We start from the raw sequence: 115,343 nt of genomic DNA on the forward strand, positions 1-115,343 counted from the left end.
TTTAGCGAAACGATCATCTAGGCTATTAAAGTACCCAATAAGCCTATGTTTTGCTTCACGGTTTTTTTGAATCTCCTTGGTCCTTTCTTCACCGGGCGGTGCACCATGCAATACGCCTTCGGTTCGACTTAACTCAACCAGTTCCGCCCAGATATCTTCTTTTAAAAAGCTTGTTAATGCTTGATCGAACAACCATTGAGCAGCGGCGATGCCAGCCAGATAGCGCATCTCTAGATCCTGAGATGTCCCACCGGTCGCGAAAATTTCGCCCAACGCTGATTTTGTAGCGTCATAAACCGCTATCCGTCGATCAAATAAATCCAACTTGAGCTTTTTTCGGTTGGTGTCCCACTGACGATAGGCGATGTAGATGCCCGTCGCGGCAACAATAGACGTCATACCTGCGGTAGCGAGAGGTACCAAACTTTCACTCGTCTGTTGGGTGAGCTTTAACACCATAGGCCAGCCGCAGTAATCCATATGAAATCCTTCCATTTTTGAAATGTTTCGACGCCATCAGGCGACGCGGAGTAAACAATGAATCACACCAATCACGAAGTCGAATTCATCAAACTGCCGGAAGTGAAGAAGCTGACCGGCTACGGCACTACCAAGCTTTATGAGCTGGTGAACACCGGCCTGTTTCCCGCGCAAGTGAAACACGGCGCCAAGTCAGTTTTCTGGATCAAGTCCGAGGTTCTGGAGTGGAACCGGGAGCAGGTAGAGGCGTGCCGGAATCCCCGCCCGGTCCGGGTGGAAGAGCGCCAGTCGGCCTGATCCACTTATCCCACGGGTGGCCAGCCTCCAGCCAGTCCAAATAGTCAGCCCAGTCCTGCATCATCCCCCGCCGCTGTTCAACGTACTCGGCGTGGTTGTAACTCCCCCGCACTTTGTTTTCCCCCGCATGGGAAAGCTGCGCCTCGATCCAATCCGCGTTGTAACCCATCTCATTGAGGGCAGTTGAAACGGTCCCGCGCAAGCCGTGGCCCGTCAGCTTGCCCTCATATCCCATTCGCTTGATGGCCATGTTTACGGTGTTCTCACTCATCATCTTGCTCGGATCATTCCGACCAGTGAAGACGAGCTTGCAACGCCCGGTCATGCTGAGCACCTCCCGCACCACCCCAACCGCCTGCCGCGACAGCGGCACCAGATACGGCGGAACCTCCCCACTTTCTGTACGAACACGGCTTTGCAGCTGCTTCACCCCTTCCGGGGGCACGCGCCATATGGCGTCTTCGAGATCGAACTGCCCAGGCGATGCTGACCGAGCTTCGATCGTTCGGACCATCGTCAGCAGCATTAATCGAATAGCGCTTTTGGTGAACACCGAAATCTGTGAGGCCTTCAGCTTGCGCAGGAACTCACCGAGTTCGTGCATACGCAGGATGGGGTTGTGCTCAACCGGTGGCTGGATGGCTGCGACGATATCGATGTCAGAGGCTGGGTTGACCTCAATGACGCCCTCGGCAATGCCGTAGCGGAAAATTTCGTTGAGCCAGCCCCGGCACTTTTCAGCGACATGCAAGGCGCCTCGCGCTTCGATCTTGCGCACGGTTTTTAGTACATCTGCACGTGTGACCTGGTCGATCGGCAAACGGCCAAGCGACGGAATCAGGTCCTTGTCCAAATAGCGCCGGGATTGTTCCTTGCTCCCCTTCTTGGCGTTCGTCAGCCGAAGGGCTTTGAAGTTGTGCCAGCGGTTGGCGACAGCTTCGAATGTGTTTTCCACGCGCTGGCCAGCTTCGATCTGTGCCTTCCGTCTCTCAAGCCGGGGGTCCAGCCCTTTGGCTACCAACGTCCGCGCCTGGTCGCGGAGGTCGCGCGCGTCACGAAGGGAGATTTCTGGATAGGTGCCGAGGGAGATGCGCGGCTGCTTGCCGTGCCAGGAAAAGCGGAAGTGCCAGGCCTTTGTGCCCTTCGCAGCAACAAACAGTGCCAGACCGTCGCTATCGGTCAGGGAGTAGTCTTTGTCTTTGGGCTTGGCTTGCCTGACGGCCGTGTCAGTGAGGGGCATTAGTACATCACCAGAAGGGTCGAATTGTCGATGTACTGGCGAATGTACTAGAAAAGCGCGGAAGGTAGCGAATGAACGCGAAACGCTGCGAAAGAAAAAGGCCGCTCTAGGCGGCCTTCTTTCTGGTTTCGCGAACCTTAGCGAAAGGCTGCGAAACTAAGTATGGTGCGGACGGAGAGACTCGAACTCTCACACCTTGCGGCGCTGGAACCTAAATCCAGTGTGTCTACCAATTCCACCACATCCGCGTTTGAAGCGCTTAAAGCAAAGGCGCCAGATTATGCATCTGGCGCCTTTTTCGAATATGGGGTGGACGAAGGGGATCGAACCCTCGACAACGGGAGTCACAATCCCGTGCTCTACCAACTGAGCTACGCCCACCATCTAGCGTTGTAACTTACTTGTGCCAAAGCTGCCTTTATGGCGCACCCGGCAGGACTCGAACCTGCGACCATCCGCTTAGAAGGCGGATGCTCTATCCAGCTGAGCTACGGGCGCTTGGTTAATCTGCATTCTTACGACTGCAAATTAAGAGCTTTCAATCACGCTGAGCCGATTTGAACTCTACCTGACTTATTCAACCTTTCGACCTGACTCACCGCTTTCGGCTTATCCTGTGTGGGGTTGTGCCCGACAAGTGCGACGAATCTTATAGACGGCCTCAAAGGTCGTCAACACTTTTTTCTAAAAAATTCAGTTAATTAAAGGGGTTAGCTTATTAAGCGGACCAACCGCCTTTGCCCTTGCGTCAGGTCATGCGAGAATGCGCGCTCTTTTTCCCTCCCTTCCGATGGTTAATCACGCGTAATGACTGCAAAACTAATAGACGGCAAAGCGATCGCAGCCAGCCTGCGCCAGCAGATCGCCCAACGAGTTGCCGAACGTCGCGAGCAAGGGCTGCGTACGCCGGGCCTCGCGGTGATTCTGGTCGGCAGCGACCCCGCCTCTCAGGTTTACGTCTCGCACAAACGCAAAGACTGTGAAGAGGTCGGCTTTATCTCCCGGGCCTACGACCTGCCCAGCGAAACCACCCAGACCGAGCTGACCGAGCTGATCGACAGCCTCAACGACGACCCCGCCATTGACGGCATCCTGTTGCAACTGCCGCTGCCGGAGCATCTGGATTCGTCGCCACTGCTGGAACGCATCCGTCCTGATAAAGACGTCGATGGTTTCCACCCTTATAACGTCGGGCGTCTGGCCCAGCGTATTCCGCTGCTGCGCCCTTGCACGCCGAAAGGCATCATGACCCTGCTGGAAAGCACCGGCGTTGACCTTTACGGGAAAGATGCCGTGGTGGTGGGCGCGTCCAACATCGTCGGTCGTCCGATGGCCATGGAGTTGCTGCTGGCTGGCTGCACCGTGACCGTGACCCATCGCTTCACCCAGGACCTGGCGGGCCATGTTGGCCGTGCTGATCTGGTGGTGGTGGCAGCGGGCAAGCCGGGACTGGTCAAGGGCGAGTGGATCAAGGAAGGCGCGATCGTGATCGACGTCGGCATCAACCGTCAGGACGACGGCAAGCTGGTGGGCGACGTGGTGTACGAGACTGCCCTGCCCCGCGCAGGCTGGATTACACCGGTGCCAGGCGGCGTTGGCCCGATGACCCGCGCATGCCTGCTGGAGAACACCCTTTACGCAGCGGAAACGCTGCACGGTTGATCGAGGCGGTCTGCACATGAAAAACGGCACCCGAGGGTGCCGTTTTTTTATGCGTTTAGCCGATGATCCCTGTAGGAGCGAATTTATTCGCGATTGGCCAGTACATCCGACATGGTTCCATCGTCCGTACCGACGTCTCGCGAATGAATTCGCTCCTACAGGTTCCGCCCACGCCCTCCTGCACGATCGAGTAGGGCTTGAGGGCCGATCCAAGGTTTACTTCTTGGCCGCTTCCCAGCTTTTCAGCAGGTCCGAGTAGGCAATCGTTTCACCCTTCGGTTTCTCGTTGGCCAGTTTGCGTTGCGGGGCGAGGAACGCGCCATTGCTCTTCTCGGCTTTGGTGTACCACTCTTCCGCCGAAGTTTCCGGGTTCATCTTCGGTGCGCAACCACTTGCGTCCTGAACCTTGGAGCGCTCGATACGGGTCATGATGGCGTCCTGATCCTTGGCCAGGCCATCGAGCGCCGCTTGTGCGGTTTTCTCGCCGGTCACGGCTTCAGCCACATGGCTCCACCACAGTTGCGCCAGTTTCGGATAATCCGGAACGTTGGTGCCGGTCGGCGACCATTGGACGCGGGCCGGGCTGCGGTAGAACTCCACCAGACCACCGAGTTTCGGCGCCAGCGCGGTCATCTCTTTCGAGTTGATGTCCGACTCACGAATCGGCGTCAGGCCCACGATGGTTTTCTTCAGAGAAACGGATTTCGACGTCACGAACTGCGCGTACAGCCAGGCCGCCAGACGTTTTTTCTCGTCCGCCGATTTCAGGAAGGTCCACGAACCCACGTCCTGATAGCCGAGCTTCATGCCGTCTTTCCAGTACGGACCTTTCGGCGATGGCGCCATCCGCCATTTCGGCGTGCCATCGGCGTTCATCACCGGCAGACCTGGCTTGGTCATGTCAGCGGTAAATGCGGTGTACCAGAAAATCTGCTGCGCAACGTTACCCTGAGAAGGCACTGGCCCCGACTCGGAGAAGGTCATGCCCGCTGCCTCAGGTGGCGCGTAGGCTTTCAGCCAATCGATGTATTTCTGAGTGGCGTAAACGGCAGCCGGACCGTTGGTGTCGCCGCCGCGGGTGATGCTGGAACCGACCGGATGGCAGCTTTCTACACGAATGCCCCACTCGTCCACCGGCAAGCCGTTCGGCAGGCCTTTGTCGCCGCTGCCTGCCATGGAGAACCAGGCATCGGTGAAGCGCCAGCCCAGGGACGGGTCTTTCTTGCCGTAGTCCATGTGGCCGTAGACTTTCTTGCCGTCGATTTCCTTCACGTCTTCGCTGAAGAATTTGGCGATGTCTTCATAAGCCGACCAGTTCACCGGAACGCCCAGCTCGTAGCCGTATTTGGCCTTGAACTTCGCTTTGAGGTCAGCACGCTCGAACCAGTCGGCGCGGAACCAGTACAGGTTGGCGAACTGCTGGTCAGGCAGCTGATACAGCTTGGCCGGGGTGATGACCTTGCCCGACTCATCCTTGACCTCAGGCGAGGTGGTGAAGGAGGTGCCGATGAAGTCTTTGATGTCGAGTGTTGGCGAGGTGACTTTCGCGCCTTCCGGGCTGGCCATCAGGTCTGTCAGAGACAGCGCCTTGCCGTAGCGGAAATGGGTACCGATCAGGTCAGAGTCGTTGACCCAGCCGTCGTAAATGCTCTTGTCCGACTGCATCGCGGTTTGCAGCTTCTCGATGACGTCGCCCTCTTGCAGGAGGTCGTGAGTCACTTTGATGCCGGTGATTTCGGTGAAGGCCTTGGCCAGGGTTTTCGATTCATATTCATGGGTGGTCAAGGTTTCGGAAACCACCTTGATGTCCATGCCACGGAACGGCTCGGCGGCCTTGATGAACCACTCCAGTTCCTTGAGCTGGTCAGCGTCTGACAGGGTGGTCGGCTTGAATTCGCTGGCTGCCCATTTCTTCGCGGCATCCTCGTATTGATCCGCCCACGCCGAAACGCTCAAGCCGCCGAGCATCACCATCGTCGCAACCGTCACACTATGTCGCAGCTTGTTTTTCTTATTGAACATAGACACCTCCAGTGTTGATTCTTATGTAGTCCCGCTTTGCAAATCCTGCCAATCGACCTGCCACGACAGGCCGGCCAGCTTTCAACCCCAACGCATCACCACCAACAGCCAGACCAGGGACAGCCCCGAGGCGACCCAGATGCTCCAGTCGGTCGCGCCAATCACCAGCAAATGCAGGTAGGCGCTGCCGAGAAGACCGATGAACAGCCGGTCGCCACGGGTGGTGGCAATCGGCAGAAAACCGCGACGTTCGATGCTCGCCGAGCGCAGTTCCCAAACGGTCATCGCAGCCAGAATGGCAGCGATGGACGCAAAGAAAATGGCGGTCGGCAGTGTCCAGGACATCCACTCCATTTTTTCGACTCCTCAGACACGACCAAGGGCGAAACCCTTGACCACGTGATTGCGAACGAACCAGATCACCAGCATGCCCGGCAGGATGGTCAACACTCCCGCTGCCGCCAACACGCCCCAGTCGATCCCCGATGCCGACACCGTGCGGGTCATCACCGCCGCGATCGGCTTGGCGTTGACCGATGTCAGTGTCCGCGCCAGCAGCAGCTCGACCCACGAGAACATGAAGCAGAAAAACGCCGTGACACCGATCCCCGAACCAATCAACGGGATGAAAATTTTCCCGAAGAACTTGGGGAAGCTGTACCCGTCGATGTAGGCCGTTTCGTCGATCTCCTTCGGCACGCCAGACATGAAGCCTTCGAGAATCCATACCGCCAAAGGCACGTTGAACAGGCAGTGCGCCAACGCGACGGCGATGTGGGTGTCGAACAGGCCAATCGACGAATACAGCTGGAAAAAGGGCAACAGGAACACCGCCGGTGGCGCCATGCGGTTGGTCAGCAGCCAGAAAAACAAGTGCTTGTCGCCGAGGAAACGATAGCGGGAAAACGCGTAAGCAGCAGGCAATGCCACGCTCAGCGATATCACGGTATTCAGGCAAACGTAGTACAGCGAGTTGATATAGCCGCTGTACCAGCTCTCGTCGGTGAAGATCACCTTGTAGTTCGCCAGGGTGAAATCCTGGGGAAACAGCGTCAGACCGCCGAGGATTTCGGTGTTGGTCTTGAAGGACATGTTCACCAGCCAGTAGATCGGGACCAGCAGAAACAGCAGGTAGATCCACAGCGGCACGACTTTACGAAGATTCATGGGCCGCTCCTCAGTTCTTTTCGCCGTGGGTCATGGCGGTGTAGAACACCCACGACACCAGCAGGATGATCAGGAAATACACCAGCGAGAACGCCGCCGCCGGGCCCAGGTCGAACTGGCCGAGCGCCATGGTGGTCAGGGTCTGGCTGAGGAAAGTCGTCGAGTTGCCCGGCCCGCCCCCAGTGAGTACGAACGGCTCGGTGTAGATCATGAAGCTGTCCATGAAGCGCAGCATCACCGCGATCAGCAGCACGCTCTTCATCTTCGGCAACTGGATGTGTCGGAAAACCGCCCAGTTCGATGCCCGATCGATCCGCGCAGCCTGGTAGTACACGTCCGGAATCGCCCGTAAACCCGAGTAGCACAGCAGCGCTACCAGCGAGGTCCAGTGCCAGACGTCGATGATCAGCACCGTCACCCAGGCATCCGAGGCATTGGCCGCGTAGTTGTAGCTGACGTGCAGCACGTTGTTGAGAAACCAGCCCAGCAGGCCGATGTCGCCACGGCCGAAAATCTGCCAGATGGTGCCAACCACGTTGAAGGGGATCAGCAGCGGAATGGTCATCACGATCAGGCACACCGAAGACCAGCGACCCTTGGTCGGCATGGTCAGCGCAATGGCAATGCCCAGCGGGATTTCGATCAGCAGCACGCAGGCCGAATAGATGAACTGGCGCAGCAGCGAATCGTGCAGGCGCGGGTCCTGCAACACCTGCCTGAACCAGTCGGTACCGACGAAATAGCGGCTGGACTGGTCGAAGATGTCCTGCACCGAATAGTTGACCACGGTCATCATCGGGATGATGGCGCTGAACGCCACCAACAGAAACACCGGCAGCACCAGCCACCAGGCCTTGTTGTTCTGCACCTTACTCATGGGGCACCTCGCTGGCCGACGCTGCATTGGCGTCGGCTTCCAGCAGAAATTCATCGGCGTAGAGCATCAACCACTGGGCCGGAAAACTGATCCAGGCCTGGCCTTGCGGCACCGGTTTGTCTTCCTGCAGGCGGACCTTCAGCGATTGCCCGGCCAGGTTCAGGGTGAGGATTTTGTAGGTCCCCAAGTCCTCGACATAGGTCACGTCGGCGCACATGGCGTCGTCGAACGGCCCATCCCAAACATGGACGAACTCGGGCCGGATGCCGACCTTGAGGGTGCTCCACTTCGTGACGGCCAGACGCTGTTGCAGGGCTTCCGGCAAAGGCAGATGAATGCCGCCGAAGCCCACGCCGCCTGCTTCAGGCTTGACCTCAATGAGGTTCATGCCGGGGCTGCCGATGAAGTAACCGACAAAGGTGTGATGGGGTTTTTCGAACAGCTCACGCGGGGTGCCGAACTGCACGATCTGGCCGCCGTACATGACCGCGATCTTGTCGGCGAAGGTCGAAGCCTCCAACTGATCGTGGGTGACGTAGACCATGGTGATGTTGAACTGCTCGTGGATCTGCTTGAGCTTGCGCCGCAGTTTCCACTTCAGGTGCGGGTCGATCACGGTCAGCGGTTCGTCGAACAGGATCGCCGACACGTCGTCGCGCACCAGACCGCGGCCCATGGAGACTTTCTGTTTCTCGTCAGCCGTGAGGCCCTTGGCCTTCTTTTTCAGCAGCGGTTGCAGGTCCAATACATCGGCGATTTCCTGCACTTTGATCTGAATTTTCGCCTCGGCCATGCCCTGATTGCGCAGGGGAAAGGCGAGGTTGTCGTACACCGTCATGGTGTCGTAGACCACCGGAAACTGGAAAACCTGAGCGATATTGCGCTGCTCCGGCGACATGTCGTTGACCACGGTAGTGTCGAACATCACCCTGCCTTCCGACGGGCTGAGCAGGCCGGAAATGATGTTGAGCAAGGTCGATTTGCCACATCCAGACGGGCCGAGCAAGGCATAGGCCCCGCCCTGCTCCCAGATGTGAGTCATCTCGCGGATTGCGTAGTCTTCAGGGCCAGTGGGGTTTGCGCTGTAGCTGTGCGCGAGTTGTTGCAAGCGGATCTCGGCCATCAGGCAACCCTCGCCATGCGCAGGCCCGGTGCCTGGATAAGCCCGCCCTGCTGATCGAACACGAATAATTTGTGAGTCGGGATGTACACGCGAATCGGCGTGTCGACGTCGTACTCGTGCACCCCCGGCAGGTGCAGGACCAACGAGAAATGCTCGTTACGCACGTGAAGGAACGTTTCCGAGCCGCTGATCTCCGCCAGTTCCACGGTAACCGCCAGTTCCAGATCGTCGTCGTTGGACGGTACGAGACTCAGGTGGCTGGGGCGCACACCAAAACCGTATTCGCCATCGCCGATCTTGCGCAGGTCAACGTTGAGCGGGAAATGCACGAAATTGGCGAAGCTCACTTCGTTGCCATCGATACGGCCCGGCATCAGGTTGATCGGCGGCTCGGAGAACAGCTCGGCGGCCAGCACGGTTTTCGGCTGATGGTAGACCTCAGGGGTCTTGCCGCTCTGGATCAGCCGGCCTTCGTGCAGGATCGTCGTAGTGCCGCCCAGCGCCAGCGCTTCGTTGGGCTCGGTGGTGGCGTAGACCGCGATGGTGTTGCGGGTCTCGAACAGCTGGCGCATTTCCTGACGCAGCTCTTCGCGCAATTTGTAGTCGAGGTTGACCAGCGGCTCGTCGAACAGAATCAGCTCGGCGTCTTTCACCAGCGCCCGCGCCATGGCCGTACGCTGCTGCTGGCCGCCGGAGAGTTCGAGGGGGTAGCGGCTGAGGAACTTCTCGATTCGCAGCATCTTGGCGGTTTCCCGCACGCGGCTGTCGATTTCGTCTTTCGACATTTTGGCCTGGCGCAGTGGCGAGGCGATGTTGTCGTAGACGGTCATGCTCGGGTAGTTGATGAATTGCTGATAAACCATCGACACATTGCGATGACGCACCGCAACCTGGGTGACATCTTTGCCATTCATCAGTACGCGGCCGCTGTCTGGCTTGTCCAGACCGGCCATCAAGCGCATCAGGCTGGTTTTGCCTGATAAGGTGCGCCCCAGCAATACGTTGAATGAGCCGGGTTCGAAGCTCAGCGACGCATCGTCGATCCAGATTTGACCGTCGACGGCTCGGCTGACGTGCTCAAGCGTGAGAGACATGGCGTGCCCTTTTTATTTGTCTTGTTCGGGGTGAAGCGGTTGGTCTGTTTTTTAACGACCACGTGTTGGATAGCGACAATCGTGCCAATCGACGTTCGCTAACGAACACTGCCTCGAAACCTGCGATATAGAGCGATCAGGGCGAATGAGCTTGTTCGCCAATATTCGTTGCTGAACATAAGTGAACAGGAAAGGCTGAACACCTGAACAAAATGAACATTGACTTTGAACAATCCTGAACAACAATGGGTGAACGTTTCGAGCACGGATGCTTGGCCCACGCCGTACCCCAAAAACAATAATAGCTACCGGACGGAGCCAGACCATGGCCGCTACAGGCGCATCCACTGCTCACGACACCATCATTCGGGACTCATGGGCCCGCTGCCGAGAGTTCGGCCTGGACCATCAGTCACGCCCCGCCTTCAATCGGCTGCCTGAACAGCAGGTTTCTCAGCTGCTGGAACGCCATCAGTCGCTGGTGCAGACCACCCATCAACAGGTGCTGCCCTTCTACGAGAACATTCTCAGCAACTCCAACTGCCTGATTCTGCTGGCTGACCAACAAGGCCAGGTGCTCAATTCGTGGGGCACCAAGCGCTTCGTCGAACCGGATCAGCAGCGGGGGTTCATCGCCGGGGCCAGTTGGCTCGAACGCGGGGTCGGCACCAACGCCATCGGCACGGCGCTGGCCTGTGAACAGGCTGTTCACATTGAACACGATGAACACTTTTTGAAGGCCAACCGTTTCATGACGGGCTCTGCGGCGCCGATTTTCGATGCCTCGCGCCGTATGGTCGCGGTGCTCGATGTGTCCAGCGACAGCTTCCTGCCACCCTCCCACACGCTGGGGATGGTGAAGATGATGAGCCAGACCATTGAGAACCGGCTGATCCTGGACCAGTTCCAGCACGGCTATTTTCAGATGACGTTCAACACCGGGCTGAACAACCTCGACAGCCAATGGGCTGGTTTGCTGGTATTCGATGAAAGCGGCCGTATCGTTTGCGCCAATCGCCGGGCCGACAACCTCTTGGGCGTACGTCTGGTGCAGGCCAACATCGAGCAACTGTTCAAGGCGCCCATTGCGCATTTGCTCGATCAGCAGGAAGGTCAGCCTTTCGCGCTGCAAGCCTCGGGGCATAACCGGTTTCACGGGGTGATCAAACGGCCCAAGGCCCCAGTGCTGAAATTCAGGGCTGCGACTGAGCTGAAGAAACCCGACACCGCCCCGCCCGGTTTTGGCGATGAAAAGGTTGCGAAAGCCACGCGGCAAGCGCAGCGTTTGTTAGAGAAAAACGTGCCGCTGTTGATTCTCGGCGAGACTGGCGCGGGCAAAGAAGTGTTCGTCAAACACCTGCATCAACGCAGCTCCCGGGCTGATCAGCCGTTCATTGCGGTGAACTGCGCCGCCATTCCCTCGGAGTTGGTGGAGGCCGAGCTGTTCGGTTACGAAAAAGGCGCGTTCACGGGCGCTCACCAGAAAGGGAGCGTCGGCCTGATTCGCAAGGCGGACAAGGGCACGCTGTTTCTCGATGAAATCGGCGACATGCCCCTGCCCGTCCAGGCCCGTTTGCTGCGCGTGCTGCAGGAGCGTTGCGTGCAACCGCTGGGCAGCAGCGAGTTGTTTCCGGTGGACATTCGGGTGATTTCCGCAACCCACTGTTCGCTGCGCGAACAGGTGCAGAGCGGGCGTTTCCGGCAGGATTTGTACTACCGCATCAGCGGCTTGAACCTTGAATTGCCGCCCCTGCGCGACCGTACCGACAAGGCGGAACTGGTGCAGATGATCTGGCAGCAGCATCGCGAACCCCAGCAGACGGCGGGCTTCGAGTCGTCGGTGTTGGCGTTGTTCGAGCGGCATCCGTGGCCGGGGAATTTGCGTCAGTTGAGCAATGTGATTCAGGTGGCGCTGGCGCTGGCGGATGACGAGCCGATTTCTACCGAGCATCTGCCGGAGGACTTCTTTGCTGATCTGGAGCTCGCCGATCTGGAGATGCAGAGCGAGAACAGCGAGCGGGTGACGGCGTTCAATCGTAAGGCCGCGCTAGATACGCCGGAGGAGTTGAACGAGCTGCTGCAGGCGGCCGGGGGGAATATTTCGCAGCTGGCCAAGCGGCTGGGGGTGAGTCGGAATACCTTGTACAAACGGCTGCGCGAACAGGGTTTCTGATTCGAGATAAGTGGCGCCTGACCCGACGCCTTCGCGAATGAATTCGCTCCCACAGGTTGATCGCGTTTCGAGATTCGAGATCGTTCCCACGCGGAGCGTGGGGACGATCAGCAAAAGCGGTGTGTCAGCGCCATCGCCTTCGCCACTGTCGTAACCTCCAGAAGCTCCCACAGGTTCGGTGTCGATCACAAAACCTGTGGGAGACGCCGGAGGTTACGACGGCAGCGAAGGCGGTGCGACTGACACACCGCTCTCACCTCGCTGGAATCAATCCGCCAATCGCCAGGTCGTTGCGCCTTTGCCGTCTTCCAGCACCACGCCCATGGCGGTGAGCTGGTCGCGGATGCGGTCGGATTCGGCCCAGTTCTTGTCAACGCGAGCCTGCAGACGCGCTGCAATCAGCGCTTCCACTTCCGCCGCATCGACACGGCCTTCAGCGCCTGCGCGCAGGAAGTCGTCGGCTTCAAGCTGCAACACGCCCAGCACGCTGGCCAGTTGCTTCAGGCGCGCCGCCAGACCGGCCGCAGCCGTGACATCGCTGTCACGCAGGCGGTTGATCTCGCGGACCATCTCGAACAGCACCGCACAGGCTTCCGGCGTGCCGAAGTCGTCGTTCATCGCCGCCGAGAAACGTTCGACGAACGCCTCACCACCGGCAGGCTCGGCGACCGGCAAGCCTTTGAGCGCGTGATAGAAACGCTCCAGCGCGCCCTTCGACTCTTTCAGGCTGTCTTCGGAGTAGTTGATCGCACTGCGGTAGTGGCTCGACACCAACAGGTAGCGCACCACTTCCGGATGGTATTTATCCAGCACGTCGCGGATGGTGAAGAAGTTGTTCAGAGACTTGGACATCTTCTCGCCATTGATGCGGATCATGCCGCAGTGCATCCAGGCGTTGGCGTAGGTCTTGCCGGTGGCCGCTTCGCTTTGGGCGATTTCGTTTTCGTGGTGCGGGAATTCCAGGTCGGAGCCGCCGCCATGAATGTCGAAGGTCTCGCCGAGGCAGCAGGTGGACATCACCGAGCATTCGATGTGCCAGCCCGGACGACCGGCGCCCCACGGCGATTCCCAGCTCGGCTCGCCCGGCTTGACGCCTTTCCACAACACGAAGTCCAGCGGGTCGTCTTTCGCTTCGTCGACCTCGATCCGCGCACCGATGCGCAAATCTTCGATCTTCTTGCGCGACAGCTTGCCGTAGCCCAGGAATTTGCCGACGCGGTAGTACACGTCGCCATTGCCCGGCGCGTAGGCGTAGCCCTTGTCGATCAGGCTCTGGATCATGTCGTGCATGCCGCCGATGTAATCGGTGGCACGCGGCTCCATGTCGGGCTTGAGGATGTTCAGGCGCGCTTCGTCCTCGTGCATCGCGTCGATCATGCGCGCGGTCAGCTCATCGAACGCTTCGCCTTTTTCACGGGCGCGGTTGATGATCTTGTCGTCGATGTCGGTGATGTTGCGCACGTAGGTCAGGTCGTAGCCGCTGAAACGCAACCAGCGGGTGACCAGGTCGAACGCGACCATGCTGCGGCCGTGGCCCAGGTGGCAATAGTCGTACACGGTCATGCCGCAGACGTACATGCGCACTTTGTTGCCGTCCAACGGCTTGAAGACTTCTTTGCTCTTGGTGAGCGTGTTGTAAATGGAAAGCACGTTCTGCCTCTTATCTGTACGGCATCAAGTCCACGCGTCACGCAGCGTGACGGTGCGGTTGAATACCGGCTGACCGGGTTTCGAGTCCTTGATGTCCGCGCAGAAATACCCTTCGCGTTCGAACTGGAAACGGTCTTCCGGCTGAGCTTCACCCAAGGAAGGTTCAGCCCGACAACCGGTCAGGACCTGCAAGGAGCCTGGATTGATGTTGTCCAGGAAGGTCTTGCCCTCTTCTGCCTTTTCCGGGTTCGCGGAGAGGAACAGACGGTCGTACAGACGCACTTCACATTCAATGCTTTCAGCGGCGGGGACCCAGTGGACCACGCCCTTGACCTTACGGCCTTCCGGGTTCTTGCCCAGAGTGTCCGGGTCGTACGAGCAGCGCAGTTCGACGATGTTGCCCTCGGCGTCCTTGATCGCCTCGTCGGCGCGGATCACGTAGCTGCCACGCAGGCGCACTTCACCGTTCGGCTCCAGGCGTTTGTAGCCCTTCGGCGGCTCTTCCATGTAGTCGTCGCGGTCGATGTAGATCTCGCGGGAGAACGGCAGCTTGCGCACGCCCAGTTCTTCTTTCTGTGGATGACGCGGCAGTTCGAGGTGATCGACCTTGTCTTCCGGATAGTTAGTGATCACGACCTTCAATGGACGCAGCACGCACATCGCACGCGGGGCGTTGTGGTCCAAGTCCTGACGGATGCTGAATTCGAGCATGCCGAAATCGACCACGCCGTCGGAACGGTTGGTGCCGATCATTTCGCAGAAATTGCGGATCGACGCCGGGGTATAGCCGCGACGGCGGAAGCCCGACAGGGTCGACATGCGTGGGTCGTCCCAACCGTTGACGTGCTTTTCATCGACCAGTTGCTTGAGCTTGCGCTTGCTGGTGATGGTGTAGTTCAGGTTCAGGCGCGAGAACTCGTACTGGCGCGGCTTGCACGGCACCGACAAGTTGTCGAGGAACCAGTCGTACAGCGGACGGTGGCTTTCGAATTCCAGGGTGCAGATCGAGTGGGTGATGCCTTCGATGGCGTCCGACTGACCGTGGGTGAAGTCGTAGATCGGGTAGATGCACCACTTGTCGCCCGTCTGGTGGTGATGGGCGTGGCGAATGCGGTACAGGATCGGGTCGCGCAGGTTCATGTTCGGCGAGGCCATGTCGATCTTGGCGCGCAGCACGCGGGCGCCGTCTTCGAACTCACCGGCCTTCATGCGGGCGAACAGGTCCAGGTTTTCCTCGACGCCGCGCTCACGGAACGGGCTGTTCTTGCCCGGTTCTGTCAGGGTGCCGCGGTATTCGCGCGCTTGTTCAGGGGTCAGGTCGTCAACATAGGCTTTGCCCGCCTTGATCAGCTCGACGGCCCAGTCGTGCAGTTGATCGAAATACTGCGAGGCGTAGCGCACTTCACCGGACCATTGAAAGCCCAGCCATTTGACGTCGTTTTCAATGGCGTCGATGTATTCCTGGTCTTCCTTGGCCGGGTTGGTGTCGTCGAAACGCAGGTGCGTAACGCCACCGAATTCCTGAGCCAGACCGAAGTTGACGCAGATCGACTTGGCATGACCGATGTGCAGGTAGCCGTTGGGCTCCGGCGGGAAACGGGTCACGATCTGGGTGTGCTTACCCGAATCCAGGTCTGCCTGCACGATGGGGCGCAGGAAGTTGGTTGGAATTGCAGGGCCTGCCTTGGTGTTGGCAGCAGCGTCTTGAGTGGGCTTGCTCATAGGATCCTTGAAAACCTGACAGTCTTGGCCAGGGTAGGCCGAATAAATCAAAGCGCCTATCATAGCCGAACCTGTCAAGCCCCTGACAGCGCGCAGTGACAAAACTGTCGAGATACCTGGCAGGTGATTTCAGGCCGCGGGTTTAATTGCAACTACCCGTAGGGCAACCTGCCTCTGTAAACTGCGCGCCAGGGTGAATCAGCGGCCCTTGCAGCCAGCTTCTATGCTGTAAACCGCGATCGACACGTCCAACCACGAATTCCAAAAGAGCGATTCGAACATGTCCAAAGTAAAACTGACCACCAACCACGGTGACATCGTCCTGCAACTGAACGCTGAGAAAGCGCCGATCACCGTTGCCAACTTCATCGAATACGTCAACGCTGGCCACTACAGCAACACCGTGTTCCACCGCGTCATCGGCAATTTCATGGTCCAGGGCGGCGGTTTCGAGCCAGGCATGAAAGAGAAGAAAGACAAGCGCCCAAGCATCCAGAACGAAGCCGACAACGGCCTGCCGAACAAGAAGTACAGCGTGGCCATGGCCCGTACCATGGAGCCGCACTCTGCCTCGGCCCAGTTCTTCATCAACGTCGCTGACAACAGCTTCCTGAACCACAGCGCCAAGACCGTTCAAGGCTGGGGCTATGCGGTGTTCGGTGAAGTGGTCGAAGGTTCGGACGTGGTCGACAAGATCAAAAGCGTCGCCACCACTTCCAAAGCAGGCCACCAGGACGTACCGGCTGACGACGTGATCATCGAGAAAGCCGAGATCGTTGAGTGATATTGCTGATCTCCGATCTGCATCTGGAAGAAGGACGTCCGGACATTACCCGGGCGTTTCTGGATCTGCTCAGCGACCGCGCCCGTGGGGCCGAGTCGCTGTATATCCTCGGGGATTTTTTCGAGGTCTGGATTGGCGATGACGCGATGTCGCCTTTCCAGCGCTCGATCTGCGAAGCCCTGCGCGCCTTGAGCGACAGCGGCACGCAGGTGTTCCTGATGCACGGCAATCGCGATTTTCTGATCGGCAAGGCTTTTTGCAAAGCCGCAGGCTGCACCCTGTTGCAAGACCCGAGTGTCGTGCCATTCAACGGTGAGCCGGTGTTGTTGATGCACGGCGACAGCCTGTGTACCCGCGACGAAGCCTATATGCGTATGCGCCGCTACCTGCGCAATCCACTGACTTTATGGGTCCTGCGCCATCTGCCCTTGAGCACCCGGCATAAACTCGCGCGCAAGTTGCGCAGTGAAAGCCGCGCGCAGACCCGCATGAAAGCCAACGACATCGTTGACGTGACCCCGGAAGAAGTCCCGCGGATCATGTCCGAATATGGGGTAAAAACCCTGATCCACGGCCACACCCACCGCCCCGCCATTCACAAATTGCAGATAGGCAACGACACCGCGCAACGGATCGTGCTGGGGGATTGGGATCGGGAAGGATGGGCGTTGCAGGTCGATGAACAAGGCTTTCAACTGACCTCGTTCGGGTTTGTGCAGGAGCAGCCGTTGGGGTTGCCACAGGACTTCCAGACACCACACACCCTGTAGATAGGTGCCAGACGAACCCTCTGCGGTGTACGCAAACCTCGTAGGAGCGCGCTTGCCCGCGATGGCGTCAGGCCTGCGACAACGATGCGTCTGACATACCGCCATCGCGGGCAAGCGCGCTCCTACAATGGCTGGTGCCTCAATGCCCTGCCCCCGGCCCGGCCTTGGCGGCGAACGGCGGTTTGGCCATCCAGATGATGAAGATCAGGACCATGAACCCCCAGCCCATCATGTAGAAATAATCCACCGTGGACATCATGTAGGCCTGGCTGGTGACCATGCTGTCGAGCTGCGCGTAGGCCTGGTTGCTTGGGCCGCCCAGCATGTCCAGCGCGTGTCGCGTGGTCGGTTCGTAGGTGTTCACGTTTTCGCTGAGGTACGCGTGGTGCATGTTCGCCCGGCGAATCCAGATCCAGGTCGTCAACGAGGCCGCGAAGCTGCCGCCGAGGTTACGCAAAAACGTCGCCAGCCCCGAACCGTCGGCAATCTGCGACGGCGGCAGGTCCGACAGCAGGATGCTCAAGGTCGGCATGAAGAACACCGCAATCCCCGCCCCCATGAACAGCTGCACCATCGCGATGTGGTAGAAATCCACCTGACTCGTGAAATTCGAGCGCATGAAACAGCTCATGCCGATGACCAGAAACGCCAGCCCCGCCAATAGCCGCAGGTCGAACTTCGGCGCGTACTTGCCCACGAACGGCGACAGCAGCACTGGCAATATCCCCAACGGCGCCACGGCCAGCCCCGCATATGTCGGCGTGTAGCCCATCTGCGTCTGCAACCATTGCGGCAAAATCAGGTTGATCCCGAAAAAGCCCGCGTACCCCAACACCAGACAAATGGTCCCGACCCTGAAGTTGCGGAACGAAAACAGCCGCAAGTTCACCACCGGGTGCTCATCGGTCAACTCCCAGATGATGAAGGCCGCTATGCCAATGGCCGAAATCACCGAACCGATGATGATGAAGTTCGACGAGAACCAGTCCAGGTCATTGCCCTTGTCGAGCACCACCTGCAAGGCCCCCACGCCGATGATCAGGGTGATCAGCCCGATATAGTCCATGGGCTGTCGGACGATGTTCACCGGGCGTGCCGCCAATTGGGTGCGCACCACGAACGCGGCGAACAGGCCAATCGGCACGTTGATGAAGAAGATCCACGGCCAGGCATAACTGTCCGTGATCCAGCCGCCGAGAATCGGCCCGGCAATCGGTGCCGCCACCGTGACCATCGCCAGCAGTGCCAGTGCCATCCCCCGTTTCGCCGGAGGATAGACGGCGATCAACAGCGTTTGCGCCATCGGGTACAGCGGGCCTGCGACCAGACCTTGCACCACCCTGAAGCCCACGAGTTCAGGCATCGACGTCGAAATGCCACACAAGAACGAGGCAATCACGAACAGCAGCGTCGCCCATATAAAAAGCTTCACCTCGCCAAAACGACGGCTCAGCCAGCCGGTCAATGGCAGCGCAATGGCGTTACTGACTGCAAACGAGGTGATAACCCAGGTGCCCTGGTCCGAACTCACTCCCAGGTTGCCGGAAATCGTCGGCAGCGCAACGTTGGCAATGGTGGTGTCCAGCACCTGCATGAACGTCGCCAGCGACAGGCCGATGGTGCTCAAGACCAGGCTGGGCGGCGTGAAAGAAGCGGGAGCGTTGTTACTCATCGCGAATCCTTTGACTCTTGGAAATGGCCCCGACCTGAGAGTCGGAGCCAATGAATCGGCGGGTTAGCGCTGGGCAGCCTTGTTCGGGCCGGAGGCGCTGTTCTCGTGAATCAGGCGCCCGATCAGGGTGTCGGCTTCGGCCAGTTGCTTGACGTACACGTCGGTGGTGAAAGAGGCCTGTTTAGGCGGCTGTTGCGCCAGCACCGGGCCATTCTGGTCGTGCAGGTTCACGTCAACGACGGTGGACAGGCCGATACGCAGCGGGTTTTGCTTCAGTTCGTCAGGGTTGATGTGAATCCGCACCGGCACCCGTTGCACGATCTTGATCCAGTTACCCGTGGCGTTCTGCGCGGGCAGCAGGGCAAACGCGCTGCCGGTCCCGGCGCCGACGCTGTCCACGGTGCCGCTGTATTTCACGTCGCTGCCGTACAGGTCCGCTTCGATGTCCACCGGCTGGCCGATGCGCATCTTGCCCAGCTGGGTTTCCTTGAAGTTCGCATCGATCCACACCTGATCCAGCGGGATCACCGCCATCAGCGCCGTACCCGGCTGAACGCGCTGACCCAGCTGCACCGTACGCTTGGCGACATAGCCCGTGACCGGCGCAATCAGCGTGCTGCGGGCGCTGTTCAGGTAAGCCTGACGGAACTGCGACGCGGCCGCTTTCACGTCCGGATGCGACGCCACGTTGGTGTCGTCCACCAGCGCGGTGCTGGTCACCAGTTGCTGCTGGATGTTGTTCAGGGCGTTTTGCGCACTGGTCAGGTCATCCTGCGCGTGGGACAGCTCTTCCTGGGAAATTGCCCCGCCCGCTGCCAGGTTGCGACGACGGTTGTAGTTGTCCTGAGCCCGTTTGACCTCGGCACGCTGGGCGGCCAATTGCGCCTTGATGCCGTCCACATTGCTGTAGAGACCACGCACCTGACGCACGACCTTGCCCAGATTCGCTTCAGCACTTTGCAATGCAACTTCGGCGTCGTTCGGGTCGAACTGCACCAGCACCTGCCCTTCGCGAACCAGATCGCCATCGTCGGCGCCGATACTGACCACCGTGCCCGTGGTTTGCGGAGTGATCTCCACCACGTTGCCGTTGACGTAGGCGTCGTCGGTGCTTTCGTACCACTGGCCGTAAATCTCATACCAGGCCCAGACGCCGATACCGGCGAGGATCACGATGATCAACAGGCCAAACATCAGCAGTTTGCGCTTGCGCGGGTTTTTCTGCGGCTGACCCGGCGCGGCCTTCTGGTCTTTCTGGTCCTTCTGGTCCTTCTGACCATTCTGGTTCTGCTGTTCGCCCGGCTTCTGAGCGTCGTTCTGTTGTTCGTTTGCTGGGTTGTTTTCGCTATCGGCGTTGGCCATGACGATTACCTTAATGGGTCAGCGATGCAGTTGACGGGACGGCCGGGGCGGCGTTTTCGCCGGGCTTGCTCTCTTCAAAGCCTCCCCCCAGTGCCTGCATCAACTGGATCGAAAGATCGATTCGTTCCGCGTTCAGATCAGCCAGTTGGCGTTGCGATTGCAGCAGTTGCTGCTCAACGCTCAACACATCGAGGTAGTTGCCGATCCCCGATGAGTAGCGCTGAACGACGGTGTTGTAGGACTTCTGAATGACGTCGGTGGCCTGCTGACGGGCGTCGATCTGCCCGCTGATCGAACGCAATTGGCCGATGTTGTCGCTGACATCACCCAAGGCACGCACCAGGCTTTTGTTGTACTGCGCGACGGCCAGGTCGTAGTCGGCGTCCCGGGCATCGAGGTCGGCGCGACGGCGACCGCCATCGAAGATCGGCAACGAAACGGTCGGCGCGACGTTAAAGAAGCGGCTCGCCGAACCGAACATCGCGTCACCCAGCAGCGACTCCACCCCAGCCGACGCACTGAGGTTCAGGTTCGGGTAGAAGTTGGTCTTGCTGACCGCGATGTCCTTGTTCGCGGCCTCGACCCGCCAGCGGGCAGCCACCAGATCAGGGCGACGGCCGAGCAATTCAGCCGGCACCACCGACGGCAGGGCGACGACCGCAGGCTTCAGCACGGTCGGACGCGCCAGCTCTTCGCCGCGATCCGGGCCTTTGCCCATCAACACGGCCAGGGTGATCTTGGCGGTGCGCAGGCGTTTGTCGGCGTCGACCAAGGCCTCGCGAGAGCTGGCTTCCAGGCTTTCGGTCTGCTGGTATTGGTACTCGCTGTCGATGCCGGACTTGAAGCGACGGGCGCCCAGCTCCAGCAATTGCCGCGTGCGTTTCAGGTCGTCGGCGGCCAGATCGCGAACGATGTAGGCCTGACCCAGATCGCTGTAGGCGCGGGCGACGTCGGCCGCAAGGGTCAACTGCGCGGCGCGCTGGTCGATTTCAGACGCGCGGGCCTGGCCCAACGCCGCTTCCCAGGCAGCACGCTGGCCGCCCCACAGGTCGAAGTTGTAATTGAAGCTGGCGCCCAGACTGCGCAGCGTGCTGTAACGGTCGCCCGTGCCGGTCGGGTCCTGATCCTTGGCCAGACGAGAACGGCTGACGCTGGCGTTGGCATCGACGGTCGGCATGCGCTCGGCGTCGGCGGCATAGGCGGCAGCACTGGCCTGGTGAGTCCGTGCGGCGGCGATCTGCATGTCAGGGCTGTCGCGCAGGGCTTCCGTGATCAGGCCGTTGAGTTGAGGGTCGCCCAGGCTGGTCCACCAGTCGCGCTTCGGCCAGGCCGCTGGCGACAGGTTAATGCCATTGAGGCTGTTTCCGGCCTGCAAGCTGTTGGCGTCGATGCCGACGGCCTCGGTGTGCAAGCCTTTGGAGTTCGCGCAACCGGCCATGACCAGTGCGGCGAACACAAGACTGAGAGAGGTGCGCAAGGCCGAGCCCTGCGGGGATCGAATGTTCATTTGGCTGCAATCCGGGCGAGTGTGATCGGGTCCGCCGCCGCGACCAGCACCTTGGTGAGCAATTTTTCCAGCATGGCCAGTTCGTCCTTGTCCAACACCCCGACCATTTCGTTCAGGGCCTCTGCGCCGATCTGCGGCAACAGGTCCGACAGCGTTTTGCCGGCGTCGGTCAACACGAGGCGAACCTGACGCCGATCCGATTCGGAGCGGGTACGGGCCAGCAGGTCTTTCTGCTCCAGACGGTCGAGCATGCGCGTCATGGAGCCGCTGTCCAGGCACAGCGAACGGCAGAGATCAGCCGGTGTTTCGGCGCCATACAACGCGACGATGATCAGCACTTTGAATTGCTGAGCCGTCAGCTCGTAGGGTTCAAGCAGCTTGTCGAGGATACGGTTTTTCAGTTGCTCGGCTCGGCCGATCAGCATGCCCAGCAGGCTGCATTGAAAACTCTCGGGAGTGAAATGTGCCATTGATAGCCACCCATTATCTGCCTAGGCAGTGATTTTGAGCTGATATTACTGCCTAAGCAGTAAACACACAATGAAACAATTTTTAGGATGCAGAGTTCCAGACGAATGTGCTCGTCGGATGAGAGGAAGTGTGCTTGGGCGGCTGGGAATTACAGCGCAGGCACGCCGCTGTGAAACCGGAAATCCTCGTCCGGGCTTTCGATGAGTTCGCGCTCCGCCAAGCGAATCTCTTCGATTTTGGCGTTAACGTCCGCCTCGTCGCCATAGGTGTAGGCCAGCTTCAGGTAATCCTGAAAATGCCGGGCCTCGGACTTGAGCAAGCTGGCGTAGAACTTCGACAGGTCGGCATCCAGATGCGGGACCAGTGCGGCGAAACGTTCGCAGGAGCGCGCTTCGACAATGGCGCCGACGATCAGCGCGTCGGTCAATCGGTAGGGGTTGTGGGTGCGAACGAGCTTGCGCAACGACCCGGCATAACGCGCCGAGCTGATGTTGGCCATGGGGATGCCGCGCTTCTTGATGATGCCGATCACCTGCTCGAAGTGACGCAACTCTTCCCGTGCCAGACGCGACATTTTCGCCAAGAGGTCGAATTTGTCGTTGTACTGGAACATGAACTGGAACGCCGCACCGGCGGCTTTCTTTTCATTGTTCGCGTGGTCGATCAGCAGGATATCCAGGTTCTGCAAGGCGGCCTGAACCCAGGCGTCCGGGGTCGGGCAAAGCAGGAAGGCATTGATGTCTGGATAAAGCGGCATGGGTTCACGACTGGCAGAGTGGGAAAGGCGCAGCATTATACGGGCCTCGACGCGCAGAACCAGCCTCTTGGGCTGGAAATCCGATGACCCCGATCAACGCGTCGCCTCGTCTGGGCCAGCTATAGTCAAGGGGCGAACCCCGACAGCTCAAGCAGGGTCGAAGGTTTCATGACGTCTTCCAAGGAGATCCGCTCATGCACGCGATTCGCAGGATTCTGGTGGTCATTGAACCCAACGCCGACACCGATCAGGCCGCCAACCTCACGATGCCCCGCGCTTGCCTGATCGCTCGTGCCACCGAGGCCAGCCTGCATCTGTTGGTGTGCGACAAAAGTGCGGATCACGGCGAACTGCTGTCGGACCTTCGCCATGTGCTGGAAGCCAAGGGGATCGAGGTCACCACCGAGCAGAACTGGCACGAAAGCACGCACCAGACCATCGTCCAGGCGCAACAGGCGCAGGGCGCGGACCTGGTCATCAAACAGCACTTTCCCGACAGCACTCTGAGAAGAGCCCTGCTCACCCCGGCGGACTGGAAATTGCTGCGCCACTGCCCGTGCCCGGTGCTGATGGTGAAGTCCGACAGGCCGTGGAAAGGCGGGGCGATTCTGGCGGCCGTCGATGTCGGCAATCCGGACGGCGAGCACACGGCCTTGCACTACAGCATCGTCCAGCACGGTTTTGACCTGGCAGAGATGGCGGGCGGTGAACTCCACGTGATCGCGGCGCACCCCTCCCCCACGCTGTCGGCGGCAGAGCCGGTGTATCAACTGCCGACCCACGTCGAGGGGGAATATCGCGAACAGTGCAAGGCGTTTCAGACCGAGTTCGACATCGACGATGCTCACCTGCACATTGCCGAGGGACCGGCGGATGTGCTGATCCCGTTCACAGCACATCATTTACAGGCGGCGGTAACCGTCATTGGAACCGTGGCGCGGACGGGATTTTCGGGCGCGCTGATCGGGAACACGGCAGAAGTGGTGCTGGACTCGCTGGAAAGCGATGTGCTGGTGCTGAAAAGCGAGGAGATCGTGGCGCAGTTGAAGAAGCATCTGGCGCAGGCTTGATGCGGCTTCTCTTCTGAAACGACCACTTCGCGATAACCACGTCCCTTGTGGGAGCGAATTCATTCGCGAAAGGCCAGTACATTCGGCACATCATTGTCGTCTGTAAGCATTTCCGCGAATGAATTGGCTCCCGCAGATGATCCGAGGCGCTTACCCCATCGCATCCTTCAAGAAACCCGGCGCGATGTAACGTTCGTAATGCGCTTCGGACAGCAGGAAGAATTCCCGATCAATGGCATCGCGCAGTTCAGGCAGCGGCCAGTCGCGAAATTCGGGCATCAGCACCATGCCGTACGCTTCCACGTTATTGATCACCCTCGCCCCGCGCGCGATCAATTGGTATGCCCAGCAATACTCCGACTGCTGCGGCACGAAGCGGATTTTGCGCTGTTCGAGCTGCTGCCGCAGCAAACCGGGGTCGAACACTTCGACTTTCGCAGCCATTACCTGCACCAGCAATTGTTCGAGCCGCAGCCACACCGCGCGCTTTTCTTCCTCGTTGTAGCCATTCCAGTGAATGACTTCGTGGTGAAAACGCTTGCATCCCCGGCACACGAGGTCCCCGTAAACGGTGGAACACAGGCCGACACAGGGCGTTTTGATGATGTGGTTGGGCATGGCGGAAAAACACGGCAGCGGACGAAACAAGCCCGCATGTTAGCCCTTTGTCTAAATCGGTACACCCCCGAAGATGTAGGGGCTAACTTACCTTTCCCTTTTTTTTGCCGTAGAATCACCGAGCCTTTTAAGGCGCCAATGTCCGTTGGAAGCTGTTTTCAAAGCGTCACGAGCACAGTCCAGGATCTGTACGGAAAGTCGGCAAGCCCCACTTTTCCCTATGGAGCCTTACCCCGCAGTACGGTTCGACGCAGGCGTAATCCTGCGTCCCCTCCCTCCCAGAGCCGTTCATGCAGGCGTAAAACTTTGAAAACAGCTTCTGTTGGAGATCGTCAGCTTCCTGCCTGAAAACTCAAAAAGTTTTGACATGCACGGTCGCGGACTTTTTCCGGATGAGCGTCCCGGACACCCATTTGGGACCACTGATGAGGGTAATACTGTGCTTGAAGCCTACCGTAAACACATCGAAGAGCGTGCCGCCCAGGGTATCGTGCCCCAGCCGCTTAACGCCGAACAAACCGCAGGCCTGGTCGAGCTGCTGAAGAACCCACCGGCTGGCGAAGAAGCTGTCCTCCTTGATCTGATCACCAACCGCGTTCCACCAGGCGTTGACGAAGCTGCCTACGTCAAAGCCGGTTTCCTCTCCGCTCTGGCCAAGGGCGAAGTCTCTTCCCCTCTGCTGGACAAGAAGCGCGCTGTAGAACTGCTCGGCACCATGCAGGGCGGCTACAACATCGTGACCATGGTTGACCTGCTGGACGATGCCGATCTGGCACCTGTCGCAGCCGAGCAACTGAAGCACACCCTGCTGATGTTCGACGCCTTCCACGACGTCGCTGAAAAAGCCAAGAACGGCAACGCACACGCTCAAGGCGTGCTGCAGTCCTGGGCTGACGGCGAGTGGTTCCAGAAGCGTCCGACCCTGGCTGAAAAGATCAGCCTGCGCGTGTTCAAGGTCACCGGCGAAACCAACACCGACGACCTGTCGCCTGCACCGGATGCCTGGTCCCGTCCTGACATCCCGCTGCACGCCCTGGCCATGCTGAAAATGGCACGCGACGGCATCGTGCCTGATGTGCAAGGCGCCATCGGCCCGATGAAGCAGATCGAAGAAATGCGCGGTCAAGGCTTCCCTATCGCCTACGTCGGTGACGTGGTCGGTACCGGTTCTTCGCGTAAATCCGCCACCAACTCGGTGCTGTGGTTCTTCGGTGACGACGTTCCTTACGTGCCGAACAAGCGCGCTGGCGGCTTCTGCTTCGGCAGCAAGATCGCTCCAATCTTCTACAACACCATGGAAGATGCCGGCGCACTGCCCATCGAATTCGATGTGACCAACATCAACATGGGCGACGTGATCGACGTTTACCCGTACGAAGGCAAGGTCACCAAGCACGACAGCGACGAAGTGATCACCACGTTCGAACTGAAAACCCCTGTGCTGCTGGACGAAGTCCGCGCCGGTGGCCGTATTCCGTTGATCATCGGTCGTGGTCTGACGGGCAAGGCGCGCACCGAGCTGGGTCTGCCACCATCGACCCTGTTCAAGCTGCCTGACGTTCCAGCGGCCAGCACCAAGGGTTTCACCCTGGCGCAGAAAATGGTCGGCAAGGCCTGCGGCACCGACGGCATCCGTCCAGGTACTTACTGCGAGCCGAAGATGACCACCGTCGGTTCTCAGGACACCACTGGTCCAATGACCCGTGACGAGCTGAAAGACCTGGCGTGCCTGGGCTTCTCGACCGACCTGGTGATGCAGTCGTTCTGCCACACCGCGGCCTATCCAAAGCCGATCGACGTCAAGACCCACCACACCCTGCCTGACTTCATCATGACCCGTGGCGGCGTTTCGCTGCGTCCGGGCGACGGCATCATCCACAGCTGGTTGAACCGCATGCTGCTGCCGGACACCGTCGGCACCGGTGGCGACTCCCACACCCGTTTCCCGATCGGTATCTCGTTCCCGGCCGGTTCCGGTCTGGTCGCGTTCGCCGCTGCCACTGGTGTCATGCCGCTGGACATGCCGGAATCGATCCTGGTCCGTTTCAAAGGCAAGCTGCAACCGGGCGTCACCCTGCGTGACCTGGTTCACGCGATTCCTTACTACGCGATCCAGAAAGGCCTGCTGACCGTCGAGAAAAAAGGCAAGAAAAACGCCTTCTCGGGTCGTATCCTGGAAATCGAAGGTCTGGACAACCTGAGCATCGAACAGGCTTTCGAGCTGTCCGACGCCTCGGCCGAACGTTCGGCTGCCGGTTGCACCATCAAGCTCTCCAAAGAGCCGATCATCGAATACCTCAGCTCCAACATCACCCTGCTGCGCTGGATGATCGCGGAAGGCTACGGTGATCCACGTACGCTGGAGCGCCGTGCCCAGGCGATGGAAGCCTGGATTGCCAACCCTGAACTGCTGGAAGCCGATGCCGACGCGGAATACGCTGAAATCATCGAGATCGACCTGGCCGACGTCAAAGAGCCTGTGCTCTGCGCGCCGAACGACCCGGACGACGCCCGTCTGCTGTCCAGCGTTGCTGGCGAGAAGATCGACGAAGTGTTCATCGGTTCGTGCATGACCAACATCGGTCACTTCCGCGCTGCCGGTAAGTTGCTGGATCAGGTCAAAGGTCAGCTGCCAACCCGTCTGTGGCTGTCGCCGCCGACCAAAATGGACGCTCATCAACTGACCGAAGAAGGCTACTACGGCATCTACGGCAAGGCTGGCGCACGCATGGAAATGCCGGGCTGCTCGCTGTGCATGGGCAACCAGGCACGTGTGAACCCGAACGCCACCGTGGTCTCGACCTCGACCCGTAACTTCCCGAACCGTCTCGGCGACGGCGCGAACGTCTACCTGGCCTCGGCCGAGTTGGCGTCCGTTGCATCGATCCTGGGTCGCCTGCCGACCGTCGAGGAGTACATGGTGTACGCGGGCAAGATCGACAGCATGTCTGCCGATGTCTACCGCTACCTGAGCTTCGACCAGATCGCCGAGTTCCGTGAATCTGCTGCGAACGCCAACATCCCGGTTGTTCAAGCGTAAGAACGAAACAGAGCGTTGAAAGAACCCCACTTCGGTGGGGTTTTTTATGGGGATTGGTTTTGTTGATCGTTCCCACGCTCCGCGTGGGAATGCCTCACGTGACGCTCCGCGTGAAGCAAAAAAAACCCCACATCTCACGACGCAGGGCTTTTTCTTGCAGCTTGGCGCTTACAACTTGAAGCTAGCGCCTCAAACCACCGTCGTCTGCCCACTCATGGCCAGGTCCAGCAGCTCGCGGTTGGCGACCGCGTACATCGCGTAGTCGTTGCCACTCGCTGCACGCAGTTCGACCAGCATGGCGCGCCAGCGCTCGACCATCGGCAGGTGTTGCTCCAGCCACAGGTTCAGGCGCTCTTCCACGTCCGCAGGGCCGTTGGCCATTTGCAGGACGGAGACGGTGATCGCCCGTTGTTGCCAGTCGATGTCGTCGCGGAAGGCTTCGCGGGCCAGGGCCTGCCAGTTGTTCTCCACAGGCAGTGCACTGATCTGTTGCAGGTACCAGGTGACATCCAGCGAACCGCCCACGGCGAAGTACACCTTGGCCACATCAGCGGCGTTCTGGCCGGTGACGTCGGAGGCTTCGATGATTGGCAGCAGCGTGTAGAGGTGCGTAGTGCCTGCCACCATCCGTGCCAACAACTCAGGCACGCCTGCTTCGACGTACTCCTGATAACGCGCCTGCCAGACTTCACGGGGCGGGCCTTCCAGCAGCTCGTCCAGTTTCAGGCCTAGTGCCGCAAGGTGCGGCCCGAAGTGCGCGACGTCACGTGCCGCGTCGAGTTCGTTGCGACGGCTGCGCAGGAACCAGCGCGTGGCGCGACGTCCCAGGCGCATCAGTTCATCCATCAGCGCCAGCTGAATTTCAGCGGGAACCTTGTAGTCAAGCGCTTCGATCTGACGGAACCAGTGCGGGAGGTGGAAGATGTCACGCACGATCACGTAGGCACCGGCCACGTTGGCCGCACTCATGCCGGTCGACTCTTTGAGTCGTTGCACGAAGGTGATGCCCATGTGGTTGACCAGGTCGTTGGCGATCTGGGTGCTGACGATTTCACGTTTCAGACGGTGGCGACGCATGGAGTCCGAGAACTTCGCACCGAGGGACGGCGGGAAGGCGGTTTCCATGTCGCGGGCCAGGTAATCGTCGTCCGGAACGCGGGATTCCAGCAGCGCTTCCTTGAGGTCGATCTTGCTGTAGGAGATCAGCACCGACAGTTCGGCGCGGGTCAGGCCCTGTTTCTCGGCCACGCGTTCGGCAATCTGATCTTCGGCGGGCAGGAACTCGATGGCGCGGTCCAGCTTGCCACGGGATTCCAGGTCGCTCATCAGGCGCTTGTATTCGGCAATGCGCTCGTAAGCACGACGGGCCGCCAGGGACAGGGCTTGCGTCTGCTTGTAGTTGTTGCCGAGCACCAGATTGCCCACTTCGTCGGTCATGCTTTCGAGCAGCAGGTTGCGCTGTTTCTCGGTCATGTCACCGGCCTGCACCACTTCGTTGAGCAGGATTTTGATGTTCACTTCGTGGTCGGAGCAGTCCACACCACCGGCGTTGTCGATGAAGTCGGTGTTGGTCGCACCGCCCAGCAGGCCGAATTCGACGCGACCCAGTTGGGTCATGCCGAGGTTGCCGCCCTCGCCCACCACTTTGCAGCGCAGCTGGTTGCCGTTGACGCGCAGGGCGTCGTTGGCCTTGTCGCCCACGTCGGCGTGGCTCTCGGAGCTGGCCTTGACGTAGGTGCCGATGCCGCCGTTCCACAGCAGGTCCACCGGCGCCTTGAGCAATGCGTGCATCAACTCGGTCGGGGTCAGTTTGTCGGCACTGATGTCGAAGCGTGCTTTCATCTGCGGGGTGATGGTGATGCTCTTCAGGCTGCGCGGGAAGATACCGCCGCCTTCGGACATGATGCTGGTGTCGTAGTCGGTCCAGGCCGAACGCGGCAGGTCGAACAGACGCTGACGCTCGGCGAAGCTGGTGGCCGGGTCCGGATTCGGGTCGATGAAGATGTGCAGGTGGTTGAACGCGGCCACCAGTTGCAGCTTGTCGGACATCAACAGGCCGTTACCGAACACGTCACCGGCCATGTCGCCGACGCCGATCACGCTGACGCTGTCTTGCTGGACGTTGATCCCACGCTCGCGGAAGTGGCGTTGCACGCCGACCCACGCGCCCTTGGCGGTGATGCCCATTTTCTTGTGGTCGTAACCGGCCGAGCCGCCGGAGGCGAACGCGTCGCCCAACCAGAATCCATAGTCGATAGCGATGCCGTTGGCGATGTCGGAGAAGGTTGCGGTGCCCTTGTCCGCCGCGACCACCAGGTACGGGTCATCGTCGTCATGGCGCACGACGTTGACAGGCGGCACGAGTGCGCCTTCTTTCAGGTTGTCGGTGATGTCCAACAGACCGGAAATGAAGATCCGGTAGCAGGCGATTGCCTCAGCCTGAATCTCGTCGCGGGTGCCAGTGGTCGGCAGACGACGGGGCAGGAAGCCACCCTTCGCGCCCACCGGCACGATGACCGAGTTCTTCACTTGTTGGGCTTTGACCAGGCCCAACACTTCGGTACGGAAGTCTTCTTCACGGTCCGACCAGCGCAGGCCGCCACGGGCGACATTGCCGAAGCGCAGGTGAACACCCTCGACGCGTGGCGAGTAGACGAAGATTTCGAACTTCGGCACTGGCTTCGGCAGCTCGGGGATCAGGCGCGGGTTGAACTTGAAGCTGAAGTAGCTCTTGTTCTGGCCGTTGGCGTCGGTCTGGTAGAAGTTGGTGCGCATGGTCGCCTTGATCAGGTCAAGGTAGCGACGCAGGATGCGGTCTTCGTTGAGCACCTGAACATCGTCCAGCGCCGACAGGATCGCGGTTTCCAGACGCTGTTGCATGTCGTCCAGATCGCCACCGGACAGCTTGCGCGCCAGATAGAAGCGGGTCTTGAACAGACGCGTCAGCTCGCGGGCGATGTCGGCGTGGTTGTTCAGGGTGCTCGCGATGTAGCCCAGGTCGAAGCCCAGACGGATCTGCTTCAGGTAACGGGCGTAAGCGCGCAGCAGCGCCACGTCACGCCACGGCAGACCGGCCGTCAGCACCAGACGGTTGAACGCGTCGTTCTCCGCTTCGCCACGGACGATGTGAACGAACGCGTCCTGCAACGTGTCGTTGAGCTGTTGCAGGTCCAGGTTCAGGCCTTCGCCGTAGGTGAAGGCAAAGTCGTGAATCCAGAATTCGCGGCCGTTGGTGTGACGCAGGCGATACGGGAATTCACCCAGCACACGCAGGCCGAGGTTTTCCAGAATCGGCAGCACGTCGGACAGCGCCAGCGGGGTGTCGGCGTGGTACAGCTTGCAGTGCAGCTGCGCTTTATCGCCCGACAGTGGCTGGTAGAAGCTCATCACCAGTGGATTGGCGTCGGACAGGTTCAGCAGGTGCTGCATGTCGACCACGGCGGAGTGCGCGGCGAAACGCTCGCGGTAACCGGCCGGGAAGCCTTTCGGGAAGTCGGCCAGGACATTGGTGCCCTGGGCTTCGCCGAAGCTTTCGACGACCAGGCTGGCGTAGTCGTCCTTCCACGAACGGCAGGCCTGGATGACTTCGTTTTCCAGCTGCTGCGGGTCGATGTCGAGGGTGACTTTCGGGTCCACGCGCAGGATCAGCTGCACGCGGGCCAGCACGGACTCGGAGAAGAAGGTCCAGAACTCGCAGTCGCTGGCCTTCAGGCGCTCCATCAGCACCTGCTGGATTTTCTGGCGCACTTCGGTGGAGTAGACGTCACGCGGCACGTAGGCCAGGCAGTAGCAGAAGCGGCCGTACGGGTCTTTGCGCAGGAACACGCGAATCTTGTTGCGCTCCTGGATCTGCACGATGGACATGACGGTGGTGAACAGCTCGTCCACCGGGGTCTGGAACAGATCGTCACGGGGCAGCACTTCGACGACTTGGGTCAGCTCTTTGCCCAAGTGGGCCTTGGCGTCGAAGCCGGAACGGCGCTCGACTTCGGCCACCTTGCGGCGGATGTACGGAATGGCACGCACGCTCTCGCCGTACACCGACGAGGTGTAGAGGCCCATGAAGCGGCATTCCTTGATGACCTTGCCGTTGGCGTCGATCTGGCGGATCGACACATAGTCCGGGTACGCCGGACGGTGCACGCGGCTCGGCGCGGCGGCCTTGGCGAAGGACAGCAGGGTCGGCTCTTGCAGGTAATTCACTGCGTAGCCTTCAATGTGCAGCTCTTCGGCGGTCAGGCCCGCACGCAGCAGTTTGGTCAGGCCGAGAAAGGAGGACTGATCGTAGGTCAACTGGCCACCTTCGGCGCCGCCCTCGACCGTGAACTCTTCGTAGCCCAAGAAGGTGAAATGGTTGTTCACCAGCCATTCGAGGAAAACTTTGACCTCGGCTTTCTCGTCGGGATCGACGTTGTACTCGATGGCATCGACGCCCGCCAACAGTTCGTGCAGCTTGGCTTTCATCGGTTCGAAGTCTTCGACCGCGACCCGCACTTCGCCCAGTACCTGCTCCAGTTCGCGGGCCAGCACCGCCAGTTCGGCAGCGTTGGCGCAACGGTCGATTTCCAGGTACATCAGCGATTCTTGCAGAACGTCGTCACCGGTCGTGCCTTTTGGCAACAGTTCGACCAGTTGGCCCTTCTCGTCACGGCGCACGCTCAGCACGGTGGTTTGCAGCGTGTGGATGCTGTAACCGCGACGGTTCAGCTCGGTGCGGACAGAATCGACCAGGAACGGCAGGTCGTGGTGCAACACTTCAACGGCGGTGTGGGTGGATTGCCAGCCATGACGCTCGTAATCAGGGTTGTAGACGCGCACTTGCGGGGTGCTGTGTTCGAAACGTTCGAGCAGACGCCATGCGGACAGGGTGCAGCCGGCAAGGTCGGACAGCCTGCGTTGGGTCAACTCGTCGAGGGAAATGATGCCGAAGAACTGGTCGGCGAACAGCGCCACTTGTGGCAGTGCCTGTTCACTGATGTGCTGAGCCAGTGCCGCTCGCAGTTGATGCTGAAAGTCGGACTTGCTGGCTGCGGTGAAGAACGCCATCTGTGGTACTCCGCTTGGCTTGGCTTTTATATAGGAGAGATGCGTGTTTCGGGGTCGTACTGCATGTGTGCCACGTTTGCGCCTGTTCGATGATAGTCGGCAGATCGTGACAAGGCGCCGTTCGCGACCACATGCCCTAGTAGTAACGCTCGTCGTGTGTGCGTCGTCACATTCGATTGACCCGAATGACGGTCGATGTGCGTCTGCCCAGGCAGGCTCGGCCCATGTCCGTTCATCTGCTGCGCAGCTTAACGAGAGCGGGCCCCGCCCTGCTTGCGACGCTGCGACATATTCGGACATCGGGTTGTACGGGAATGTTTCAGAATGAGGATCGGTGCGCGTGCTTCTGCCCGAAGGCCGTAGGCGCTGGCTTGCGTGGGGTTTGAAAATCAGGTGCAGGCAAATTTTCCGCAGGACTGGCAAAATCCCTCCCCTGCCCCGCGCCAAACCAGAGGAACACCGCCATGCAATTGACCACCGACAGCTTCATCTACAACCCCTGCGACGAGGAAGAAGATGACATGGCGCTGGCGTGCTGCCATGCCACCAACGGCGATCTGTTCCTGCTGGCGCGCTTTCCGGACGAGGATGAAGTCGATATCACGTTTCGCGACGACACCATTCACGTCGAGTCGAATCTGAAAGTGACTCTCACCGCCACACAGCTCAAAGTGGAAATCGACGCCGCTGATGCCAAGCCGTTTGGCGGCGACACCATGTATGAGATCGCCCACACCACCCCGGCCAGCGAACTGGCCGAGCTGGATGCCACGCTGAAGATTATCCTCAAGGACGTGGGCACTTACGTGAGCGAAGTGGCCTGACGCTCCGCGCCCACGTTCTCGACCGCCGCCACCAGTTTTTCCACGTCGGCTGCGAAGGCCTTGCCGCCGTCCACCGCCAGGTAGCGGATGTGCAGAATGACGTCGGTGAGGGTGTCGAGCATGGCTTGCTGATCCTCCGTCTCGTGATGGGGGAAGCTCAGGGTCCAGCGTGAGATGGCCCCGGTGCCTTCGAAGGGGAAGTAGCGCTCATCGCCGAAATCCAGCTGGAACATGCCGTGATCGTCCACCCCAGTGGAAAGCCCGATCTGCTGATTGGCCCGGGGATTGGTCACCAAGTGGTCTTGGCGCAGGTCGTCATCGCTGCCCTCCAGCAATTCACCGGCTTGCTGATAAAGAAACTTCACGTTGCCGATCTCGGGTTTGAGCAAGTAGCTGCTGGTCTGCTGGCTCAGGGTCGCGTGAACGTCCTGATAGGGCTTGAGCACCACTGGGAGCGAGACCGATATCCGCACCAACTGACGCAGGTAGTGGCCCGGATAATCCCTGTCGAACGTCGATGAGTTGAGCTGAAAGTCGATCTCGCCTTTGCTGCGCAGGGTGTCGAGCACGGCGTCCCATCCGGTTACCGCACTCGGTTCCGGCCCGGCACCGGGGTCGTAATCCTTCAACAGTGCCTTGAGCGACAGCGTCTTGGTGATTTCCAGTCGGCGCTCGTGGCGGGTCAGGAAGGCTGACTCCATCTGCATCAGCCCCAATCTCAAGGTGTCCCCTGCGGTGAAGCCGAAGCGGTTGTCGACCCAAGCAGATGTCGAAATGAACTGCGTATCCCGGTCCCCCACTTCGTACTGCCAGCAGGCTTCGGTGCTCAGGCACATCGACAGGACGGCGTCGTACGCCTGGAAGTACAGGGTCGACATCTGGCTCAAGAGCCATTGATACAGCCCTGCATTCGTCGCACGGCCCTTGATGAAGGCGTATAACGCCTGCGCCTGCTCGCGGGACTTCGCCGCCTGGGCCAGGCTGGTCCTCGTGGAGCTGAGGGTCACTTGCTGCGCTTCGATCTGTCGATCCAGCACCTCGAGTTCGATCTGCGCCTGGCGCGCCTGGTGCTGCCATTCCTCCCGGCGGCGACGCTGGGTGTCGCTGATCAACAGCTGTTGTGCCCGTTCCGAATCCTGCGCGGCGGAGGCTTCCAGCACCTCGGCAGCGGCAAACGCCACCCCGCCGAAGACCATCCCACCTATCGCACCGCCGAACAGATTGGGGGCCAAGTTCGCAAGGTGCCCTGTCATGCCAAACTGCCGTGCGGCGAGCATTGCGCTGACAGACGCCTCCCGTGCCTGATGGGCGGCCTGTTCCTCGGCGCTGACATCATGGCTGATCTGCTCGTCGTAGTAGCGTTTGCGCGCCTCTACGCCCTGCCGGTTGGCCTGCATCACGTCGAGCCCTTTGGCCGCCTCGTCAATGGCGTTTTGCTGCAGCTTCTCGGCGAAGCTGGCGAGGTCTTCTAACAAATGCCCTTGCTGCAGCTCGTCCTGCTCGGCCCGGTCCTTGGCTTCCATGTGGCTGAGCACCTGCAGCGAGAAGCGAATCAGCATCTCCACCGCGTTCTGCGCGCGAGGCAGCATGGCGCGAAAGCGGTACGGCGGCACGATGGCCAGCGACCCCAACCGGCGCTGGCTCAGACTGCTGCCGTTGAGTTGCGCACGCAGCAGGTCTAGCGGGTTGGCGGGCACTTCGTACAGCGCCAGGTGCATCGGCTTGCCGTCCAGGGTCAGGTTGTGTCGCAGGTTATGCAGGCGTTGATCGAGGGTGTCCCAGAGGTCCAGCAGCTGGGTGTTGACCGGCAGGCGGAAGATCGATTGATCCAGCAGCCGCAACCAGGGTGCCTCGTTGCGCGGAATCGGGACAGGACTGAACGCTCGCTCGCCCACCGATGATTCCAGCGCCGCGAACGTATCTGCTTGCTCGGCGGCCGCGTCTTCAAGCGGCACCGGATCCCAGCGGCTGATGCTGCGCCCCTTCGACAGCGGCCCAAGCAAGGACAAGGCCCGCACATACAGCAGCTTGGCCTCGTTCAGGGTGTCCCGGGTGACCTGGCGATAGAGCATGTCGCCCCAGGCAATCAGGTTATTCAGGTACAGCATGAAAATCGCTTTGCGGTAATGCGAGGGCGCACCGCGGGCGATGGCGTCGGGGTTGGTCAGGCCTTCCAGCTCCAGCGCCGGATTGTCCGGCAGACCCAGCGGACGGCACGTCCAGTACGGCAACCAGTCGATCTCGGCCGGTGGAGGAAACAGCGGCGCGACGCGTACTTGCGGGTTGAACAGCAGTTCCAGCCATTGCTGCGCACCCGCGTAGTCGAACTCCTGTTGCAGGCGAGTGGCGATCAGGTGCGGGGCGTGAAAAAAGATTTCCCAGAAGTACAGTCCGTTGGCCCCGGAAAAATCGAGGTAAGCCGGGGCCGTCTGATCAGGCAGAAGTGGCTCCTCGGTGTGCTGGATCTCCCAAGACAGCGCACTTATCAGGGACAGGCTGGCCTTGCGGGTCAAATCCTTGGCGAACAGGGTGTTGAGGCGCACCCGCACTTTGCCGGCGCCAACGGCGGCATTCGTCAAGTCGAGGTACTGAGCGCCCAAATCACTGGTACGCAGATACGGCACCGTGTTGCCAACCACTTCGCGAGTGATGGTGAAGCCGTTGAGTCCATATCGGGTGCGCAAATTCCCATCGGGCTCTGCCCCCCATTGGTAGGTCCGGACATTCTCATCACTGGCTGGCCATTCATGATAAATGACCGACGACATAGCCGATCCATTCAACGTGATGGGGTCAGCACGTTTGAGCCACTTTTTATTGTAATGACCGAGCGCGGTATTCAGCGTGAGTGGGTCGCCCTTCCGAGTGACGGCATCTTCTTGCAACTCAAGATGCCTGCCGTCAGCGATAAACACCTCAAAACCTCTGTGCGAATTCTGTTGGAAATACGCCTCACCGGGAGCGATTGTTTTGCGCGCGACGAGGGTTTCCATGAAAAAATCGCTGCCTTGCGATATCAGGTCGTCGTGGGTGATCGTCGCAATCGCCTTACCGGAGTGCCGCAACTCTGCGGTCAATAACTTTGAGCTGCTGCCTTTGATCCTTTTCGCCGTGACCTCCCAGTACACCTGACCTGCGATACCCACCACCTTGTATTGCACGGAAGATCGGTCGTCCACGATGCTGTTGGAAACGACGAAATACTCTGTTTTCCAGGCGATCACCAGCTTTTTGCATCGCCCGATCAGCACCAGTCGCCCGTTTGACCACTGCGCCTCCAGTTCAAAATAGTCATTCAATGCGTCACCGGGTGTCCCTACTGCCGTAGGGGGCGAAGCCGCATCTCGGGCGACCGACTTGATAGTCCAGCGTAACGACGCGTCAGGGTCCAGATGAACAGCGCTGTATTGAACACGGTCGATTTTGGCGCCCGCCATGAAGACCAGCATGCTGGCAATGCCCTCACCGTCCGCGTTCAGTGGCTGGAGGAACCGACTGTACGCTGCGTAATGCTTCACCTCCTTGCCTACGCCAAAACCCTGTGATGTGAACCCTATGAGCAGTCGCGAATTCCCGCTATCACCCTGATCCGTGCTCGCGACCATCCGATAGCCTTTGTCCAATGTGTAGTCGGTGACCTCATCTGCGAGCAACTCATCCGGTGCCTCGCCCTTGTGCAATTCAATAGGCGCACTCCAGCTGTCATCCAGCCGCCGATACGCCAGCTTGATCGAATACTCGAACGCCCCGGTTTTTGCTCCCTCCTTGTCCAGTATCGCTTTGCCACTTTCAGCCCACACCACATACAAACGGCCGTCCATGACCACAGGTCGACAATGTTTGACCTGAGCGCCGCGAAGGGTGTCGATGGGTTTCCACTCGGTCCAGCCGGCCATCTGCGCCTCGCTGGCCGACGCATCTTTGTAAAGATGGGATTTACGCCAGTAGAACGCGAAGGGCTCGGTACTTTGCCGCCCGATGTAGTAGTAATCGGCGTTGAGGAACTGGGTGCTGTCTACGTAGCAGGCGCTCACGGTGAGATTGCTCACCGTCTCGAAGGCTTGCAGGTAATTGCCCAGCGCCTTCTGTACGGTGTCTTCGGCCAATCGCGCCTGAGACAATTCCGACTCGAAGGTCTTGAACATCGAGGTCTTGTCCAGCCGTAGCGCCGGTTGCAAGTAGTTTTCCGGGTAGTCCGCGAGCATCTGGTAACCCGCCCACAGGCTGTACTGGGACATCCCGTCACGCCACAGCGCCAGCGTGTCGTGGCTGACACTCCCGTAGCCCGGCTCCATGCCGTTATAGATCGCATGAATATGCTGTTGCACGCTGGCGATGCCTTGGGCGACCCGGCTGGTGTCGACCTCTGCCGTGACCTGATTGTCGATCAGCAGGTATTCGTACAGATCGTTCTCGTTGTGTACCCGCGTCGGCTGATCGCTTTGTGGCACCCGTTGTCCGAGATACCAGGCCACCAGAGCATCGCGGCGTTGTTGTTCCAGAACCCCAATGATCGACTGATCCATGGTGTATTCCTCATCATCCGTTGATGTGCGTTGACCCGCTTAGCTAGATGGAAGCGCCTTGCGCCGTGCAGCTGGCAGTGGTGTCGTTCCGTTGTTCGGGATCAGGCCTTTGATCGCTTCGGCAAAGGGTTTGCCGCCATCTACCGCGTAATAGCGCACGTGCACGATGATGTCTTGCAGCCCGTCGAACAGCGCCTGCTGGTGAGCGCTGGCATGGCGGGGGAAGGTCAGCGTCCAGCTGGACACCGCCCCAGTGCCTTCGAACGGCGAATAACGCTCGTCATCCCGCCTCGATGTCCCGCTGTCTTCCAGATCACCGGAAATCGCCACCTGCTGATTGAGCCGTGGATTGGCCACGACGAAGCGCGGATCGACGTCGTCATGCTCGCCTTCCAGCTCGTGCGCCTGCTGATACAGGTATTTGCTGCCGCCCAGATCAGGCTTGAGCAGGTAACTGCTGCTCAATTGGCTAAGCATCAGGCGGGCGTTTTCGTAAGGCCCGAGAACACCAGGCAGGGACACCGATACCTGCGCCAGTTGCCTTAAGTAATGGCCGGGGTAATCGCGGTCGAACAGCGACGGTGTGAGCTGAAAGTCCAGGGCTCCAGCGTTGCGCAAACGTGCGATGACGGCCGCCCAATCCGACTCACCGCCCTCGCCGGGATACTGCTGCAGCAGGCGGCGCAGGGAGACGGTTTTGACCAGGCTCAGGCGCCGTTCATCGCGCAGCAGATACGCCGACTCCATCTGCAGCAAGCCCAGGTTCAGACTCTCCCCAGCGGTCAGGCCATGGCGGTTATCGACCCACGCACCGAGCGGGATGAACGTGGTCTGCGGCTCGCCGATTTCATACTGCCAACAGGCTTCAGCCGCCAGGCACAACGACAACACCGCGTCGTACGCCTGAAAATACAACGTCGACATCTGGCTGAGCAGCCATTCATGCAACGCCGCGTTGGTCGCGCGATTCTGCATGAACGCATACATCGATTGCGCGTGTTGCCGAGCCATCGCCGACCGCTCACGCTTGATCTGCGCCGAGGCGATCTGCATCCGGTGCTGCTCGATCTGGCGCTCTGTCGCCTCGACATGATGCCGGGCCTGATCCCGAAGCATTGTCCACTCTTCGCGACGCCTGGCCTGTGCATCGGCACGCAAATGGACCTCGGCGGCGTCCGAAAACGCCATACCAACGCCTTCCATGAGCGACGCCGCCGCCCAGAACGGAGCGCTCCAGTTCCAGCCACCGGGCACTGGAATCGGAAATGGACCGGGTAGAAATGTAATGGTGTTGGGTGGCGTACCCGCCGCATGCCCGGTGGCTCGGGCCGCGGCAGCCAAGCCTCTCGCGACGCTCACATCGGCAAACAGCGCCTCTGCCCTGCGTTCGGCCGCGCTGACATCCTGCGCCAGCAACCCTTCGTAATACGCGATCTGCGCCTGATGCTGGGCGCGGCTGGCAGCGCTGACCTCAAGGGTGCGTTGAGCCTGCTCGATCGCCAGGGCGTCGAGCTGCTCGACAAAGGCCGACAGCTCCAGCACGTGGCCCTGTTGCAGGGATTGCTGTTCGGCGTGATCGCGCATTTCCATCGCCTGGCGGACCTGCTCGCCAAAACGGGTCAGCATGTCCACGCTGTCGCGGGCATGGGGCAACATCGCCGCGAACCGGTAAGGCGGGACGCTGCCCTGGGCGCCCAGACGGCGCAACGACACGTTGCTGCCTGCCAGTTGCGCGCGCAGCAGGTCCAACGGATTGGCCGGGGCCTCATAGAGTGCGAGGGCCATCGGCCGGCCATCGAGGGTGAGGTTGTTGCGCAGGTTGTGCAGGCGCTGATCCAATTGCTCCCACAGGTCCAGCAGGCGCGTATTGACGGGCAAACGGAACCACGGCGCGTCGATCAACCGCAGCCAGGGCGGCTCGGCGGACGTGCGCGGCGTGTCCTGTGGGCAGACGAATGCCGACGTCTCGAACGAAGCGAACGTCTCGCTTTGGTAATCGGCGGCGTCTTGTAGCGACATCGGCGTCCATCGGCTGATGCTGCGCCCCTTGGACAGCGGCCCCAACAACGACAGCGCGCGCACGTAATGCAATTTCGCCTCGTTAAGCGCATCACGGGTGACCTGCCGGTAGAGCGAGTCACCCCAGGCGATGAGGTTGTCCAGGTACAGGGTGAAAATCGCCTTGCGGTAATGCGAAGGCGCACCGTAAGCGATGGCATCCGGATCCCGAGGGGCGGCCACATCCCGCAGCGGATCGTCGGCAAACCCCAGTGGGCGGCAGGTCCAGTAGGGTTGCCACTGCACTTGATCGGGCGGCGGGTACAACGGCGCGACGCGCACCTGTGGATCGAACAGATAATTCAACCACTGCTCAGCCCCGGCGTAATCAAAGGCATGGTGCAGGCGCCACGCGGCCAGGTGCGGCAGGTGGAAAAAGATCTCCCAGAAGTAGCGGCCATTGGCGCCGTTGAAGTCCACCGGTGGCCGGGGTTTCGTGCTGTCTTCAGGCAGCGGGGGTTCCAGCGTGTGTTGGGTTTCCCACCCCAGAGCGCCGCCCAGAGATCGCTCGGCCTTGCGCACCAGTTCGCTGGCGAAGGTGGTGTTCAGGCGCACGAAGCGAAGATGGGGCAGCCCCAGGCTTGTGAGGTCGAGGAACAACCCGCCTTCGACGGTTTTGACGAACGTTGGAATCTCGGCCGAGCGTTCGGTGCGCAGGTAATTGAACTCGTTGTAACCAATGCCACTGGCGGGGTCAGCGTTGCCCACGTAAAGCACGCCCAGATCGGGTTTATTGGCGGTGCCGTCCCAAAGCATCGGCTCGACAGGCGAGCGTGCGGCGCCGTTGAACACCAGCGTGTGAGGGGCGCGTGGCTGATTTCGCCATAATCCGACCCTGCCCATGGTGGGCATGGCATGCGCAGGCGTTGATCCATGCCAGGGTTTGGCGCAGCGGATGGACGCCTCCACGATGAGGTTCTGGTCGGGATGGATAAGCCTGGCATCGAGTTCGAGATACGGGTTGAGCGCCCCGTCCAGACGGTCGCCGCCGGCGTTCCACACCACGCTTTTCAAGCCCCAGATCTTGCCCCCGTTGTCGGCTCCGGTGATCGTGAATTGCGCACTGCCCGGGCCGTTCTTGAACTGGACGATCAGAGAACGATCGAGCGACGGCAGACTATCGCCCAGGACAACTGTCTTCCAGAGCGTGGTGCGGATCTCGAGCAACACCCTGACGGGCGGGCTGTCGGTCTTTTCCCCTCGTTTGATGATCGCAATCACTAGCCTGGGCTCAGGGGCGTAACGCGCATCTTGCGCCGCGATGAGTACGTGCCCGCCACTTTCCAGCGTGGCGAAGGATGGCAGCGTCGTCTCGCGCAAACGGATCGTCGCACTCCAGCGGCCGTTGCTTTGCAGATAACTGGCATTGAGGTGATAAAAGAAACGGTCCGTCATTGGTTTGTCGTTGGCGTCCAACACGTCGCGCACCTGCTCAAGCCATACCAGATGCAAACGCCCCTCGACCACCGCTGCCCGCACATGGGTGACCTGGCCGGAGGTCTCCACATCGATCGTTTTCCACTCCGTCCAGGCAGACGGCGGCACATGGGTGCTGTTCTCATCCACATCAATGGCAGCCTTGCGCCAGTAATAACGCGACGAGTCGGTCGGCGAGCGACCGATGAAGTAATAATCGGCCCGCCGAAAATCCACGCCGTCGACGTAGCAGCACACGGTGTCCAGATTGCTCACTTCCTCGAACTGCGTGAGGTAGGCGCCCAAGGCCTTTTGCACCGAGTCAGGCGTCAAGCGCGCCTGCCCCAATGCGCCTTCGAATGCCTGAAACGCCTCGGTCTTGCCCAGCCGCAACGTCGGATTGAGGTAGTTCTCCGGATAATCCACCAGCGCCTGATACCCCGCCCACGTGCTGTATTGACTCATTGCCTCATGCCACAACGCTCGCGACTGTCGATGCTGCTCCACGTCCCCGACCTGTTCGAAGCCGGGCTCCATGCCGTTGTAGATGGCGTGGACGTGCTGCTGCACACTGGCGATGCCTTGGGCGACGCGGCTGGTGTCGACCTCGGCGCTGATCTGGTTGTCGATCAGCAGGTATTCGTAGAGATCGTCCGCGGTGATGATGTTATCGGGCGCGGGCGAGTTTTTGTCGGGCACGAGCTGGCCGAGGTAATAGGCGACAAGGGCGTCGCGGTGGGGCTGGGCGAGTAGTGCAGTGATCTTCGTGTCCATAGTGCCGTACGCTCGCGTATCTCAAAGTAATAAATAGCGATATGCCAGGCGAAAGCCAGAGCGGATAATTCTAGTGAGTAACCCCGTGAAAGTTTGAAAATCAGCCACCCCACCAACCGAAATTGCGCAATATAGAAAAGAAGCGTTGTTATCCTTAACGGCATTCACAATGCACCTCGGTTGTTTCGCTACGCTTATCCATTTGATGAGCTCCGATTGGCAAGCAATCGATATCACGTTCATCGGGCCAACTCATATTAACCTCGGCGGCGCTTAACTGTTTATCGAGGTACGCCATTAGAACAACAGCCTGCCAGGCAACATTGGCTGGCTATTCCTTCAGCCGCCGACTCAACGCGAGAAGGTGCTCATCATAGATGACACGACCTGCTTCACTTAAAAGCTTGTACTCGGCATCCGATAAAGACGCTCTCTCTTCGAATTCTGACAGGCCAGGGGCTAACAGAAGAGTAGACCCGGGATTCAAAACCACGTACCCCCCCAATCCAATAGAACGACCAACACTCAATAAACTCCCGACCCTTACGTCTTCCGAAACCTCCCCAAATGCACACGGCAGCAGATATTCATCGGGTAAAAAGGCTCTCATTTCAAAATTAATGGTGGTATTGATCCAGGCGGTGATAGCCTCCAACTCAATCGCTTCACCTGTGTAATAACGATCTAAAACCAAGGGAGGATACGTCACTGTTACAAGACGTGACAGCCAAAGTAAAGCTGGGCCAAGATTGAAAATCCACCCCAACCGATAGGTTTTTTCCCCTACATTGATTCCCGCGTAGACTAAACGGAATGTAAATGACTCGGGCTTGTCCCATGGCTCTGCCGAAATTTCAAATAAATGAGGGGCATCGCCCGACACCACTTCTTTATTCAAATCCTGGATAGCAAGACCTATTGAAGAATACGCTGGCCCCGGATTAGTTAACGAATACTTCGCGCCACGAACAGGCTTTCCTGCGCTATCAGATACCGTCACACTAATCTGATAGCGCGTTGTTCTTGATAGAAGATCTGGCGAAAGCGCATCAAAAGCAAGAGGATTACCTACTATCTTGGTAGTAAACACCCATGTATCTACAACCACAGAAAAGTTCTGGCTTTTACCGGACTTCGGCTCTTTCAGTGTGACCGTATGATTACCCGGCGTATCAAACCCCTTTTTGAACGTCACTTTTCCATTGCCATCTGACTTACTTTTTACGGTTGTACCGCCCACCGTCAATTCCACCTCGATTCCGGAAAGCTTTCTGGTGCCGGCTTTGAGTACGGCCGAAAATTCGACGTCGGGAGAGTGATTGATGATGTATTCAGGGTCGCTGATGTAAGGCTCCGTGATCTCCACTTGGGAAGCATTCACAGTAAAAATCTTGCTCGCTTCGGACTTCGGCTCTTTCAGTGTGACGGTATGACTACCCGGCGTATCAAACCCCTTTTTGAAAGTCACTTTTCCATTGCCATCCGACTTATTTTTTACGGTTGTACCCCCCACCGTCCATTCCACCTCGACGCCAGAAAGTGTTCTGGGGCCGGCTTTAAGCACGGCCGAAAACTCGACGTCCGCTGAGTGTTTGATAATGTATTCAGGGTTGCTGACGGAAGGCTCCGTAATTCCCACTCGGTAAACATTGAACGGAAATTCTACCAAATGCCCGGACAACACCACCTTGGCCGTGACCTTGCGCTCACCCGTCACTCCAAAACCTTTCGCTGAATAGGAGGCTTTCCCCGCACTGTCAGATTCGGTGTCTTTCTGTTTTTCACCGTCCACACCCCATTCGACTTGAGCGTTGGCCTGAGCCCCGCCTGCTGCGGCGAGCCATACTGCGAACGTCAATTCGGGGGTGTGTCCGATGATGTAGTCAACAGCGGCGGTGGGCTCTTGTCTTTCAATAGCCACTTCGTACGCCTCCACGGTGTAGGTGGCCGTTTGAGAGGGCGTCTTGGTGATCTTGGCCGTGACTGTATGAGTGCCCTTCGTCGTGAAATCCTTCTCTATGTAGGCCACACCTGGGGCCTGGGTATTCGAGTCGCCACTGGCCGCGCCATCTTTTAACCACAAGACGTTAACGCCGGATATCAATTTTCCGCCCGCTTTGATCGTTGCTGAGAACTGGATTTTTTTTGACATCCCGAGCACGTACTTCGACGCCTTGGGCGCGTGATCGGCAATGACCATGTTGTATGCTTTGACCGGGAACGTTTGCCGCTGACCGGAGTTGTGAACTTCTACGATGACCGAGTGATCACCTTCGGCTGCAAATGCTTCGGTATGGGTGACCATGCCCTGGCTGTCTGACGTCACAATCCCCTTATTGGCGTTATCCACCAGCCAGTTGACCTTCTTGTTTGCGAGCGGTTTGTTATCCGCCGTTAGCCAAGCTTTGAAGACAATGGGGTCGGAATGCGCTATGACGAAATCGATGGACCCCGGCGGCTCTCTTTTGGCAATGACCACATCAAAGGCTTTCACGCTGAACGTTACCCACAGCCCGTTACTCAACTTCGCCGAAACCGTGTGCTCACCGGCCTTGAAGTCAAAAGTGATGACCGCTTTGCCTGTGTTGTCCGACTCACTTTCCTTGGGGGGATCACCCGCCACTGACCATTGAACTTTAGTGCGTGGCGGCACGTGCCCCTTAACGGCCAGCATCACCGAGAAGTTGATCGCGGGAGAATGCCCCACCACATACTCCGTGCCGCTGGCATTCTTGGAGGCGATCTCTAGAGGCCCGGTGGGTGTGGTCGGGCTGACGCCACTGATGTAGGGGTGCGCAGCGGTGGCCGTCACCTTGGCTTCACCCGATTCCTTTGCCCTGTAACGAGTGGTTGCCACGCCGTTGGCATCGGTGCTGGTTTCAGGATCAAGAATGTCCCCGGTATCGGCGCTCCAATTGACCAATCCATTCGACCTGGGTTTGCCATTGAGCCCGAACAACACGCACGTCACCTGAGTTTCGACATCAATGATCGCCGACGGCGCTTCGAACTCGACAGACTTGACGTAATACAACTCCAACTCTTCAACGTGAGCCATCACGGCGGTGTAGCCATTCTTGGATAGACCGCCGTTCAACAGCACATTGGCCTTGGCGGCGGAGGCAAACTTGCTCAACTCAACCAGGTTGTCGCACGCGACGCTGCCGTCCGCATTGCGTTGGGTGGGGGTCGTGGCACTGATCTCCAACGCCGGGATGTCGAGGGTGCATTGCTCGATAGTTTCCCCCCAGTTCCACATCGCGCCCGGCTTATGATCACCAAACCATTCGGTCTTGGTCTTGAACACCGCTTGGGCAGAACCGCCTGCGACTGAAATAAGGGGGCGCCCCCATTTCATCAACCGCCCTATCTTGAAGGTACGATTGCCTGACACCGAATCCGGTACTGCCGTGCACGTGACGGTAAAGTCATATTCCATGAGCGGGAAGTCTTCTGCCGACAATGCCGGGCTGCCAGAAATGGAAAAATCCGTCCCTTTATCTGAGGAGATGTAGGTAGCGTTTTCATCAATCGACGTGGTGACTTTATGTACGAGGGCATCAGCCTTATTGGCCTTTATTGTGTATTGGATGCCCACCACTGGGCGTTCATCCGCGTCCACCGCGTTGATATTCAACGTATACGTATGATCGCGCCCTAATAAGTCGCGAGGATGAGAATCCTCAAGGTCTTTAATCATGATGCGGAACGAATAGTCGCTTACCTTGACGTCTTTCATGGCAAACCTCTGCTGTATTCAGCCTGAGTACGCAAATAATCCCAAGGCGTTTAAACCTATGTGTATTTACGACTTACGCTTTGACCGGGTCGGTTTAAGTGCTGCATCTTTTTGAAGGGGTTGCGTGCCTGCAAGCGCCACCATGTAACCGTCCATCGCCACCAGACGACTCACATGGGTCACATCATCTTTCTCCAGCTGGGCAAGGTTTGCCTCGGGCTTCGCACTGTAGAGGGGACGCCCCTGTTTCAGCGGAATGTGTACTTGAACGTCCACCTTTTTTTCAGGCACTTCAAACTCCACGACACCTAGCTCGTCAACATCCGACCCGTCGTAAGGCGACAATTCCCCCTGTACGCAGACCCATGTCAGCGCCAATTCTTGACCCGCTTTCAACACCGCGGAGTAATAGGCGTACAGCCAACCCAAACGGTATGTGGACTCCAGCTTCTCCAAGGGAAACCGGGTCGTCGCCAGCAACGTGAAATCCCCACGTACGCTTCCTCTGCTGGCCTTTGCAGCGAACCGCACACCGTCCGGGGTCGAGCGGTATTTTTCATTCAAGCCCTGGATGTCGAGCCCAATCAGTCGAGGGTCATCACCGACGGCGCTCAGCGTAAACGACACGCCCTCAACCACTCGGGTTTCGTCCTGCGCGTCCAGCGCCTTCACGACCAACGCGTAAGGGGCAATGCGGGAGATCAAATCGGGCGATTCGGGGTCCACCAGATCCCCTTCGAACGCCATCGTGAAGACCACCCGGTTGCGCGCGAGCATGTCGAATGTAGTGCGAACCGCCGTACCGCCCACGGTTGCGCTGATGACATGATTGCCCAACGAAAACTTCGAGCTGAATGACGCTTTACCCAATTGATTGGTACGGCTGGTGGCGAACGTGGTGTCGTCTTCGGGTTCGCCTTTTTTCGTTACACGCCAATGGACAGGCATCCCGGCAGCGACCTCTCCCCCGGCTTCGACCCAGACCGAAAACAGCACCGGCTCGGAATTGCCGACGAGGAAATCCTCGTGGCTCGTCGCCTGACTGACAATCGCCGGCATGGGGTGGATCACCGTCAGCGCGCTCGTCTTGCTGAGGGCCGAGTCAACGTCAAGGGCGCTGACGGTGACCTGCACGTTGCCCACCGACCCGGACAGGAATTTCACCGTGGCTATGCCGTTCTCATCTGTTTTTGAGGCGCTGGGGGTCAGGTTCCCCATCTGTTGCCCCTGCTCGTCCAGTGCCTCCCACGTGACGTCCACGTCAGGGCGCGGCGTAACCCCGTCCAGTTCCACCAACGAACACGTCACTTGGACCTCAATGCCTTCGATGATCGAGTCAGCGAAGGTGACGTACCGGAAATACGGGGTGCTGGTGAATTCGACAGGGTTGAACGCTTGAATTTGACCGTTGCTGTAGGTCGCGACGACTTCCGATATGCCCGCAGGGCGACTGCGCAATTCGGCACGCGCCACGCCATTTTGATCGGTGTAGGTCTGATGCCGCTTGAACTCGCCCAGGGTGGCCCCCCACTTCACGGGCCGGTCGATGGCGTTGTTGCCGTACTGGTCAGCCAATGCCACGGTGGCAATGATCGGCTCAAGGTTGTTGGACAAGGCCTGAGTCGGACCGATTTGGGGCTCATGGAACTGGATGGACGTTTCGTCGCAGTCGATCGTGACCACCGGGGCGTAGAGCGTTTCCCCCAGCCCGAAACTGGCCACCACCGTAGCGAGGCCCATTGTCGTGCCGCTGCCCAGCTTCACCGTGCTGACACCCCCCGTATCGGTCGTGGTTTCGACGTCGCTCAGTTCACCCAGATCGGTACTCCAGCGAACGGTCACGTTGTCATAAGGCACATCCATTACATCCCGCAGGGTGATGGTGTAGACCGCCTCATCGCCTTCACGCCGGGCGACGAGGTAGTCCGGGGCGACCGTCAGTGTGCTGGCCACGCTCTGCCCCGCTTCGCCGCCCACTTTTGCCGCTGAATCGGTGAGACAAGCCAGGGCCATTTCAGCGGCCTGCCGGTAAAACATCACAGGGCGGGTGGGCGTCAGGTTGTGAAGGGCCAGCAATGCCTTGGCATCCAGCGACGTGTGATGGCTGAGCAAACTGACACGCGCGACCGTTTCCAGGTCCTTGAGGGTGAAGACGACGCCGTCGTCATTGAACTGATAGGCCACCTCCAGCACTTCACGCACACCCCAACGCAGAAAACGCGCCAGCATGTTCGAGGCACTGTCTCTGATCAGTCGCTGGTCACCTTCCGTTGCCTCGCTCCAGACCGTATTGATCAGGCGCAGGTAATTGAGGAGTGCGTCTTCGCTCTGTTCGCTCAGGCGCAGCATCGCGGCGTATTGGCCGCTGAAATAAACGAGCTGAAGCGTCAATGCCGAGTTCGCCAGCCCGAACCATGTTGGCTCGGCGATCAACTGGGTGATGAGCGCCGAACTGAGCCCCAGATGATTGGCCAGCACCGCCCGTTTGGACAGCGCCTCAAGGACCAGCAATACGTCATCCCCAATGGCGACGCTGCCTGCGGCGTGGACCCCATAGACCCGCAGCACCTCCTTGAGCAATTGATAGCGGTTGCCATCGGTCCAGAACAGCAAGGCCTTGGCCACGTCGGCCGACGTATTCAAATACCCCCCAAGCCCTTCCATCAACAGCGCTTCCTGGGCACCGCGGGCGCGCATGATCATGTTGCTGATCTTGGGGTGCAGCTCCTCGACGAGCAGACCTTTGCTTCGCAGCACTGCTTCAACCTGATCGCTCATGGCACGCTCGAAACTCTCTTCGGTTTCGCCGAGCACGTACTTGACCAATCCTTTGGCATTCGGCGCTGATTCGGGATTACCGGTTTCGATGAAGTCCTTGAGCTCTTCAAACCAGTCGATGGTTTCGCTGACATAGACCGCCACGCCCTCTTCATTCATCTCCTGCGTCACGGTGGCCTCTGGCGCCCCGGTTTCGGCAAAGCTGCTGTCGGTGATCAACGCCGCTCCCAACCGCCCATGAATCTGCTGCAGCAGCCCTTTTTCGGCATCGGTGGCCACAGGCTCCGTGATCGAGGTCAGCACCAGCCTGCACAGTTGCACCACCGACCAGTCGTTCTCCTTGAGCCAGAGCGCGGCGTCTGCCAAGGCATGAATCACACTCAGGGTGTCGGTATCGACCGACTCATAAAACGACGCGATTTGCGTGACACCGGCCAGCCTGGACACCAGCAGACTGCCCCCTCCGTCCAGCAACTCCAGCAAGGCCAGGGCTTCGATAGTGCTCAGGCCGAGGCAGCGCGGCAGGCGCACCAGACGGTAAAAAGCCGACACCGTCTCGCGCGACCATTTCAGTGTTTTTTCTCGGCTGGCCTGCAGCAACACCCTGGCTGCATAGCGATAGGTTTCGAAGGTCATGCCCAACGCAGCGCAGAGATGATCGATTTTCTGCCGTTCTTCTTCAGTTTCCGGCACCCTCTCGAACGGCTGGTCATCGAGTATCAGCGGGACGGAAAACAGCGCCTGACCGTTGAACACACGATCGAATTGCGATGCGGTATTGCCGCGCCCGTACAGGTTCAGCCCATACAGCATCGCCGCGAAGTCCTCGGCGACGACGTGATGCCGCCGACGCAGGCTCTGAAAAAGACCCAGTGCCCGCAAGGTGTCCTGGGTGATGCGCCAAGGGTTAGGCACCTCGTCCTCAGCTCGCCGAGGGGTTTGCGCCCTGCGCTGCTCGCCTTGCATCGACGCCACCAGCAGTTGGTCCACCTCATCGAATGGCAAGTCCAGCCAGCGCGCCAGACGAATCATGCGGTTCATCCGATCAACGCGATCGGCCGTGATATGGGTGATTCGGTGGTGCGCGCCGGTTTGAGCAGCGGTGTCGGCGGGGACGGTTTCGAGGCCCATCGCAGGCGTCTGGCCTGCGTTGATGTAGACCGAACCTGACAGGCTGCCATCGACCTCGCCCTCGCCCGGCACGTTCTCGGACCGGCTGATCGCGAACGCTCCCACACTGAGCAACGCTTCCAGCGCTTCAGTACTGAGCCCGGTACGCAGGCAGAAATTCTGAGTGTCGTCCAGGTCGATCAGGCTGTTGACCCCGAAGTTATTGCCGTAGAACGCTGAGGCGTCGTTCGCGTCGTTCGCGTCGTTCGCTTTCGTCAGAACCCCTGTTCGCGGGTTGATGCGCCAGCCGCTTGCTCCCAGCGGGTGAGTGGCGCCCTCCTCATCAGGAAAATAGGGCGCTTCGAGCAGTAACCCTTGCTGGACCGGACCGAAACCTGTGTCCTGGATCAGCGCGGTGTCAGATAGCAACGAGTGAACACCCGGTTCCTTGAAATAGGGATAGGCAGGATCGGCCGCGCGAATGGCATCGCCCAGCGTGCGGTCCTTGCGGCCCAGGGCATGGTTGATCTGGCTGGTGTAGCGCTCGAACGGCAGGGTGTTGGGGTAGCGGGCGTCTAACAGTGCGTCATCGACGGATTTGTCTTCGAGGCCGATGCCATCGAGATGGCTGCGGATCGACGTTTCCAGAATTTCGTTGACCAGCACGAGGGTCGGCTCGACCCGGTTCAGCGCGGTGTGGTCCAGCACCAGGTCCTTGAGGTCCGGGCGTCGCTCGTCGAGCGTGATGACTTCGCCTTGCTTGCCGGTGGCCTCCAGCGCTTTCGCGTAACGGTACAGATCGGCCAGATACGCCACCGGCGACGTGGTGGCTTCGATGGCATCCGGCGGGCAGTGATTCGCCCAGTCCGGGTTGAACATGTCGGTGTAGGTCGGGCCATCTACCAAACCCTTGACGCCGGTCGGCGGCCGGTTGGCGTGACGCACCGAGGCGGTCAGGCGCTGCTCGCGGAATTGCCGGGCGATCACCACCGACATGGCCTGGGCCCGGCCATGCAGGTCACGGGCCTCGCTGATGTGCATCTGCGGGTTCTGCTCCATCAGCCTGGGAATGCTGGCGTTGGCCAGGCTCATGACCGAGCTGAACTGTTCGGATAACGCAGAGGTGCTGGCGGTATGCTGAGAACCCTCGAGCAGGATATCCAGCGCGGAGACGGACTTAGACGCAGGTTTACCGGTTTTTTTGGCCATGGCAGTGACTCATCCTGAGGTGATGCTTCCTTGAACGGGTCACTGCACAAGGCCCTGTGAAAAGCTAAGCACGGCTTAGGGAAACCTGTGGGGCACATCGGACCAGCGGCCCACTCGAACGAGGCCCCTCGATTCAAGTCATTACAGGTCAGCCACGCTGGGGCAGGCGGAAAACCCGCAACCTGTCAGACACTTCCGGTTTTTACCCGGTAAACGTCTCGAAACGCTGAAAAAACCCCTTGGCCGGTTAGTCGGCACCCCCTCCGATGCTTTAAAGTAACGCCCCCAGCTTCAGTGCCGTCTTGGCGCTGCGCCTACCCTGCCAGGAACCGTCATCGATGGAACATCGTGAAGCGTTGATCGCGCTGCGAACCTTTCTCTCCACCCAGATTCTCGGGCAGGAGAAACTGGTCGAGCGCCTGCTGATCGCTCTGCTTGCCGATGGCCACATGCTGGTCGAAGGCGCACCGGGTCTGGCCAAGACCAAGGCGATCAAAGAGTTGGCCGAAGGCATCGAAGCCGAATTTCATCGCATTCAGTTCACCCCCGACCTGCTGCCCGCCGACATCACCGGCACCGAGATTTATCGCCCGGAAACCGGCAGCTTCGTCTTCCAACAGGGTCCGATCTTCCACAATCTGGTGCTGGCGGACGAAATCAACCGCGCCCCGGCAAAGGTCCAATCGGCGCTGCTGGAGGCCATGGCTGAACGTCAGGTCAGCGTCGGGCGCAGCACGTACGACCTCTCCCCGCTGTTTCTGGTGATGGCCACGCAAAACCCCATCGAGCAGGAAGGCACCTATCCCCTGCCGGAGGCCCAGCTCGACCGCTTCCTGATGCACGTGAAGATCGGCTTCCCGGACGCCAACGTCGAACGCAAGATTCTCCAGCAAGCGCGGGGCGAAGCGTTGAATGGCGAGACCAAACCGGAACGGCGCGTCACCCAGCAAGCGATTTTCGCCGCCCGCAAGGAAATCCTAGGGCTGTACATGGCCGACGCCGTGGAGGAATACCTCGTTCAACTGGTCATGGCGACCCGCACCCCGGCCAAGTTCGACGCCGAGTTGGCCGAGTGGATCGGTTACGGCGCCAGCCCCCGTGGCTCGATTTCCCTGGACCGTTGCGCCCGTGCCCATGCATGGCTGGCCGGTCGGGATTTCGTCAGCCCCGAAGACATTCAGGCGATGGTCTTCGACGTGCTGCGCCATCGCATCATTCTGTCGTTCGAAGCCGAGGCTGCGGGCATCGATCAGGACCGCGTGATTCAGCGCATTCTTGACGTCGTCGCCGTCGCCTGACCCCATGCAGCCCTATCTGATTTCCCAACCGGGCATCCGTATCAGCCTTGCCGAGCTGATCGAGATGCGTCATCGCGTGCGGGAAGTGCAGCTGTTTTCCTCCCCCGGTCGGCGCAGCCCGCTGATCGGCCTGCACCACTCCAAGTTGCGCGGGCGCGGCGTGGACTTTGATCAGGTGCGGGTCTATCAGGCCGGCGACGACGTACGCACCATCGATTGGCGGGTCACGGCGCGGACCCAGGAACCGCACACCAAGCTGTTTCATGAAGAACGCGAGCGGCCGATCTTCATCATGGTCGAGCAGAGCCGTCGGCTGTTTTTCGGCTCGGGGCTGATGTTCAAATCAGTGCTGGCGGCCCAGGCGGCAGCACTGATCGGCTGGGCCGCACTGGGGCACAACGACCGGGTCGGCGGGCTGGTGTTCGGCGACAACGAGCACTACGAAATCAAGCCGCGACGCAGCAAACAGAGCCTGCTGCAACTGCTCAACCGGCTGGTGCGGGTCAATCAGTCCTTGCACGCGGAAGCCGTGGCCGACCGTGACACCTTCGGCGTGGCGTTGCGCCGGGCACGGGAAGTGCTCCGGCCGGGCAGTCTGGTGTTCATCCTGTGTGACGAACGGGCCCTTTCCGAATCCGCCGAACAGCAACTGGCGCTGCTGTCACGTCATTGCGACCTGTTGCTGCTGCCGCTCTCCGACCCGCTGGATCACGCGCTACCGGCGGCAGGACTGCTGCGGTTCGCCGATCGCGGTGCGCAATTGGAGCTCGACACGCTCAACCCCGACCTGCGCCAGACCTACCGTGCCCAAGGCGAAGCCCGTCAGGCACGCTGGGAGCTGCTGGCGCAAAAGCTGCGGGTGCTGATGATTCCCCTGAGCACACAGCAGGGGATGGTCGACCAACTGCGCGACTACCTGAACGCCAACCAGCCGGTGAAACAGAAATGAGCCTGCTGGACCAGCTGCAACCGATGATCCTGCCCGCACCGGTCAGCGCCTGGCCGCCCGCCCCCGGTTGGTGGATCGTACTGGCCCTGTTGCCTGCGCTGGGTTACGGCCTGTGGCGGGCGCGGGTCTTGCTGCCCAAACGAGCCCCCGGCGAAGCCGCCGAACAGCCGCTGGACCCACGCCGTCAGGCTGCGCTCATCGAACTGGCGCAGATGCCCAAACCCTATGACGGCGCGCCCGCTGGCGCCTGGCTGCAACAGATCAACGGCCTGCTCAAACGCCTGTGCCGCAACGATTACCCCTACAGCCAGAGCCACACCCTCAACGGCCGCAAATGGCTGGCGTTTCTCGACAACCGCTGCCCGGCCGCCGGTCTCACCCGCTGGATGATTCTGGTGGAAGGCGCCTACAAGCCCGAATGCAAGCTCGACGACAAGGCGATCAACGGCCTGACCCAGTCGGTCGACACCTGGATTCGCAAACATGTTTGAACTGGCCTGGCCCTGGGTCTTCGCCCTGCTGCCGCTGCCGTGGGTGCTCCGTTTCGTGCTGCCGGTGGCGGACAGCGGCGAAGCAGCGCTCAAGGTGAGTTTTCTCAGCGAGCTGGAAGGCCTCGCCGGTCGTCGCGCACGTGCTCATTTGCCCGGCTGGCGGCGGCAATTGCCGTTCGTGCTGCTCTGGCTGTTGCTGTTGTTGGCCGCGGCGCGCCCGCAGTGGCTGGGCGAACCGTTGCCGGTCGCTGCCAGTGGCCGCGACCTGCTGGTGGCGGTGGACGTCTCCGGCTCGATGGATTACCCGGACATGGTCTGGCAGAGCGATGAAGTCAGCCGTCTGACGCTGGTCAAACAGCTGCTGGGCGACTTCCTCGAACACCGCAAAGGCGACCGCGTCGGGCTGATCCTCTTCGGCAGCCAGGCCTACATGCAAGCGCCGCTGACCTTCGACCGCAAGACCGTGCGCGTCTGGCTGGATGAAGCGCGCATCGGCATCGCGGGCAAGAACACCGCCATCGGCGATGCCATCGGCCTGGCGTTGAAACGCCTGCGATTGCGTCCGGCCCAGAGTCGGGTGCTCATTCTGGTCACCGACGGCGCCAACAACGCCGGTCAGATCGATCCCGCCACGGCAGCGCGACTGGCCGCAGGCGAAGGCGTAAAGATCTACCCCATCGGCATCGGCGCTGACCCGGACAAAGGCGCCACCAGCATTCTCGGCCTGAACCCGAGCCTGGACCTCGACGAACCCGCCTTGCGTGAAATCGCAGACATCACTGGCGGCCAGTATTTCCGCGCCCGCGACGGTGTCCAACTTGAAAAGATCGGCAAGGCCCTCGACACCCTTGAACCCGTGACGCAACAACCGACCCAGGCTCGTCCTGCCCATGCGCTGTATCACTGGCCGCTGGCGTTCGCGCTGGTGTTGAGTGTGCTGCTGGTGATTCACGAACGCTGGCCGCAAAACCCGCTGTACCGCTTTCTGGCCCGCCAGCCCGGTCTGAATCAAGGGCCACAATGGCGCCAGCGCTTCAAGCGTTTGCGGAGGCGCCGATGATCACGTCGATGCTCGCCCTCTGGCCCCATTGGTTGCGCCCGTGGTGGCTGTTGCTGCTGCCGTTGCTCGGCTGGCTGATCTGGCGCCTGTGGAATCGGCAGAAACGCGTCGGTCGCTGGCAAATGATCTTGCCGAGCGCCTTCCACGCCACGCTGCTTCGCGGCGGCAGTGGTCGAGAAAGCAAGCTGCCGTGGATCGCGTTGAGCGTCGGTTGGCTGCTGGCCTTGCTCGCCCTGCTCGGGCCCAGCTGGCAGCGGGTCGAACAGACCAGCCAGAAACCCGTGGACCCGCTGGTGGTGTTGCTGGAGCTGACCCCGGAAATGCTCGCCGCCGACAGCCCACCCACGCGCCTCGAACAGGCCCGGCGCAAGCTGCTCGACTTGCTGCAAGCCCGTGGCGATTCTCAAACCGCGATCATCGTCTACGCCGGAAGCGCCCACACCTTGGTGCCGCTGTCCGACGACCTCGGCACCAGCAAAAACCTGCTGGACGCCCTCAAGCCGTCGATCATGCCCGAGAGCGGTCAGCGCGCCGATCTGGCAGTGAACAAGGCGCTTGACCTGCTGAAGCAAGGCGACCTGGGCGTCGGGCGTCTGCTGTGGATCGGCGCGTCGCTGAACGACGGCGAACGAATGGGGATTCGTCAGGCCATGACCGGGCACGCGCCGCAACTCCTGCTGCTCGGCGTCGGCACCGCTGAAGGTGCGCCGGTCGCTCAGGAAAAAGGCGGTTTCCTCAAGGACGCCCAGGGCGGCATTCTGGTGCCCCGACTGGACAGCGCCAGCCTCAAGGATTTCGCCGATGAACTGGGCGGCCATTTCACCTCGCTGCGCCTGACCGATGACGATTTGCACGAACTGGGCCTGCTGGACGCGCCCCATGACCTGCGCAGCCAGGGCCAGACCGTGCAGCTCGACAGCTGGGCCGATCAGGGTTACTGGCTGTTGCTGCCATTGTTGCTGCTCGCGGCCTGCGCCGGGCGTCGCGGCTGGGTCCTGTGTCTGCCGCTGCTGATGCTCATGCCGCAACACAGCTACGCGTTCGACGTCAAAGACCTGTTCCAGCGCCCCGACCAGCAGGGCCAACACCTGCTTCAGCGCCATCGCCCCGCCGAAGCCGCGCAGCGTTTCGAAGACATTCAGTGGCAGGGCATCGCGCTCTATGAAGCCGGTGATTACGCCGGTGCCGCTCAGCGTTTCGCCCAGGGCAACACGGCGGCCGACCACTACAATCGCGGTAATGCGCTGGCCAAGAGCGGGGAGCTGGATGCGGCCCTCGACGCCTACGAACAGGCGCTGGAGCGCCAGCCCGACTTCCCCGCCGCCGCCACGAACAAGGCGCTGATCGAAGAGATGCAGGAGCAGAACAAGCAAGCGGCCGCTGAAGACGCCAGCGAAGGCAAGACCGAGGGCGAAGACAACGCCGACAAGCCCCAGACCGGCAGCCCTGAACAGCAACCGTCGAACCCGCAATCCTCCACACCGGGGGACGAGGACAGCCAGAACAGCAACGCGCAATCGATGTCCGGCGCCAGCGACAGCAATGCGCCGTCCCCGGACGAGGATGAACCCGCCCACGCGCCAAGCCGTCCCGCCGATGGCCCGATCAACGGCGAACAGCGTCAGGCACTCGAACAGTGGCTGCGGCAGATCCCGGACGAACCCGGTGAACTGCTGCGGCGTAAATTCTGGTACGAACAACAGCAGCATCAGGAAAAAGCTCGATGAGTCGTGTGCACACTGTGGTAATCGCCTGGCTGCTGTGCCTGTTCGCCCTCGTGGCGCAGGCCGACACGCCCGCTGCGACGTTGCAGGCCAGCGTTGATCGCACGCGTGTGAATACCGGGGAAACCGTCGAACTGACGCTGGAGTCCGACGACGCCACGCTCTTCGGCAAACCTGACATGACCGCGTTGCAAACCGACTTCGACGTGCGCGACACCCGCCAGCTCAACAGCCTGACGACCCTCGAAGGCAACGTCCACGCCACCACCCGCTGGCTGATCACGTTGATGCCGCGCCACAGCGGTTCGATCGAAATTCCGCCGCTGCAACTGGGCGAACTCATCAGCCAGCCGATCGCCTTGCAGGTGGTCGAGGTCGAGCCGTCCGCGCAGGCTCAGGAGCAGAAGCTTGCGCCGGTGTTCATGGAAGCGAGCCTCGATCAAGACACCGTCTACGTGCAGGCCCAGGCCGTGCTGACGGTGCGCATCTACCATTCGGTGTCGCTGTTCGACGACAGCAGCCTTTCTCCGCTGCAAGTGCCGGATGCACGGATCGAAAAACTGGGCGACACCCGCACCTATGAAAAGCAGATCAACGGCATTCGTCATGGCGTGATCGAGATGCGCTATGCGTTGTACCCCCAGCAAAGCGGCGACCTGACCATCCCCGCGCAGGAGTTCAGCGCAACCATGGTGCAGGACATTCCGGAAGTCAGCACCGCCGCCGCGACCAGCCAGCCTGCCGTTGCCACCAGCCCGAAGCCGGGCAAGCTGATGCGGGTGACGTCTGCACCGCTGCCCCTGAAGGTAAAACCGCAACCTGCGAATTACCCCGCCAACACGCCGTGGCTGCCCGCTCGCAGCATTAGCCTGAGCGAGAACTGGAGCCCTGATCCGGCGCACACGCAGATTGGGGATTCGCTGACCCGCACGCTGGTCATCAAGGCTGAGGGGCTGTCGAGCGCGCAATTGCCACCGCTTCCCGCCACCGACGTCAGTGCCCTGCGGCGCTATCCTGACCAGCCGCAATTGAGCAATCAGGTGAACGAGCGGGGCTTGGTCGGCAGTCGCGAAGAACGTGAGGCACTGGTGCCGAACCGTCCGGGGGCCATCGAGATTCCGGCGGTGGACGTGGTGTGGTGGAACACGCTGGAAGATCATCTTGAGCACAGCGCCCTGCCCGCCCGCACCTTGCAGATCAGCACCAACCCTGCGCTGTCAGTGGACACGCCGGTGAGCGATACCACGGGGGTGACCGTGATCGGCCCGCCCGTATGGCCGTGGCAGCTGAGTACCGTAATCCTCAGTTTCACCACGCTGTTGGGTTTTGGCCTCTGGTGGCGCGGTCGGTGGCAACCGGCGCTGACCCGCGCCGCGCAGACCGGGCCAAGCCCGCGCACCGTGCTCGATGACCTGAAACGCGCCAGCCTGGCCAACGACCCTCATGCCACCCGTCAGGCGCTGGATGCCTGGGCGCGTCAGCAACCGGAAACCCTCGCTGACATGGCGGCGCGCTTCGTACCTTTGTCCGATGCACTGGACGGTCTGAACGGCGCGCTGTACAGCGAGACCGGCAAACTGTGGCTGGGCGAAGATTTATGGAAGGCCGTGAAAGCGCTGCCCGCCGTTGAAAAACCGATTGACCCGAACGGCGCAGACAGCCTGCCGCCGTTGTATCCGAAATGAACCTAGCGCTTCGTGCTCTTTGATGAACATACCCTATTCATCTAGCGGTGAATAAACCTGTAGGAGTGAGCTTGCTCGCGATTGCGGTACATCCTTCCCTGATGGGTTGTCTGATGGAGCCCGATCGCGAGCAAGCTCACTCCTACAGGGGGATTGGATTTCTGCTGAAGACCTATTCAACCAAGGTAACCCCATGCGTCTGTTCCACACCTCCGACTGGCATTTGGGCCAGAACCTCCACGGCCAGGAGCGGGACTTCGAACACCAGTGTTTTCTGACCTGGCTGCTGGCCCGTCTGGCCGAGCGCAAACCTGATGCGTTGCTGATCGCGGGCGACATCTTCGACACCGTCAACCCGTCGGTCAAAGCCCAGGAACAGCTCTACGATTTCATCGTCAGCGCCCACGACCAGAACCCGCAACTGACCATCGTGATGATCGCGGGCAATCACGACTCCGGCTCGCGCATCGAACTGCCCGGCCCGCTGATGCGGCGTCTGCGCACCCATGCGCTGGGGCGTGTGCTGTGGCTGGACGACGGCGTGCTCGACGTCGACCGCCTGTTGTTGCCGCTGACCAACGCCAAGGGCAAAGTCCTCGGCTGGTGCCTGGCGTTGCCGTTCCTGCGACCCGCCGAAGTCACCGGCCCCGCGTTGGGCGACAACTACTTGCGCGGCATCGGTCAGGTGCACGAAATGCTCATCGCCGCCGCCAACCAGAAACGCAAGAAAGGCCAGGCCCTGATCGCCATCAGCCACGCGCACATGGCCGGCGGCTCGGTCTCGGAAGACTCCGAACGAAGCCTGATCATCGGCAACGCCGAAGCCCTACCCGCCAGCCTGTTCGGCGAGACCATCACCTATGTCGCCCTCGGCCATCTGCACAAGCCGCAAAAGGTCAACGGCGAAACGCGCATTCGCTACAGCGGCTCGCCGATTCCCCTGTCGTTTTCGGAAATCGGCTATCAGCATCAGATCCTCGAAGTCGATTGCGAAGCGGGAAAACTCGCCAGCGTCACGCCGCTGCTGATTCCCCGCGCCGTCAACCTGCAACGGGTCGGCCCGGCGCCGCTGGCGGACCTGCTGCTGCAACTCAAGGACCTGCCGGACATCGACCTGCTGGCCGACGTCGATCGTCAACCGTGGCTCGAAGTGCGGGTGAAGCTGGACGAACCTCAACCGGACCTGCGCAACCAGATCGAATCGGCGCTGGAAAACAAGGCCGTGCGCCTGGTGCGCATCGCCGCCGAATACGCAGGCAAAGGTGCGCGGGACGACGAAGACGACCGCGACCTGATCGAACTGGACCAGCTCAGCCCGCAAGAATTATTCAGCCGTGCATGGCGCGACAGCTACGGCAGCGAGGTCGATGAACAAACGTTGCAGGACTTCGCCACCCTGCTTCAGGACGTGCAACTGGCAGACGGACAACCGGAGGGCGAACAGCCATGAAAATCCTCGCCATTCGCCTGAAAAACCTCGCCTCGTTGGCCGGCCCATTTGAACTGGACTTCACCGCTGAACCGCTGGCCAGCGCAGGCCTGTTCGCGATCACCGGCCCCACGGGCGCGGGCAAAAGCACGCTGCTGGATGCGCTGTGCCTGGCACTGTTCGGTGCGATTCCCCGGCTCAACAACATCGGCCAGTCACGGGTGCCGGAAATCGACGGCGACATCAGCACTGCCGACCCGCGCAACCTGCTGCGTCGCGGCACGGGCAGTGGCTATGCCGAGGTGGATTTCGTCGGCATCGACAAACGCCGCTATCGCGCCCGCTGGGAGACCAACCGCGCCCGCGACAACGCCACCAAAAAGCTGCAAAACAGCCGCCAGACCCTGACCGATCTGGACAGCGAACAGATTCTCAGCACCCAGAACAAAACCGAATACAAAACCCTGCTCGAAGCGCGGCTCGGCCTGAATTTCGAACAGTTCACCCGCGCCGTGATGCTGGCGCAAAGCGAGTTCAGCGCCTTCCTCAAAGCCGACGACAAAGAGCGCAGCGAGCTGCTGGAAAAGCTCACCGACACGGCGATCTACAGCCAGTTGGGCCGTCGCGCCTACGTCAAAAGCAAAGAGGCCGAAGAGGCGCTGAAAACCCTCAACGCCCAGGCCGGGAACCTGACGCCCCTCGAACCCGAGCCGCGCGCCGAATTGGAACAGCGTTTCACCGACGCGCAGGAACAGCTGAAATGGGGTCAGGCGCAACTGCGTCAGCTGGAACTCAAGCAGCAGTGGTTCGCCGAATTGAATCGCCTGCGCGACAGTCATCTGGCGGCCAATGAACAACTGGCCAGCGCGCAGCAGACCTGGGATCAACAAGCCAGCGAGCGCCTGCAATCGAGCCAACTGGAGCGACTAACACCTCAGCGGCACCTGTTCGCTCAGCGTAAAAAGCTCGACGATCAACTGGCCCCGCTGGCGGCGCGCATTCAGGCGCAGACCGAACAGCTGAATCAGACGCAAGCGACGCTGACGGCCCTCGACGCGCAACTGACCACCGCACACGCGGCCCTGCAACAGGCACAGGACGCCCAACAAAACGCCAGGCCTTCACTGAACGAAGCCTTCCAGCAACAGGTGCAGCTCAATCATCTGAGCACCGAGCTGCAACAGATCAGCGGGCAGGCGCAGGTCGCTCAGCTCGCCAGCAACGAAGGTCAGGCGGCGCTGGATCAATGGATCGAGCAGCAGCGTCAGGTTGAAGCCCGTTTGCAATCCATCGCCGAACAGCTGCAAAACAGCGCGGTGCTGGATGCGCTGAGCCAGTCGTGGGCGGCCTATCGCCCGCGACTGCAACAGCTCGTGCTGGTCAGTTCCCGCCTGAACAAAGGCCGCGAAGAATTGCCCGCGCTGGAACAGGCTTCGACCCGCGCCGAACAAGCATTGAGCGAGCGGCGAAGCGCGTTGCAAGCGCTGTATGACGACGCCGAGGTCAAGGCCGACGCGGTGAGCCAAGAAATCGAACGCCTCGGGCAACTGTTGCAAGACAATCGCCAACAGCACAGCGCCAGCGATTCATTGGAACGCCTGTGGCAGCGGCATCAGGACATCGCCAGCCGTCTGCAAGACGTGCAGGCCCAACAGCAACATGCCACCGAACGCCGCGCGCAAAGCATCGCCAAAGGCCTGCAACTCAAGGGCGAGCACGAAGCCGCGCAACAGGCCTTGAACGTCACCGTCGAGTTGCTGCAACGGCAGCGCCTGGCCCGTAGCGCCAGCGTCGAGCAACTGCGCGACCAATTGGTCGATCAGCAGCCCTGTCCGGTATGCGGCAGCGAAGATCACCCGTATCACCAGTCCGATGCCTTGCTGCAAGCGCTGTCCGGCCATGACGACGGCGAAGAAGCGGCGGCGCGCCTGAAGGTCAGTCAGCTCAGCGAAACCCTGGCCGAACTGCGCGCCGAAGTGCTGGAGCTGAACAACCAGCTCAAGCAGTCCAAACCTCAACTGGATCAGCTCGGCGAACAGCTTCAGAAACTGGCACCCGAGCTGGAAGCCCACCCGCTGCATCCGCGTCTGCTGGAGCAACCCGAGGCCCAGCGCAGCGGCTGGCTGAGCGAGCGACTGCACCAATTGGCGCAGGACATCCTCGCCGCCGAGCAGCGCCAGACCCGTTTGCTGAAAGTGCAGCGCGACGCCGAATCCCTGCAACATCAAGTTCAGGAAGCGCGGGACGCCAGTCAGCAGGCGATGAAACTGCTGGACGATCAACAACGGAATATCTCGCTCGACAATCAGACCTTCGAAACGGCGTTGCAGGAGTTCGAACCGCTGCTGCCTGCCGAGAGCCTTCCGCTGTGGCGTGAATCCGCGACCGAATCGTTCATGCAGCTGGACAACGACATCGCCTCGCGCGTCCAGCAACTCGACCAGCAAAAGGAAGAGCAGCAGGAACACAGTGAGCGCACGCAGAAAATCGAACGTGAACAATTCGCGCAACAAGGCCGCCTGCAACAGCATCAGCAGCTGCAACAACGGCTCGACGCCAGCCAGCAGCAACAGCAGGCCGTCCAGCAACGTTTGCAGGAAATCCTTGGCGAACAGGCCAGTGCTGAAGCGTGGCAACAGCATCTGGAACAGACCGTCGAACAGGCGCGCCAGACCCAGGCGACCACCACAGACGCCTTGCAGCAGGCCCGTGCCGAGTCGATCAAACTGACCGCCGAACGGGACAGCGAGCAGCAACGCTTGCAGACGCTGGAGCAGGAAGTGACGGATCTGGCGCGTCAGATCGGCGAGTGGCGCAATCAGCACACGGAACTGGACGATGCGGCGCTCGACACCCTGCTGGGCCTGAGCGACGAGGCGGTCAACCAGTTGCGCCAACGCTTGCAACAGAGTGAGAAAGCACTGGAACAGAGCAAGGTGCTGGTGCAGGAGCGCGAGGCGCAGTGGCAGCAACATCAGGCGCAGCACAGCGACATCAGCGATGCCGAACAACTGGCGACGGCACTGGCCGAAGCGCAGGCCCAAACGGCCACCCATGACCAACTGTGCGCCGACCTTCGTGCGCAGATCAGCGAAGACGAACGTCGCCGCACTGCCAACAGCGAGTTGCAGGCGCGCATCAAGGCCGCCCACGACGAATACCTGCGTTGGGGCCGTCTGGCGACGCTGATCGGCTCGGCGGAGGGCGACAAATTCCGCAAGATCGCCCAGGCCTACAACCTCGATTTGCTGGTCCATCACGCCAACGCCCAGCTCAAGCAACTGGTGCGCCGCTACCGCCTCAAGCGCGGCGGCAGCATGCTCGGCCTGCTGGTGATGGACACGGAAATGGGCGACGAACTGCGCTCGGTGCATTCGTTGTCAGGGGGCGAGACGTTCCTCGTCTCGCTGGCGTTGGCCCTTGGATTGGCGTCTATGGCGTCGAGCACGCTGAAGATCGAGTCGCTGTTCATCGACGAAGGCTTCGGCAGCCTGGACCCTGAATCGCTGCAACTGGCGATGGATGCGCTGGATGGCTTGCAGGCCCAAGGCCGTAAGGTCGGGGTGATTTCCCACGTGCAGGAAATGCACGAGCGAATTCCGGTGCAGATTCAAGTGCGCCGTCAGGGCAACGGCCTCAGCACAATTGAGGTCACCTGATGACCGCCCTGCTCTATTCCTTTCGCCGCTGCCCCTACGCCATGCGAGCGCGCATGGCCGTGGCGTATGCCGGCGTATCGGTCGAAACCGTGGAAGTCAGCCTCAAGGCCAAACCGCCGGAAATGCTTGAACGCTCGCCAAAAGGCACCGTGCCGGTTCTGGTGCTGGACGATCAGGTGCTGGAACAAAGCCTGGACATCATGCGCTGGGCGCTGGCGCAGAACGACCCGGACGATTGGTCGATGGCGTCCGATCCCGAGGCGCAGCGACAGATCGCTGAGTTGATCGCGGAAAACGACGGCTCGTTCAAGACTGATCTGGATCGCTACAAATACGCCGTGCGTTATCCCGAGTTCACTCAGGCCGAATACCGCGCGCGGGGGGAAGTGTTTCTGGGGAGGCTGGAGGGATTGCTGAGCGGACGGGACTTTCTGATCACCGGCCATTTGACTTTGGCCGATACCGCCCTGGCGCCGTTCGTACGGCAGTTTTGCTACGTCGATCCAGAGTGGTTCTGGCAAAGTCATTATCCGAAGTTGCAGGGGTGGCTGAAGCGGTTTCTGGAATCGGCGTTGTTTGTGAAGGCGATGGCCAAATCGGTGTAGCCCCCGCAGCAGCGCGGCTTGCCCGCGGGGGCGTCCTTGATGTCGGCCTCGCTAAATTTTTCCAGTCATGAGTGCCCAAATAAACGACAACATCAGCAACACCGCAGCTGCCACATTGGGGATTACCGCCCAGCGCTTCAAATGGGTGGGCATATTCTTCACATCGTCGGGATCAACCAGGCCCTTTCGTATATACATGTTGCTGAAAAGCATCACGCTCGTTGCAAGTCCCAGCCGGTACTGACGGCCTAATAAACCGGTGCTACTCCCTAGTCGTCTAGCCTCGACATTGATTTTGCTGTTTCCGAGTGCGTCTTCAATTTGCTCAAGCCTAAAGAGGACTACCCACAGAAGCACCGCCGCATCAATCAGGGTGAGAAGAAAGCAGAGCACCACGCTCCAATCCAGAATGAATTTAACGTCCATGGACTTTCTCATACATCAAAGTGGTCGAGCCTTCTCCAATCATTGACCCCACTTTTCCTCCTCCCCATGCTGTAACTGCCCCAGCGATTAAAACGCAACCCGCTAAAGCCGCCCCACCGGTCGCTACTCCTAGCCCAACGCAGACGGTCGGACCGACTGTTGTCGTAACCATTCCGCCTGCCCACGCCCCTGCTATTCCACCCGCAGCTTTCCCGGTTTCAACATACTTTGCCCGAGTACATTCCTCCTCCCGCCCCGTAGAACAGGCCTCCTGAATCTCCAGTGCCCCCACACCCAGGTCCAGCGCAATCCCGACGTAAGTCCCCTTGCTCATCGCACTCGCCATTTTGGTCACGCCCCTGACTTTGCTGGCATAGCCTCTGATGTCGCCGGTATGCAGGTAGCTTTTGGTGGAAATGCCCAAAATCTGCTTCATCTTGCCTTGGTTGTTCAGGCCCGACCCAAAGCGGCCAATGCCTTTCAGACTCTCCTGCATCCGGGAGAACAGCGCGCGGCGCTGGGCAAAGAACTGATCGTTGGTCACCCCTCCAGCCCGCCACTTCTGATGCAGGGCCTCGGTCTGTTTGAGCAAGTCTTCCAGTGCGTTGAGATGCTTGCTCCACGCCGCTGTGGTGGCTCCGATGCCGATCGAGCCGTACGACATGACGCTCTGCAGCAGGTCGAAGTTGTGCGTCATGACGTAACTTTCATGGTTTGTCATGCCAATCATCGCCCCGCGAACCTGCAAGGCCAGCTCCATCAACTGCGTTTCTTCGGGGGTGCACAGGTGCGTCGAGCCGTCACTGACGACCACAATCTCCCCCGGCATCACCATGCCATTTCGTAAAAAGGGATTAAGCTGATCGAGCTTCGAACGAGCGCTCATGGAGAGGGCGAGATGATGATCTCGAAGGTGAATATAGTGCCGGGTTTGATCGTTAACGAATGCATAGGGTTGTGACACGTCGAGCTCCTTGCTTTGAAAGGATTGCCGCTGCGCGGTGTCCTTTCCGCTCCAGTAGAAGCCGGACAGTAATTTCAACGTTTGGTGATGTCATCAAACAGGTTGTTGAAAAAGGCCTGATTACAAAGTTTTCGGAAAGCCCCTACACCGACGTTATCGATGGCCTACACGGCAGAAAACAACGCGCTCGACGGGGCGATCGTTCAGACGCCACCGCCGGCAAGCCGGGCTGCTACAGGGGGCTGCGCCGTCATACAGTCCGCCACTCAAAAATCGTCGAAAACAGCTCGCCATGCTTCGGCGGGGGGTTGCCTGCGTTGAGCTTTTGCGAGCGCAGCAATTCGATGTCCTGCGCCACTTCGGTCTTGAACTCGATGCTCCGCGCCACGCCGCCCACCGAACCGTCGCCGAACCCCAGCAACGAGCAGCCGTTGTTGATCACGGCGAAAAACACGATCACCCAGAAATTCGCGCCTCTCACGACGCACGCCCCTTCGCCTGATCTGTCGCACGCTCAAGTGCAACGACAGATGTTTGCGCGGACGCCGATGACGGCGTGTTCAATTGGGGGTTCAGGCTGACGATTGTGACCACTGCGATGAAAACAACATACAACGCGATGGCGGTATAAGCGCCTTGTTTAAGTGAATGAAGAATGGCAGTGGCCATGACAGTAAGCTCCGGGATGTCTCTTTTCTGGCGGCCAGAATGCCCGGAGTTGTTATTAATGAAAAACGATGTACAGCGATTCAAAAGATCGATTGGGTTGATTATTGAGTCCTTCAATAAAGCCGATAGCGCGGCACTAATAGCGCTGTCAATACCGAGCAAGCATGGCTTTGATCACGTCCCACAGCCTTGTCAGAAATGCCCTTCAACCCAGACTGGACGGGGATGACAGAAAATCACTACGCATCAGAATAAATTGCGCCCCCTCAGAGCCAACAATAATCATTATCATCCCCTGACAATCATGGGAGGTATTGATTGTGATCATCGAAGGATTCGGATGTGAGCCCGCTACACGCTTTAATGCCTGAAAACGTAACGTCCCATTTAAGGCATGGGATCAACTCTTCCATTTTCACGCATCACCGCATCACCGAAGAAAACGTAACTATTGCGCTTCAAAAATCGTCACAACGAGCCTTGCAACGTTTGACACAAGCAATGTTAAGAGAAGGGATAATTCAGTCGAATACACTCACACTGCTACCAGATGGCAATCGCTCATTACCGTTAACTTCTACTACCGAACTTGTATTCGAGGATCTGATTGATCACCGAATGAGTGCCTGGTCATTAGGTGGCAGGGTACTCATTCATCACAAGGGACTGCCTGCCTCCCCCCTCACACTGCCTTCAGAACTTCTGGAGTATGTGCTAGCTGTCTCAGATGACATCGCAGATGCAGACGTTTTGACGCGCCTGTCTGCCGAAATCGATAACAGCTTCATGAACGACATCCTCTGCGTGGCGTTTCACGACGCTTGGAGCAGACGTTTGGCTGCGTCCTCGCGTGAGCACGGTTCAAACTCATTCCTTGCCGACTTGCGCGATACACCTGCCGTCAATACCAGCCTCGTTCTGGAGCAATGGGGTACAACCGGACACCCTTGGCATCCCAATTACAAAACGAAACTGGGACTGTCACCCCGCCAAGTGATCGATTACTCCCCAGAGTTCGACGCCCGTTTTGAAGTCATTCTGTGCGCCGTGCACAGAGACTTTATCCATATCGAATCCTTGCCCGGATCACCTGAGTATAGGGACTGGTTAGCTCAATGGTTTCCTGAGCCGCTGCACAAACTTGATAGCCTGCTTCACGCACAAGGCCTTAATGCCAGCGATTACTTCCCGCTCCCTGTCCATCCTTGGCAGGCGAGCGAAACACTCCCATCACTCTTCGCTGATGAACTCAGTGACCGCCTGCTCGTGATGTCCCGGATAAAGGCATTCACAGCACATCCCACCATGTCATTCAGGACTGTTTTACCTGAGGCGAGCCGAACCGCTCCCATGGTCAAACTGCCTGTGGGCCTGCGCCTGACCAGCGTTCAGCGCACCCTTTCCCCGAGGTCTGCGTGCATGGGGCCCAGAGTGTCGGCGCTGCTGATGCGCATCCTCAATGCTGAACCTGAAGTTCAGAAAACGCTCATCGTTGTCCCTGAATGTATAGGGCTGCACTTCAAATCCCATCGACCATCGGATGATCGTGAACGTCACCTGTCGGTGCTTTACCGAACCAATCCGAATGACCTGCTGAACCCCGGCGAAATAGCTGTCCCTGTCGGAAGTCTGTTCGCACCCGATCACCGCGATGAACCTTTGCTGCGTCAGTGGATTTTGCTCTCAGAGGGCAATGACAGCCCTCAGGCGGCGAGCGACTTTCTAGACCGTTACCTCTATGCCGCCCTTCCAGGGCTCATGGCGATGTACCTGTTGTATGGGTTTGCCTTTGAAGCCCATCAACAAAACAGCTTCATGGTGATGGACGTGAACGGGCAGCCCTCCCGCTTATTGCTGCGGGATTTCGGTGACATCCGGATCGACCGAAAAACCCTGAATCAACGAGGCTTTGACCTGCTGCTCAAAGATCCGGCAATGACACTGTATGAAGACACCGGTTTTGTCAGGGATAAATTGCTGCACACCGCTTTCATGTGCCATTTCGGTGAGCTGATTCTGTTGATTTCTCGACACTGGGAACTGACGGAGTCCGATCTCTGGGAAGCCCTCAGCGCCCACGTTAACTGTTGTTTCGACGACCTTAAAGAACGCACCGAACCTGGACGTTGGCATGCAGAGCGTGAGGCATTGCTGGTCAATGACTGGCCCGCAAAATCCTTTCTTCGAATGCGATTGAGGGACAGCCCCATCGATATCGTCAGGCGCCTCAAGAATCCTCTGAACCACGAACGCCATGCGCGCTGACCAACGCGTGATGCGAGCACTGCTGCTGATTCAGTTGATCTCGATGGGAGCCATGGAAATGAGCGGCCCATTCTGGCCACTGCATATGCAGACACTCCTCAGCCCCCACGATCAGGACTACAGCGGGCTACTGGCCGGTCTTGTCTATGCTGGACCGATGCTGACCGCCATGATTTTCACGCCGTACTGGGGGCGGCTGGGCGATCGGGTAGGCCACAAGCTGATGCTCATCAGAGCATTGATTGCATTGGCGATCTGCCAGAGCCTTGCGGGCCTGGTCACAGACCCGTGGCTGCTCATCGTCATGCGAATGGCACAAGGCGGACTCGCGGGATTTCTGGCCGCCGCACAGGCTTATGCACTAAGCCTGAACCTCCAAAATGGGCAGGGACGTACGATTACGAAGCTGCAATCGGCCACGGCCGTAGGATCGCTGGCAGGTCCCGTGGTCGGGGGCTGGCTGATGGAGTCCTACAGCTTTGCAGTGCTGTGCCATCTCGCGGCGGTACTCTGCGCCTGTTGCGCACTCGTCAGTTTCAGGCTTCCTGATACAAGCGACCGATCCAAATCATCGCATAGACTGAATACACCGCTTCCTCGGGGATGGATTGGCGCCCTGCTTCTGATCATCGTGCTCATTCAAGCCGCGAAGGTCATGCCGCAGCCTTTCTACGCGCTCTACGTCACGCAGGTTCTGCATGCGACACCTAGTCTGATCGGCATCACCTACGCCGTGAGCGCGGCATCCCTCGCCTTATCGGCCCCCCTTTGGGGTCGGCTTTTTGATCAATGGCAACCGCCCAAAGTCCTTCAGGTCATCGAGTGGGTGATCTGGCTAAGCGCGTTGACGGTCGCTATTGGAGCATTGGCCAATGAGTGGCTGACGTTCGTGGTGAGTCGACTGCTCTGGGGCGTATGGCAAGGCGCACTACTCCCCGTCGCCTACGCATTGATTGCGAGCACCCTGCCGCAACCCCGCCATGGCTTCGCCCTGGGCCTGGGCAACAGCGCAGCCAAAGCTGGCGCTCTTGCAGGTGTGCTCGTCGGCGGCATCGGCATGAGCTTCATGGGCCTGCTCAACAGCTTCTGGCTTGTTGCATCGACCTACGTCATCGCGGCCTTGGCGGTTCGAGCCATTCGCGCCACGCACACAGCTGCTATCTGCCCTCGTTATTCTTCAACACCTGGAAAAACCTGACAATGACAAAACCCCGCCTCACTTTTCTGCTGCCTTTATTCGGCTCTGTAACCCTGCCTGTGGCTGCCGAGCAAAACGAAAACACCGAGCCATCGGGCACCTTGAATCTTTCCGAGGTCGTGGTTTCCGCGACACGGACCCGGGAAAGCATCGCGTCGATTCCGGGGTCGGTGCAGGTCATCGATGCTGATCAGGTTCGTCACCAGAGCACTGCGGGGCGTCGGGTGTCAGACATCGTCGGGCAATTGGTGCCAGGACTTGCGCCGGGCACAGGTGGCATGAGCAATTTCGGCCAGACATTGCGAGGTCGCAGCCTGCTGGTGTTGATCGATGGGGTATCGCAGAACTCGACGCGAGACAACTTCCGGCAACTGAACAGTATTTCTCCCGAGAGCATCGAACGAATCGAGGTGATCTCTGGCGCCAGTAGCATCTACGGTGCAGGGGCGTCGGGCGGAATCATCAATATCATTACCAAACGCAATCAGGGCGAGACGCTCGGATTGCGCAGCAAGGTGGGCATCAGCGCAGCCAATAACCTGCAGTCGCAGGGTTTTGCCTACGAAGCCTTTCAAAGCGTGACGGGCCGTGCAGGCCCTTGGGACGGGTATCTCTCGGCTGCACTGACACAACGCGACGATCAGTTCGACGGCAACGGCAAGCGCATTGCGCAGGACACTTCTCAGGGCAGCAATCTGGACACCGAGACCTATGACCTGCAGGCCAGATTCGGCTATGAACTGGATGCTGAACGCGCATTGAGGCTGTCGCTGCAGGACTACAAGGACCAGCAAAAAACCCGTTACAGCAAAGACCCGAAAAATCGGGACGAGGCCGTGGCGCTTAAAGGACTGATCCTCGGAGATCAACCTCATACGCGCAATCAAGCCATCAATCTGGACTACAGCGACAGCAATTTTTTCGAACAGAGTCTGCAGCTGGAAAGCTACTGGCGGCGCGCCGATGCGCTCTTCTTCCCCGACCTTCGCCGTGGCAAAGCTGGCGTTTCCGATAACAACAGCGTGCAGGATGTGTACGGCTTGCGAGCCGCCATTCAAACCGCCCTGCCCACCCTCGGCAACGTTACCGGGCATCTGGTGTGGGGCGCCGACTACGATCGCGAAAGGTCCCGACAGCGCGGTGATCAGTACACCGTCGATGGCCTGACCTACCGCAAGACCGGCACCACTTTTGAGCTGGGGCCTGATCTCGAAACCACCACCAGGGCACTGTTCGGCCAGGTGTCCTTTGATCTGGGCGACTGGACCGTGCGAGGAGGCGTGCGCCGAGCATGGGTCGAGAGCCAGGTCAGAGACAGCATCGCTTATGGCGAAATCGTTCGGACCGGACGCTGGTCGACCTTGCCGGGTGAAACGCTCAAGTACGATGCCACGCTCTACAACCTGGGTGCTGTTTACCGCTTGAGCGAGACGCAGGAAATTTTCGCCAACTTCAGCCAAGGCTTTTCATTGCCTGATATTCAGCGCTATTTGCGTGACGTCAGCAGCACCTACGACATCAGCCAGCTCAATGCCCAAGCGTTGAAGGTCGACAGCCATGAACTGGGCTGGCGCGCGAATGGGGACAAATGGCACACCCAGATAACAATTTATGAAAACACCTCCGACGTGACCCAGTTCTACGACGCGCGGGACCGCGTGCTGAGGTTAATCAATCAGAACGAACGCGTGAGAGGAATCGAAACCGATGTGGCCTATCGTCTGAGTGACGTCTGGAATACGGGCGGGACCTATTCGTGGGTAAAAGGGGAAACACGCCAGGCGGGCAAATGGATCGACCTGCCGGCGACGCGCGTGTCACCGGCCAAAACAACCGTCTTTGCCGAATATGCGCCCGACCGTTACTCCATCCGTCTGCAAGCGTTGCATCTCGCCAACTACGACGCCGCCGCCAAAGACAATAATGGTCGCTCCATTGATAGTTACACCCTGTTTGATCTTCTGGGTTCGACACAACTGCCGGTGGGACGTATGGAAGGCGGTATCTATAACATGAACAATCGTCAGTACCAGACACTATTCAGCCAAGCCACCGCTCGTGCGCCTTTTACGCACGCTCAGGGCCGAACGGTAGGAATCAGTTATGCACTGGATTTCTGATAATTCTCACGCATAAAAAAATCCCCATCGCTTATTCAGCAGACGGGGACCAAAGGGAGGGAATTCAACGCTTTCGCGAGCAAGCTCGCCGGCATTTGATGCATGGCCTGACACGCAGTGGTCAGTGGGTCGCATCAACCTGTTAACGGCGAAGTTGCTCGCGAAAGCGTTCTTTCAATGTCGAGCAATGTGAAGCAGTACAGCGGTGTTTCTTACAAATCCATTCCCCGGTAGTGAACATAGGTTTCATTAACGGGGAATGGATTTACGTCGAGAGTTCTATTCATTGCTGGGTCTTATGATCCAGAGCTGCGTAGAAGTTGGCGCTTTGTTGCAGGTATTTCGGGGTGTAGCTCTGGGTCGAGCTGATTTTTTTCTCTGTCACTTCGGCACTGGCACTGGCTGGCAATGCAACGGTGGCGGAGATGGCAGACGCGGCGATGATGGAGAAGAGATTGAAGTTCATGATGTGTACCTCGGTGTTGATGTTTCGTTTCAAGTCTTGACCGTCTTGGCCGTGGAATGAAAGTTACGCCCGAGGCGCTTTCAGAAAAAATCTTTTCTGCCACTAGCCCTTATCAATTCAATTAATAGATGGCTCCAGCCCTTGATTTCAAAGGGCTGGAGGGTGCGTCAAGGTGTCACTTGCGCGAGGTCAATGCGTGAGAAAGCGGAAATCGGAGGGGGAATCGAAGTCGACTTTCTGCACGGTATCGCCCAGAACGCCGGTTTTCGGGTCGACGCGGACGGTGACGATCTGGTTGCTTTTCTGATTGGCGATCAGCAGGAAGTGGCCGCTGGGGTCGAAGGCGAACTCACGGGGCTCCTTGCCTTCCACGGAACGGCGCTGGATTTCCTTGAGCTGACCGTTACCGGCGTTAATGCTGAAGACCAGCAGTTCGTTGATGTCGCCGCGGTTGGCGACGTAGAGGAATTTGCCGTCCGGCGAGGTGTGCAGGCCACCGGCGGCGCGGTATTGCTGGCCGTCCTGCTTGGCCAGATCGACCAGTTGCGTACGTTTAAAGGCGCCGTCGTGGTAGTCGAATACCGCGACCTGACCGCTCATTTCCATGGTCAGCCACGCGTGTTTGCCGTCCTTGCTGAACAGCAGATGGCGCGGGCCGCTGCCCGGTGGCAGGTCAACGGACGGGGTTTTCGCGGGTTTCAGGGGCTGAGTCTGTTTGCCGTCGTAGTTGAAGACGAACATCTTGTCGGCGCCCAGGTCCATGGCGATCAGGTATTTGCCATCAGGCGTGGGCACGGCCGAGTGGACGTGGGACGAGGCCTGGCGCTCAGGGTTGACCTTGCTGGCTTCGTGGGTGGCGGTCTGCACCACGGGAGACAACTTGCCATCCTTGCCGACTGGAACCACGGCCAGCGAGCCGCCGGGATCGGGGTGCACGGCGTAGTTGGCGACGAACAGGAAGCGGCCATCGGCGCTGAGGTTCGAGTGGGTCGGCTCATCACTTTTGCTGTCGATCTGGTTGATGAACGAGACGGCATGGGTTTTGGGATCAATGGCGAAACTGCTGACCTTGCCAACCACGTCGGTCTGGCCGGGGCCGTTTTCGTTGACGGCGAACAGGTGGCGCTGGTCTTTGGACAGGGTCAGCCAAGAGGGGTTTTCGCTCTTGATGACCTGCCGGGGCTTAGCGTCGAGTTGGCCAGTCTGAGTGTTGAAGCCGTAACGGTAGATGCCTTCACTCGCGCCGGCGGTGTAAGCGCCCACCAGCACGTCGTAATCGGTCATGGGTTTGGCCTGAACGGTGAAAACGGTGAGGCTGCTGGCGAGGGCCAGCCAGGGCAGGATTCTGGGTGTCATGTGGGCTGATCTCTTGTTGGCATTATTGGCGCGTGGTTTACGCGAGAATCAGGTCTATGACAGCGGTTGGGTGGCAGTAGTTGCCGGTGCAGGCCTGTACCTGTACCTGCCTCGGTACCTGTAGGAACTGGCTTGTCCTGCGACCGGCTGCGAAGCAGTCGTAGGTCCAGCAAACGCGGTGGATCAGGCAGACCGCATATTCCAGTTTTACGACGACTCCGTCGCCGGTCGCAGGACAAGCCAGCTCCTACAGGGGGCTGCGACGTCAGGCGTTACTCGTCTTCTTCATCATCGCCGGCCGCGAACGCTTCGAGCACCAGAATGCGATGGTCGGCGTTGCCGTCGTTGATCACCCAGCTTTGCAAGGCGCTGTCGAATTCGGCAGCGTCGACCTGAGCGAGGGAAAAGCGCCAGACCTTGCGCTCGCGGCCGTCCATGCTTTCGATCTGCAGCATTTCATCCAGGGTGAATTCGAAGGCGTGCAGGCCGTCGACTTCCAGCATGGCTTGGGACGTCAGGGCGGTTTGCAGGGCGGCGCGCAGGGTTTGGGGTGTGGTGGTCATGGCAAGGGTTCGCTTCGGATGAAAGCGCGAATGATAGGTCAAAAGGCGTCAGGGTGGGCGAATCAGGGATCTGGGGTTGCGCCACTACCCTGTGGGAGCGAATTCATTCGCGATGAGGCCGGTACAGGCGATGCATCTCTGCTGCCTGATCCACCTTCGCGAATGAATTCGCTCCTACAGGTTCAGCATGCAGCCAGCACAAACAGAGGCGACTGCTCGCTTGCGGCTCAATCACTCCTGCTGCGCATCCTTGGCGTAATACCGCGCCGGAATGCCCCAGACGATCAGCGCGATCGCCAATACGCTCACGGCAAACAACGCGAACAGCGCCGGGGTTGCAGTGCCGGTGAGGTCTTTGATCCGACCGACCATGAACGGCGCAATGACACCGCCCAACTGACCGAGCGAGTTGATCAGGGCGATCCCCGCCGCAGCGGCGATGCCACTCAGGAAGCGCGGCGGGATGGTCCAGAAGATCGGCATCCAGGCGATGATGCCGGTCATGATCAGGGTCATGCCGATCATCAGCGGCGTGAGTTGACCGGGGAACAGCGCGCAGACCAGATAGCCCAGTGCCGTCAGCGTGGCGCACCCTGCCATGTGCCAGCGGCGCTCGCGGTGACGGTCGGAACTGGCGCCGATCAGCAGGTTGCCGATGACCGCGCCTACGTACGGGATGACCGTCAGCAGGCCGATGTCCATCGTGTCCAGCACCCCGGCGCTTCTGATCAGTTGCGGCATCCAGAACAGCAGGCCGGTCAGGGCCATGACCAGGCACAGGTAGATCCCCGACATCACGTACGTGGTCGGGTGTTTCCAGATGTCTTTGACCTTCTGCGCCCCGGCGGGCTTGGGCTCGTTGGCCATGCGCGACAGAACGATTTGCTTCTCCTGAGCGCTGAGCCACGGGGCGTCTTCGATACGGTCCTTGACCAGCCAGAACACCACGCCGCCGAGGATTACCGAGGGGATGCCTTCCAGCAGAAACAGCCAGCGCCAGCCGGCCAGGCCCATGACGCCGTCGAAGTGGCCGAGGATCAGCCCGGCAATCGGACCGCCGACGATGCCGCACAGGCAAATGGAGCTTTTGAAGTAGGAATTGACCCGCGCCCGACGTGTGCCGGGATACCACTGGGTGAAGAAATACAGCACGCCGGGGACGAAGCCCGCTTCCATCACGCCAATCAGAAACCGCAGGGTGTAGAACCAGAATTCGGTCTGCACGAACATCATGCAGGCCGAGGCGATGCCCCAGGACACCATGATCCGGGCGATCCAGATGCGCGCGCCGATTTTGTGCAAGAGCACGTTGCTGGGCACTTCGAACAGGAAATAGCCGACGAAGAACAGGCTCGCGCCGAGGCCGTAGACGGTCTCGCTGAAGCCCAGATCGCTGGCCATCTGAAGCTTGGCGAAGCTGATGTTGACGCGGTCCAGGTAGGCAAACAGGAAGCAGCAGATGAACAGCGGCACGATGCGCCAGCTGACCTTGCGGTAAATGCTGTCTTCCAGCGCGTCGGTGTCGAGCTGTTCCAGCGGTATGGCGTTGGCGGTCATGGGGCGCACCTCGTTTGTTTTTATGTGGGTGTCGGGTGGGTCATGTCTTGCACGAGTCCCTGTGTAGGAGCTGGCTTGCCCTGCGACCGACTGCGCAGCAGTCGTAATTTCGGTGAATGCGGTGTATCAGGTGTACCGCGTTCACCGGTTTTACGACGGGTTCCCCGCCGGTCGCAGGACAAGCCAGCTCCTACAGGGGTTACACCACTGCCTTGGTGGTATTCACTCCATCCACCAACCGCTGAATCCCCAGCGGGTTGGCGTTTTTCAGGGCGTCGGGCAGGGCGCTGTCGGGGTAGTTCTGGAAACACACCGGGCGCAGATAACGGTCGATGGCGAGGGTGCCGACCGAGGTGCCGCGGGCATCCGAGGTGGCGGGGTACGGGCCGCCGTGCACCATCGAATCCACCACTTCCACGCCGGTCGGGTAGCCGTTGATGAGAATCCGGCCGACTTTCTGCTCCAGCAACGCAGTGAGTTCACTGAAGCGCTGCATGTCGTCACCATCGACCAGCAGCGTCGCGGTGAGTTGGCCGTGAAGCCCGCGCAAGGCGCCGTTCAGCTGCGCTTGATCGGCCACTTCCACCACAATCGATGTCGGGCCGAAGACTTCTTCTTGCAGCAGCGCGTCGCCTTCGAGCAACAGGCGGACGTCGGCCTTGAACAGCTGCGGATGGGCCTGATCGCCCTTTTGCTCGCTGCCTGCCAGATGCGTGATGCCCGCGTGAGCGTGCAAGGCTTTCAGGCCCCGGCTGTAGCTGCCCAGCGTGCCGGTGTTAAGCATGGTCTGCGGCGGCTGATCGTTGATCTGTGCGGCCAGGCGTTTCTGAAATTCCGTGAAAGCCGGAGAGCGCAGGCCGATGATCAGGCCGGGGTTGGTGCAGAACTGCCCGCAGCCCTGAACGATGGACGCCGCCAGTTCCGAGGCGATGCGTTCGCTGCGCAGGCCCAGCGCTTGAGGGAGGATGATCACCGGGTTGATGCTCGACATCTCGGCGAACACCGGAATCGGTTGCGGACGCGCAGCCGCCATGTCGCACAGCGCACGACCGCCCTTGAGCGAGCCGGTGAAGCCGACGGCCTGAATCGCCGGGTGCTTGACCAGCCACTCGCCCACGCCCCCGCCGTAGATCATGTTGAACACGCCTTTGGGCATGGCGGTTTTGTCGGCGGCGCGCAGGATGGCCTCGGCGACGAGTTCAGCGGTGGCCATGTGGCCGCTGTGGGCCTTGAACACCACCGGGCAACCGGCGGCCAGTGCCGACGCGGTGTCGCCGCCTGCGGTGGAGAACGCCAGCGGGAAGTTACTGGCGCCGAATACGGCGACCGGGCCAAGGCCGATGCGGTATTGACGAAGGTCCGGACGAGGCGCCGGTTTGCGGTCTGGCAGCGGCAGGTCGATCCGTGCGCCGTAGAAATCGCCGCGACGCAGGACCTTGGCGAACAGGCGCATCTGGCCCGTTACGCGTCCGCGTTCGCCTTGAATGCGGGCGGTCGGCAACGCGGTTTCGCGGCAAACGGTGGCGATGAAGTCGTCGTCCAGCGCGTCGATTTCATCGGCGATGGCGTCGAGGAAGTGCGCGCGTTTTTCGGCGCTCAGCGAACGATACGCCGGGTAGGCAGAGGCTGCGGCGTTGGCAGCGGCATCGACTTCTTCAACCGTGGCCTGATAGAAATCGTGAGGCAGCGTTTCGCCGGTGCTGGCGTCGACGCTGTAGACGATGATGGTGCCTGCGGCGCTGCGAGTGCCGTTGATGAAGTTGTGGCCGGTGATCTGGGTCATGAGTCGGGTCCTGTTTATCGGATCTGTCAGGCAAACCGCATTCCTGTGGGAGTCGGCTTGCTGCGGGCCGCGTTCGGACGAAGGCGGCCTTTCAGACACCACAGGGGTGACGGATAAACCGCTTTCGCCAGCAAGCCGGCTCCCACGCCCTTCGGGCAGAAGCGAAATTGTGTCGTTCGTTAAAGCTGAGTAATGCCACCCGGCTGAAACACCGCCTCGGTCGCGGCGATTCCGTTGACCAACGGCGCGCCGAACTCCCGTTGGCTGATCTCGAAATGGTCGCCCGGCTGGGTCTTGATGCCGTCGGCAAAGGACAGGGTCGCGGTGCCAAAAAAGTGCACGTGCACGTCGCCAGGCCGCAGGAACTGGCGGTATTTGAAGTGGTGGTATTCGAGGTTTTCCAGGCTGTGACACATGTTGGCCTCGCCGCTCAGGAATTCCTTCTCCCACAGCACCTTGCCGTCGCGCAGGATGCGGCTGGTGCCCGCCAGGTTTTGCGGCAAATCGCCGACGCGCAACTCAGGGCCGAACGAGCAGGCACGCAGTTTCGAGTGGGCCAGATACAGGTAATTCTTGCGCTCCATGACGTGGTCGGAGAACTCGTTGCCGATGGCAAAACCCAGTCGGTACGGCTTGCCATCGTTGCCGATCACGTACAGGCCGCTCAGCTCAGGCTCTTCGCCCGCGTCTTCGGAAAACGGCGGCTGCGGGAAGGCTTCGCCAGGACGTATGACGATGCTGCCGTCGCCCTTGTAGAACCACTCCGGTTGCACGCCCGCTTCACCGGCTGCGGGTTTGCCGCCTTCGATGCCCCATTTGAAGATGCGCATGGTGTCGGTCATCGCAGATTCGTCGTTGCCGTGCTGGTGCATCTTGTCGCGAGCCGAAGCGCTGCCCAGATGCGTCAGGCCGGTGCCGCTGACCAGCAGATGCGCAGGGTCCGGGTGATCGAGTGGCGGCAGGATGCGAAGGTCGGCGCGCAGCTGCGAATAATCGTGGCTGTCGCCCAGGCCGTGGCTGTCGACCTGTTCGGCGAGAGAGATTTTCTTGTCGATGGCCGCCAGCGCGAGTTCACGGGTGCTGGTCGCGCCCTGCACTTCCCGCACCAGCGCGCCGTCCACCAGACCGACGCGACGCTGGCCGTTACCCAGCTCGAATTGAACCAAATGCATGAGTTTCTCCTTTTAGCGTGAACGGGCGCTGGCCGCGAATTTGGATTCCGGCAGCACGTGTTTGCGTTCCAGCACGCGGTACACGATGCCGGTCAGAATCAATCCGAAGACCATCACGCCCGCGAGGAAGTACAGGCCGCTGGCCAGATTGCCGGTCAGTTCTTTCAGCCAGCCAATGACGAACGGCCCGATGTAGCCGCCGAGGTTGCCCACCGAGTTGATCAACGCGATACCGGCTGCCGCGCTGGCACCGGCGAAGAAGCGGCCCGGCAAGGTCCAGAAAATCGCGGTGCAGGAAAACAGCGAGAACGCCACCAGGCACAGCGCCGCCAGTTGCAGCACCGGCACGCTGAGGAAGGCGCTGAGGAACAGCCCAATTGCCCCGATCACATAAAGGAAGGCCAGATGGCCGTAGCGGTCGTTCAAACGGTCGGAGCTGCGCGGGATGATCAGCAAGCCGATGATGCCGAAGATGTAGGGCACCGCCGACACGAACCCGGTGACCAGGTCGCTGCCACCGAACTGCTTGATCAGCGTCGGCAGCCAAAGACCCAGGCCGTAAATGCTCAGGGTCACCGGCAGGTAGAACAGCGCCAGCAGCAGGACGCGTTTGTCCTTGAGGGCGTGCAAAGGGTTGCCGTGCCGGGTCTGTCCGTATTCTTCGAGGTCCTTTTTCAGCTCGCCGGTCAGCCATTCCTTCTCGACCGGGTCCATCCATTTCACGTCTTTCGGGCCGTCCGGCAGCCAGCGCAGTACCGGCCAGGTCAGCAGGATCGCAGGCGCGCCAATGCACAGGAACAGCCATTGCCAGCCGTGCAGACCGCCGACGCCTTCCATGCCCAGCAGGCCGCCGGAGATCGGGCCGGTGATCATCATGGCGATGGGTTGCGAAAGGATGAACAGGCCGAGGATTTTGCCGCGATGGCGCACCGGGAACCACTGGGTGATGTAGTACAGCACGCCAGGAAAAAAGCCCGCCTCCGCCGCGCCGAGCAGGAAGCGCATCACGTAGAAACTGGTCGGGCCCTGAATGAAGGCCATGCCCATGGTGATCGCGCCCCAGGTGATCATGATCCGCGCGAACCAGCGCCGCGCGCCGAAGCGTTCGAGCATCAGGTTGCTGGGGATTTCCAGGAGGAAGTAGCCGATGAAGAACAAGCCCGCACCGAGGCCATAAGCCGCATCGCCGATGCCGACGTCCGCGCCCATGTGCAGCTTGGCGAAGCCCACGGCGGAACGGTCTACATACGCGATCAGGTACAGGAGGATCAGAAACGGGATGAGTTTCAGGGTGATGCGACGAATAAGCCTGAGTTCCTGGCTCATGTAAGCGGTCTCCACGTTGTTTTTGTTATGGAAGCGTCGGAGATCGCCTCTGCCTTCGTGTGTGCCAGATGGTTGAGTACGCGGCGGGCAGGGTCGTCTCTCGATGGGAAACGACTATATAGTAATACTATTTGAAGTGACAAGACTTCCACTCTGGCCTTTTTAGGCCTATTTTAATCAGCACGTGACGTTTTAAGTCTTACAATAAGAGTGCTGATTTATGTCTGATTCCCCTTCCAATACCCACAAGAAACCTGTCCTGCGTTCGGCCCAATGGTTCGGGACCGCTGACAAGAACGGCTTCATGTACCGCAGCTGGATGAAGAACCAGGGCATCGCCGACCACCAGTTTCAGGGCAAGCCGATCATTGGCATCTGCAACACATGGTCTGAACTCACCCCCTGCAACGCCCACTTCCGCACCATCGCCGAACACGTCAAACGTGGCGTGATCGAGGCCGGTGGTTTCCCGGTTGAATTCCCGGTCTTCTCCAACGGCGAATCGAACCTGCGCCCCACCGCCATGCTCACGCGCAACCTGGCGAGCATGGACGTGGAAGAGGCGATTCGCGGCAACCCAATCGACGGCGTGGTGCTGTTGACCGGTTGCGACAAAACCACCCCTGCGTTGCTGATGGGCGCGGCCAGTTGCGACGTTCCGGCCATCGTCGTCACGGGCGGGCCGATGCTGAATGGCAAGCACAAGGGCAAGGACATCGGCGCCGGGACCATCGTCTGGCAGATGCACGAGTCCTACAAAGCGGGGCAGATCAGCCTCGACGAATTCCTCTCCGCCGAAGCCGGGATGTCGCGCTCGGCGGGCACCTGCAACACCATGGGCACGGCCTCGACCATGGCCTGTATGGCCGAAGCGCTGGGCACTTCCTTGCCGCACAATGCGGCGATTCCGGCAGTGGATTCGCGGCGTTACGTGTTGGCCCACATGTCCGGCATGCGTGCAGTGCAGATGGTCAATGAAGACCTGCGTCTGTCGAAAATCCTCACCCGTGAAGCCTTCGAAAACGCCATTCGTGTCAACGCGGCGATTGGCGGTTCGACCAACGCGGTGATTCACCTCAAGGCCATCGCCGGGCGCATCGGCGTCGACCTGGAGCTAGACGACTGGACCCGCATCGGTCGCGGCACCCCGACGCTGGTGGACTTGCAGCCTTCCGGGCGCTTCCTGATGGAAGAGTTTTATTACGCGGGCGGCCTGCCTGCGGTACTGCGCCGCCTGGGCGAGAACAACCTGATTCCCAACCCTGAAGCCTTGACCGTGAACGGCAAGTCGCTGTGGGAAAACGTGAAGAACTCGCCGATCTATGGCGACGACGAAGTCATCCGCGCCATCGACAACCCGTTGGTGGCCGATGGCGGCATCTGTGTGTTGCGCGGCAACCTCGCGCCACTCGGCGCTGTGCTCAAGCCTTCTGCTGCGACCCCGGCACTGATGAAGCATCGCGGCCGCGCCGTGGTGTTCGAGAACTTCGACATGTACAAGGCGCGAATCAACGACCCGGAGCTGGACGTCGATGCCAGCAGCATTCTGGTGATGAAGAACTGCGGGCCGAAGGGTTATCCGGGCATGGCGGAGGTCGGCAACATGGGCCTGCCCGCCAAGCTCTTGGCCCAGGGCGTGACCGACATGGTGCGGATTTCCGATGCGCGCATGAGCGGCACGGCCTACGGCACGGTGGTCTTGCACGTGGCGCCGGAAGCAGCGGCGGGCGGGCCGTTGGCGGTGGTGCAGGAAGGCGATTACATCGAGCTGGACTGCGCGACCGGGCGTCTGCATCTGGACATTCCACAACAGGAACTGGATGCCCGCCTCGCCGACTGGCAAGCGCCGCAAAACAAGCTGATCGGTGGCTATCGCCAGTTGTACATCGACCATGTGATGCAGGCTGATCAGGGGTGTGATTTTGATTTTCTCGTCGGGATGCGTGGGTCGGAAGTGCCTCGGCACTCCCACTGATGGGCTACCGGTAAAGCCTGCTGTGGGAGCGAATTCTTTCGCGAAAAGGTTGGCAGACGACGCATCCGCATGGGGTGTACCTTTTTTCGCGAATGAATTCGCTCCCACAGGTTTGTGCATGGGCGCTCAGCAGCGACATGCATGAAACTGCCCGACATTCCCACCCGCGCCCTCCTCATCCCCGCCAATGCTATGATGCGCGGCATTCACCGTTCAGGATTGCCCCGCGCCCCATGGATTACCGTAAGCCCTCCGACCGCAAGAGCATGCATTCGCGTATTGTCCAGGACATCGGCATGCAGATCGTTTCAGGCCGCTTCAAACCTGATGACAAGCTCCCCGCCGAAGCCCTGCTCTGTGAGGAATACGCGGTCAGTCGGCCGGTGTTGCGGGAGGCAACGCGGGTGTTGGTGGCGAAGGGCTTGGTGTATTCACGGCCTCGCGTCGGCACGGTGGTCAAGCCTCGTCGCGAGTGGCACATCCTCGACCCGGACGTGCTCCATTGGCTGATGCAAAGCTCGCCGCAGAATGAATTCTTCGCCCTGTTGACCAGCGTGCGCAGCATCATCGAACCGGCCGCCGCCGCCCTTGCCGCACAACATGCCACACCGGACGAAGTCGCCGGAATCAGCGAGGCCTACGAACGCATGGCGGCCGCGCCGACCGTCGAAGAGGTGTTGCAGCCCGACCTGGATTTCCACAGCCGCATCGCCGACGCCACCCACAACGACCTGCTCGCGCACCTGTGCAACATGCTGTCGCTGGCGTTGCGTGAAGCGTTGAAGCATTCCAACAAGCGCCCGAACCTGCACGAACTGGCATTGCCGCGACACAGGGCCATCCTTACCGCCATCGAAAACCGCGACGCCCTCGGCGCCCACCACGCGACACTGGTGCAACTGGACGATGCACGCAACGCGCTGAATGTGGTGTTGGGGCAAGAGCTGAAGCTGTAAAGCAGCTCAGGGCTTATATCTTTTTATGCTTAAGCGCTTCGCAGTTTGCGTCTAAACACTCCCTGCGAGGCCTCGTGCAGCGGCAGACTGTTAAAAAATAACAGACAGATCAGTCAGTTATGAATCGAGGCATGAACTCGAAAAATCTCCACCCGCCCCGAAAATACGGCAACAATCCGACGCCAAACAATGAGCGCGCGCGGGTCATTGACACTCAAAAACTTCCCGCCTAGCGTAAGGCCAGTGATCGTTTTCTCCTGCCTGGATCACTGCCGCTGCACTTCAACAAGACGGGACGTATCCAGCCTTTTCAGTCCTGCGCTTTCAGCGAACAGATCCTGTACATCGCCACGTTCGGCGACGCTTTCGTATGCCTGGGTTCAGCTGTCGTCTACCTGACGCGTTCACGCGGCCTGCGCCCGTGGCCGCGAAATGATTTCTGCAGGCTTGGCCTTGAGGTACTGGAATGACCAATTTATCGATCGAGCCGATCTCGATGACGTCCGGGGTGCCTGCCAGGCCGCGTTTTTTCACGCTGTCGCTGCTGCCCCGGCTGGTGGGGTTCAGCGTGTTGTTCTTCATCGTCTGGCTGCTGTTTTCCACCCTGTTCCTGCCGCTGCTGTCCTCGTCCGCCACCCGGGCGATTCTGAATGCGCCGGTGATTCTGCTGACCACGCCCATCGACGGCGTTGTCAGTGCGCTGTCGATCAAGCCCGGCGAAGCGTTCGCCAAGGGGCAGACCATCGCCACCATCGAAAACCCACGGGCCAATCAGGAAACCCTGCTCACCTTGCAGACCCGTCGCCTGACGCTGGAGCAGCAATTGGCCTCGCTGAAAAGCCAGGCCGAACACGATCAGCAGTTCTACGACGCACTCGATAAAACCAGCCAGCAATACCAGACCGCCTACCACGCACGGCAGCTGTATGCGCAACGTGCGCTGCGGGCGGAAAGCGTGGCGGCCGACGCCCGTTTGCAGGATGCCCAGGCCACGTTGATGCGCAATCAGGAGCTGTTTCGCCAAGGCGCGGTGAGTGAAGCGGCGGTGACCTCTTCCAAGGCGCAACTGGCGTCGCTGCAAGGGGCGGCCGAATCGATTCGCTCGCAGTTGCGCATCAACAGTGGCGACGTGTCGGCGGCCAGCGAACAGGTGTACCTCGACCCCGATCAGTTGCGCATGTTTGACCTCCAAGCGCAGATGACCACGCTGCAGCTGAGCCTGGCGAATCAGGCGAAGAACCGTGCGACGCAACAGGAAGAGCTGGACAACCTCAATCAACTGATTGAGACCGAACAGAACCGGGTCAGGCTAATGGCGGCGTACAACGTGGTCGCCTACGCCCCCGGCACCGTTCAGGAACTGGTCGCCCCGGAAGGCACCCTGGTCCGCGCAGGCGCCACGCTGGTGCGGGCCACCCATTGCAATCAGAGCAACGTGATCGCGGTGTTCCCGGAGCGCATGGCCAGCAAAATCACGCGGGACACGGTGCTGATCGTGGACGTCGCGGGCCTGAATCAGCCGCTCAGGGCACACGTCGTGCAGTTGCTGTCGAAACCCAGCGACACCCTCTCCGCCAATTACAGCGTGCCCTTCCCGTTCGCCGAGCAAAACGCTGTGTACGTGGTCGGCGCGTTCGACGACAACCTCTCGGAAAACGAACGCGCGCGGACCTGTAATCCGGGCAATTGGGTGACGGCCAAGGTGTCAGGATGAAACGCCTCGGGCTGGCCGGTTGCAGCGTGTGGCTGCTGACGCTGTTCAGCGTTCCGGTGATGGCCGATCAAAGCCGTCCGCAACTGGAACGGTTAACGTGCGCGGCGCTCGACCGTGCCGTGTTGTCCCTCGCCGACGGCCCCGTTTTGCTGGCGAGCTACCCCGCCTTCGAAGGCCATCCGCCCGCGATCATTGCCCTGCGCGGCGTGGCGTTCACCTACGACAACGCGCTGGCGAGCATCGCGCTGTTCGGCTGTGGCAAACCGCAATCGGCGGAGCGTATCGCTGACGCGCTGACGTACGCGGTGGACAACGACCCCGACTATCACGACGGCCGTCTGCGCAACGCCTACGCCGCCGGCTCAGTAAAAACCAGCGGGCCGGTTCTGCTGCCGGGTTATTGGAGCCAAGAGCGCAACGCCTGGAATCAGGACGCGTATCAGGTCGGCAGTGCCACGGGCAATCAGGCATGGGCGGTGCTGGCGCTGCTTGAAGCCTTTCGTCAGACCCAGACACAGCGTTATCTACAGGCCGCCGAAAAAATCCTGCTCTGGACCCAGCGCAACACCTACGACAGCCAGGCCCCGGCAGGCTTCACTGGCGGCTTCTACGGCTACCCGCCGAACCCGGTTCGTCAGGGCTGGAAATCCACCGAACACAACGTCGATCTGGCTGCCGCATGGGACGCGCTGAACCGCATCAAGGCCAGCGCCGACAGCGCCAGCCAAGCCAGGATCGCCCGGGACTTCGTCGACCGCCAATGGCTCGCCCAGGAAGGACGGTTTCTGATCGGCACCCTCCCCGACGGCCGCACCGCCGAGCATCAGCGCTCGGGGCTGGACGCGCAGATCTGGCCATTGATTGCCTTCCGCAAGCCGCCCGCCGACTGGTCGCGGGTGTTCGGGTTCGTCGATCAGGCCCACCGGTTTGGCGAAGGTTACGGCTTCAGTCGCGATCCGGACGGCCTGTGGACCGAGGGCACCGCGCAGGCCGCCGCCGTCGCGCACCTCACCGGCGCCACTGACAAGGCCCGCGCACTGTGGCCGGTGCTGATCGCGCAGCAGTCGGCGGACGGCTGGCTGTTCGCGACCCCGCAGGCACAGATCAGCACCGGGCTGGCCATCGGCCCGGACTCCACGAGCAATGACTTTTTCTACTACCACCTGCCCCATCTGGGCGCCACGGCCTGGGCGGCGATTGCGGCCAGCGGCGTCAACCCGTTCACCGGCGCACAGGAGGCCAACTGACATGCACGCACTCGATGCATTGCAACTCTGGCAGTTGAACCTCGGCACGCTGGCGATGGTGGTGCTGTTCGCGGCGCTGACCCACCGCAACCAGTGGTGGGCGCGGGCCGCGTTCGGGCTGGTGACCGGACTGCTGTTGATCAACTACGTGATCTGGCGATTCCGCGCCACCCTGCCCGACGTTCACTCAGGGTTCGCAGCGCTGTGGTCCTACACCTTCCTGTTCTTCGAAATGCTGGCGATCACCTACACGCTGGTGTCCATTGTCGTGATGCTGGTGCGCACCGATCACACGACCAAAGCGGACGCTGGAGAAGGTCGCCTGCGAAGTGCCGGTCCCCATGTGCCAGGAGTGGACGTGTTCATTTGCACGTACAACGAAGGGCTGGACGTGCTGGAAAAAACCATCATCGCGGCGCAGGCGATGGACTACCCCAATTTCAATGTCTGGGTGCTGGACGACACCCGCCGCGACTGGCTGCGGGACTACTGCGCGGAGAGAGGCGTGTATTACGCTCGCCGCGACAACAACGACCACGCCAAGGCGGGCAACCTGAACAACGGTTTGCGCCAGTCCGAAGCCTCGACCAACGCGCCGTACATTCTGGTGCTGGACGCGGACTTCGCGCCGCAACAGCCGATCCTGATGCGCACGCTGGGGTTGTTCGAGGACCCGAAAGTCGCGCTGGTGCAGACCCCGCAGTTCTATTACAACCCCGACCCGATCCAGCACAACCTGGGCTCGTCGACCTGTTGGGTGGACGAGCAACGGGTGTTCTTCGACGTGTTCCAACCGGCGAAGGATGGGTGGGACGCGGCGTTTTGTGTCGGCACATCCTTCGTGGTGCGGCGCGATCGGATCAATGAAATTGGCGGCTTTCCTACAGGCTCTGTCTGCGAAGACATCTACACCACCTATCGTCTCTTGCAGCGCGGCTACATCACCCGCTGGCTGAACGAGCGGCTGTCCATCGGCCTGTCGGCGGAAGGCCTAACCGAGTACATCAACCAGCGGGGTCGCTGGTGCCTGGGCACGATTCAGGTCGCGTTGCTGCCGGACGGCCCGTTGCGGGGGCGCGGCTACACGCTCAACGACCGGCTGCATTACGTCCATGGTCTGCTGCACTGGTTCTCCAAGCCGTTCATTTTGATGATGCTGGTTTCACCGCTGCTCTACTGGTATTTCCGCATTGCCGGGTTCTACGCGAAGCCGATGGATTTCCTGGCATTCGGCATGCCTGCGCTGATCGCCTTCTGGGGCTACGGGACGTGGGTCACCGACCGGCGCACGCTGCCGATTTTCACCGAGGTGACGCAGATCGTCGCCTCGCTGGCAGTGACGGCCACGTTGCTCAGCGCGTTAATTCGCCCGTTCGGGCGGCCCTTCAAGGTCACGGCCAAGGGGCTGGACCGCTCGCAGACGATGGTCCACTGGAAACTCTTCGGGTTCTTTTTCTTCCTCACGCTGTTCGCGCAGATCGGCGCGTTCACCGCGATTGCCACGGCGGACATCTTCGACGGCAACGTGCAGTTCAACCTGTGCTGGACGGTGGTGGCCCTGGTGTACAACGTCGCGACGCTGGTGGCCTGTGTCGATCGTCCGAGGCTACATGGCGAAGAGCGTTTCCCGTTTCTCAAGCCCGCCGGGCTGCACTTGAGCGGTCGGATGTTTGCCGGGCGCTTGACGGACATTTCCCTGAGCGGCGCGTCGTTCGCCTGTGAATTTTCGGCGCTGATCAGGCCGGGACTGCGGGGCACGGTGTGGGTGAACAAGGTGGGCCGCGTGCCGGTGGAGGTCAAACGCCAGACCGGAGACGGGCGGCTGGGTTTGCAGTTCGTCGATCTGGACGAACCCTTGCGGCAGCGCTTGATTGGCCGGTTGTTCAGTGACGCCAACACCAACGTCGCGGGCCGGGCGAAACCGGGGATCGCTTTCAGCAGCTTGTTGCGGCGTTCGTTGATTGGCGAGAAGCGCCCGCCCTTGCTCTCGTATGCCCGTCGCGCACGTCAGCTGCGGACTGAGCGTCGGCGGCGCCCGATGCCCGGTTTCAAGACCGTGAACCTGCGCCTGCCGGAGGGGCCAGCGCCCAGGGTGTCGGCGACGCGTGGGGAGTTCTGGACGCTGTTGCTCGCGCCGTTGCGGGCGTTGTTCGGGATGCGGTTGTAAGACGCGTCCGGCTAACGCTTTCTACTGGGCCTTCCTTTTGGACGATTGCTCTGCTGCAAACGCGCTTCCCACTGTAGGAGCGAATTCATTCGCGATGCGTCGGTACAGGCGATGGAGATGTGTCGAATGTACCGGCCATTCGCGAATGAATTCGCTCCCACCGTTGAAGCCGAGTCAGGCCTGATGTTTCGCCGTGAGACCGGACCTCGGGGGAATCTGCGCAACACCAAAAATCCCATTGCCTTTTGAAATTGCAGGTCAAGCCATGTTAACGAGAGCACGCCGATGAACAGCCCACTACGCCTCTCTTTGCTCACCCTTGTGCTTCTGACCGGCTGCTCGCTGGAGCCGACTTACCAGCGCCCCGACCCGCCCATCGATCAGCAATGGCCGAGCAACACGCAAGCGCCGGGCATGAATGATTCGAAGCTGGCCTTTCAGCAGGACTGGCGAACGTTCATCACCGACCCGCGCTTGCGTCAGGTGATCGATCTGGCCTTGTCGAACAACCGTGGCCTGCGTCAGTACGCGGCATCGGTGGCGGAATCCCGCGCCGAATCCGACGGTGCCCACGCTGCGCTGTTCCCCTCAATCGGTCTCAACACCTACGCAGGACGCAGCAAAATCCCACCCTTGGTGCGGACGCAAGGCGGCGGCGTGAGCTCGGGCAGCACAGACAACACCTTTCAGGCCACAGCCGGTTTCACGTCCTATGAGCTGGACCTGTTCGGCCGCCTGCGCAGCCAACGCAACGCCGCTGACGCGCGCTTCGAAGCCACCGAGGCGGATTACCAGACCGCCCGTTTGGGGCTCATCGGCGAAGTCGCCAGCACGTGGTTGAGCCTGAAAGCCAATCAGACCCTGCTCAATCTGGCCCAGTCCACCTTCGATTCCCAGCAGCATTACGGCGAGCTGTTGCGCAGCAGTTTCAACGCGGGTTCCACGGCACGCATCGACGTGCATCAGGGTGACGCGATGACCAACACCGCCGCCGTACAGGTCAACACGTATCGCATGAAGGTCGCGCAAAACCTCAACGCCTTGCGCGTGCTGGTCGGTCAGCCCGTGCCCGATCAACTGCTGCCGGAGGGCGATCTGGGCGAGACGCTGGCCACCGCCGATGTGCCTGCGGGCTTGCCGTCGAGTCTGATCAAGCGCCGCCCCGACATTCTGTCGGCGGAGGCCTTGTTACGGGCGTCCAACGCGGACATTGGCGCGGCGCGCAGTGCGTATTTTCCGACCCTCTCGTTGACCGGCGCGTTGGGCAGCCTGAGTGGTGACTTCTCGAAACTGCTCACTGGCCCCGCCGAGTTCTGGCAACTGGCGGCGGCCGGGTCGATGACGTTGATCGATGGGGGTCGGCGGCGGGCGGTGGTCGATGCCAGCCATGCGCGGTATGACGCCAACACCGCGGCCTATGAAGGTACGGTGCAGAACGCGTTTCGGGAAGCGGCGGATGCCCTGAATGCGCGCCAGGAAATGCTCGCGCAAGTCGCGGCGCAGCAGCGGCTGGTAAAGGATTATCAGGAAGCGTGGCGTCAGTCGCGGTTGCGTTTCGAGGCGGGGCTGGACAGCTATTTTTCGACCATGGACGCGCAACGCTCACTGTTCGCCGCCCAACAGGAATACCTGACGCTGGAGCTGGCGCGGGAGGTCAATCAAGTGAATCTGTACAAGGCGCTGGGCGGCGGGTGGACGCCGCCGAAGCTCAATGTGGCGGATGCCAAATAACGCCCCATGTTGGATGCGAAGCTGCGCTCAAAACCTGTGGGAGCGAATTCATTCGCGAAAAATGGGCCAGATGACAGAGATGTATCGACCTTGCCAGCGCATCGCGAATGAATTCGCTCCTACAGGGTGAATCGCTATTCATCCGCAACGCACGCGGCGACCGCAGGGCTCAGGGCAGAAAAATCCTGAACACCCCACCGCCCAACTCGCCGCCATTGGCAATCTCGATATGCCCCGGCACGCCTTGCCGTTGGTGCTGACGGGCAATGTTCGCGGCGAAGTACAGGCCCAAACCGGTGCTGCCGCTGCTCTGATTGATGCCAAGCACGTAGTCGGTCTGTTTCTCGATCATGTGTTCGGGGAAGCCCGGGCCATCGTCGTTGACGCTGATGACCAGTTGCTCGCCCACCTGCCCCGCCGTGATCAACACCGCCTTGCGGGCATAGCGAATCGCGTTGATCACCACGTTCGACACCACCGAGCCGATCAGCTCGCGGTCGAAAAAACCCGGCAGGCCAAAGTCATCGACTTCATACCGTGCCACGATGCCACGGCTGGCGAGGACTTCCTGGTGAAACGCCAGTTGTGCTTCGATGAAGTCGTCCAACTCGTGATAATCCGGGCGCAACGGCAGTTGATTAACGCCCAGTTTGTACAGGCCCAGCAGTTGCACGAGCATGCCGTTGAGGTGCGCGAATTCGTAGTCGATCACGCCCTGTTCCGGCGTGCCGCGATGGGCCTCGGGCAGTTGCTTGACCCATTGCCCGTGGGCCTGGATCAGCGACGCCAGGGAGTTCTTCATGTCGTGCACGGTGGAGGCGATCACCATGGAAAAATCCAGCCCCGAATCCTCGTCCGTCATTCGCCAAACGCCTTGAGTCGCAGTTTCTGATACCGCTCGTATCGCGGGTCGGTCTCGGGCATCTTGCCCACCATTTTCAGACTGTTCTGACACTCCTTGAGGCTGGCCGCGTCGAGGTTCTGCACGCCCATGTGCAACAGCGACTGGGCCATGTTCAACGCGATACTGATGTTCTTGGGTTGCAGCGCCAGCCCCTGACGGAACAAGTCCTGAGCCTCGCCCAGCTTGCCCGCGCGATAACTGCGAATGCCTTGCATGTTCAGATCGATCGCCGCCTTGCCCGCACCGAGGATTTCCGGGTCGTCGGTCTGCCTGGCGATGTTCTGCATGACAGCCGGATCGTCGCCGTAGATTTCCGCGCAGCTTTTCAAGATCCCGGCACCGGCCGCTTCCTGTCCCAGTTGCTTGAGCTGTGACGCAACGGCCAACGCCGCATCGGCGCTGAGAAAATGCTCCATGCCGTCGAGCCGTTCCATGGCCTGCGCGGTCAATTTGGCCGCCATTTCCGGATCGGAACTCGCGACACTGGTGGCCTTCATCAAACGCGCCCGCACTTGCAGACCGGCGTCGTTGGTGTGCTCCTTGGCGACGTCGCCCAGGGTCTGGTTGATTTCCACGCGGGTCCGCGCGTCGAAGCCCCGCTCGGCGCCCTTGCTGATCAGCGCCTGCGCAAGACCGAGGTTGGTTTCGGGGTCCTTGAAGCGAGAAAACTGACCTTGCGACACCGCCTGGCGGAACGCACGGGAGGCGCCGTCAAAGTCCTGATTCTCCAACGACAGCTTGCCCAGCAAACGCTGACGGCGCACGGCATAGGGCGACAGGCGCACGGCTTCTTCGAGCATTTTCTGCGCACGACGATTATCGCCGCTGGCAATCAGCACATCCGCCAAACCGTCGAACAGCACCGGCATCGCATTAAAGGTACGAATCGCTTCTTCATAGACCGTTTGCGCTTCGGCATTGCGATTGCGCTTGAACAGCAGCTTGCCCAACGCAGAATACGCCCAGGGTTGCGGGCGGTCAGCGAGGATGGACTTGAGGAACGCTTCCAGCGGCTCCTGCTGGTTCAGGTCGCGCAGTGCGTCGGCCTTGTAGCGCAGGCACAACGGCGCGAAACGCGGGTCCTGTTTGGTCAGGTTGACGCAGGCCGCCAGCACTTCAGCGGGCTTGCCACGGTCGAGGGCCTGGAGGATTGGCTTGAGCAGGGTCTTGCGCTGGACGATTTTTTCCAGACGCTGCGCCAGGCTGGCGCGGTTGAACGGCTTGGTCAGATACGCGTCAGGCTCCCATTCCAGCGCGCTCATGACCATTGCTTGACTGTTTTCAGCGGTGACCATGACGAACACGCTTTCATGGCTGATCAGCCGGTCGGTCATCAGGTCTTCCAGCACCTGCTGGCCATTTTTCTTGCCGTCACCCAAGTTGAAGTCGTGCAGGATAAAGTCATAGCGCTTCTGCGAGCAGGCCTTGATCGCCTGTTCGCCATTGTCTGCGGTGTCCACTTCCTTGACGCCCAACTCGCGCAGCATTGACCTGACCGAGCTGCGAAAATCGGAGAAATCATCGACGATCAGAAAGGTTTTTTGGTTCCAGGCCAGCATCGAGATTCCTGTAGCGGGAGATAAATCAGCTCAGAGGCAGCCTCACAAGCATCAACGTCGAAGCACCCTTAACGTGGCGCAGATAATAGCCAACATCAAATTGCCATCAAGCTATTTCACAGGGGCGTCGCCAACTTGCCGTAGGGCAGGAGAGCCCTCGCTTCGGTTATCGGCGGCACCCAAGTAAAGCTTAGGTGACACCCGCGATAAAAAGCGACCCTTCCATGACAATGATGCTGGGTGAAACGAATGCATTTGTGACGCAGGTCGTATGCTTTAAAGCACGCGAGCGTGAAGAAAAGAGTCGGGATAATGGATCCAAACTCGGCCAATTTCGGAGAACGTAAAGTTTCGGCTAGATGTTACCGGATATGTAAAGTCCCTTCCCTCTCCGCCGATACGCTTGGAAGACGGTGACCCAACCGCGTCTCTTCCTCTCGCCTGAGTATTCCTTCATGTCCTGGCTGACCAACCTGAAACTCAAGTCCAAGCTGTTGCTCGCGTTTAGCCTGTGTGCCCTGATCACTGTGGTGGTGGGTGTGCTAGGCCAGAACGGCATTTCTCGTCTGTACGATTTGTTCAAAGGCACTGTTGAAAACAGCATGCTGTCGGTCACCAAGGTCGATTCGGTGAAGGCCAACGTGATTGCCACCAACCGCGACTTCTTCAAGATCATCGCCCTCAGCGCGCTGAAGGCCAGCCCCGAGGAAGTCAACGCGGTCATTCAGTCGCTCAAGGAAAACCAGGCGCAGGCAGACACCGACTTCGCGATCTATCGCAAGACCCCTATGGAAGATGACGAAAAGGCAGCGGGCGATGACTTTACTCGCGACTGGCCCGCCTACATGTCGGCGGTTCAAAGCACGCTGAGCGTCATTCAGAGCGGAGACGTCGAACAGGGCGCGAAACTGGCGGCCAGTAACGTCACCCCGACCTACCGCAAAACCATGGGCGAGCTGAAAATCATCATCGAATCCAACGCTCGCCAGGCTCAAGAGTCGGCCCAGGCAGGCGTGGAAACCGACAGTCAGGTGACGTGGCTGTTGACCATCGGTTCGCTGATCGCGGTCATTTGCGCCATTTCACTGGGGTTGATCGTGACGCGCATGATCACTCGCCCTATTTATCAATCGGTGGAAAGCGCCTCCCATGTGGCCAACGGCAACCTGACCCACGTCATCGCCTCCGGCGGCCAGGACGAGACCGGGCAACTGCTCAGGGCGCTGTCGACGATGCAGGGCAGCCTCAAGGGCACCGTGCAACAGATCGCCAGTGCTTCGGATCAACTGGCCTCGGCTGCGGAAGAACTGACCGCTGTGACCGACGACAGCACCCGAGGGCTGCAACGTCAGAACGACGAAATCCAGCAGGCTGCAACGGCCGTGAACCAGATGACCGCCGCCGTCGAAGAAGTCGCCCGCAACGCCGCCAGCGCTTCGCAGGTCTCGACCCAGACGGCCGACGACGCGGTCAAGGGCCAGCAGCAAGTGCAGCAAGCGGTGACTGCGATGAACACCATGACCGTGGAAATCAACGATTCGACCCAACGCGTCGAGGCACTGGCCGGGCAGATTCGTGACATCACCAAAGTGCTGGACGTGATTCGTGGCATTGCCGAACAGACCAACCTGCTAGCCCTCAACGCGGCCATCGAAGCGGCCCGCGCCGGTGAGCAAGGCCGCGGTTTTGCCGTGGTCGCCGACGAAGTCCGCGCCCTCGCCGCCCGCACACAAGCCTCTACCGGCGAGATCGAATCGATGATCACCCTGGTGCGCAACGGTGCCGATGAAGCAGTGCGCGCCATGGGCAAGAGCCAGGCCATCGCCACCAACACCCAGACACTCGCCACCGAAGCCGGTTTGGCGCTGGAGCGCATTAGCGAAGGCGTCAGCCAGATCAACGAACGCAATCTGGTGATCGCCAGCGCGGCCGAAGAACAGGCCCAAGTGGCGCGGGAAGTTGACCGCAATCTGGTGAACATTCAGGACCTGTCGGCGCAGACCGCCGCTGGCGCGAATCAGACCAACGCGTCGAGCCAGGAACTGTCACGCCTGGCGGTGTCGTTCAACACCATGGTGGGCAAGTTCACGCTCTGACGCGTCAACGACAACTCCCTGTGGGAGCGAATTCATTCGCGAAGCAGTTGTACATTCGATGAAGATTTATCGAATGCACAGGCCTCTCGCGAATGAATTCGCTCCTACAGATTCACACCGTGTTCAGTCAGTGTTAGCGGCAAAATTTCATGGATCACAGGTGGCGAAAGCCATTCTTTCGCCACCTGTGACACCTTGGCTCATTGACTAAATCGTCACACGTTTTGTCAGAAATCACATTTCAGGTACAATCGCGGCCCCTCGCAGATCCCTTGGACCTGATGACCGAGTCCTGCGGGGTGTTTGTTGTTTACTCAAGCTGCTGCATCCCAATGATCTAACAAAAAGCCAGCGCAGAGGGACACAGAACTCAAGGTCTGCCTCATCGACCTTGAACCCTACCCCTCGCCCTCCGAGTGCGAAACCGAGCCTTGCGCCTGTCAGTTCTGACACGCGCCGAACCGGTCTCGTCTCGACATAAGAGGCAGGCGGATAACGTTCTTTCAATTGGATTGCGTGCAATGATCAAAACGACAGGCAAGGCCCTGCTGGGTCTGGCGATTTCGGTGGGTATGCTTCAGGCACACGCCGCAGAAAGCAAAAAAGTGGACGTGCTGCTGATCGGCGGCGGCATCATGAGTTCGACTCTGGGCGTCTGGCTCAACGAGCTGGAGCCAGGTTGGACCATGGAAATGGTCGAGCGTCTGGACAAAGTCGCCGAAGAAAGCTCTAACGGCTGGAACAACGCCGGTACCGGCCACTCCGGTCTCGCCGAGCTGAACTACACGCCGGAAGACAAAGACGGCAAGGTCAACATCTCCAAGGCCATCGAGATCAACGAAGCCTTCCAAGTGACCCGTCAGTTCCTGGCCTGGCAGGTCCGCCAGAGCGTTTTGAAAAACCCGCATTCGTTCATCAACTCCACACCGCACATGAGCTTCGTGTGGGGCGATGACAACATCAAGTTCCTGAAAAAGCGTTACGAAGCCCTGCAGGCGAGCCCGCTGTTCCGCCCGATGCAGTTCTCCGAAGACCACGCGCAGATCGCCAAGTGGGTCCCGCTGATGATGGAGGGGCGTGACCCGAACCAGAAGCTGGCCACCACCTGGACGCCGATCGGCACCGACGTCAACTGGGGTGAAGTCACCCGTCAGTACGTCTCGGCGCTCCAGACTCGCCCGAATTTCAACTTGAAACTGTCGAGCGAAGTCAACGACATCACTCGCAATGCCGACGGCAGCTGGCACGTCGAGTACAAGAACCTGAAGGACGGCACCAGCAGCGCGACCGACGCCAAGTTCCTGTTCATCGGCGCTGGCGGCGGCGCACTGAAGCTGCTGCAGAAATCCGGCATTCCGGAAGGCCGTGACTACGCAGGCTTCCCGGTCGGTGGTTCGTTCCTGGTTACCGAGAATCAGGACGTTGCTCTGCAACACATGGCCAAGGCCTACGGCATCGCCTCCACCGGCGCGCCGCCCATGTCGGTTCCGCACCTGGACACCCGCGTGCTCGACGGCAAGCGCGTGATCCTGTTTGGCCCGTTCGCCACCTTCTCCACCAAGTTCCTGAAAGAAGGTTCGTACCTGGACCTATTCAGCAGCATGACCACCCACAACTTCTGGCCGATGACCAAAGTGGGCATCGAGCAGTACCCGCTGGTGGAGTACCTCGCCGGCCAACTGATGCTGTCCGACGACGATCGCTTCAAGGCCTTGCAGGAATACTTCCCGCACGCCAAGAAAGAAGACTGGCGTCTGTGGCAAGCCGGTCAGCGCGTGCAGATCATCAAGCGTGATGCCGAGAAAGGCGGCGTGCTCAAGCTGGGTACCGAAGTCGTTTCCTCACAGGACGGCAGCATCGCCGCACTGTTGGGCGCATCGCCAGGTGCCTCGACCGCCGCGCCGATCATGCTCAACGTGATGGAAAAGGTCTTCAAGGACAAAGTCGCGACGCCTGAATGGCAAGCGAAGATCCGCCAGATCGTGCCGAGCTACGGCACCAAGCTGAACGACTCGCCGGCTGCCGTGCAGCAAGAGTGGAACTACACCGCCGAAGTCCTGCAACTGGACAAGCCGCCGGTCATCGACCAGAGCGTCGGCACCAGCACCGAGCCGAGCAAACCGGCCGAGAGCAAGCCTGCGAACGACATGGCGCTGTAATTTTCGCCACGTTGAAATGGCGGTAAACAAAAAGCCACGGGCCTCAAACCCCGTGGCTTTTTTGTGCGTGACGGACAGGTCAAAGGCATCGCTCGGTTTTCCTCTGACAGGCAAATTTCATCCTTTTAGACTTGCTGTTTCAAGGCGCTCTGCGCATTCTGTGCGGCCACAGCTAACCTTCCCCGTACATCGAGTGATCTCGCGTGTCGAACACTTCAATTCGCTTTGCGTGCAATGGCTGCGGTGCCTGCTGCAAAAGTCGCTTGATCCCATTGACGCTGAATGAAACACGTCAATGGCTCGCCCGTGGTCACGACGTCGCCATCGTGCTGGAAGCCTTCAACGAAGCAACCTGGACTTCCGACCCTCAGCAGTTCGCTCACAGCGCTCGGCGGGCGTCGGAAGTCGGCAGCGGCGGTGCGGTGATTCAGGTCATTGCCGTGTTCACGGCCAATGCCCTGGACCGCTGCCCCAACCTGGGGGCCGACGACCGTTGCGGCATCTACGACGCGCGTCCGCTGGTCTGTCGGATATACCCGATGGAGATCAACCCGTTCATCCGCCTTCAGCCCGAAGACAAAGGGTGCCCGCCAGAGACTTGGCAGACCGGCGAGGTCATGTTCACTGATCGCATTATGGACCCGACGCTGGCCCGTCAAGTGGAGCAGTCACGGCAAGCGGACCGAGATGACGCGCGAGCCAAGATCAATATTTGCGAATACATGGGGCTCACGACGGTCGCCTGGAAAAATAACGCGATGGCGATTTATCAACCCGATCGCCGGGCGTTGATCGCGGCCATCGATGCCTGCGACGCTGGCGCGCACGACCCCGCAGGCAAGGCATGGTCAGTGCGGGTGGATCAGCCGGACTTGCGTCAGCAGTTGCTCGCGTCGGACATCGGTTTGAGCCATGACAGCTCGGCGGACTATATTTTCCATAAGCTGTGACGGGCGGCACCTGCACCCGCGTGCCATCACCGCTTTGTGACCTTCCTGTTGTCGAAGCCGCCCGCATCATGATGGAAGAGGGGCGTTATTCCCTCGACATCATTGCCCGGGACTGCGGCTTCGGGGACCGAGAGCGCATGAGGCGGTCGTTCTTGCGCGCGTTCAACCAATCCCCGCAAGCCATCAAGCGCATCACTGAATCGCAGATGATCGACCTCTCCCATTGACGCATCTCGCATCGACAACCGCGCGTCGAAGCGCTCGCCCGTGGCGGCCAAAAAAAATGGCGCGGTACAAGGCCGCGCCATGGCTGACCACCGACGAAATCACGCTGTCGGGGCGTATTGCATCTCGCCGTTACCGAACGACCAGTCTTCACGCTGAACATCGATCAGGCTGATCCAGACGTCTTCCTTGCGAATGCCTGCACGTTCATGGATGCCTTCGGCGACCGCTTTGTAGAACGCCTTCTTTACCTCGATGGACCGGCCCGCGTTCCAGGTGACCTGGATGAAGACAATCTTCGGCGTGTAAGTCACGCCCAGATAACCGTCAGCCGGGTAAATCAACTCGTCCTTCCCATGGCGATTGACGACCTGAAAACGGTCGTTCGCCGGCACGTTGGCGGTGGTGGTCATCGCTTCATAAATGACGTCACCAATGATTTTGACGGTTTCGGCAGAGGTGTCTGCAGCAACATCTATTCTGGCAAGTGGCATGGCATTTCCTGTTATTGGCGTGAAAGGGCTGGACGTGTTGCACGCCGCCGAAACCGGCGTTTCGCGCAAAATAAATGTCTCTCAACATTTATTGAATAGATGTTTTACATCATGTATTTTCTGCTGACAAGCCTGAGAGACACTTGCGTGAACGCGGGCGCTGACGCCAGAAAAAAAACCTACCCCCCTGAGGATCGACGATGAAATTTGCCAACGTCTTAGCTGAAGACAACCGCCCGACACCCGCACTGATCGACGATGTAAACGGGGTGTTCTGGCCGTTGAACGAACTTCAGGGCCGCTTCGCCGGCAGCCTGGACGAGTTGATCGCGAATTGGGAACAAGCTGCTACCGGGCTTGGCGCTCAGGGTCCCGGCAGATCCCTCGTGGGTGTGAAAGTGCTGGCGCCCCTCGCGCCGACGCGCAACGTCTTTTGCGTGGGCAAGAACTATCACGAACACGCTGCAGAATTCAGCAAGTCCGGATTCGATCACAGCGCCAAGGACGGGGAAGTTGCCCCTGAGTTTCCGGTAATCTTCACCAAGACGCCGGAGTCGATCATCGGCCACCTGGACTCCATTTCGCCGCACACCCGCGTCACCCGGCAACTGGATTATGAGGCAGAACTGGCCGTCATCATTGGCAAAGGGGGGCGTGGGATTTCGAAAGAAGACGCGTACGACCACGTCTGGGGCTACACCATCATCAACGACGTCACCGCCCGTGACCTGCAGAAAAACCACCGCCAATGGTTCCTCGGCAAATCCCTCGACGGGTTCTGCCCCATGGGCCCGTGGATCGTCACCGCCGACGCATTCAACCCGCAAAACGCCACGATCAAATGCTGGGTGAACGAAGAGTTGAGGCAGGACGCCAACGTCAGCGCGCTCATCTTCGACATTCCCGCCCTCATCGAATGCCTGTCGGCGGGCATCGAGCTCAAGCCTGGCGATGTGATCAGCACCGGAACGCCCGTCGGCGTCGGCATCGGCTTCACCCCGCCCCGCTTCCTGCAACCAGGCGATACGGTTCGCATCGAAATCGACGGCATCGGCGCACTGGAAAACTCCATCGCTGACACCTGATTCATCACGCTCCCTGACGGCCCGGGCCCCAGTCGTTCGTCGATTGGGCTTCGGGGCACACGGCCCACCATGACAGTGATCAGGCTTTTATATAGGATGCTGCACATCTATTTCAGCTTATGAAGAGGCGCCTTATGCCGCGAGTGTCCAGACAGCAAACCGAGCTGAACCGTGTTTCGATCACGGAAACGGCAACCCGGCTCTATCGCGAACGTGGCTTGAACGGCGTGAGCGTGGCAGAAATCATGCACGAGGCGGGGCTGACCCATGGCGGGTTTTACGGGCACTTCGAGTCCAAGGAAGCCTTGGCGAACGAAGCCTGCGTACATGCGTTCGAGCAATCTGCCAACGCCTGGAAAGAGAAAATCGCCGCGCATCGCAAAAAACGAACAGCCCGCAAGGCGATCATCGATCACTACCTCGCGCCCTCCAAACGGGACAACGCCGCCGAGACCTGCCCGGTGGTGGCGTTTTCGGGTGACATTGCCCACGAAGGCAGACCTTCAGAGCTTCATCAGACTTACGTCAAGGGCCTTCAGACCTTGATGGAGGCGTACATGTCGACCCTCGAACCCGGCAAGTCACCCCGCGAGGACTCCGCAAACCGCCAGGCGGCTGTCGTCGAATACGCGCTGATGGTGGGCGCCATGACCCTCGCCCGCGCCACAGGTAAAACGGCCCTGTCGGACGAGATCCTGAAATCCGCGCGCACCTTTCTGAACTCGGATGCCTCCGCCGTCGAGCGCTTGGCCCTGAACGGTTAACCGGTGCAGGCACCGCCCTCTGACAACCGTGGGTCAAGCGTGCCCGGCGCGTTACTTGATCCCGATCAGCAATGAAAGCGGGTAATCGCTTCGGGCCGGCTGCGCAAGGAACACGCCGAACTGAACGCCCATGTCAGCGTCTCGTTCGCTCCAAAAAACAACAGCGGACGGCACAGGGTATCCTCGGCCAAAGCATCCTCTGCGGAAGGCCGCACCGTGAAGAAAAACGAATTACCGCAAAAAACCTGCGCCACCTGCGGCCTGCCATTCACCTGGCGAAAAAAATGGGCCCGCTGCTGGGACGACGTCAAGTACTGCTCGGAACGCTGTCGCCGTCACAAATCGGTTTCCCAGGAAACACTCCGGGGTGGGGAACGCTGATCACGTTGGAGGAAGGTTATGGCTGAAGCGCTCTGCCGCTTTCACCTAATGGCCGAAAAGAGGTATCTATTAGTGTGGTGTCCCAGGCGGGGTTCGAACCTGCAACCTTCCCCTTAGGAGGGGGATGCTCTATCCAATTGAGCTACTGAGACACTGTACCGGCGCTCTGAATGGCGCCAGCGGGACGGCGTGCATGTTAACGGCAAGCCCCTGTTTTGTCATGTCGTCATTGTCGTTTTGCGCTGTAGTCCGCCGGGGATTTGGCTGACAGCAGATGCCCGTCATGCAAATTGCAATGGCCCAAAATGACATCATTGCAAACTGCAATCTGCACCTTTTCAAAAAAATACATAACCAATTGATTTTATTGGTTTTATTTTTGCAATTCGCTTGGCATGCAGACTGCATTCTCACTCTCGTGCAATCCCCTTCATACACAACTCCAAACGAAGGTAAACGAGATGAACATGACTCTCTCCCTGTTGAATGCTGCGGCTCTGGTCGCATTGGTGGCTTTCCACTTCCAGGCTGACGGCAGCAAAACCGAGAGTGTCGCGGTTCAGGCTCAACCGCATTACCTCGTCAAGCAAACACCGCGCTTCGCCGTCATGCCATCGCAACGGTCTGACGCCATGCTGGCCAACGATACCGACGAAGCCATTCAGGTTGATTGGTCTCAACGCTGGGTGTTTTGAGCGCACGAGGCGTGACTGTGGTTTGCCGATTCGTTTATTGAACAGAGAAAAGCCATGTCAAAAGCAGCACTTTCCTTTCTGATTCTCGCCATCATGGGCGTCGCGGCGGATCAACTGCTTCCTTCATCAATGGACGCGCTTGGAACGGTCGCCAAAGTGGCCGCCGGTACATTTGCCATGCTGTTCCTCGCCGCGATGGTGGTGGGACGCCGCATCAAGTTCGACCCGGTATTGCGTCAGGCCAACGGCGGACGTTGAGTCCACATCCTCGTCTCCTCGCGCCCGTTGGCGCACTGCCAAAAGACCCTTCGTCTCTTTGTCGGCATCATTCTCAAAATTTCTTACAGACGCTTCTACGCTGAAGACAGATAGCCATCATTGCGGAAACCCGCGTAATCTGTGGCTGTCGGTCGGATGAGTGGTATCCGGGAACTTTGCTAACCAGAACGCATTTCGGATAATTGGTGCTGGCTAAACGCCTTTATCTAGTTCAATATTTGTCACAGATTTGACGCCAAGGTTCCGACGTATTGATGCATGATGACGGACCTTTATGCTGGCAGGTTGAACATTTCGCCGAAATGACAGTCAGACGATGACATCTCGCGGCCAAATGCATGAACCGCCTCCCCTTTGAACTAAATCGGTTAAATATATGAGCCCTATGAAACAGGCCAATTATTCCAGTCGCACAGCTGACAAGTTCGTTGTCCGTCTCCCGGAAGGTATGCGCGAGCGCATTGCGGAAGTCTCCAAAGACAACCATCGCAGCATGAACTCTGAAATTATTGCGCGTCTCGAACAAAGCCTGATTCAAGAAGGCGCACTGGGCGACGAGCCTAAGCTGCGTCTCGACAGCCCAGAGTTGTCATTGCATGAACGTGAGCTGCTGCAGCGCTTCCGCCAACTTGCTCACCGCCAGCAAAACGCTCTGGTTTCGCTGATTGCTCACGACACCAGCCTGGCCGCCGACGACGAATAAGTCCCAAGCGTCAGAGACTCAAAAGCCAGCATTCAGCTGGCTTTTTTGTGGGCAAAATCGATGGAACCCCGCCGATTTCAGAATAAAAAACCGCCCTTGAAGGCGGTTTTTTATGAGGCTGGCTTAGAGCAAAAACACTGTCGCCAACCCAAGGAAGATGAAGAAGCCGCCACTGTCAGTCATCGCGGTGATCATCACGCTGGAACCCATCGCCGGGTCACGTCCCAATTTGGCCAGTGTCATCGGGATCAGCACGCCCATGAACGCCGCGAGCAGCAAGTTCAACGTCATCGCTGCGGTCATGACCACGCCCAGCGACCAGCTGTGGTAAAGCAGGTAGGCCACGATACCGATAACCCCGCCCCACACCAGACCGTTGACCAGGGCCACGCCCAGTTCCTTGCGCATCAAACGCGAGGTGTTGCCCGTGCTGACCTGATCCAGCGCCATCGCGCGTACGATCATGGTGATGGTCTGGTTGCCAGAGTTACCGCCAATACCCGCCACGATCGGCATCAAGGCCGCCAGCGCCACCAGCTTCTCGATCGAGCCTTCGAACAGGCCGATCACGCGGGAAGCGATGAAGGCGGTGATCAGGTTAACCGCCAGCCAGGACCAGCGGTTGCGCAGCGAGCGCCACACTGAGGCGAAGATGTCTTCTTCCTCGCGCAGACCTGCCATGTTCAATACTTCGGTTTCGCTCTCTTCACGAATCAGATCGACCATTTCATCAATGGTCAGACGGCCAATCAGCTTGCCGTTCTTGTCCACGACGGGGGAGGAAATCAAGTCGTAGCGCTCGAAGGCCTGAGCCGCCTCGTAAGCATCGCCGTCCGGGTGAAAGCTCACCGGGTCACTGGCCATGACGTCCGACACTTGTTTTTCAGGGTCGTTGACCAACAGGCGCTTGATGGGGAGTACGCCTTTCAGCACGCCGTCGTAATCCACCACGAAGAGTTTGTCGGTATGGCCCGGCAGCTCTTTCAGTCGACGCAGGTAACGCAGAACGACTTCGAGGCTGACGTCTTCGCGAATGGTGACCATCTCGAAGTCCATCAGCGCGCCGACCTGTTCCTCATGGTAGGACAACGCCGAACGAACGCGCTCGCGTTGCTGGCTGTCGAGGGCTTCCATCAGTTCATGGACGACATCCCGGGGCAGCTCCGGCGCCAGGTCTGCGAGCTCGTCCGCGTCCATTTCCTTGGCGGCAGCGAGCAACTCATGATCGTCCATGTCGGCGATCAGCGTCTCACGAACGGAGTCGGACACTTCTAGAAGAATGTCGCCGTCGCGCTCGGCCTTGACCAGTTGCCAGACCGTCAGGCGGTCCTCAACCGGGAGGGCTTCGAGAATATAGGCGACGTCGGCAGAGTGCAGATCATCGAGCTTGCGTTGCAGCTCAACGAGGTTTTGGCGATGGACCAGGTTCTCAACGCGATCCTGGTGCTGGCCTTCCTGGCGATGAGTCAGGTCTTCGACGATGCGCTGACGTTGCAGCAGGTCGACGACTTGTGCGAGGCGATCCTGAAGGCTTTCCTGCGTTTTTTTTACTTCGATTTCGGTCATAGGCGAACTCCACTCCCAGCAGTGGACCGCGCCGGAAGATCAATCAGTCGATTCGTGATTGGTACAGCTTAATTCTGAGTTGCTACTGGGTAAGTCCATGGAGGTATTCCACAAGCCCCGGCGGGGCTGACGGGCGCAATCATACACCCCTTGCCGGGTCTTCATGTTAAAAATTCAACGCGGAACAAGCGCTTGCAACACAATGTTAAGCATTGTCCGAGTCGTTATTGCTACGACGTCACATCAAGAGAAGAAAACACGCTCGCCAGTCAAATTTCATCTGGCTAGGCTTTCTTGACACCCGTCAAGGAGGACGTCGACATGCCGTTGGACATCCGCAACACCCTTATTGCTGCCTTGCTGATCGCGCCCGCCTGCACATGGGCAACGACGGTCAACCGTTGCGAGGACGATAACGGACGTATCACGTTTACAACCCTCGGCTGCCCCACCGGCCAAAACTTCACGTCACATCAGGTTCACAGCCCGCTTCCTGGAACCGTTCAACCGGCCCCTTCCAGACACGCTGGCTCAGTCAAGAATCAGACCAACGCCGAACTGGTGATTGTCGGTCAACGAGACGACGGTTGCGGCAACGTGTTGAGCGCGGAGCAACGCCGCAAGGCGATCATCAATCAACAGACGCCGGCAGGCATGACCAAACGGGATGTGGAAAGCCTTCTCGGCAAACCCGATAAAATCATAGGCCGCAACGCCGAGGTGCGTTATGTGTATGAAGAAAAGAAAGGTCGAAGCCGGCAGGTCACGTTCGATGAGCACGGCTGCGTGAAAGGTACGCGACAAAAAGACAGGGCAGGAACATAAACCCTGGAAAGCAAAAAGCCCGCATTCTCATGCGGGCTTTTCGTTTTATGGTGCACTCGACAGGATTCGAACCTGTGACCGCTCGGTTCGTAGCCGAGTACTCTATCCAGCTGAGCTACGAGTGCAAATGGCGCTTGATGAACCAGATCACCTCTGGTCACTGCATTTTACTTCTGGAAGTGAGTGGTACTTCCGAAGGCCTGTTGAAGCCAGGCTCTTTCTTAAAGTCGCCGCCTGTATCACTACAAACAACGCTTAAATGGTGCACTCGACAGGATTCGAACCTGTGACCGCTCGGTTCGTAGCCGAGTACTCTATCCAGCTGAGCTACGAGTGCATTTGTTGCCGCGCATTATAGGCCGTCAAATCTTTTGGTCAAGAACTTTTTCCAGTAAATTCAACAACTTACCGATCAAGCCAGATTACAACGTACTACGCAAATAATGGCGGAGAACGGGGGATTCGAACCCCCGACACCCTTTTGAGGTGTACTCCCTTAGCAGGGGAGCGCCTTCGGCCACTCGGCCAGCTCTCCGCAACACGGGGCGTATAATAACCACCCTTTTCCCCGTTTGCAAACCAAAAATTCAATAAAAATTAATGGCTTGGTTCCTGGTCCTTCTCTTTCTTGATGCGCAGGTAAATCTCTTCCCGGTGAACAGCCACTTCCTTGGGCGCGTTGACCCCAATTCGTACTTGATTACCTTTAACGCCGAGCACAGTCACGGTGATTTCACCGTCACCGATTATCAGGCTCTCCGCGCACCGACGGGTCAAAATCAGCATACCTATCTCCTCAACCTGAATTCAGGGACAACAGTCTGCACAACCATAAAGGCATTGGCCCGCACCAGAAGAGGCAACGGGCCAGTGTCGTGAGTATTGACTAGCGTCGGAAAAAAAACAGCTTTCTCGCGCACATCAGAAACACGAAGGGCGCGGAGTCGTCCGCGCCCTTCGGCAAAACCCTTACTCGCCCTCGCGGGGCGCGTCGAGTTCAAACGCCGTGTGCAGCGCACGAACCGCCAGTTCCAGGTACTTCTCCTCAATGACAACTGACACCTTGATTTCAGATGTGGAGATCATCTGGATGTTGATGGTTTCCTTCGCCAGCGCTTCGAACATGCGGCTCGCAACGCCTGCGTGGGAACGCATGCCCACGCCAACGATGGAGACCTTGGCAATCTTGGTGTCGCCGATCACTTCGCGCGCGCCGATTTCCTTGGCGGTATTCTGCAAGACGCTCAGCGCCTGCTCGTACTCGTTGCGGTGCACGGTGAAGGTGAAGTCGGTGGTGTTATCGTGCGCAACATTCTGCACGATCATGTCGACTTCGATGTTCGCGGCGCTGATCGGACCGAGGATCTTGAAGGCAACACCCGGGGTGTCTGGCACGCCACGGATTGTCAGCTTGGCTTCGTCACGGTTGAAGGCGATGCCCGAAATGATCGGCTGTTCCATGGATTCCTCTTCATCGATGGTAATGAGGGTACCCGGACCCTCCTTGAAGCTGTGCAGCACGCGCAGCGGAACGTTGTACTTGCCGGCGAACTCCACCGAGCGGATCTGCAACACCTTGGAGCCCAGGCTGGCCATTTCCAGCATTTCTTCAAAGGTGATCTTTTCCAGACGCTGTGCCTGAGGCACCACACGCGGGTCGGTGGTGTAAACCCCATCGACATCGGTGTAAATCTGGCACTCATCGGCCTTCAACGCAGCAGCCAACGCCACACCCGTTGTGTCCGAACCACCGCGACCCAAGGTCGTGATGTTGCCGTTTTCGTCGACGCCCTGGAAACCGGCGACCACTACCACACGACCTTCTTTCAGATCGGCACGAATCTTCTGATCGTCGATCTGCAGAATACGCGCCTTGTTGTGCGCGTTATCGGTGAGGATGCGTACCTGGTTACCGGTGTAGGACACCGCTGGCACCCCACGTTTGATCAGCGCCATGGCCAGCAAGGCAATCGTCACCTGCTCACCGGTGGAGACAATGACGTCCAGCTCACGCGGAACCGGCTGGTCGCTGATCTGCTTGGCCAGGTCGATCAGGCGATTGGTTTCGCCGCTCATCGCGGACAGCACCACCACCAGATCATCGCCTGCCTCGCGGAATTTCTTGATTTTGTCGGCCACCTGCTCGATGCGCTCGATCGAGCCCACGGAGGTGCCGCCAAATTTTTGTACGATTAAAGCCATCTCAAAGCCGCCTCAGCCCATGACGGGCCCCCGTTAAACATTCAAACCGCGTAGCGCCGCCCTCTTCTTTATAGAGAAAAGGGCGGTGGGTCGACTTAAATTCCCTGTTCGGCGAACGGAACCGCCAGCGCGAGCGCCGCGTCCAGCCCGGCAGCGTCAACGCCGCCACCTTGTGCCATATCAGGGCGACCGCCGCCTTTACCGCCTACAGCGGCAGCCGCTTGCTTCATCAAATCACCGGCTTTGAGTTGGCCAGTCAGGTCCTTGGTGACACCCGCCACCAGCACGACCTTGTCTTCATGCACACCGCCGAGCAGGATCACTGCGCGACCGAGTTTGTTCTTCAACTGATCCACCAGCGCCAGCAGCGCTTTACCATCCTGACCGTCGAGACGGGCAGCGAGGACCTTGGCACCTTTGACGTCCACCGCTGCGGCCGACAGATCGTCGCCCGCCGCGCTGGCCGCCTTGGCCTGCAGTTGTTCCAGCTGTTTTTCCAGCAGACGGTTGCGCTCCAGCACAGCCGTCAGTTTGTCCAGCAGGTTGTCGCGATTGCCTTTGACCAGGTTCGCGGCTTCCTTCAATTGCTCTTCAGCGGTGTTCAGGTACGCCAGCGCCACAGCGCCGGTGACTGCTTCGATACGACGCACACCCGAGGCCACGCCGCCTTCGCTGATGATCTTGAACAGTGCGATGTCGCCGGTGCGGTTGGCGTGAATCCCGCCGCACAGCTCGACGGAGAAATCACCGCCCATGCTCAGCACGCGAACGCTGTCGCCGTACTTCTCGCCGAACAGCGCCATGGCGCCCTTCTTCTTGGCGGATTCGATGTCGGTCTCTTCGGTCTCAACGGCAGTGTTCTTGCGAACCTCGGCGTTGACGATGTCTTCCAGCGCCTTGATCTGCTCAGGCTTGATGGCTTCGAAGTGGCTGAAGTCGAAGCGCAGGCGCTGACTGTCAACCAGCGAGCCTTTCTGCTGGACGTGATCGCCCAACACCTGACGCAGCGCGGCGTGCAGCAAGTGCGTGGCCGAGTGGTTCAGGGAGGTGGCCTGACGCACTTCGGCGGCCACCTGGGTGCTCAGCGTGGTGCCGACGGTCAGGCTGCCCGACACTTGCACACCGTGGTGCAGGAACGCGCCGCCGGTCTTGGTGGTGTCGCTCACGTCGAAACGGATGCCATTGGCGGTCAGGTAACCGCTGTCGCCGATCTGGCCGCCGGACTCGGCGTAGAACGGAGTCTGATCGAGGATCACGACGCCTTCTTCGCCTTCGTTCAACTGCTGAACCGACTGGCCTTCCTTGTAGATGGCCACGACCTTGGCGTCGCCCGCCGTGGCCGAATAACCGGTGAACGCGGTTGGCACATCGACCTTGACCAGGCTGTTGTAGTCCATGCCGAACGCGCTGGCGGAACGCGCGCGCTCACGCTGGGCGTCCATCTCACGCTCGAAACCGGCCTCGTCGAGGGTCAGGTTACGCTCACGGGCGATGTCGCCGGTCAGGTCCATCGGGAAGCCGTAAGTGTCGTAAAGCTTGAACACCACGTCGCCCGGCACGACCGTGCCTTTCAGCTCGGCCAGGTCTTGTTCGAGGATTTTCAGGCCCTGCTCCAGGGTCTTGGCGAATTGCTCTTCTTCCGCTTTCAGTACGCGCTCGATGTGCGCCTGTTGGGATTTCAGCTCAGGGAAGGCCTCGCCCATTTCGGCGACCAACGCAGCCACGATCTGGTAGAAGAAGCTGCCCTTGGCGCCCAGCTTGTTGCCGTGACGGCAGGCGCGGCGAATGATGCGGCGCAGCACGTAGCCACGGCCTTCGTTGGACGGCAGCACGCCATCAGCGATCAGGAAGCCGCAGGACCGGATGTGGTCGGCCACGACTTTCAGCGAAGGCTGGGCGTCGTTGGTGCAACCGATGGCCTGGGCGGCAGCGGCGAGCAGGCTCTGGAACAGGTCGATCTCGTAGTTCGAATGCACGTGCTGCAGGACGGCACTGATCCGCTCCAGGCCCATACCGGTGTCGACCGACGGCGCTGGCAGCGGGTGCAGCACGCCATCGGCAGTGCGGTTGAACTGCATGAAGACGTTGTTCCAGATCTCGATGTAACGGTCGCCGTCTTCTTCCGGCGAGCCCGGCGGGCCACCCCAGATGTCGGCGCCGTGGTCGTAGAATATCTCGGTGCAAGGACCGCACGGGCCGGTATCGCCCATGGTCCAGAAGTTGTCAGACGCGTAAGGCGCGCCTTTGTTGTCGCCGATGCGAACCATGCGCTCGGCCGGCACGCCGACTTCTTTGGTCCAGATGTCATAGGCTTCATCGTCGGTCGCGTAGACCGTGACCCAGAGCTTGTCCTTCGGCAGTTTCAAAACGCCGGTCAGGAAGGTCCAGGCGAAGGTGATCGCATCGCGCTTGAAGTAGTCGCCGAAGCTGAAGTTACCCAGCATTTCGAAGAAAGTGTGGTGACGTGCGGTGTACCCGACGTTTTCCAGGTCGTTGTGCTTGCCACCGGCGCGCACGCACTTCTGGCTGCTGACGGCACGGGTGTAGGCCCGTTTTTCCTGGCCCAGGAAGCAATCCTTGAACTGGTTCATGCCTGCGTTGGTGAACAGCAGGGTCGGGTCGTTGCCCGGAATCAAGGAGCTGGAGGCTACTCGGGTGTGGCCTTGCTCTTCGAAGAAGCGAAGGAAGGCTTCACGGATTTCTGCGCTTTTCATAGGTTCTTCCACGGGAACTGCGGCCGGAGCCAACTGCATAACGTCATTCGACGAAACGACGGCAAAGGGCCGCATTATATAGGCGTTACTGCCACGGTACAGCGTCTTTGTACGATAGATGCCGCCAATTGGATTATCGGTCGGTTAGCGGCTACCGAATTCGGCAAACGCGGCGACCACCTGCTCCATTTGCGCCGCCGAGGCGTCAAGGTGCGTGACCATGCGCAAACGCGGGGCAGCACTGAGGACGATACCTCGCTCGACACAAAAAGCTTTGAAACGTTCGGCACGGTCGCCGATGTGCACGTAGACCATGTTGGTTTGCACCGGCTCGACCTCGAAACCCAGTTCGCTCAGCGCCTTGCCGAGAAACGCCGCGTTGGCGTGGTCGTCGGCCAGACGCTCGACCTGATGCTCCAGCGCGTACAGACCCGCCGCTGCAATCGATCCGGCTTGACGCATGCCGCCGCCGACCATCTTGCGTAACCGGCGTGCCTTGGCGATGAACTCTGCAGAGCCACACAGCACCGAGCCAATCGGCGCGCCGAGGCCTTTGGACAGGCAAACCGACACCGAATCGAAATGCTGGGTGATTTCTCGGGCTTCCACGCCCAGCTTGACGGCGGCGTTGTAAAGACGTGCGCCATCCAGATGCAGGGCCAGGCCCTTTTCGCGGGTCAACTTGCGGGCCGCCGCCAGATACTCCAGCGGGAGCACCTTGCCCTGCATGGTGTTTTCCAGGGCCAGCAGGCGGGTGCGTGCGAAATGGAAATCGTCGGCCTTGATCGCGGCCACCACCTGATCGAGGTCCAGCGAGCCGTCGGCCTGGTTGTCCAGCGGCTGAGGCTGAATCGAGCCCAACACCGCCGCGCCGCCCCCTTCGTATTTGTAGGTGTGCGCCTGCTGCCCAACGATGTATTCATCGCCGCGCTCGCAGTGCGCCATCAGGCCCAACAGGTTGCTCATGGTGCCGGTGGGAACGAACAGCGCCGCCGCGAAGCCCAGACGCTCCGCCAGCCACGACTCCAGCTTGTTGACCGTCGGGTCCTCGCCGTACACGTCATCGCCCAGAGGCGCACGGGCCATGGCGTCACGCATGCCTGCGGTGGGTTGGGTCACTGTGTCGCTGCGCAGATCAATAACCGTCACGATGAAGCTCCCTGAAAGATGATTCAAACCTCAGTCTTGAGGCCGGGACCTCCGATAATCAAGGCTTCGGGCCGCGATGCCAAGATGGGCTTATAAGAAAAGCTGATGAAAACCATCAAAAAGGCTCCATGCACATTCTGAAAATCTGTGTTACAAACTGCACGCCGACGAATTATGCCGTCGGCAACGTTCTCAGGGCGGGGTGCGATTCCCCACCGGCGGTAATGGCGCGCAAAGCGTCTAGCCCGCGAGCGCTCGCGTTGCGAGGTCAGCAGATCTGGTGTGATTCCAGAGCCGACGGTCATAGTCCGGATGAAGAGAGAACGGGATAGGCACCACAGGATCGTCTCGCAGCCGTGTCACGGGCGTTTGTTGCCCGGACGGTTGACGCTCGTACCCTGGCATCCCCTTCGATCCAAAGCGCCCTGTTTTTTAATTAAACAGGAGTCAGAACACATGCAACCTACCGCTATCCACGCTCACGAGCGCATCGCTTTCATTCAAGCTTGCTGGCACAAAGATATTGTCGATCAGGCGCGCAAAGGCTTTGTCGCCGAGATGGCCAACCATGGTTACGCCGAGAGCGATATCGATTTCTTCGAAGTCGGCGGCGCCTTTGAAATTCCCCTGCACGCCAAGCTGCTGGCCAACAGCGGTCGCTACGGCGGCATCGTGGCGGCTGGCCTGGTGGTCGATGGCGGGATCTATCGTCACGAATTCGTGGCCCAATCGGTCATCTCTGCATTGATGCAGGTTCAGCTGGAAACCGAAGTGCCGGTGTTCTCGGTGGTCCTGACCCCGCACCACTTCCATGCGGGCGAAGAGCACCACAACTATTTCTTCAACCACTTCGTGCACAAAGGCCAGGAAGCGGCGAAGACCTGCGCGGACACCCTGGCGAAGCTGCGTGCGGTGCGTCGTTTGGGTGAATCGCAGAAAGCGGTGGGTTGATTGGAATTCGGCGCTCCCAAACGCCGCTCTTCCTTGTAGGAGTGAGCTTGCTCGCGATGCGGTTTATCGGTGACATTTCAGGCGCCTGACACACCGTAATCGCGAGCAAGCTCACTCCTACAGGGGCCCACTTCAGCTCAACTGCTCATCCGTCGTCGGCACGATCAGAATCCCCGCACGCAAACCGTTCTTGACCTTCGGATTCGGGAAGATGATGCGGGCGCCCTCTTCTTCGACCACCCAGCGTGAATTTGACGCGTCCTCGGCCAACAGAAAGCCTTTATCCAGCTGGGTGAAGTTCTCGATATCGTCCGGCAGGTGCAGACGAAACGCATCGCTGCGCTTGATGACTTCCCGCGCCACGCTGAACAGTTTCAAGCCATCGATCTGATCGCCCACCAGAGGCTCTGAGCCCTTGATCAGTTGCTCAAGCGTTGCCTTCAACGGCGCGAGGTTGACCTGCTGGTTTTGCCCGAACGGCCGCGCCTTGCCCAACTCCAGCGTGAAAGCCTCGGCCCCCAGCTTGTCGTAGGTGTAGGCGCTGAACACGATGGACGGCTTGTTCTGCAACAACACCGCTTCCATGCCCGCCTTGTGCAAGCGCACCAGTTCACGGCGTGAATGCTGGCGCCCCTCCTTCCACGGGTAAAGCGCGAACTGTTCGATCTTCGAGCCACGAATTGCCGTGTGCAGGTCGTAATGCAGTCGGTAACGATCAGGCAGGCTGAAAAAGCTCGCGGCCAGACGTTCCAGCTCGCAGGCCCGCAGCGCTTCATTGCCTTCGGTTTGCTCATGACGGCCATTGAACAGCCGATTGACGTCCTGCTCGACGTAGCGCGCGCCGCGACGCATCGCTTCGGGGTTGCCGAACAGAAACAGAATGCGCGCCCGAGGCTTGAGTTCTCCCCGGGCGATGGCGTGAATCAGCTCATCCAGCAATTCGATGGGGGCTGTTTCGTTGCCATGAATGCCCGCAGACAGCAGCAGGTCGGTGCCATTGTCCTTCGCGTCGGGGGGCCGGACTTCCAGCGCACCTTCGGCCAGCCAGCGCAAACGCACGCCGTCGACGGTCAGTTGAGTCTTTGCTGCGGGTTCACGACCCGCCAGGGTCAGTTCAAGCAGTTTGCCGAGGGCGAGCATAGGACGAGCTCCTGCTTAGTGATTGCAATCCGGGCCGTGCACATGGCCTTCTTCGTCGTCGCCGCCAACGTCAGCCGGTTCCATTTCCAGCTGCAGACTCACGAGGTTGGTCGCCAGCGGGCGCAGCAGCAGGTTGGCGTACTCGGCGTCGCCCTCCTCGACGTCCACGCCGATCAGCAACTGGCCACGGCCGTCTTGCTGAATCCACACTTCTTTGCCCTGCCAGATCACGGCGAAACGCGTGCAGGAGGTTTCCAGCTGAGTGCCGTCGGTGTCTTCAAGGATCAAACGCAGGGCGTCGGTCATAAAATTCTCTCTGTAAAAGCAACGGCATCGCGGCCTGACGCCGCTTACGAATCAGGCGCGATGGAGGAAATGCATCAATTGAGTTGGAAAGGATAGACCGCGCCCAGCTTCAGGTGCTGCGTCAATTCATCCAGTGCCGTGCGGCATTCTGTCAGCAGTTGCGGGTCCGCAAGGTCGCTTTCGCTCAGGCGATCGCGGTAGTGCTTGTCCACCCACTGCGTCAGCGTGTCGTACAACGGCGCGGTCATGATAACCCCTGGATTGACCGCCGCCAGTTCCGTTTCATTCAGCGCCACCCGCAAACGCAGGCAGGCCGGGCCGCCGCCGTTCTGCATGCTTTGCTTGAGATCGAACACCTTGACCTCGCGAATCGGGCTTTCGTCCGCGATCAGGCGTTGCAAGTAATGCCACACGCGTTCGTTGCTGCGGCACTCTTCCGGCACGATCAGCAGCATCGAGCCATCCGGGCGCGACAGCAACTGGCTGTTAAACAGATAGGAGCGGACAGCGTCTTCCACGCCCACTTCGGTGCGCGGCACGCAGATGGCCTGGAAACGGCCGCCGCGACGGCTGAGCTTGTCGTGCAGTTCGCTGAGCATGTGCTCGGTATTGAGGAAGGCGTCCTCGTGATAAAAAAGCACTTCGCCATTGCCGACCGCGATCACGTCGTTGTGAAACACGCCCTGATCGATCACCGCCGGGTTCTGTTGCGCGTAGACCACGCCTTCATCACTCAGGCCATGCAGACGCGCGACGGCTTGCGACGCTTCGAGGGTCTGGCGCGCCGGATACTTCTGCGGCGCCGGGAAACGGGTGTCGAACGCCGCACGACCGAACACGAAGAACTCGACGCCCGCCTCGCCGTAACTGCGGCAGAAACGCGTGTGGTTGGCCGCGCCCTCATCGCCGAACTGGGCAACGGCAGGCAAGGCGGCGTGATGAGCGAAGTGCTGCTGATCAGCAAACATGGCGCCAAGCACGCGACTGGTGGTCGGGTGTTCGATGCTGCGGTGGTATTTGCAGTTGAGGTTCGCAGCGGTGAAATGCACGCGGCCGTCAGCGGTGTCGGCACTCGGGCTGACCGTCGCGGCGTTGGCCACCCACATGCTCGACGCTGAGCAACTGGCGACCAGCAGTGGCATGGATTCCTTGGCCGCACGTTCGATGACCTGGGCGTCGGTACCGCCGAAACCCAGCTTGCGCAGGCCCGCGATGTCTGGGCGCTCCTGTGGCGCCAGCACACCCTGGGTGAAGCCCAGCTCCATCAGCGCCTTCATTTTCGCCAGCCCTTGCAGCGCCGCCTCACGGGGGTTGGACGACTGCTGGCAATTGCTCTGGGACGCGACGTTGCCGTACGACAGTCCGCCGTAGTTATGGGTCGGCCCCACTAGACCGTCAAAGTTGACTTCACAGGATTTCATCGGTGAGGCTCCGTGGATCTGTTTTTATAAGCACATTCTTCGTGCGCTGCCTGACCTGTAGGAGTGAGCTTGCTCGCGATGGCGGCTTGTCAGCGGTCATTGGGGTGACAGAGACAACGCAATCGCGAGCAAGCTCACTCCTACAAGGGATTAGTTCAGGGTAATGCCAGGCGTCAGCATCGCGGGCAACGCGAGGGTCCCGCTCTCCAGCGACGCCACCGGGTACGCGCAGTAATCAGCCGCGTAATAGGCACTGGCGCGATGGTTGCCCGAGGCCCCTACCCCACCGAACGGCGCGGTACTCGCAGCGCCGGTCAGTTGCTTGTTCCAGTTGACGATGCCCGCCCGACTCTGCAACCAGAACTGCTGATAGCGCTCCTGCGAATCCGACAACAATCCCGCCGCCAGACCGTATTGCGTGGCGTTGGCCTCTTCGATGGCCCCTGCAAAATCCGCGTAGCGAATCACCTGCAACAACGGGCCGAACAGCTCCTCGTCCGGTCGATTACTCACATCGCTGACGTCCAGGATGCCCGGCGTCAGTAACGCTGAGTTCGTGTCAGGCTGGGTCATCTCCAGCAGTGCCACGGCGCCATTGGCCAGCAACTGCTCTTGGGCATCGACCAACGCCTGCGCCGCTCGCAGGGAAATCACCGAGCCCATGAACGGCGCCGGTTGTTGATCGAATGCACCCACTTGAATCGTCTTGCTCACCTCGACCAGACGCGCCATGAACGCATCACCCCACGCCCCTTCAGGCACCAACAGGCGACGCGCGCAGGTGCAGCGCTGACCAGCGGAAATGAAGGCCGACTGAATCACGGTGTACACCGCCGCATCGACGTCAGCGACCTGATCCACGACCAGCGGATTGTTGCCGCCCATCTCCAGCGCAAGAATCTTGTCCGGACGCCCGGCGAATTGCTGGTGCAGCGAATTGCCGGTGCGACTGGACCCCGTAAAGAACAGACCGTCGATGCCAGAATTGGCTGCCAGCGCGATGCCTGTTTCCCGCGCGCCCTGCACCAGATTCAACACGCCCGTTGGCAGGCCTGCGTCGATCCAGCATTGCACCGCCAGCTCAGCGACTTTCGGGGTCAGTTCGCTGGGTTTGAACACCACCGTGTTACCAGCCAGTAGCGCCGGGACGATGTGGCCGTTCGGCAAGTGGCCCGGAAAATT

81 protein-coding genes, 7 tRNA genes, 2 pseudogenes and 1 riboswitch (2 of these 91 cut by a window edge) are annotated in these 115,343 nt (G+C 59.9%); of the genes and pseudogenes, 39 read left to right on the forward strand and 51 right to left on the reverse strand.

What is annotated here, in order from left to right:
* Positions 1–480: the 5' portion of a hypothetical protein gene (locus tag AAEO81_RS22875; protein ID WP_341959263.1), read on the reverse strand. The gene continues 21 nt to the left of window position 1, outside the view; the window shows 480 of its 501 coding nt (coding positions 1–480); the start codon lies at positions 478–480; the stop codon falls past the left edge of the window.
* A 57-nt stretch (positions 481–537) separates the two neighbouring features.
* Here AAEO81_RS22875 and AAEO81_RS22880 point away from each other — a divergent pair, with 57 nt between their 5' ends.
* Positions 538–777 (forward strand): AlpA family phage regulatory protein, encoded by a 240-nt coding sequence (locus AAEO81_RS22880; protein WP_341959265.1) that lies wholly within the window; start codon positions 538–540, stop codon positions 775–777.
* A gap of 25 nt (positions 778–802) precedes the next feature.
* Here AAEO81_RS22880 and AAEO81_RS22885 read toward each other — a convergent pair.
* From AAEO81_RS22885 to AAEO81_RS22900, 4 genes and pseudogenes are all read right to left on the reverse strand, one after another.
* Positions 803–2,017 (reverse strand): annotated as a pseudogene (locus tag AAEO81_RS22885) (integrase arm-type DNA-binding domain-containing protein); the annotation flags it as partial.
* A gap of 163 nt (positions 2,018–2,180) precedes the next feature.
* A tRNA-Leu gene (locus tag AAEO81_RS22890) sits at positions 2,181–2,265 on the reverse strand.
* A 57-nt stretch (positions 2,266–2,322) separates the two neighbouring features.
* Positions 2,323–2,398 (reverse strand) — tRNA-His (locus tag AAEO81_RS22895).
* A gap of 40 nt (positions 2,399–2,438) precedes the next feature.
* Positions 2,439–2,515: transfer RNA gene (locus AAEO81_RS22900), tRNA-Arg, on the reverse strand.
* A 309-nt stretch (positions 2,516–2,824) separates the two neighbouring features.
* On the opposite strand from AAEO81_RS22900, the gene folD reads away from it, so the two are divergent.
* Positions 2,825–3,679 (forward strand): bifunctional methylenetetrahydrofolate dehydrogenase/methenyltetrahydrofolate cyclohydrolase FolD, encoded by an 855-nt coding sequence (folD, locus tag AAEO81_RS22905; RefSeq protein ID WP_341959266.1) that lies wholly within the window; start codon positions 2,825–2,827, stop codon positions 3,677–3,679.
* A gap of 216 nt (positions 3,680–3,895) precedes the next feature.
* On the opposite strand, the gene AAEO81_RS22910 is transcribed toward folD, so the two are convergent.
* The 6 genes from AAEO81_RS22910 to AAEO81_RS22935 all read right to left on the reverse strand — a co-directional run bounded on the left by AAEO81_RS22910 (position 3,896) and on the right by AAEO81_RS22935 (position 9,962).
* The gene (locus AAEO81_RS22910; protein WP_341959268.1) at positions 3,896–5,701 is read right to left on the reverse strand and encodes an ABC transporter substrate-binding protein; all 1,806 of its coding nucleotides are present in this window, start codon (positions 5,699–5,701) and stop codon (positions 3,896–3,898) included.
* 81 nt (positions 5,702–5,782) lie between these two features.
* A complete protein-coding gene (locus AAEO81_RS22915) occupies positions 5,783–6,055 on the reverse strand; it encodes a DUF2160 domain-containing protein (RefSeq protein ID WP_166593229.1) in 273 nt (90 codons plus the stop codon).
* A gap of 12 nt (positions 6,056–6,067) precedes the next feature.
* Positions 6,068–6,868: a carbohydrate ABC transporter permease gene (locus AAEO81_RS22920; RefSeq protein ID WP_296181211.1), complete on the reverse strand. Its 801-nt coding sequence runs from the start codon at positions 6,866–6,868 to the stop codon at positions 6,068–6,070.
* Between the two features lie 10 nt (positions 6,869–6,878).
* Positions 6,879–7,745, reverse strand: coding sequence for a sugar ABC transporter permease (locus tag AAEO81_RS22925; protein WP_166593231.1), 867 nt, complete (start codon positions 7,743–7,745; stop codon positions 6,879–6,881).
* A complete protein-coding gene (locus AAEO81_RS22930; RefSeq protein ID WP_341959274.1) occupies positions 7,738–8,868 on the reverse strand; it encodes an ABC transporter ATP-binding protein in 1,131 nt (376 codons plus the stop codon). The genes AAEO81_RS22925 and AAEO81_RS22930 overlap by 8 nt, the downstream gene beginning before the upstream one ends.
* A complete protein-coding gene (locus AAEO81_RS22935; RefSeq protein WP_166593233.1) occupies positions 8,868–9,962 on the reverse strand; it encodes an ABC transporter ATP-binding protein in 1,095 nt (364 codons plus the stop codon). Before AAEO81_RS22935 ends, AAEO81_RS22930 begins: the two co-directional genes overlap by 1 nt.
* Positions 9,963–10,287: 325 nt before the next feature.
* Between AAEO81_RS22935 and AAEO81_RS22940 the strand changes: the two genes are divergently transcribed.
* Complete coding sequence (locus tag AAEO81_RS22940; protein WP_341959278.1) at positions 10,288–12,135, forward strand: sigma-54-dependent Fis family transcriptional regulator; 1,848 nt, start codon at positions 10,288–10,290, stop codon at positions 12,133–12,135.
* 267 nt (positions 12,136–12,402) lie between these two features.
* On the opposite strand, the gene cysS is transcribed toward AAEO81_RS22940, so the two are convergent.
* Together cysS and AAEO81_RS22950 are read right to left on the reverse strand one after the other, a co-directional pair.
* Complete coding sequence (cysS, locus tag AAEO81_RS22945; RefSeq protein ID WP_341959280.1) at positions 12,403–13,785, reverse strand: cysteine--tRNA ligase; 1,383 nt, start codon at positions 13,783–13,785, stop codon at positions 12,403–12,405.
* Between the two features lie 24 nt (positions 13,786–13,809).
* A complete protein-coding gene (locus AAEO81_RS22950) occupies positions 13,810–15,507 on the reverse strand; it encodes a glutamine--tRNA ligase/YqeY domain fusion protein (RefSeq protein WP_341959282.1) in 1,698 nt (565 codons plus the stop codon).
* Positions 15,508–15,787: 280 nt separating this feature from the next.
* Between AAEO81_RS22950 and AAEO81_RS22955 the strand changes: the two genes are divergently transcribed.
* Both AAEO81_RS22955 and lpxH read left to right on the forward strand, forming a co-directional pair.
* Positions 15,788–16,291 (forward strand): peptidylprolyl isomerase, encoded by a 504-nt coding sequence (locus AAEO81_RS22955; protein WP_341959283.1) that lies wholly within the window; start codon positions 15,788–15,790, stop codon positions 16,289–16,291.
* Positions 16,288–17,061, forward strand: a complete 774-nt coding sequence (gene lpxH / locus AAEO81_RS22960) for a UDP-2,3-diacylglucosamine diphosphatase (RefSeq protein WP_341959284.1) — start codon at positions 16,288–16,290, stop codon at positions 17,059–17,061. Before AAEO81_RS22955 ends, lpxH begins: the two co-directional genes overlap by 4 nt.
* A gap of 139 nt (positions 17,062–17,200) precedes the next feature.
* Here lpxH and AAEO81_RS22965 read toward each other — a convergent pair whose 3' ends face one another.
* From AAEO81_RS22965 to miaE, 5 genes are all read right to left on the reverse strand, one after another.
* Entirely contained in the window at positions 17,201–18,733 is a 1,533-nt protein-coding gene (locus AAEO81_RS22965) for a DHA2 family efflux MFS transporter permease subunit (RefSeq protein ID WP_341959286.1), read from the reverse strand.
* Between the two features lie 63 nt (positions 18,734–18,796).
* The gene (locus AAEO81_RS22970) at positions 18,797–20,095 is read right to left on the reverse strand and encodes an HlyD family efflux transporter periplasmic adaptor subunit (protein WP_341959287.1); all 1,299 of its coding nucleotides are present in this window, start codon (positions 20,093–20,095) and stop codon (positions 18,797–18,799) included.
* A 10-nt stretch (positions 20,096–20,105) separates the two neighbouring features.
* Positions 20,106–21,602 carry an efflux transporter outer membrane subunit gene (locus tag AAEO81_RS22975; protein WP_341959289.1) on the reverse strand — a complete coding sequence of 499 codons (1,497 nt, stop codon included), beginning with the start codon at positions 21,600–21,602 and terminating at the stop codon, positions 20,106–20,108.
* The gene (locus tag AAEO81_RS22980; protein WP_166593242.1) at positions 21,599–22,072 is read right to left on the reverse strand and encodes a MarR family transcriptional regulator; all 474 of its coding nucleotides are present in this window, start codon (positions 22,070–22,072) and stop codon (positions 21,599–21,601) included. The genes AAEO81_RS22975 and AAEO81_RS22980 overlap by 4 nt, the downstream gene beginning before the upstream one ends.
* 149 nt (positions 22,073–22,221) lie before the next feature.
* Positions 22,222–22,830 carry a tRNA isopentenyl-2-thiomethyl-A-37 hydroxylase MiaE gene (gene miaE / locus AAEO81_RS22985; RefSeq protein WP_341964603.1) on the reverse strand — a complete coding sequence of 203 codons (609 nt, stop codon included), beginning with the start codon at positions 22,828–22,830 and terminating at the stop codon, positions 22,222–22,224.
* A gap of 194 nt (positions 22,831–23,024) precedes the next feature.
* Here miaE and AAEO81_RS22990 point away from each other — a divergent pair, with 194 nt between their 5' ends.
* Positions 23,025–23,900: a universal stress protein gene (locus tag AAEO81_RS22990; RefSeq protein WP_341959292.1), complete on the forward strand. Its 876-nt coding sequence runs from the start codon at positions 23,025–23,027 to the stop codon at positions 23,898–23,900.
* A 150-nt stretch (positions 23,901–24,050) separates the two neighbouring features.
* On the opposite strand, the gene AAEO81_RS22995 is transcribed toward AAEO81_RS22990, so the two are convergent.
* Positions 24,051–24,518 carry a DUF1289 domain-containing protein gene (locus AAEO81_RS22995; protein ID WP_166593792.1) on the reverse strand — a complete coding sequence of 156 codons (468 nt, stop codon included), beginning with the start codon at positions 24,516–24,518 and terminating at the stop codon, positions 24,051–24,053.
* Between the two features lie 439 nt (positions 24,519–24,957).
* On the opposite strand from AAEO81_RS22995, the gene acnB reads away from it, so the two are divergent.
* Entirely contained in the window at positions 24,958–27,558 is a 2,601-nt protein-coding gene (gene acnB, locus AAEO81_RS23000; protein WP_166593245.1) for a bifunctional aconitate hydratase 2/2-methylisocitrate dehydratase, read from the forward strand.
* Between the two features lie 189 nt (positions 27,559–27,747).
* Here the strand turns inward: acnB and AAEO81_RS23005 are convergent, their stop codons facing one another.
* Positions 27,748–32,604, reverse strand: a complete 4,857-nt coding sequence (locus tag AAEO81_RS23005) for an NAD-glutamate dehydrogenase (RefSeq protein ID WP_341959297.1) — start codon at positions 32,602–32,604, stop codon at positions 27,748–27,750.
* A gap of 464 nt (positions 32,605–33,068) precedes the next feature.
* Here AAEO81_RS23005 and AAEO81_RS23010 point away from each other — a divergent pair, with 464 nt between their 5' ends.
* Positions 33,069–33,428, forward strand: coding sequence for a hypothetical protein (locus AAEO81_RS23010; protein WP_341959299.1), 360 nt, complete (start codon positions 33,069–33,071; stop codon positions 33,426–33,428).
* Here AAEO81_RS23010 and AAEO81_RS23015 read toward each other — a convergent pair.
* The 4 genes from AAEO81_RS23015 to AAEO81_RS23030 all read right to left on the reverse strand — a co-directional run bounded on the left by AAEO81_RS23015 (position 33,407) and on the right by AAEO81_RS23030 (position 51,038).
* A complete protein-coding gene (locus AAEO81_RS23015; RefSeq protein WP_341959300.1) occupies positions 33,407–37,954 on the reverse strand; it encodes a neuraminidase-like domain-containing protein in 4,548 nt (1,515 codons plus the stop codon). The two genes, AAEO81_RS23010 and AAEO81_RS23015, sit on opposite strands and share 22 nt — an antisense overlap.
* A gap of 39 nt (positions 37,955–37,993) precedes the next feature.
* Positions 37,994–42,202, reverse strand: coding sequence for a neuraminidase-like domain-containing protein (locus AAEO81_RS23020; protein WP_341959302.1), 4,209 nt, complete (start codon positions 42,200–42,202; stop codon positions 37,994–37,996).
* Positions 42,203–42,533: 331 nt separating this feature from the next.
* On the reverse strand, positions 42,534–45,941 hold the full coding sequence (locus AAEO81_RS23025) for an Ig-like domain-containing protein (RefSeq protein WP_341959303.1): 3,408 nt from the start codon (positions 45,939–45,941) through the stop codon (positions 42,534–42,536).
* Between the two features lie 66 nt (positions 45,942–46,007).
* The gene (locus AAEO81_RS23030) at positions 46,008–51,038 is read right to left on the reverse strand and encodes a Tc toxin subunit A (RefSeq protein WP_341959304.1); all 5,031 of its coding nucleotides are present in this window, start codon (positions 51,036–51,038) and stop codon (positions 46,008–46,010) included.
* 338 nt (positions 51,039–51,376) lie between these two features.
* Between AAEO81_RS23030 and AAEO81_RS23035 the strand changes: the two genes are divergently transcribed.
* From AAEO81_RS23035 to AAEO81_RS23075, 9 genes are all read left to right on the forward strand, one after another.
* Complete coding sequence (locus AAEO81_RS23035; RefSeq protein WP_074757176.1) at positions 51,377–52,336, forward strand: MoxR family ATPase; 960 nt, start codon at positions 51,377–51,379, stop codon at positions 52,334–52,336.
* Between the two features lie 4 nt (positions 52,337–52,340).
* Positions 52,341–53,285: a DUF58 domain-containing protein gene (locus AAEO81_RS23040; protein WP_341959307.1), complete on the forward strand. Its 945-nt coding sequence runs from the start codon at positions 52,341–52,343 to the stop codon at positions 53,283–53,285.
* Entirely contained in the window at positions 53,282–53,776 is a 495-nt protein-coding gene (locus AAEO81_RS23045; RefSeq protein WP_341959309.1) for a DUF4381 domain-containing protein, read from the forward strand. Before AAEO81_RS23040 ends, AAEO81_RS23045 begins: the two co-directional genes overlap by 4 nt.
* A complete protein-coding gene (locus AAEO81_RS23050) occupies positions 53,769–54,836 on the forward strand; it encodes a VWA domain-containing protein (protein WP_341959311.1) in 1,068 nt (355 codons plus the stop codon). The genes AAEO81_RS23045 and AAEO81_RS23050 overlap by 8 nt, the downstream gene beginning before the upstream one ends.
* Before the next feature lie 8 nt (positions 54,837–54,844).
* Complete coding sequence (locus AAEO81_RS23055) at positions 54,845–56,563, forward strand: VWA domain-containing protein (RefSeq protein ID WP_341964604.1); 1,719 nt, start codon at positions 54,845–54,847, stop codon at positions 56,561–56,563.
* Entirely contained in the window at positions 56,560–58,245 is a 1,686-nt protein-coding gene (locus AAEO81_RS23060; protein WP_341959314.1) for a BatD family protein, read from the forward strand. Before AAEO81_RS23055 ends, AAEO81_RS23060 begins: the two co-directional genes overlap by 4 nt.
* Before the next feature lie 193 nt (positions 58,246–58,438).
* Complete coding sequence (locus AAEO81_RS23065; protein WP_341959316.1) at positions 58,439–59,695, forward strand: exonuclease SbcCD subunit D C-terminal domain-containing protein; 1,257 nt, start codon at positions 58,439–58,441, stop codon at positions 59,693–59,695.
* Complete coding sequence (locus AAEO81_RS23070) at positions 59,692–63,333, forward strand: AAA family ATPase (RefSeq protein WP_341959318.1); 3,642 nt, start codon at positions 59,692–59,694, stop codon at positions 63,331–63,333. The genes AAEO81_RS23065 and AAEO81_RS23070 overlap by 4 nt, the downstream gene beginning before the upstream one ends.
* Positions 63,333–63,938 (forward strand): glutathione S-transferase, encoded by a 606-nt coding sequence (locus AAEO81_RS23075; RefSeq protein ID WP_341959320.1) that lies wholly within the window; start codon positions 63,333–63,335, stop codon positions 63,936–63,938. The genes AAEO81_RS23070 and AAEO81_RS23075 overlap by 1 nt, the downstream gene beginning before the upstream one ends.
* A gap of 51 nt (positions 63,939–63,989) precedes the next feature.
* Here AAEO81_RS23075 and AAEO81_RS23080 read toward each other — a convergent pair whose 3' ends face one another.
* The 4 genes from AAEO81_RS23080 to AAEO81_RS23095 form a co-directional block, all read right to left on the reverse strand.
* Entirely contained in the window at positions 63,990–64,364 is a 375-nt protein-coding gene (locus AAEO81_RS23080) for a hypothetical protein (RefSeq protein ID WP_341959322.1), read from the reverse strand.
* On the reverse strand, positions 64,354–65,406 hold the full coding sequence (locus tag AAEO81_RS23085; RefSeq protein ID WP_341959324.1) for a hypothetical protein: 1,053 nt from the start codon (positions 65,404–65,406) through the stop codon (positions 64,354–64,356). The genes AAEO81_RS23080 and AAEO81_RS23085 overlap by 11 nt, the downstream gene beginning before the upstream one ends.
* Positions 65,407–65,578: 172 nt before the next feature.
* Positions 65,579–65,809: a hypothetical protein gene (locus AAEO81_RS23090; RefSeq protein ID WP_341959326.1), complete on the reverse strand. Its 231-nt coding sequence runs from the start codon at positions 65,807–65,809 to the stop codon at positions 65,579–65,581.
* On the reverse strand, positions 65,806–65,997 hold the full coding sequence (locus AAEO81_RS23095; protein ID WP_341959328.1) for a hypothetical protein: 192 nt from the start codon (positions 65,995–65,997) through the stop codon (positions 65,806–65,808). Before AAEO81_RS23095 ends, AAEO81_RS23090 begins: the two co-directional genes overlap by 4 nt.
* Before the next feature lie 342 nt (positions 65,998–66,339).
* Between AAEO81_RS23095 and AAEO81_RS23100 the strand changes: the two genes are divergently transcribed.
* The 3 genes from AAEO81_RS23100 to AAEO81_RS23110 are packed head-to-tail and all read left to right on the forward strand — an operon-like array spanning position 66,340 to position 71,580.
* Entirely contained in the window at positions 66,340–68,262 is a 1,923-nt protein-coding gene (locus tag AAEO81_RS23100; RefSeq protein WP_341959330.1) for an IucA/IucC family protein, read from the forward strand.
* Positions 68,252–69,460: an MFS transporter gene (locus AAEO81_RS23105; RefSeq protein WP_341959332.1), complete on the forward strand. Its 1,209-nt coding sequence runs from the start codon at positions 68,252–68,254 to the stop codon at positions 69,458–69,460. Before AAEO81_RS23100 ends, AAEO81_RS23105 begins: the two co-directional genes overlap by 11 nt.
* 2 nt (positions 69,461–69,462) lie before the next feature.
* A complete protein-coding gene (locus AAEO81_RS23110) occupies positions 69,463–71,580 on the forward strand; it encodes a TonB-dependent receptor (protein WP_341959334.1) in 2,118 nt (705 codons plus the stop codon).
* Between the two features lie 283 nt (positions 71,581–71,863).
* On the opposite strand, the gene AAEO81_RS23115 is transcribed toward AAEO81_RS23110, so the two are convergent.
* Both AAEO81_RS23115 and AAEO81_RS23120 read right to left on the reverse strand, forming a co-directional pair.
* Positions 71,864–72,046: a hypothetical protein gene (locus AAEO81_RS23115; RefSeq protein ID WP_166593263.1), complete on the reverse strand. Its 183-nt coding sequence runs from the start codon at positions 72,044–72,046 to the stop codon at positions 71,864–71,866.
* 189 nt (positions 72,047–72,235) lie between these two features.
* Positions 72,236–73,402, reverse strand: coding sequence for a lactonase family protein (locus AAEO81_RS23120; RefSeq protein ID WP_341959337.1), 1,167 nt, complete (start codon positions 73,400–73,402; stop codon positions 72,236–72,238).
* On the opposite strand from AAEO81_RS23120, the gene AAEO81_RS23125 reads away from it, so the two are divergent.
* Positions 73,401–73,526, forward strand: a complete 126-nt coding sequence (locus AAEO81_RS23125) for a hypothetical protein (RefSeq protein WP_341959339.1) — start codon at positions 73,401–73,403, stop codon at positions 73,524–73,526. The two genes, AAEO81_RS23120 and AAEO81_RS23125, sit on opposite strands and share 2 nt — an antisense overlap.
* Positions 73,527–73,674: 148 nt before the next feature.
* Here the strand turns inward: AAEO81_RS23125 and AAEO81_RS23130 are convergent, their stop codons facing one another.
* From AAEO81_RS23130 to AAEO81_RS23150, 5 genes are all read right to left on the reverse strand, one after another.
* Positions 73,675–73,965: a DUF5629 family protein gene (locus tag AAEO81_RS23130; RefSeq protein WP_166593266.1), complete on the reverse strand. Its 291-nt coding sequence runs from the start codon at positions 73,963–73,965 to the stop codon at positions 73,675–73,677.
* Between the two features lie 231 nt (positions 73,966–74,196).
* Positions 74,197–75,522 carry an MFS transporter gene (locus AAEO81_RS23135; protein WP_341959341.1) on the reverse strand — a complete coding sequence of 442 codons (1,326 nt, stop codon included), beginning with the start codon at positions 75,520–75,522 and terminating at the stop codon, positions 74,197–74,199.
* A gap of 199 nt (positions 75,523–75,721) precedes the next feature.
* Positions 75,722–77,305, reverse strand: coding sequence for an aldehyde dehydrogenase (NADP(+)) (locus AAEO81_RS23140; protein WP_341959343.1), 1,584 nt, complete (start codon positions 77,303–77,305; stop codon positions 75,722–75,724).
* 179 nt (positions 77,306–77,484) lie between these two features.
* Positions 77,485–78,477 (reverse strand): AraD1 family protein, encoded by a 993-nt coding sequence (gene araD1 / locus AAEO81_RS23145; RefSeq protein ID WP_341959345.1) that lies wholly within the window; start codon positions 78,475–78,477, stop codon positions 77,485–77,487.
* Between the two features lie 12 nt (positions 78,478–78,489).
* Positions 78,490–79,803 carry an MFS transporter gene (locus AAEO81_RS23150; protein WP_341959348.1) on the reverse strand — a complete coding sequence of 438 codons (1,314 nt, stop codon included), beginning with the start codon at positions 79,801–79,803 and terminating at the stop codon, positions 78,490–78,492.
* A 220-nt stretch (positions 79,804–80,023) separates the two neighbouring features.
* Here AAEO81_RS23150 and AAEO81_RS23155 point away from each other — a divergent pair, with 220 nt between their 5' ends.
* The 6 genes from AAEO81_RS23155 to AAEO81_RS23180 all read left to right on the forward strand — a co-directional run bounded on the left by AAEO81_RS23155 (position 80,024) and on the right by AAEO81_RS23180 (position 89,593).
* On the forward strand, positions 80,024–81,778 hold the full coding sequence (locus AAEO81_RS23155; RefSeq protein ID WP_341959350.1) for an IlvD/Edd family dehydratase: 1,755 nt from the start codon (positions 80,024–80,026) through the stop codon (positions 81,776–81,778).
* Positions 81,779–82,011: 233 nt separating this feature from the next.
* Positions 82,012–82,734 carry a FadR/GntR family transcriptional regulator gene (locus tag AAEO81_RS23160; protein WP_341959352.1) on the forward strand — a complete coding sequence of 241 codons (723 nt, stop codon included), beginning with the start codon at positions 82,012–82,014 and terminating at the stop codon, positions 82,732–82,734.
* Between the two features lie 466 nt (positions 82,735–83,200).
* On the forward strand, positions 83,201–84,448 hold the full coding sequence (locus tag AAEO81_RS23165) for a hypothetical protein (protein WP_341959354.1): 1,248 nt from the start codon (positions 83,201–83,203) through the stop codon (positions 84,446–84,448).
* Positions 84,445–85,695: a hypothetical protein gene (locus AAEO81_RS23170; RefSeq protein ID WP_341959356.1), complete on the forward strand. Its 1,251-nt coding sequence runs from the start codon at positions 84,445–84,447 to the stop codon at positions 85,693–85,695. The genes AAEO81_RS23165 and AAEO81_RS23170 overlap by 4 nt, the downstream gene beginning before the upstream one ends.
* A 1-nt stretch (position 85,696) precedes the next feature.
* Positions 85,697–87,862: a glycosyltransferase family 2 protein gene (locus AAEO81_RS23175; protein WP_341959358.1), complete on the forward strand. Its 2,166-nt coding sequence runs from the start codon at positions 85,697–85,699 to the stop codon at positions 87,860–87,862.
* 285 nt (positions 87,863–88,147) lie between these two features.
* Positions 88,148–89,593: an efflux transporter outer membrane subunit gene (locus AAEO81_RS23180; RefSeq protein WP_341959359.1), complete on the forward strand. Its 1,446-nt coding sequence runs from the start codon at positions 88,148–88,150 to the stop codon at positions 89,591–89,593.
* A gap of 169 nt (positions 89,594–89,762) precedes the next feature.
* On the opposite strand, the gene AAEO81_RS23185 is transcribed toward AAEO81_RS23180, so the two are convergent.
* Together AAEO81_RS23185 and AAEO81_RS23190 are read right to left on the reverse strand one after the other, a co-directional pair.
* Entirely contained in the window at positions 89,763–90,455 is a 693-nt protein-coding gene (locus AAEO81_RS23185) for a HAMP domain-containing sensor histidine kinase (RefSeq protein WP_341959362.1), read from the reverse strand.
* The gene (locus AAEO81_RS23190) at positions 90,452–92,056 is read right to left on the reverse strand and encodes a response regulator (protein WP_341959363.1); all 1,605 of its coding nucleotides are present in this window, start codon (positions 92,054–92,056) and stop codon (positions 90,452–90,454) included. Before AAEO81_RS23190 ends, AAEO81_RS23185 begins: the two co-directional genes overlap by 4 nt.
* Positions 92,057–92,511: 455 nt before the next feature.
* Between AAEO81_RS23190 and AAEO81_RS23195 the strand changes: the two genes are divergently transcribed.
* The 4 genes and pseudogenes from AAEO81_RS23195 to AAEO81_RS23210 form a co-directional block, all read left to right on the forward strand.
* Positions 92,512–94,152, forward strand: coding sequence for a methyl-accepting chemotaxis protein (locus AAEO81_RS23195; RefSeq protein ID WP_341959364.1), 1,641 nt, complete (start codon positions 92,512–92,514; stop codon positions 94,150–94,152).
* A 521-nt stretch (positions 94,153–94,673) separates the two neighbouring features.
* The gene (mqo, locus tag AAEO81_RS23200) at positions 94,674–96,311 is read left to right on the forward strand and encodes a malate dehydrogenase (quinone) (protein WP_341959366.1); all 1,638 of its coding nucleotides are present in this window, start codon (positions 94,674–94,676) and stop codon (positions 96,309–96,311) included.
* Between the two features lie 203 nt (positions 96,312–96,514).
* Positions 96,515–97,261, forward strand: coding sequence for a YkgJ family cysteine cluster protein (locus AAEO81_RS23205; RefSeq protein WP_341959369.1), 747 nt, complete (start codon positions 96,515–96,517; stop codon positions 97,259–97,261).
* A 50-nt stretch (positions 97,262–97,311) separates the two neighbouring features.
* Positions 97,312–97,488, forward strand: a pseudogene (locus AAEO81_RS23210) (GlxA family transcriptional regulator); the annotation flags it as partial.
* A 99-nt stretch (positions 97,489–97,587) separates the two neighbouring features.
* On the opposite strand, the gene AAEO81_RS23215 reads toward AAEO81_RS23210, so the two are convergent.
* Entirely contained in the window at positions 97,588–97,980 is a 393-nt protein-coding gene (locus AAEO81_RS23215) for a tautomerase family protein (protein WP_341959371.1), read from the reverse strand.
* A gap of 200 nt (positions 97,981–98,180) precedes the next feature.
* On the opposite strand from AAEO81_RS23215, the gene AAEO81_RS23220 reads away from it, so the two are divergent.
* The 3 genes from AAEO81_RS23220 to AAEO81_RS23230 all read left to right on the forward strand — a co-directional run bounded on the left by AAEO81_RS23220 (position 98,181) and on the right by AAEO81_RS23230 (position 100,210).
* Positions 98,181–99,065: a fumarylacetoacetate hydrolase family protein gene (locus AAEO81_RS23220; protein ID WP_341959373.1), complete on the forward strand. Its 885-nt coding sequence runs from the start codon at positions 98,181–98,183 to the stop codon at positions 99,063–99,065.
* A gap of 134 nt (positions 99,066–99,199) precedes the next feature.
* The gene (locus tag AAEO81_RS23225) at positions 99,200–99,829 is read left to right on the forward strand and encodes a TetR family transcriptional regulator (protein ID WP_341959375.1); all 630 of its coding nucleotides are present in this window, start codon (positions 99,200–99,202) and stop codon (positions 99,827–99,829) included.
* 216 nt (positions 99,830–100,045) lie between these two features.
* Positions 100,046–100,210: a DUF2256 domain-containing protein gene (locus AAEO81_RS23230; RefSeq protein WP_341959377.1), complete on the forward strand. Its 165-nt coding sequence runs from the start codon at positions 100,046–100,048 to the stop codon at positions 100,208–100,210.
* Between the two features lie 75 nt (positions 100,211–100,285).
* Here the strand turns inward: AAEO81_RS23230 and AAEO81_RS23235 are convergent.
* Positions 100,286–100,362: transfer RNA gene (locus AAEO81_RS23235), tRNA-Arg, on the reverse strand.
* Between the two features lie 315 nt (positions 100,363–100,677).
* Here AAEO81_RS23235 and AAEO81_RS23240 point away from each other — a divergent pair.
* The 3 genes from AAEO81_RS23240 to AAEO81_RS23250 all read left to right on the forward strand — a co-directional run bounded on the left by AAEO81_RS23240 (position 100,678) and on the right by AAEO81_RS23250 (position 101,887).
* Positions 100,678–100,905 carry a hypothetical protein gene (locus AAEO81_RS23240; protein ID WP_341959379.1) on the forward strand — a complete coding sequence of 76 codons (228 nt, stop codon included), beginning with the start codon at positions 100,678–100,680 and terminating at the stop codon, positions 100,903–100,905.
* A gap of 54 nt (positions 100,906–100,959) precedes the next feature.
* Positions 100,960–101,163, forward strand: coding sequence for a PA3371 family protein (locus AAEO81_RS23245; RefSeq protein WP_341959382.1), 204 nt, complete (start codon positions 100,960–100,962; stop codon positions 101,161–101,163).
* A 397-nt stretch (positions 101,164–101,560) separates the two neighbouring features.
* On the forward strand, positions 101,561–101,887 hold the full coding sequence (locus tag AAEO81_RS23250; RefSeq protein WP_110947489.1) for an Arc family DNA-binding protein: 327 nt from the start codon (positions 101,561–101,563) through the stop codon (positions 101,885–101,887).
* A 123-nt stretch (positions 101,888–102,010) separates the two neighbouring features.
* Here AAEO81_RS23250 and mgtE read toward each other — a convergent pair whose 3' ends face one another.
* Complete coding sequence (gene mgtE / locus AAEO81_RS23255; RefSeq protein WP_166593288.1) at positions 102,011–103,453, reverse strand: magnesium transporter; 1,443 nt, start codon at positions 103,451–103,453, stop codon at positions 102,011–102,013.
* 321 nt (positions 103,454–103,774) lie between these two features.
* On the opposite strand from mgtE, the gene AAEO81_RS23260 reads away from it, so the two are divergent.
* Positions 103,775–104,278 carry a cell envelope protein SmpA gene (locus AAEO81_RS23260; RefSeq protein WP_341959387.1) on the forward strand — a complete coding sequence of 168 codons (504 nt, stop codon included), beginning with the start codon at positions 103,775–103,777 and terminating at the stop codon, positions 104,276–104,278.
* Between the two features lie 48 nt (positions 104,279–104,326).
* Here the strand turns inward: AAEO81_RS23260 and AAEO81_RS23265 are convergent.
* From AAEO81_RS23265 to ltaE, 7 genes are all read right to left on the reverse strand, one after another.
* A tRNA-Arg gene (locus AAEO81_RS23265) sits at positions 104,327–104,403 on the reverse strand.
* A 135-nt stretch (positions 104,404–104,538) separates the two neighbouring features.
* Positions 104,539–104,615: transfer RNA gene (locus tag AAEO81_RS23270), tRNA-Arg, on the reverse strand.
* Between the two features lie 107 nt (positions 104,616–104,722).
* Positions 104,723–104,813 (reverse strand) — tRNA-Ser (locus tag AAEO81_RS23275).
* A gap of 62 nt (positions 104,814–104,875) precedes the next feature.
* Entirely contained in the window at positions 104,876–105,064 is a 189-nt protein-coding gene (gene csrA / locus AAEO81_RS23280) for a carbon storage regulator CsrA (RefSeq protein ID WP_020290522.1), read from the reverse strand.
* Positions 105,065–105,247: 183 nt separating this feature from the next.
* Positions 105,248–106,480, reverse strand: a complete 1,233-nt coding sequence (locus tag AAEO81_RS23285; protein ID WP_341959394.1) for an aspartate kinase — start codon at positions 106,478–106,480, stop codon at positions 105,248–105,250.
* Between the two features lie 95 nt (positions 106,481–106,575).
* Positions 106,576–109,194 (reverse strand): alanine--tRNA ligase, encoded by a 2,619-nt coding sequence (alaS, locus tag AAEO81_RS23290; RefSeq protein WP_341959396.1) that lies wholly within the window; start codon positions 109,192–109,194, stop codon positions 106,576–106,578.
* Positions 109,195–109,338: 144 nt separating this feature from the next.
* The gene (gene ltaE, locus AAEO81_RS23295; RefSeq protein ID WP_341959397.1) at positions 109,339–110,343 is read right to left on the reverse strand and encodes a low-specificity L-threonine aldolase; all 1,005 of its coding nucleotides are present in this window, start codon (positions 110,341–110,343) and stop codon (positions 109,339–109,341) included.
* 184 nt (positions 110,344–110,527) lie between these two features.
* A riboswitch (FMN riboswitch) is annotated at positions 110,528–110,672 on the forward strand.
* 127 nt (positions 110,673–110,799) lie between these two features.
* Here ltaE and AAEO81_RS23300 point away from each other — a divergent pair.
* Positions 110,800–111,294, forward strand: coding sequence for a 6,7-dimethyl-8-ribityllumazine synthase (locus tag AAEO81_RS23300; RefSeq protein ID WP_166593293.1), 495 nt, complete (start codon positions 110,800–110,802; stop codon positions 111,292–111,294).
* 132 nt (positions 111,295–111,426) lie between these two features.
* Here AAEO81_RS23300 and astE read toward each other — a convergent pair whose 3' ends face one another.
* From astE to astD, 4 genes are all read right to left on the reverse strand, one after another.
* The gene (astE, locus tag AAEO81_RS23305) at positions 111,427–112,434 is read right to left on the reverse strand and encodes a succinylglutamate desuccinylase (protein WP_341959398.1); all 1,008 of its coding nucleotides are present in this window, start codon (positions 112,432–112,434) and stop codon (positions 111,427–111,429) included.
* Between the two features lie 15 nt (positions 112,435–112,449).
* Positions 112,450–112,740, reverse strand: coding sequence for a topoisomerase II (locus tag AAEO81_RS23310; protein ID WP_166593295.1), 291 nt, complete (start codon positions 112,738–112,740; stop codon positions 112,450–112,452).
* A 74-nt stretch (positions 112,741–112,814) separates the two neighbouring features.
* Positions 112,815–114,161, reverse strand: coding sequence for an N-succinylarginine dihydrolase (gene astB / locus AAEO81_RS23315; RefSeq protein WP_341959401.1), 1,347 nt, complete (start codon positions 114,159–114,161; stop codon positions 112,815–112,817).
* A gap of 150 nt (positions 114,162–114,311) precedes the next feature.
* Positions 114,312–115,343: the 3' portion of a succinylglutamate-semialdehyde dehydrogenase gene (astD, locus tag AAEO81_RS23320; protein WP_341959403.1), read on the reverse strand. Its footprint extends 438 nt past the window's final position; 1,032 of the gene's 1,470 nt are visible here — the last part of the coding sequence; its start codon lies off the right edge, out of view — the gene reads right to left on this strand; it ends in the stop codon at positions 114,312–114,314.

Origin of the sequence: Pseudomonas sp. RC10 (assembly GCF_038397775.1) — a bacterium.
Lineage (GTDB): Bacteria > Pseudomonadota > Gammaproteobacteria > Pseudomonadales > Pseudomonadaceae > Aquipseudomonas > Aquipseudomonas bambusae.

Bases quoted from the DNA above. Each gene is read 5' to 3' on its own strand.
- AAEO81_RS22880 (WP_341959265.1), top strand. From the start codon at position 538: ATGAATCACACCAATCACGAAGTCGAATTCATCAAACTGCCGGAAGTG.
- folD (WP_341959266.1), top strand. From the start codon at position 2,825: ATGACTGCAAAACTAATAGACGGCAAAGCGATCGCAGCCAGCCTGCGC.
- AAEO81_RS22910 (WP_341959268.1), bottom strand. From the start codon at position 5,701: ATGTTCAATAAGAAAAACAAGCTGCGACATAGTGTGACGGTTGCGACG.
- AAEO81_RS22915 (WP_166593229.1), bottom strand. From the start codon at position 6,055: ATGGAGTGGATGTCCTGGACACTGCCGACCGCCATTTTCTTTGCGTCC.
- AAEO81_RS22920 (WP_296181211.1), bottom strand. From the start codon at position 6,868: ATGAATCTTCGTAAAGTCGTGCCGCTGTGGATCTACCTGCTGTTTCTG.
- AAEO81_RS22925 (WP_166593231.1), bottom strand. From the start codon at position 7,745: ATGAGTAAGGTGCAGAACAACAAGGCCTGGTGGCTGGTGCTGCCGGTG.
- AAEO81_RS22930 (WP_341959274.1), bottom strand. From the start codon at position 8,868: ATGGCCGAGATCCGCTTGCAACAACTCGCGCACAGCTACAGCGCAAAC.
- AAEO81_RS22935 (WP_166593233.1), bottom strand. From the start codon at position 9,962: ATGTCTCTCACGCTTGAGCACGTCAGCCGAGCCGTCGACGGTCAAATC.
- AAEO81_RS22940 (WP_341959278.1), top strand. From the start codon at position 10,288: ATGGCCGCTACAGGCGCATCCACTGCTCACGACACCATCATTCGGGAC.
- AAEO81_RS22950 (WP_341959282.1), bottom strand. From the start codon at position 15,507: ATGAGCAAGCCCACTCAAGACGCTGCTGCCAACACCAAGGCAGGCCCT.
- AAEO81_RS22955 (WP_341959283.1), top strand. From the start codon at position 15,788: ATGTCCAAAGTAAAACTGACCACCAACCACGGTGACATCGTCCTGCAA.
- AAEO81_RS22965 (WP_341959286.1), bottom strand. From the start codon at position 18,733: ATGAGTAACAACGCTCCCGCTTCTTTCACGCCGCCCAGCCTGGTCTTG.
- AAEO81_RS22970 (WP_341959287.1), bottom strand. From the start codon at position 20,095: ATGGCCAACGCCGATAGCGAAAACAACCCAGCAAACGAACAACAGAAC.
- AAEO81_RS22975 (WP_341959289.1), bottom strand. From the start codon at position 21,602: ATGAACATTCGATCCCCGCAGGGCTCGGCCTTGCGCACCTCTCTCAGT.
- AAEO81_RS22980 (WP_166593242.1), bottom strand. From the start codon at position 22,072: ATGGCACATTTCACTCCCGAGAGTTTTCAATGCAGCCTGCTGGGCATG.
- miaE (WP_341964603.1), bottom strand. From the start codon at position 22,830: ATGCCGCTTTATCCAGACATCAATGCCTTCCTGCTTTGCCCGACCCCG.
- AAEO81_RS22990 (WP_341959292.1), top strand. From the start codon at position 23,025: ATGCACGCGATTCGCAGGATTCTGGTGGTCATTGAACCCAACGCCGAC.
- AAEO81_RS22995 (WP_166593792.1), bottom strand. From the start codon at position 24,518: ATGCCCAACCACATCATCAAAACGCCCTGTGTCGGCCTGTGTTCCACC.
- AAEO81_RS23005 (WP_341959297.1), bottom strand. From the start codon at position 32,604: ATGGCGTTCTTCACCGCAGCCAGCAAGTCCGACTTTCAGCATCAACTG.
- AAEO81_RS23010 (WP_341959299.1), top strand. From the start codon at position 33,069: ATGCAATTGACCACCGACAGCTTCATCTACAACCCCTGCGACGAGGAA.
- AAEO81_RS23015 (WP_341959300.1), bottom strand. From the start codon at position 37,954: ATGGATCAGTCGATCATTGGGGTTCTGGAACAACAACGCCGCGATGCT.
- AAEO81_RS23020 (WP_341959302.1), bottom strand. From the start codon at position 42,202: ATGGACACGAAGATCACTGCACTACTCGCCCAGCCCCACCGCGACGCC.
- AAEO81_RS23025 (WP_341959303.1), bottom strand. From the start codon at position 45,941: ATGAAAGACGTCAAGGTAAGCGACTATTCGTTCCGCATCATGATTAAA.
- AAEO81_RS23030 (WP_341959304.1), bottom strand. From the start codon at position 51,038: ATGGCCAAAAAAACCGGTAAACCTGCGTCTAAGTCCGTCTCCGCGCTG.
- AAEO81_RS23035 (WP_074757176.1), top strand. From the start codon at position 51,377: ATGGAACATCGTGAAGCGTTGATCGCGCTGCGAACCTTTCTCTCCACC.
- AAEO81_RS23040 (WP_341959307.1), top strand. From the start codon at position 52,341: ATGCAGCCCTATCTGATTTCCCAACCGGGCATCCGTATCAGCCTTGCC.
- AAEO81_RS23045 (WP_341959309.1), top strand. From the start codon at position 53,282: ATGAGCCTGCTGGACCAGCTGCAACCGATGATCCTGCCCGCACCGGTC.
- AAEO81_RS23050 (WP_341959311.1), top strand. From the start codon at position 53,769: ATGTTTGAACTGGCCTGGCCCTGGGTCTTCGCCCTGCTGCCGCTGCCG.
- AAEO81_RS23055 (WP_341964604.1), top strand. From the start codon at position 54,845: ATGCTCGCCCTCTGGCCCCATTGGTTGCGCCCGTGGTGGCTGTTGCTG.
- AAEO81_RS23060 (WP_341959314.1), top strand. From the start codon at position 56,560: ATGAGTCGTGTGCACACTGTGGTAATCGCCTGGCTGCTGTGCCTGTTC.
- AAEO81_RS23065 (WP_341959316.1), top strand. From the start codon at position 58,439: ATGCGTCTGTTCCACACCTCCGACTGGCATTTGGGCCAGAACCTCCAC.
- AAEO81_RS23070 (WP_341959318.1), top strand. From the start codon at position 59,692: ATGAAAATCCTCGCCATTCGCCTGAAAAACCTCGCCTCGTTGGCCGGC.
- AAEO81_RS23075 (WP_341959320.1), top strand. From the start codon at position 63,333: ATGACCGCCCTGCTCTATTCCTTTCGCCGCTGCCCCTACGCCATGCGA.
- AAEO81_RS23080 (WP_341959322.1), bottom strand. From the start codon at position 64,364: ATGGACGTTAAATTCATTCTGGATTGGAGCGTGGTGCTCTGCTTTCTT.
- AAEO81_RS23095 (WP_341959328.1), bottom strand. From the start codon at position 65,997: ATGGCCACTGCCATTCTTCATTCACTTAAACAAGGCGCTTATACCGCC.
- AAEO81_RS23105 (WP_341959332.1), top strand. From the start codon at position 68,252: ATGCGCGCTGACCAACGCGTGATGCGAGCACTGCTGCTGATTCAGTTG.
- AAEO81_RS23110 (WP_341959334.1), top strand. From the start codon at position 69,463: ATGACAAAACCCCGCCTCACTTTTCTGCTGCCTTTATTCGGCTCTGTA.
- AAEO81_RS23115 (WP_166593263.1), bottom strand. From the start codon at position 72,046: ATGAACTTCAATCTCTTCTCCATCATCGCCGCGTCTGCCATCTCCGCC.
- AAEO81_RS23125 (WP_341959339.1), top strand. From the start codon at position 73,401: ATGTGGGCTGATCTCTTGTTGGCATTATTGGCGCGTGGTTTACGCGAG.
- AAEO81_RS23120 (WP_341959337.1), bottom strand. From the start codon at position 73,402: ATGACACCCAGAATCCTGCCCTGGCTGGCCCTCGCCAGCAGCCTCACC.
- AAEO81_RS23130 (WP_166593266.1), bottom strand. From the start codon at position 73,965: ATGACCACCACACCCCAAACCCTGCGCGCCGCCCTGCAAACCGCCCTG.
- AAEO81_RS23135 (WP_341959341.1), bottom strand. From the start codon at position 75,522: ATGACCGCCAACGCCATACCGCTGGAACAGCTCGACACCGACGCGCTG.
- AAEO81_RS23140 (WP_341959343.1), bottom strand. From the start codon at position 77,305: ATGACCCAGATCACCGGCCACAACTTCATCAACGGCACTCGCAGCGCC.
- araD1 (WP_341959345.1), bottom strand. From the start codon at position 78,477: ATGCATTTGGTTCAATTCGAGCTGGGTAACGGCCAGCGTCGCGTCGGT.
- AAEO81_RS23150 (WP_341959348.1), bottom strand. From the start codon at position 79,803: ATGAGCCAGGAACTCAGGCTTATTCGTCGCATCACCCTGAAACTCATC.
- AAEO81_RS23155 (WP_341959350.1), top strand. From the start codon at position 80,024: ATGTCTGATTCCCCTTCCAATACCCACAAGAAACCTGTCCTGCGTTCG.
- AAEO81_RS23160 (WP_341959352.1), top strand. From the start codon at position 82,012: ATGGATTACCGTAAGCCCTCCGACCGCAAGAGCATGCATTCGCGTATT.
- AAEO81_RS23165 (WP_341959354.1), top strand. From the start codon at position 83,201: ATGACCAATTTATCGATCGAGCCGATCTCGATGACGTCCGGGGTGCCT.
- AAEO81_RS23170 (WP_341959356.1), top strand. From the start codon at position 84,445: ATGAAACGCCTCGGGCTGGCCGGTTGCAGCGTGTGGCTGCTGACGCTG.
- AAEO81_RS23175 (WP_341959358.1), top strand. From the start codon at position 85,697: ATGCACGCACTCGATGCATTGCAACTCTGGCAGTTGAACCTCGGCACG.
- AAEO81_RS23180 (WP_341959359.1), top strand. From the start codon at position 88,148: ATGAACAGCCCACTACGCCTCTCTTTGCTCACCCTTGTGCTTCTGACC.
- AAEO81_RS23185 (WP_341959362.1), bottom strand. From the start codon at position 90,455: ATGACGGACGAGGATTCGGGGCTGGATTTTTCCATGGTGATCGCCTCC.
- AAEO81_RS23190 (WP_341959363.1), bottom strand. From the start codon at position 92,056: ATGCTGGCCTGGAACCAAAAAACCTTTCTGATCGTCGATGATTTCTCC.
- AAEO81_RS23195 (WP_341959364.1), top strand. From the start codon at position 92,512: ATGTCCTGGCTGACCAACCTGAAACTCAAGTCCAAGCTGTTGCTCGCG.
- mqo (WP_341959366.1), top strand. From the start codon at position 94,674: ATGATCAAAACGACAGGCAAGGCCCTGCTGGGTCTGGCGATTTCGGTG.
- AAEO81_RS23215 (WP_341959371.1), bottom strand. From the start codon at position 97,980: ATGCCACTTGCCAGAATAGATGTTGCTGCAGACACCTCTGCCGAAACC.
- AAEO81_RS23220 (WP_341959373.1), top strand. From the start codon at position 98,181: ATGAAATTTGCCAACGTCTTAGCTGAAGACAACCGCCCGACACCCGCA.
- AAEO81_RS23225 (WP_341959375.1), top strand. From the start codon at position 99,200: ATGCCGCGAGTGTCCAGACAGCAAACCGAGCTGAACCGTGTTTCGATC.
- AAEO81_RS23240 (WP_341959379.1), top strand. From the start codon at position 100,678: ATGACTCTCTCCCTGTTGAATGCTGCGGCTCTGGTCGCATTGGTGGCT.
- AAEO81_RS23245 (WP_341959382.1), top strand. From the start codon at position 100,960: ATGTCAAAAGCAGCACTTTCCTTTCTGATTCTCGCCATCATGGGCGTC.
- AAEO81_RS23250 (WP_110947489.1), top strand. From the start codon at position 101,561: ATGAGCCCTATGAAACAGGCCAATTATTCCAGTCGCACAGCTGACAAG.
- mgtE (WP_166593288.1), bottom strand. From the start codon at position 103,453: ATGACCGAAATCGAAGTAAAAAAAACGCAGGAAAGCCTTCAGGATCGC.
- AAEO81_RS23260 (WP_341959387.1), top strand. From the start codon at position 103,775: ATGCCGTTGGACATCCGCAACACCCTTATTGCTGCCTTGCTGATCGCG.
- csrA (WP_020290522.1), bottom strand. From the start codon at position 105,064: ATGCTGATTTTGACCCGTCGGTGCGCGGAGAGCCTGATAATCGGTGAC.
- AAEO81_RS23285 (WP_341959394.1), bottom strand. From the start codon at position 106,480: ATGGCTTTAATCGTACAAAAATTTGGCGGCACCTCCGTGGGCTCGATC.
- alaS (WP_341959396.1), bottom strand. From the start codon at position 109,194: ATGAAAAGCGCAGAAATCCGTGAAGCCTTCCTTCGCTTCTTCGAAGAG.
- AAEO81_RS23300 (WP_166593293.1), top strand. From the start codon at position 110,800: ATGCAACCTACCGCTATCCACGCTCACGAGCGCATCGCTTTCATTCAA.
- astE (WP_341959398.1), bottom strand. From the start codon at position 112,434: ATGCTCGCCCTCGGCAAACTGCTTGAACTGACCCTGGCGGGTCGTGAA.
- AAEO81_RS23310 (WP_166593295.1), bottom strand. From the start codon at position 112,740: ATGACCGACGCCCTGCGTTTGATCCTTGAAGACACCGACGGCACTCAG.
- astB (WP_341959401.1), bottom strand. From the start codon at position 114,161: ATGAAATCCTGTGAAGTCAACTTTGACGGTCTAGTGGGGCCGACCCAT.